A 114,153-nucleotide genomic window follows, 5' to 3' on the forward strand; every position below is an offset into this window, starting at 1 on the left:
AGCAGGGTGCTGCGCAGCAGCCAGTCGCGCAGGCGGCGCAGCCGGTCCTGGGCGTGCAGTTCGATGGGCGAGCCCCACAGCACCACCTCGCGCTCACCGATATCGACCCCCCACCAGCGCGTGGCGCGCCATTTGGCGGCGATATCGTGGCTGATGCGCTTGCGTCCCAGGAAAAACAGCAGCGGCTCGCCACTCGAGCCGCCGGTGGAGAACGGACGCAGGCCATCGGCGCGGTCGGACTTGAAGGCGTCGCGCGCGGCGCTGATATCGGCTTTGCGCAGCAGTGGCAGGCGCGCCAGGTCGCTCAGGCTGTGCACCTGGCGCGGATCGAAGCCGATGCGCTGGAACAGCGCGCCGTAATAAGGGACATGGGCACCCGCATGGCGCAGCAGTCGGCGCAGCCGCGCCAGGCGCCAGCGGTCCAGCTGCTGCGGCGTCCACCATTGCGAGCGCTCCATGCGGCGCAGCAGGCGCACGCTGTCGTGCCGCTTGAGCTTTTCGTGCAGCGGAAACAGCCAGTGCGCCACCAGGCGCGCATAGCCGGACGGACGCGGCGCGGCCAGGATGCGCCGGTACAGCGCCGCCAGCTGCGGCCCCACATGTGCCCAGTCGAACTGCGCCGCGTGCGCCAGGCCGTTGGCCGCCAGCCGGCTGGCCTGTTGCGGCTCGCGCAGCAGGGCAAGCATGGCCTGCGCCATGGCCGGCGCGTCGCCGGGCGACACCAGCAGGCCCGTCACGCCGTGCTGCAGCAAGGCCGGAATGCCGCCCACATTGGTGCTGACCACGGGCACGCCGCAGGCCAGCGCTTCGAGCACGGAAATCGGCATATTGTCGGCCAGGCTGGGATTGAGCACGAGCGTGCTGGCCTGGTACAGCGCCGGCATGGCGGCGTTGGCCACATGGCCGGCAAACGTCACCGCCTCCATCACCTTCAGGTCGATGGCCAGGGTTTCCAGCGCGGCGCGCTCGGGACCGTCGCCGGCCAGCACCAGGCGCGCGCCGGGAAACGCCTCGCGCACGATGGCAAACGCGCGCACGGCGCTGGCGTTGTCGTACAGCGCCTGCAGGTGGCGCGCCACCAGGATCACCGGGCCATCTTTGGTGCCCTGTCCGGCCGCTGGCGTGAACCGGCGCAGGTCGACCACATTGGGCACGATATGGGCCGCATGCCCCCCCTGTTCGAAGATCTGGCGCAGGAAGCGCGACGGCACGGCGATCGCGTCGGCGCGCAACAGGCTGGCATCGACCAGGCGCCGGTGGCGCGCAAAGAAGGCCGCCGCCTCGCCGCCACGGTAATTGAGCAGCACCGGTTTGCCGCACAGGCTGGCGAGCCACAGCGCCGGCGCGCCCTGCAAATGCCAGGACCAGCCCGAGTTGGCCATCACATGGAACAGGTCGACCGTGCGGCTGGCACGCCACAAGCGCCACAGGAAGATGGGCAGGCGCAGGGCCGCGCGCAGGTAGCGCACGCGCGCCAGCCATGGCGGCAGCACGCTGGCATTGACGGCCAGCAGCTCGACCTTGGCCCCTTCGGCGCGCAGCAGCGCCGCCAGTTGCGCCGCCTGGTTGGCCATGCCGCCGGCCGGCGGCGCCTGCGGGCCGACCAGCGCGATGCGCATGCCGGCGAGCATCATCGGGTGCGCTCCGCCGGCGGCCGCGCCATGCCGGCGAGCGTGCGTTGCGCCGTCAGGCGCCGGTAGACCTCGGCATAGCGCGCCACGCTGCCGGCCCAGCTGCGTTCGCGTTCCACATAGGCGCGTGCGCGGCGGCGCAGCAGCGGCCAGCTGGCTGGCTGGTCCAGCAAGGCCAGCACCGATTGCGCCAGCGCCTCGGCGTCGTTGGCGCGAAACAGCACGCCGGTCTGGCCATCCTTGATCAGTTCGCGGTGGCCGCCGACGTCGGAGGCGGCCACCAGCCGGCCCTGCGCCATCGCCTCCAGCGGCTTCAGGGGCGTGACCAGTTCCGTCAGGCGCATCGGCAGGCGCGGATAGACCAGCACGTCGATCAGCTGATAATACTGCGCCACCAGTGCGTGCGGCACGCGCCCGGCGAACACCACCTGGCCGGCGATGCCCAGCTCGACGGCCAGCGCGCGCAACTGCGCGTCCTGCGGGCCGCCGCCGGCCAGCAGCAGGCGCAGTGCAGGCGCCGCGGCCAGCATGCGCGGCATGGCGCGCAGCAGCAGCGCCAGGCCTTCATAGGCGTAGAACGAGCCGATAAAGCCGATCACGGGGTGGCCGGCCAGTCCCATGGCGCGTGCCAGGCCAGGCTGCATGGGCACCGCATCCAAGGCGGCGACATCGACGGCGTTGGGAATCACGGTGATTTTATCGGGTGGCAGGCCGCGTGCGCACAAGTCCTGGCGCAAGCCTTCGCAGATGGTGGTGATGGCGTCGGCGCGGCGCAGCGCGTGGTTTTCCAGCATGCGCGTCAGGCGGTAGCGCAGGCCGCCGGGCCGGCTGCTGCCATGGTCGGCGGCCGCGTCTTCCCAGAAGGCGCGCACTTCGTAGACCACCGGGATACCGAGGGTGCGCCCGACACCGAGCGCGGCGATGGCGTTCAGGGCCGGCGAATGCGCATGGAGAATGTCGGGTTTCAGCTGCAGCGCAAGCTGGCGCAGGCGGCGCGCCAGGCCCCGGATCACGCTCCACTGGCGCAGCACGGGCAGGCGCGCCCACCATTGCCGGCCGGGCGCGGTGCGGTAAAAGTGCCAGCCGTCGGCGACCTGGTCCATGGCGTCGGACGGGCCCTGTTTGGCGCCGGTCAGGTGCAGGGTTTCCCAGCCCAGCGCGCGCTGCTGGGCCAGGATGGCCACGGTACGGAAGGTGTAACCGCTGTGCAGCGGCAGCGAGTGGTCGAGGATGTGCAGGATGCGCATGGCCGGTTCCGTATCAGCAATGGTGGCGGTGGCGGGAGTCAGGCGGTGGCCAGTTCCCGCGCCGTGGCGGCGGGCAGCGGCACTACCTGGCGCAAAAAGGACTCGAACATCAGCAGCGACCACAGCGGTGCGCTATGGTCGCGCCGGCCCGCGCCGTGCTGGTCGATCAGCTGATCGATATAGTCCATGTCGAACAGGCCGCATTGCGCCATCACGGGGCTGGTCAGGCGCTGGCGCAGGCGCTCGCGCAGCGGCCCGCGCAGCCAGGCGGCCAGCGGCACGGAAAAGCCCATCTTCTGGCGATACAGCAATTCGTCGGGCAGCAGCGGCCGCAGCGCCTTTTTCAGCAGGTATTTGCCGGTGCCGCCGCGCAGTTTCAGCTGCGGCGGCAGGCCCGACATCCAGGCCACCAGTTCATGGTCGAGCAAGGGCGAGCGCACTTCCAGCGCGTGGGCCATGCTGGCGCGGTCGACCTTGGTCAGTATGTCGCCCGGCAGATAGGTTTTCAGGTCCAGGTACTGCACTTGCGACAGCGGGTCCTGCGCCGGACTGGCCAGGGCGTGGCGGCGCAGCACGTCGACCGCGCGGTAGCCTTGCAGGCTGCGCCGCAGTTCGGGGCTGAACAGGCGCGCGCGCATGGCGTCGCCGAGGATGCTGACGCTGTGAAAATAGGCATCGGTGGTGTCGCGCGCCAGCCCTTCGAAGGTGGTCTTGGCGCGCAGGAAGCGCGGCGCCCAGTCGGCCTTCGGGTAAAGCCGGCCCAGGGTGCCGAACAGCGAACGGCGCAGCCCCTGCGGCAGCATGGCGCGCATTTTTTCTTCGCGCGCATGCAGGTTGTAGCGCCGGTAGCCGGCCAGGCTTTCGTCGCCGCCGTCGCCCGACAGCGCCACCGTGACGCGCCGGCGCGCCAGCTGGCAAACGCGGTAGGTGGGCATGGCCGAACTGTCGGCGAACGGTTCGTCGTACAGCGTGGCCAGCAGGTCGATCAGTTCGAAATCGTCGGACTCGACCTGCTGCGCGTGGTGCAAGGTGCCATAGCGGCGCGCCACCATGCTGGCGTATTGCGCTTCATTGTAGGCGGGGTCGCCGAACGAGATCGAGCAGGTATTGACGGGCGACGCGCTTGAGCCGGCCATCATCGCCACCACCGCGCTCGAATCGACGCCGCCCGACAAAAACGCGCCCAGCGGCACCTCGGCCACCATGCGGATGCGCACCGCTTCGCGCAGGCGCGCCAGCAGTTCGTCCGCCGCCTGCGCTTCGCTGGTTGGTGCATGCGGCACGAAGGGCACGTCCCAGTACTGGCACGGCGCCGGCAGCGGCTGGCCGGCGCGGATGCACAGGGTGTGGCCCGGCGGCAGCTTGTGCGCATGGCGAAAGATGCTGCGCGGCTCGGGCACATAGCCGTAGGCAAAATAGTCTTCCACCGCCAGCGGATCGAGCTCGCGCGGCATGGCCGGGTGCGCCAGCAGCGCCTTCAGTTCGGAGCCGAAGGCCAGCGTGCCGTCGGTCAGCTCGCCATAATACAGCGGCTTGACGCCGAGCCGGTCGCGCGCCAGGAACAGCAGGTGGCGCCGGCGGTCCCACAGGGCAAAGGCGAACATGCCGCGCAGGCGCTGCACGCATTGCTCGCCCCATTGTTCCCAGGCGTGCACGATCACTTCCGTGTCGCTGCTGGTGCGGAACTGATGGCCGAAATGGCGCAGTTCGGCCATCAGGGCACGGTAATTGTAGATTTCGCCATTGAAGACGATGGCCACGCTGCGGTCAGCATTGAACAGCGGCTGCTGGCCGCTGGCCAGGTCGATCACGGACAGGCGCCGGTGACCCAGGCCCAGGCCCGGCTCGCGGTGCATGCCGTCCTCGTCCGGCCCGCGGTGGCGCAGGCTGTGGGTCAGGCGCGCCAGCAGCTTTGCTTCGATGTCGCGCTGGCCCTGCAGATCAAAGATGCCGACGATGCCGCACATGGAGGTCCTTTCAGGGATAAGTGGAAAGCGGGGAGGGCGCTTCGGCGCCCGTCAATCGGTCATACACGGCCAGGTAGGCGCCGGCCATGGCGGCAAGGCTGTGTTCGGCCAGCACCTGGCGCCGTCCGCGCGCGCCGTGGCGCACACCCAGTTCGGGCGCGCGGTAGTAGTCAAACAGCGCGGCGGCCAGCAGCTCGGGCGAACGCGGCGGCACCAGCGCGCCGCTCCAGCCCGGCTGCACCAGTTCCGCATTGCCGCCCACGTGGGTGGCCACCACGGGCAAGCCGGTCGCCATCGCTTCCAGGATGGTGTTGGAACTGCCCTCGGCCAGCGACGGCAGCACGAACACATCCATGGCGCGCAGCAATGGCGCCACGTCGTCGCGCGTGCCGGGCAGCCAGGCCTGATGCTGCGCGCCGGCCTGCGCCAGCAGATCCAGGCAGGGTTGGCGGCAGGGACCATCGCCGACGATCATCAGACGCAGGCGCGCGCGTTCGTACCGGTCCAGTTTTTCCAGCAGCAAAAGAAAGGCGCGCACCAGCGACAATTGGTCTTTCACGGCCGCCATGCGCCCCACGCTGCCGATCACATACGCGCCATGGCACAGGAAGCCGGGTGGCCCCACCACGGCCGGCGGACCGAGGCGCGGATGAAACTGCACGCTGTCGACGCCGTTGCCGATATGGCTGACCCTGTCGGGCGGCGCGCCGATGGCCTGCACCAGCCACTGGCCCAGGTCGGCGCTGACGGCGATGAAATGCTGGATCAGCGGCCGCATCAGCTTGCGCAGCAGCCGGTATTTGCGCTTGGCGCCTTGCGGGTCATCGATGTCGCGCCCGTGTTCGCCATGCACGCGCAGGCGCACGCCGGCGATGGCCGCCAGCAGCTGCGCCTCGATGCAGCAGAGGTTGCGCGTGTGCACCAGGCTGGGACGCAATTGCCGCAGCAGCCGGTACAGGCGAAGATAATGCCCCGGATCCTTGCCTTCGCGCTTGTCCAGGCTGATGATCTCGACCCCGGGCGCGCTCAGGCGCTGGCGAAACACCGTGGCGTTTTTCATGCAAACGATGGCGTGCCGGTAGCGCCCGGGCGGCATATGATTGATCAGATTGACCAGGCCGTTTTCCAGGCCGCCCACGTCGAGCTGGTGGATGACATGCACGATCAGCGGCGGCGCGCCGGCCGCGCTGCTGCTGTCGGGCGGATCAAGGCGCATGCGGCACCCCCTGCAAGGCCTGTTCGATACCGGGCAGCGCCGCCTGCAGGAATGCCTGCAGCCGGGCGCGCGGTGGCGGCGCCAGTTCATCGTAGGCGCTTGAGACCATGATGTCGGCGCCATCCTGGCGCATGCCCAGCAGCTTGCCCCTGGCCAGCAGCAGCTTGACCAGCGCCGGACTGGCCGTCAGCACGCCGCCCTGCTGGTAGCTGCGCCAGACCAGCACCCGCTCGCCACCATGCGCCAGCACCGTTTCGCGTACCTGCAAGGTGCGTCCCGGCAGGCGCAAGCTGCGCGTCTGCTGTCCCAACGGCAGCCAGCGCGCGCCGAACGGCGTGACTTGGTGCGTCAGCAGTTCGGCATGGCGCGCCTGGTGCGCATACCAGGCCAGTTGCAGGCTCACTTCGGAAGGGCCTTGCCGATAGGTGGCGTGCAGGCGCAGCGGCGCGCCCGCCAGGGTGGCGCTCCAGTCAGGCGCACTGGCATGCACCAGGCGCAAGCCGGGCGGCGCCTGCAGCGCCAGTTGCGTGGTCTGGCGCTCCGGTGGCGGCGCTTCCTCGCTGCGCCAGGCCAGCGCCGGCCAGGCGGCCGCGATCACGATGCAGGCGGCCGCTGCCTTGACGGCTGCCCGCAGGGCGCCGTGCGGCGGCGGCATTGCCTGGTTGGTGGCCAAGGTCAGTGCCGGCATGCGGTCGCGCCAGCGGCTGGCGAGCAGCAACAGCAACAGCATCACCAGGCCGAAAAACAGCCAGCCATACACCAGGTGATCGACACCGACGGCCAGGCGCATGTCGCTGTGGTGGCCCAGCATGACGATCAGCCAGGCGCGCACGCCGTTGGCCAGGATCGGCACCAGCAGCGCGCAGGCCAACACGGCCAGGCGCCGGCGCGTGCTGCGAAAGTGCAGGTGGGCAAACAGCGCACCGAGGGCCAGCGAGGCGATCACATAGCGCAGCCCGCTGCAGGCTTCGACCACCGACCAGTTGCCGCTAGGCAGGGAAAAATAATTGCCGTCCCTGAATACCGGCACGCCCGACAAGTGCAGCGCGCCGACCGTGAAACCGGCCGTAAAGTCGATCAGGGGTGGCAAAAACACTTCGCCGAAGGGCACGGCCAGGAACAGGTAGCTCAGTGGAAACGCCAGCAAGCGCAGGGCGGGCCAGCCCAGGATGGCCAGCACGGAAGCGGGCAGCATGGCGGTGGCCGCATATTGCTCGGCTACCTGCACGTAGGCCAGATCGGCCAGCAGCCACACGACACCCAGCACGAACAGCAGCAGCACGCCCGCCATCGATGGGCGCGGCGGCAGGGCGACCAGGCGCGCGCGCTGACGCCATGCCAGCCACAGGCTGATCGGCACGATCAAAAAACCATGGGCGAAGGTCTGCGAGCGCGACCAGACCTCCAGCATGCCCCAGAAAGTGGCGTGGTATAACAGCACGATGGTGGCCATGGCCAGCAGCAGGAGCGGCACGCCATGGCTGGGCGCGGCGGGCGCCGGCACCGGCGGCATCGGCTGTGGTGACGGCATGCTGGCCGCGACGGTGGGCGAGGCCAGCGTCATGGCGCTTCCGATTCTTGCACCGGCCGCAGGCTGGCGGTAGCGCCGGGTGTGCCTTGCTGCACGGGGTGCGGCTTGAGGTCGAGCATGGCGCCCAAGGCCTGCAAATTGCTTTCCCATTGATAATCTTGCAAGATCATCTGGCGCGCGCAAGCGCCCATATCCACGCTTGCGCCTGGCTGGGCGGCGGCGCGCAGCACGCGCGCCGCATGGTGAATGAACTCGGCCTCGTCACGCGCGAGCAGCAGTTCCAGCCCGGGCTGGGCGGCGATGCCTTCGAGCGCCTGCGGCGACGCCAGGACGATTTTGCCCATCGCCATCGCCTCCAGGACCTTGTTCTGCACCCCGCGCGCAATGCGCAGCGGCGCCACCGCCAGGGTGGCGCCCGCCAGATAGGGGCGGATATCGTCCACCGCGCCGGTGACGGTCACGCCGGCAACCTTGGCCAGGACCTGTACGCGCGGCGCCGGCCGGCTGCCGACAATATAAAAGAGCAGTTGCGGAAACTGGCGCCGCAGGGCCGGCCACACATGGCGCACGAACCACTGCACGGCGTCGATATTCGGCCAGTAATCCATGGCGCCCGTGAATACCAGTACTTGGGTGCCGGGCGGATACGGATCGGCGGCACACGCGCCGGGTGCAAAGTAGACGCTGTCGACGCCGTTATTGAAGTGGCGCGTCTTGCGCCGCGCCATCGGGGCGCACAGGCGGAACAGGGCCGCTTCGGCTTCCGAGACAAAACTGGCGGCGGCAAACTGCTGCGCGATATGGCGCTCATACTGCAGCAGCTGCTGCGACTCGCGCCGGTACAACTGCGACAAGGGCCACGGTTTGCTGTCGCCATACTGGCGCCATTTGTCGGAATCGACATCGACAAAGTCGATCACGCGGTGCAGATGGCGTGCGCCGCTGCCGTCGATGTACTGCGCCATGGGGCCGGAAAACGCCAGCGCATGGCGTACCTTGCCGCTCGCCAGCAGGCCGTCCACCCATGCCAGCAGGCGCTCGTCGCGGTAGTACTGCACGCTCATGGCCTGGCGCGACAGCAGGGCCTGCACGGCGCGCCAGCGGGCCGCCGTCAAACGCAAGTCGACAAAGCGCGTGCTGGCGCACAGGGCGGCCACCTGGCGCGTGTATTGCCAGTCGGCTTCATCGTCGATAAAGCAGCCCAGGTGCACGCGGAAATGCCGGCTCAGGTATTGCAACATATGCCAGGAACGTATCTTGTCGCCCTTGTTGGGCGGATACGGCAGTCGGTGCGTGATAAAGAGCAGTTCGCGCATGGCTAGCCCAACTGCCGCACAAGATGCGGCCCCAGCAGGTTGGCCAGCGGCAGCGGCAGGCGGCGCCAGGCGCGGATGAACAGCGCGTATTTCGGGTTGAGCGGATTCACGTCGGGCAGTGCGGCCGAGCGGATCAGCTTGTAGGCATAGGGCAGCGACTGCGGCGCAAAGCCCCAGTTTTTCTTGAAATCAAAGGCGCCCGTGCCCAGCTTGCTGCGGCCGAAATCGAACTGGCGCACGCCGCGCGCGCCGGCGCGCCGCATCAGTTCCCAGTACATGAAATCGTTGGCGCCGCTGCTGCGCGCCAGCACGCTGCCGGCGCCATAATATGGCAGCACTTCGCCGCGAAAATAAAAAGACAGCACGCTGGCCTGCGCCTGCTGGCCCTGACAGACGGTGAGGATGTCGCAATCGTCGCCGAACACCGTGCGCAGCAGGGCAAAGTGGCGGCGCGCGAATACGGGCGTGCCCAGGCGGTGCACGCTGGCCGCATACAGGGGGAAGAATCGCTCGAGATCGTGGTCGACGGCGCTGTGCAGGCCGGCGGCGATGGCCTTGCGCAAGACGGCGCGCTGCTTGCGCGGGATCGCCAGCAGGTTTTGCTCGTCATCGGCCAGCAGGGTCTTGCGGAAGGTGGCGTACAGCGGCTTGCCTTGCCAGCCGTCGGGAATGTCGCCCTCGCGCTGGCGGTACTCCAGGTGGCCTACCTCCAGTTCGCGCGCCAGGTGCTGGGCCCGGGCATCCAGTGCGCGCCTGGCCTGCGGGTCGACTGCGGCAATGCCGCCGTACACGCAGAAGGGCAGGGAGACGAGCGCCTTGCCGCACAGCAGGCCGCGCAGGTGCACCAGCGGCAGCACGCCCAGGATGCGGCCGTTCTGCTCGGCATACAGGAAATGGCTGGCGTGGCCCAAGCCTTGCTCCATGATGGTTTGCCAGCCGGCGCGGTGAAAAAAGGTGGCGTCGGGGCAGCTGTGCACGAAGGCGTCCCAGCGCCCATGGTCTTGCGGCAGCAGCGTGCGGATCGTGATCGCGCTGCTGCGCTGGGCGGCGGCAATCACGTCCGCCGCGCTGTCGGTAAAGTGGCGCGCCTCATGCATCATGTGCCCTCAAGAAAAATGCGGTCCATGCGGTCCCAGGCAAAATCGCTCGTCAGGCGTGCCAGCCGCGCCTCCATCCGCGCCAGGTTCAGGTAGTGGCGAAAACGGGTCTTCCAGCCCGGCCCAAGCGGCCGCGGTTGCCCCGGATCGAGCTCCCAAGGGTGAAAATAGAATATGCCAGCCTGGCCATCGCGCGAATTGATGCGGCGCAAAAGCCAGCGCGACAATGGATAGGGCAGCAGGCGAAAGTAGCCGCCGCCGCCGGCCGGATAATTGCGGCTGCCCAGGCGCACCGTGCTGACCGGCAATTCCAGCACGCCCTGCGCGCCGCGCGGACGCCAGGCGAAGCGCGGTGCGTCGGGCATGCCGTAATGGTCGTGGCGGATCGGGTAGATGCTGGAACTGTAGCGGTAGCCCGCTTCACACAGCACATCGAAGGCCCACAGATTGGCCGCGCCGATGGAAAAGCTGGGGGCGCGGTAGCCCAGCACCGCCTGGCCCGTCAGTTGTTCGAGGATGCTCTTGCTGAGCACCACATCGTGCAGGAATTCGATGCGCGACTGTTGCGAGGCGCGCAGGTGGGCATGGCCGTGGCTGGCCACTTCATGGCCGGCGGCGGCCACGCGGCGCAGCATGGCGGGATAGCGTTCGGCGATCCAGCCCAGGGTAAAGAAGGTGGCGTGGATGCCCTTGTCGTCCAGCAGCAGCAGGATGCGCTCGACGTTGGCCTCGACCCGGCACTCCAGGCGCGGCCAGTCGGCGCGGGCGATGTGGGGCGCAAAGGCCGAGACCTGAAAATAATCCTCGACGTCGATGGTCAGCGCGTTGCGCACGGTAGTCGGGTTCATGGCGCAAGCCGGGCGGATAGCCATTGCGCGGTGGCGCTGGCGATGCGCTCGGCGGCATGGCCGTCCCAGTATGGCGGAATGCGCCCGCGCTTGCCACCCGTGCGCAGCACCTGGCGCGCCAGCGACAGGATGGCGGCCGGGTCGGTGCCGGCGATGACATTGGTCCCTTCGTCGACGGTGACGGGGCGCTCGGTGTTGTCGCGCAAGGTCAGGCAGGGCACGCCCAGCGCCGTGGTTTCTTCCTGGATGCCGCCCGAATCGGTCAGCACCAGGCGCGCGCCCTGCATCAGGCCCAGCATTTCCAGGTAGCCCAGCGGCGGCAGCAGCACGACGGCATGCTCGCGCAGCAGCCGCTCCAGGCCGGTTTTTTCCAGCATCCCGCGGGTACGCGGATGGACGGGAAACAACAGCGGCAGCTGCGCCGACAGGCTGCACATGGCCTCCATCAGCGCGGCCAGGCGCGCGCCATCGTCGACGTTCGATGGCCGGTGCAAGGTCAACAGGCCATACGCGGGCGGGTAGTCGTGGCCGTGGGCCTGCAGGCTGATGCGCGGCGGCACGGCGTCGGGCAACTGGCGCAGCAGGCTGTCGATCATCACATTGCCGGCAAAATGGATGCGCTCCTCGGCGATGCCTTCGCGCAGCAAATTGGCGCGCGCCCCCGCTTCGCTGGTAAACAGCAGCGCCGACAATTGATCGGTCAGCACGCGGTTGATTTCTTCCGGCATGGCGCGGTCGCCGCTGCGCAAGCCCGCCTCGACATGGATCACCGGCGTGCCCAGCTTGGCCGCCACCAGCGCGCAGGCCAGGGTGGAATTGACGTCGCCCACCACCAGCACGGCGTGCGGAGCCAGGTCGAGATGCACGGTTTCATAACGGCGCATGATCTCGGCCGTCTGATGCGCGTGGCTGCCCGAGCCGACCTCGAGGTTGATGTCGGGCGCGCGCAGGCCCAGGTCGGCAAAGACCTGCGCGTTCATGGCCGTATCGTAATGTTGGCCGGTATGCACCAGGCTGATACGCACCTGTGGCGCCACTGTTGCAAACGCCGCCAGGATAGGCGCCATTTTCATCAGATTGGGCCGCGCGGCAACGATGCACAGCAGATGCGGCCGTGCGGATGGCAGGACAGGGTCAAGCATGGGACCTCCTTAGAATCGCATGGTGAGCGTGGCGCTGACGCCGTTTTCGCGAAAATCTCCGCCGCGGTTGCTGCGGTGCTGGGTGCGGCGCAGGTCGACCGCCGCCGTCATGTTCGACCGCAGCACACGGCTGTAGCCGGCCGTGAACGTGATATTGTCGTCGCGTCGCGGCACGCTGAGCGAGCGCGCGCTGGCGTAGCCGGCCTGCACGTTGACGCTGCCGCGCGAGGAGGAACGCCAGCTCCAGCCGGCGCTGGCGCCCAGCTGGCGCGTGCGGTCCGACGTGCTCAGGTCGATATCGGGCAGCAAACCGCTGTCGACCCCGCTATTCGTCTGCGCCGTGCGGTCGACGGCCGACACGCCCAGTATCAGGGTGCTTTTCGGGGTGGCGCGCACCATGTTCAGTTTCAGCTGTTTTTGCAGGTAGTAGCGGTGGCTGAAGTAGTTCAGGCCGCCCAGCTGCGGATCTTGCGCCTGGGCGTAGCGCAGGAAAGCATCGATGCGCAGCCGTCGGTCCTGGGCGTTGGGAAAGATGCCGCGCCACAGCTGGTCCAGCAGGCTGGCCGCGTCGTTGTCGCCCAGGCGCAGGAATTGCGCCGGCATGGTGGTGATGTCTTCGCTGTATTGCAGCGACCAGTTGTTGTGGCGCTGCAGGAAGCGCGCGTCCAGGCTGTAGGTCTGGCCGAAGAAGCGCCGGCCCGTGCTGAAAGCGACGCTGGTGCGCGAGGACGGCGTCCACACGCCGCCCACCGACCAGAAACGGCCTTGCGGATTGCGCCCGTCGCTGGCCTCGTAGCCTTCCTTTTCCGTGCCGACGCTGGCCGTGCCCGACCAGGTACGGCTGAACGGGTAGCGCAGGCCGACGCTGGCGCGCTCCTTGCGTTGCGGCGGCAGCACGCTGTCCTCGGTGCGGCGCACGTCATAGCTGGCGTTCCAGGTCCAGCCCCGTCCGCGCGGTTCGCCACCGAGCAGCAATTGCAGCTCGTCGCTGTGGGTCGACAGCAGATTGTTTTCGCTCGACACATCGGCGCGCGTATAGCGTGCATCAAAGGTGCCCAGGCCGCGAAAACGGTGGCGCAGATAGGGGCTGACGACGGTGGCGCGCACGGTGCTCTGGTTGCTGCTGTCGGGCAGGGCATCGATCACGGGCGCGCCGAACGGCGACACGTTCTGCCGGCTGATGCTGGCGTGCCCGTCCAGGTAAAACCAGTCACGCACCAGTTCGGAATTGGCGCCGGCCTGCAGTTGCACGGTGTCGGAGTCGGCGCGCTGGTGCGACAAAAACTTGCGCCAGCTGGCGTCGAGGTGGACCTGCAGGCGCGGACCTGTGGCGATCACGGCGATGGCGGGCGCGATTTCGGTGATGAAGTCGGATTTCTCCTGGCCCGGCGGCGCCAGCAGCGCGTTGTCGGTATAGCTTTCACGCAGGCGCAGCGAGGGCGCCACCAGCCAGTCCAGGGCCGCCGCCGGGGGCGCAACCAATAGCAGCAGCCACGGCGCCAGCGCGCTGGCCGGGCTAATCGTAATAGCCATAACCGTAGTATTCGTTGCCGGGAAAACCCTTGGTCTTGTTATAGATCAGGTTGATGTGTTCGCACGATTCGATCTGGCGCAAGGCTTCCTTGACCGCATGCTGGGTGGTGGTTTCCGCTTCGACCACCATCACCACCTGGCCCATCTGTCCCACCAGCGCATGGGCTTCGCTGGTGATCAGCAGCGGCGGCGAGTCGAACACGACGATGCGGTCCGCATAGCGGCTGGCGATTTCACTGAGCATGCGGCTCATGGCGCGGCTGGCCAGCAGTTCCGTGGCGTGCTTGTTGCTGCGCCCGGCCGGCAAGATGCTGAGGGTGGCGACATTGGTTTTCAGGATCACGTCGGCCATTTCCAGGCGCTCGTCGAGCAGCACGTCCATCAGCCCGGGTTCGGGCGGCAGCCCCAGCACTTTCAGCACCGACGGGCGCGCCACGTCGGCGTCGACCAGCAGCACCGTCATGTCCATTTCCATGGCAATGCTCATGGCCAGGTTGACGGCGCAATAGGTCTTGCCTTCGCCCGGCATGGCGCTGGTGACGACGATCAGGTTGCCGTGGCGGATGGCGTCGGCGCCGGTGGCGCGCGCGTTGCGCAGCAGCGGGCGCTTGATGATGCGGAAATCCTCGGCCACCGAGGTGCGCCCGCCGTCGTGGGTGACCATGCCCTGGGCCTGCAGCCTGGCCAGGTTCAGCGCGCGGTAGTTGGGCGAGGCCGGGGTGGTGTCACCTCCGGTGCCGTCCACCTCGTAAGGCGTGGCGGCCTCGGCCACTTCCAGCGGGGCGCCGGCGTCGGCTTGCCGTGCGTCGTCTGCATTGGTATCCATCGTGTCTCCCGTGCCAGCATCTAGAATTTGAGCAAGGCGGCGGCGACCACGCCGCCGTACAGCATGAACAGGCTGCCCAGGCAGGCGCTGAAGGCATAGCGGGCGCGGCGCTGGCGCGCCTGCTGCTGCTCGGTCCAGTTCATCGCCACCGTGCCCAAGACGCTCAAGCCGGTGGCGTCGCGCAATTCGGCCGGGCTGAGGAAGGTCGGCCGGATCTGGCTGATCAACAGGGCGGCGGCCACGCCGGCCACCAGTGCCGCCGCCAGCGCCACGCTGAACAGCAGCGGCCGGTTCGGGCCGACCGGCGACAGCGGCACCGTGGGCGGATCGATGATCTTGAAGGCCATCATGTCGGTGGTGGAGCTCAGTTCTCCCGACAGCTTGGCCGCCTCGCGCCGGCCGATCAGCTTTTCATAGTTTTCCTTGTTGATCACGTAATCGCGGTTCAATTGCGCCAGTTGCGATTCCACTTCGGGCACGGCATTGCTGTGCGCCAGCAGCCGTTCGTTGCGGAGCGTGTATTCCGCCACCCGTGCCTTGATGGCGGCCACCTTGGCGTCCGCTTCGGTCAGCGCCACTTTCAGCTGCTGCAGCATGGGGCTGTAGTTCTTGCCGGGGTCGCTCGTGGCCGAACGCAGCTTGCTTTCCGCTATCTTGCGTTCTTCCAGTTGGGCCACCAGGCGCTTCGAGGCGACGATGTCGGGATGCAATTCCGTGTACTGCATGCGCAGGCTGTCGAGGTTTTTATTGATGGTGGCGATGCGTTCGTCGAGCTCGGGATTGCTGATGCCCGCCGCGCTCGGTTCCAGGTCCAGCACCGGCTCGTCGCCCTCGATCTGGCTCAGGATGGCCTTGCGCGACTGTTCCGCTTCCAGCAGTTCCAGCTTGGCGTTGTTGAGGCTGTCGGACATCTGCAACAGCTGGCCGCCGTAGTCGATACCCTGGCGCGGCAACAGCATGCTGTTGCGAATCTTGAAATCCTTCATCAGGTTTTCCGCCGCGCTCAGCTTGTCTTCATAGTTCTTGATCTGTTCGTCGATGAACTGCACCGCCTTTTGCGAATCGCCTTTCTTGCCCTGGAAACTGCCCTCCACAAAGATGGTCAGCAGGCTTTGCACCACGTCGCGCGTCACTTTCGGTTGCGGGCCGCCATAGCTGATGGTGTAGATATCAAAGGCATTGGTGCCGCTGATCTTGATGTTGCGCATCAGGTCGTCAAGCTGGGCTTCATGTTCGCGCACGGTGCGCGAGTCCAGGTCCAGGTCCACCATGCGCATCACCCGTTCGACATTCGGGCGGCTGAGCAGGGTGCGGCTCATGATGGCCACTTGCTGTTCCGTATTGGGCACGCTGGTCATGCCGGCCATCAGGGGCTTGAGGATGGTTTGCGTATCGACAAACACGCGTGCCGAGGTCTGGTAGTTGTCCGGCAGGCTGATCACCTTGATAAAACCGGCAATTGCCACCAGCCAGGCCACCAGCACCGCATGCCAGCGGTACTTCCAGATGCCTTTCAGGGCCGAGAGCACTTGCTGTATCAAATCCTCCATGTCGCTTCCTTCAGGTTACGGTGCAGGGCGTGGATAGGCGAAAACGGCGTATTTTCTTGTCGAGTGAACAAAGTATAGGGCGCTGCCGCCACAAAATTTCTCAAGATGATTGCTTCTTGATACTCCTCAAGAATCACCAGCCCGCTTTTACTAATCATGGGAGGTTCCCGGCCCAGCCGGGCTTTGCAGCGCCGTCTCTTTTGAAGGAAACAGCATGAACCTGTTACGCCGCGCCCTGATCACCCGCGTCCTGGCCTGCGCCAGCGCCACCGTGTTGCTGGCCGGCTGCCGCACGCAGCACGCGCTGGCGCCGGCCGAAGACAGCGCCCCGCTGCACGACTACCTGATCGGACCGGGCGACTCCGTCAATATCCTGGTCTGGCGCAATCCCGAAGTGTCGCTGACGGTGGCGGTGCGGCCCGATGGCAAGATCACCACGCCGCTGGTGGAGGACCTGATGGCCAGCGGCAAGACCTCGACCCAGCTGGCGCGCGATATCGAGCAGGCGCTGGGCAAGTTCATCCAGCAGCCGGTGGTGACCGTGATCGTCACCAATTTTGCCGGACCGTATGCGGAACAGATCCGCGTGATCGGCGCGGCGGCCAAGCCGCAGGCGCTGCCTTACCGCCAGGGCATGTCGCTGATGGATGTGCTGATCACCGTCGGCGGCATTACTGACTTTGCGGCCGGCAACAAGGCCAGCGTGATACGCATGCGCGAGGGGGCGCAGCAGCAGCTGCGCGTGCGGCTCGATGACTTGTTGCGCGATGGCGATATTTCCGCCAACATCATGATGCGGCCCGGCGATGTGCTGCTGATACCCGAGAGTTTCTTTTAAACTTGCCGCCTATCAAAAGTACATTTTTATTTGCCATCGCATATAAAAAAGCAAATTTATATTTGTATTTAGTCACTGAATATGTAAATTCTTCTGATTTTTCTAGCGATTGCGGGAACTTCTTCAGTTCAGGTCTTGTCACATGGCATTGGCATCAGTTCGTCTCAGGGCGAACCGCCACCACAGCGAGGACAAGATGAGCTTTGAAGATGAACCCATAATTTCCTTTGACAGCCCGGTCGGTTTCAGCGACATGGTGGTGGGCGAAGGCAAGATCGATCCGGCCATGGAGCATGAAATCGACCTGCAGCGCTTTCATATCCGCATGGCCAATTCGCGTGGCCGGCGCGAGGCCGCCAGCCTGCTGATCCGCAAGATGTATGGCTGGCGCGGCTACGCGGTCGATCCCGGCATTGCCCACGCGCTCAATAAAATCACGCTGTTTGCCGAAACAGCCGGCGATACGGTCGGCACCATGACCCTCTGCCTCGACAACGAGGAAACCGGGCTGCCCGCCGACGACAATTTCCGCGACAAGCTCGACGTCCTGCGCGAACAGGGCCGGCGCCTGTGCGAGCCATCGCGCCTGGCGATCGACAAGGGCGTCAGCAAGCGCGTGTTTGCCGCGCTGATCCATATCTCGTATATCTACGCCCACAATATCCACCGCTTTACCGATTACGTGATCGAAGTCAACCCGCGCCACGTGGTGTTCTACAAGCGCATGCTGGGCTTCAAGGACTTCGGCGGCGAGCGGGAATGTACGCGCGTGGGCGCGCCGGCCGTGCTGCTGCGGCTGGACCTGGCCTATATGGGCGAGCAGATCCGCAAGTACGGCGGCCTGATGGAGCAACACGGTGGCGAGCGCTCGTTTTATCCCTTTTTTTTTCCTACATGGGATGAGCCTGGCATTACCGAGCGCCTGCGGCAGGGGCGGAACTGAGCGCATTGTTTTTCAATAGCAGCGCTTGCATGTGGCGGCCCGGGATGGCGTAGGTGATGCCGCTGGGCACGGTCACGGCCGCCTCCTTCAGGCCCTTGACGTAGACCATGTTGACGATGCCGTACACCAGGCCGGTCTGCGGATCGAACAGGGGGCTGCCGCTGCTGCCCGGATAGGCCGTCGCGTCCAGCTGGAACACCGTGTATGGCGCTTTTTGCAGCTGCGCCAGCCGTTTCGGGTCCAGCCGCAGCGCGTTGGCGCTGGGTATTACCACGGGCGTGAGCGCCGACACCGTGGCGCGGTGGGTCACATGGTGCAGACCCAGCAGGGTGCCGAGCGGAAAGCCTGTGAATGCCATGGCCTGGCCTTCGCGCACCTCGGCCGCGTCGCCCAGTTGCAGGGCCGGCAAGGGCGTGCCGGACAGGCGCAGCAGGGCCAGGTCGTGTTCGGCGTCGAGCGCCTGCACGGTGGCGGCGCGAAATTGCGCGACCTCGCCCTGGCCCGTCAGGATGCCGATGGTCTCGCCGGGATTGGCGGCCAGCAGCTTTTCGATCACATGCGCGCAGGTCAGCACGCTCAGGCCGTCACCGGTGGCAAAGCCGGTGCCGATGAACTGGATGGCCGGCGTGCGCGTCTTCTGATGGCTGCCGATGCCGACAATCGCCGGCTTGACGCGCGCGATCACCTGTTCCAGCGATTGCGCCTGGAGCTGGGCGCGGGCGGCAGGCAAGCCACATGGCAATAACAGGCACAACAGCAGCAAGGTTTTCATCGCGGCGGCCTTTCACTATCAGGAACAGGGGAGATGGATGGCCGCAGCAGCGCGCACAGCAGCAGCATGTAGAACAGCAGGGCGATGCGCGGCACGTCGAGCAGGCTGTCGAACACGCCGATCGCCATGAAGCCGGCCAGCCCGGCCAGCATGGCGGCCGCGCCATCGGCGCCGGGTCCCGCCTGCGCCGCGCGCCGTACCAGGTTCGCGCAGGCCAGCACAAACAGGCCCAGCATGGAAAGCAGGCCGAACAGGCCGGATTCGACATGCAGGTGCAGCCACAGGTTCTTGATATGCCAGGGCAGGTGGTGGTGGTCGCTGCTGAAGAACCAGTAATCATTCGCCTTGCTGAAGCTGCCGTTGGCCAGCAGTTCCTCGCCGTCCGGCGCGCGCAGGCTGAGGTTGTCGACGTCGATGACTGCGGGATCGGCCTGGCCGCCGGCGGCCAGTTCCAGCTGCACCGGCGCACGCAGCAGCCAGGAACCGCCGCCCAGGCGGGCGCTGTCGATGGTCATCTGGTAATGTTGCCACTGCGGTTGCCACTGCGGTTGCCACTGCGGTGAAGCCGGCGTGGGCGGCAACAGGCGCAAGGGCGCGTGCACGCAGTATTGCGCATACAGCAGTTGCCGCTGGCACAGCTTCAGTTGCAGCACCGGCATGGGGCCGTGGCGGCGCACGTCGAGCGCCAGCGCGTAGCGGGTGTCGGGCCGCACGCTCACGCGCTGCAACAGGCGCAGCAGTTCGCCATAGCCGGCGCGGTAGCCGGGACTGGCCAGGCGCAGATAACGGTTACCTGCCTCTGCCTCGTCGGCATAGGCCAGGCGGGCCGGCACGTCGCCCACGGTGTTGCGCCAGAAATAACTGGCCGGAAAGGTACCGGTGCCCATGCCGAAGACCGTGCTGGCCCAGTCGGCCGGCATCATCGCCAGGACGCCGCGCCAGTGGCGCAGCCGGCCTTGCCAGTCGCCGGCGGTGGTGGCGAAGCGTTCGTTGGCGTAATAGCTGGCCGAGACGGGAATCGCCAGCATCAGCATCACCGCCGCCGAGGCGGCCACGCCGAGGCTGGCGCGCCCCGTGCGCCACAAGGGCGGGCGCAACCGGCTGTTCAGCAACAGCAGGGCAGCGAGCAGCAGCACCAGCGCGGCCGGCCGCAAGGCGATGGGGCCGGCCCAGTGCCAGCCTATCCAGGCCGTATTGCACGCCATCATGCTCAAAGCCATGATGGCCAGCGGCAGCCACTGCCGCCACAGGCTACACGCCAACAGCAAACTCGACAGCAGGAACAGCGCATACGGCGCCTTCAGCAGGCCGTGGGCCGGGTCGTTTGGCCACAGCGCCGCCAGGCTGGCCTGCAGTGCCAGCGCGCACAGCACGCTGGCCGGCACCAGGCGCCAGGGCAAGGCGTGCGTGGCCAGCACAAAGGCGCCAAGCAGCAGCACGATGGCCGCCAGCAAGCCACGGTAGCCAGCGGCCTGGAACATCAGCACCAGCAATGCCGCCGCGCCCACGCTCAGCAGCAAGCCGGCACTGGCGCGGCGCGCCGACCAGCGCTGCCGAGCATGCCGGCCATGCGCCAGTTGCCAGCAAGCCAGGCCGGTGATGGCGGCCACCGGCAGGGCCGCATACAGGGCGCGCGAAAAAGTGGCCATGGCCGCATGCAGTGCCAGTCCCAGCAGCAGCAAGGCGGCGATGGCTGGCCGGCGGGAGCGGGCGCGGGCCAGCCACAGCGCCGCAAACGGCAAGGACAGGGCCAGATAGCCGTCGAGCGCCGCGCCGCCCGTGTGCATGGCGGAAAACGGCGCCGTGATGCGGTAGTCGCTGGACAGATTGAATACGCCGGGAAACACCGCCCGCTCCCACAGCGCGCACAGCGCGACCAGGCCCAGGCCGCACAGCATGCCGGGCAGCGCCAGGCGGCGCAAGCCGTCATTGGCGGCATCGCGCAGCAGCAGCGGCAGCAACAGCATGGCCCAGCACCAGGCCTTGCCCAGGCGCAGGCTGTTATAGGGACTCAGGTAATTGTTCCAGGCATTCAAGGCGTCAGGCGGCAGTTGCACGGAAAACACGCCGCGCAGCAGGGCCGCCAGCGCCGCCGCGCTGACCAGGGCCAGCCACAGGCGCGCGCCCGGCGCCAGCGCCAGCCGCGTGGCGCCGGTGCGCCAGCGCCAATAGCCGCAAGTCACGGTCAGCAACAGCAGCAAATCGATTTCTTCGAAAAAAAACCAGCCGGTCCATGGCGCCAGGTCCAGCACCGGCAACAGCGCGGGCAGGCAGAACAGCCACACCGCGGGGCGCCAGCACAGCAGCAGGAAGTAGATCGGCAACAAGGCGTACAACAGCCAGACGGGCCAGCCGTGGCCCAGCGGATATGGACCCAGCGCCGCCAGGCAGGCCAGGCCGGCGGCCAGGGCCAGCAGCCGCGCGGCGATCATGGCCATCGGCTAGAGCCTGGCCAGCAAGGCCTGGGCCTCGGCGCGCTGCGCGAAGTCCTTGTTGGCCGCCAGCAGTTGCTCGAGTTGCTTGCGCGCGCCCGCCTTGTCGCCATTTTCCGCCAGCGCCGCGCCCAGGTGGTATTGAATCTCGGCGGCATTCGGCGCCAGGCTGGCCGCGCGGCGCAGCAGTTCGATGGCGCGTTTGCCATCGCCACGCTCGAGCGTGATCCAGCCCAGGGTATCGAGCACGGCCGGGTTGTCGGGCGCCAGCTTGTGGGCCTGTTCGGCGGTGGCCAGCGCGCGTTCGTCCTTGTCTTGCTGGTAAGCCCAGGCCAGGTCATTGAGCGCCACCACATTGCCGGCGTCGCGCGCGACCACCTGCTGGTATTGCGCGATGGCGGCCCGATATTGCTTGGCTTGAAGCTTGGCACCGGCCAGGTACAGCCGTGTCGCCTTGTCGTCGGGCTGCTCCTTGAGCCAGGCGTCGATGCGCGCATCGGCCTGTTTTTCCTGGCCGGCCGCCAGCATGGCGCGGTAGATCTGCACTTGCAGGTGACCGATCCTGCTGATTTGAAAAGCCTGCTCATACAGCTTCAAGGCCTCGCGCGGCTGTTTCTGTTCCATCAGCACATCACCTTCCAGCTTGTAGCCGGCCGCCAGCTTCGGCTGCTGCTGCTGCACCTTGCGCGCCACGGCCAGCGCTTCGCGCGTACGCTTCAAGTCCAGCAGCAGCGCCACTTCGACCACCTGCGCGTCGAGCAAGGCCGGCTCGATCAGTTGTGCGCGCCTGGCCGCCTGCAGTGCGCTGGCCGAATCGCCCAGCGCCAGGTGCAGGCTGGAAATGCGCATCTGCAAGGGTGCCGAGGTGGTGCGCAGCATCGCCAGTTTGGTATAGCTGTCGAGCGCGGCGCGCGCCTCGCCGGCGCTGTACTCGACTTGCGCGCGCAGCGCCAGGGCGTCGGCATCCTCGGGATGGCCGCTTTGCAAGCGGCGCGCCAGCGCCAGGGCCTTGCCGGTGGCGCCGGTTTTCAGATAGAAATTGCTCAGCAGCAGGGCTGGCGCGACGGCGTCGGGATGGTCGGCATGGGCTCTTTCCAGCCAGCGCTGCGCTTCGTCGAGCTTGCCTTGCGAGGCCGCCAGCTTGGCCAGTGCGGCGGCCAGGTCCGGGTTTTTCGGGTCTTTCGCCAAGGCCGCCTCAAAACGCTGTCTGGCGCGCTCCGGCTTTTTCTCGGCCATGTCGATCTGCGCCAGGTTGTTCAGGGCCGGCAGATAGCGCGCGTCGATGGCCAGCGCCTGCTCGAAGCTGTCGCGCGCGGCCCGCAAATCGCTCAAGGCCAGATAGACGCCGCCTTTCAGGTTCAGCACCAGCGGATTGCTGCCATGCTGCTTTTCCATCGCCTGCACGGCGGCCAGGGCCTTCGCATTGTCCTTGTTGCGCAGCAAGGTCATCACGAGCATGGTGCCGGCCTGCGGCGTTTTGCTATCGAGCACGCTGGCGCGTTCCAGCTCGCTGACGGCGCGCGCGCTTTCGCCCTGGCCCACGCGGCTCACGCCCAGCGCCATGTGCAGCTTGGACGTGCCAGGCGCCAGCAGGCTGGCTTTTTCAAAATAGCCGCTGGCCTTGTCATAATGGCCGGCGCGCAGGTGCGCCTCACCCACCAGTGACAGCAGTTCCACGTCGTCGGGAAAGGTGACCAGCAAAGGCTGCAACAGGTCGATCGCCGCATCGGTCTTGCCTCGCCCCATTTCGATCGAGGCCATCATCTTGCTCGCATATAAATGCTTGGGATGGGCGGCAAGAAACGGTTGCAGATAATTTTCCGCTGGTTGCGGCGCACCGAGCGCCAGTTGCACGGCGCCCGCCAGCAGCAGCGCCGGCGGGTGTTCGGGGGCCGCCTTGAGCACCAGTTGCAAGCCTTCCAGCGCCGCCTTGAATTTGCCCTGGCGAAAATCGAGCAGGGCCTGCGCCTGCAGCACGCCCAGGTTGCCGGGCGCACTCTTGCGCGCGGCGGCCAGTTGCGCGGCCGCGTCGGCAAACTTGTTCTCCGTGATATCGAGATTCGCCAGTTCGATGCGCGCCGGCACCTGGTCCGGCTTGAGCTTGAGGATCTGCTGGTAAGCCAGCCGCGCCGGGCCATTGTTGCCCTGCAGGCGTTGCAGGTCGCCTTGCAGGCGCAGCGCCTCCAGGCTGTCCGGACTGCCTTTCAAGGCCTGTTCGATCAGCAGTTGCGCCGCGGCGATTTGTCCGTCGAGCGCGGCCAGGCGCGCCAGTCCCAGCAGCGCTTCGGTCTGGCCCGGCTGGCGTTGCTGCATGCCGGCAAACAAGGCGCGCGCTTCCTCGTGGCGCCCGAGGGCCAGCAAGGCGTCTCCGCGCAGGGCCAGGACGGCGGTCGGCTGGGCCGGATCGCCGGGCAATTCTTTCAACACCCGCTCGAACTGGCCCAGCATCAGCCAGGCCTTGCCCAGCAGCGGCAGTACCTCGGCAGGTGCCGAGCCCAGGGTTTGCGCCTTGCGCAATTCCTTTTCCGCCGACAAGGCGTCACCCGTGTCGAGATAGATGCTGCCCAGCAGCAGGCGCGCGGCGGCGTTGTTCGCTTCCTTTTGCAGAAAATTCTTCAGCTGGATAATGGCGGCGCGCGGCTCGCCTTTCTGCTGGTACAGCTGGGCGTCGGCCAGCAGGCTGGCACTGCTCTGGCCGCCATTGCAGGCCAGCAGCAGGGTGGCGCACAGCGACAGCGAGGCGAGGCTGATCACGGGATGGGTGTGGCGCATGAAATTCTCCGATGGCGGCGTTGGCAGGAAGGGCACAGCACAGGGTAGGAAAGTTGGACATCGTGCCTGTTGATGAGGCTCAACACGCAGGCGATTGCGCGCGGCAGCTTCCGGCACGGCATGGACTTTCTTGTTCCTGCTCAAGAATGGTGCTGGACGCAACCGTAGAATTTCCAGACGGCGGCAAACCGGCCGGCAACCAGATGGAGCGAACAACCATGGACAAGGAAGCAGGCGTGGTGGCGGTGGTAGGACTCGGTTATGTGGGACTGCAGCTGGCGGTGGCGTTTGGCGCGCGCCAGCGCACCATCGGTTTCGATTTGTCGGCGCGCAAGGTGGCCAGCTATCGGGAAGGCGTCGATCCCACCGGCGAAGTGAGCACGGAGCAATTGCGCGCCGCACGCTGGCTCAGCGTGAGCTGCGATCCGGCCGAACTGATGCTGGCCGACTTCATCATCGTTGCCGTGCCCACGCCCGTCGACAGCGCGCACAATCCCGATTTTTCCGCCCTGGCCGGCGCCAGCGCCACGGCCGGGCGCCACATGAAGCGTGGCGCCACCGTCATCTTCGAATCGACCGTCTATCCGGGCGCCACCGAAGAAATCTGCATTCCCTTGCTGGAACGCCATTCGGGCCTGCGCTGGAAAGAAGATTTTCATGTCGGCTTTTCGCCCGAACGCATCAATCCGGGCGACAAGTCGCACACCCTGGCCAGCATCCGCAAGGTGGTGTCCGGCGACGACGCGGCCACCCTGGACCAGGTGGCGCGCCTGTATGAAGGCGTGGTCGAGGCCGGCGTGCACCGGGCTTCCAGCATCCGCGTGGCCGAGGCCGCGAAGGTGATCGAAAACACCCAGCGCGACCTGAACATCGCGCTGATGAACGAGCTGGCCATCATTTTCGACCGGATCGGCATCGATACCCTGGAAGTGCTGCAGGCGGCCGGCACCAAATGGAATTTTTTGCCATTCCGGCCGGGCCTGGTCGGTGGCCACTGCATCGGCGTCGATCCGTATTACCTGACGCACAAGGCGGAAATGCTGGGCTACCACCCCCATGTGATCCTGGCCGGGCGCCGCATCAACGATGGCATGGCCAAATTCGTGGCCGAAAAAACCATCAAGGAAATGGTGCGCGCCGGCTTCAAGCTGAAAGGCTCGCATGTCAACGTGCTGGGCCTGACCTTCAAGGAAAACTGTCCCGACCTGCGCAATTCCAAGGTGGTCGACATGATCCATGAACTGCAAAGCTATGGCGTGCAAGTACACGTGCACGACCCGGTGGCCGACGGCCGCGAAGCGCTGGAAGAATACGGCCTGGAACTGGTCAGCTGGGAGCAGCTGCCGCGCGCCGAGGCCATTATCAGCGCCGTCTCGCACCAGGCGCTGCTGGCGCGCCCGCTGGCCGATTTCCGCGCCAAGGTGGTCGACAACGGCTGTTTTATCGACATCAAGTCGCATTTCGATCCGCTCAAGCTGACCGAGGACGGCTTGCATGTGTGGCGGCTGTGATGGCCGCTATTGGTGACAGCACCACTGATTACAGCCAGGCCTGCGAGCGGTTGCGGCAGGCGCCCCGGCGCTGGCTGGTGACGGGCGCGGCAGGTTTCATCGGCTCGCACCTGCTGGAAACCTTGCTGGAACTGGGCCAGACGGTGCGCGGCCTCGACAATTTCAGCACCGGCCACCGCCACAACCTGGCGCAGGTACGCGAGCGTGTCGGCGAGCGGGCCTGGCGGCGCTTCGCCTTGATCGAAGGCGATATCCGCGATGCGCAAACGTGCGCGCGCGCCTGCGCCGGCGTCGATATCGTGCTGCACCAGGCCGCGCTCGGTTCTGTGCCGCGCTCGCTGCGCGAACCGCAGCTCTACCATGACGTCAACCTGGGCGGCTTCCTGTGCCTGCTGGACGCGGCGCGCGCGGCCGGCATCGGGCGCTTCGTGTATGCCTCGTCCAGCGCCGTTTATGGCGACCATCCGGGCTTGCCGAAAGTGGAACACGCCATCGGCGAGCCGCTGTCGCCGTATGCCCTGAGCAAGCATGCCGACGAGCTGTACGCGCGGCTGTATGGGCGCTGCTATGGCACCGAAACGGTGGGTTTGCGCTATTTCAATGTATTCGGGCCGCGCCAGGACCCGCTGGGCGCCTACGCGGCCGTGATCCCGCGCTGGCTGGCCGCCATGCTGGCCGGCGAGCCCGTGCGTATCAATGGCGACGGCAGCACCAGCCGCGACTTCTGTTATGTCGCCAACGCCGTGCAAGCCAATCTGCTGGCCGCCACCACCGTCCATCCGCAAGCCGTCAACGAGGTCTTCAACGTGGCCGTCAATGGCCGTACCAGCCTGCTTCAATTGCATGCCGTGATGCAAGCCCTGGTGCTGGAGGCGCGGCCCGGCCTGCGCCAGCCAGCCCCGCTGCACGGCGATTTCCGCGCCGGCGACGTGCGCCATTCCCAGGCGGACATCGGCCGCGCGACGCACCTGCTTGGCTATGCCCCCACGCACGATCTGCGCCAGGGCTTGCGGCAGGCGGTAGCCTGGTATGCGGCGCAGGAAGTTGCCGCGCCGGCTGGCGGTGTGCCGCTTTAACGTGGCATGGGTGCCGCGCCGCGGTCGGCATTGCCGTGCAGCACGCGCGGCGTGCCGCGAAAGTCGGCCGTGTGCAGGATCACCGGCCGGCGCCAGACCCTGGCGATATAGTTCAGCACCTGTTCCGCCTGTTCCAGCGCCAGTCCCCGTCCATCGCGCTGGTGATCGTGCCGCAGCACCAGGCTGCCGTCATCGTTGAGCAGGGTGGCGGCGATGCACGGCGCGCCATAATGGTATTTGGGCGACAGGATGGCCTCGCGGATGGCGTGCAGGTCGCGGCTGGCCAGCCGGGTTTCGCCATCGTGGCGGCTTTCATGCACGAACAGGCCCAGGCTGTCGGCCAGTCCGGCATCGAGGTGGTTGCGAATAAAGCTGAAATCGTCGTCGTCGCGGCAGATGCGGCGCGCCTCGTCCAGCCCCTTGCGCGAAACAATATGCTCCCAGATGGCAAAGCCCAGGTGGTAGGGGTTGAGCGCCAGCGCCGCCTGCCGCTCGCCCGCATGCGGGCGCACCACGTCCGAATGCGACTTGAGCGCCGCCAGGTACAGTTCCGGCGGCAAAAAATCGGCCTCGCGCAGCAGCCGCGCATGCCAGTAGGAGGCCCAGCCTTCGTTCATGATCTGGCAGGCAAATACGGGATAGAAATACAAGGACTCTTCGCGCACGGCCAGGAAGATATCGCGTTCCCAATCCTCGAGCTCGGGTGCGTAACGGGCGATAAACCACAACAAATCGTATTCGGGGTAGGGCGGCGTCAGCGGCCGTTCGGACAGGGGTTCCGAAGGTTCGTGTTCGCCGGGCAACTGCCGGTAGCGCGCGGAAAACGGGCCCGCGGCGGCTTTTGTCGGCATGGCGGTGGGTGCATAAGGCTGGCGGTACAGTTCGCCATGGATATCGACATGCTGTTCCAGCGCCAGTGCCGCGTCGAGCACGGCCTCCACCTTGTCCTGGCCCTGGGCTTGCCATGCCGCATCGATGCGGCGTGCCCGCGCCGCGCTCTGTTCCAGGATGCGCTTGCCGGCCATGGCGCTGAAACGGGCAAACAGGGCGTTGCGGCGGGCAAAATCGGCGTGGCCCAGCACATGCGCCGTCACCAGGGTGTTTTCCGCCAGGGTATTGTCTTGCGCCATATACGCGTGGCAAGGGTCGCCCGGGAACATGACTTCGAAAATATGCGAATGGCCCATCTTGCGCTGCACCAGCTGGTGGATGTAGCGCACGCCGAAAGACCAGTGGCGCATGCGCACCGGCAAGCCATAGATGGCGATTTCTGCCATAAAACTGTCGGGGACCAGCTCGAAGTCGACCCGGTCGAACTCCAGGCCCAGCTTGACCGCCAGCGCTTCGAGGCGCGCCGCGTGGCCGGCCAGTAGCGCGGCGTCGCCCGTGTCCGCCGTCACGCCGCCGCTCCCTGGGCCGCATTTTCATGCTGGAAAAAATTGCGCAGGGCGGGCCACACATCGCCGGGCTCGGCCAAGATACTGGTGTGCAATGGCATGCCGCGCCGCGCCTGCTGCGCGCACAGGGCATGCGTTTCCGTTTCCAGCGCGCGCGGCATGCCGGTCGCCGTTTCCACATAGCCCATGTAGTTCAGCTCGCTTGCCAGCTCCGCCAGCGCCACGCTGGCCGCGTTGCGGTCTTCGCTGAAGTTTTCGCCATCGGAGGCATAGAACAGATAGGCGTTGTCGCGCGCGCCGCCATGGCGCTCGGCCAGCAACTGGCGGCACAGGCGAAACGCGCTCGAGGCCATGGTGCCGCCCATGCCATGCACCTGGAAAAAGTCGCTTTCCGAAAACGTCCAGGCGCGCGTGGTGTGGGCGATAAAACGCGTGTCGACGCGCGCATAGCTGCGGCGCAGGCCCTGCAGGGCCAGGAAGAAAAACGTTTTCGCCAGCCGGCGCTGCTCCTGGCCCATGCTGGCCGACACATCGAGCACGAAGAACACCACCGCGTCAACGCTGGGCAGGGGCCGCTGCAGCAACTGACTGAAACGCAGGTCTTCATTGGCAAACGGCACCGGATGCTCCTGCACCGCGCGCCGCTTGATGGCCTCCTTGACGGTACGCCGGCGGTCCAGGCGCGAACGGGCGCCGTGCTTGTCCCAGCCGGCACGCACCAGCTGCGTCTCGGTGATGGCACCTGGCCGACGCGGCTGCAAGTTGGGCAGCTTGAAGTGTTCCCACAGCCAGTCGAGGATATCGTCGACGGAAAATTCCAGCAGCAAACGGATCTCGCCGCCGCCGCCGGCGCCTTCCTGCGCGCCATCGCCACCGGGCTCATCGCCGTCCATGGTACGCGCCGGGCGCAGCAGGTCGCCGGGCTGGCCTTCGCCCTGGCCGGCGCCCATTTCCAGCCGTGGCGTAGACAGCCTGAAGCGCGCGTGTTCCAGCAGGCGCACCGGTACTTGCACGCTGCGCTGCCGGGTGCCGCTGATGAGATCCGGACCGGCGATCAGCTCGGGCAAATGGGCTTGCACCGCTTCGCGCACTTTCTGGTTATGCCGCAGCCAGTCGCGCGCGCCGCGCGAAAACAGGCCGTACCAGGGCTGGGCCAGGCTGCGGGCCGGGGTAGCGGGATAGACGGGCGTGTTCATTCCTGCGCCAGCAAGGTGGTGACATAGTTGAGCGCTTCGCGCGCGCTGTGGGCATCGTAGCCATAGTCGTCGACCAGGCGCTGCTCGACTGCCGATACCTTGGCGCACACCTCATCGTCGGGACGCTTGCTGGAGCCGACCAGGCGCAGCACGTCGCGCCGCTGTTCGAACAGATAATGCTGGACCGCGTCGCGCAGCGGCGCATGGCTGGCCAGGCCGAACGGCTCGCCGCGCTTGAAGGCGCCCATGGCCTTGCGCACCACCTCCTGGCGAAACGATTGCTTGCCCGAGTCGCTGACATGGATTTTTTCTTCCACCGCGCGCAGGAAGCGCTCATCGGGCCGGCGTTCGTCACCGGTGATCGGGTCGCGCACCTGGCGGTTGTCCAGCATGGCTTCGACTTCATCGAGGTATTTGTCCAGCAAGTCCTGCGCCTCCTGCTCGAACGAGACGAACAGGGCCTTGTGCACGTCAGCCTTGACCCAGCGGTTATAAAAATCCTTGCGCGTGAGCACCAGGTAATCGATCCACTTGCGCTTGCGGCGCGGCTCGATGCGGGCGTCGTTCTCGATGCTGTCCTTCAGGGCCAGCAGCACGTCCATGGTGCTCAGGCTGTTGCGTTCGGCCGCGATAATCGCGTGCGACAGCGCATTGATCACGAAACGCGGCGACACGCCCGACAGCGCCTCGTCCTGGCCGGATTTGTCCCGTTCGCGCTCGCGCAAACGTCGCACCTCGGCCTGGTTCAGGTCTTCCACGTCTTCGCCGGCATGGATGCGCAGACGCTGCACCAGTTCGGCCTCTTTTTCGTCACCGTCCTGCAGGCGGCTCAGGATGGCGAACACGGCCGCCGCATGCAGCGCATGCGGGTCCAGGTGCACGGCGCGAAAGGCGGGCGCCGACAGGATCAGCTTGCGGTAGATGCGCGCTTCCTCGCGGTAATCGAGGGTGTACGGCACTTGCACGATGACCATGCGGTCAAGCAGGGCCTCGTTCTCGCTTTCCTGCACGAATTTGCGGAATTCGGCCAGGTTGGTATGGGCGATGATGGTTTCATCGAGGTAGATCAGCGGAAAACGCGAGACCTTGACGTTTTTTTCTTGCGTCAGCGTCAGCAGCAGATACAGGAATTCGCGCTTGACCTTGAGGATTTCGATCATTTCCAGCATGCCGCGGCTGGCCGCATACACGGCGCCCGACCAGGACCAGGCGCGCGGATCGCCCTCGTCGCCATACTGCGCCACCTTGGACAGGTCGACCGAACCGACCAGGTCGGCCAGGTCGGCGGTGGTCGGGTCGTGCGGCGCATAAGTGCCGATGCCGCAGCGGCCCGCCTCGGACAGCACGATGCGCTCGACCGGCATCTGCAAAAAGTCGCCCTGGTACTGCTCGTCCAGGCGCGCGCGGCAGTGCGGACACAGCTCGCCGTGCAGCGCGACGCCATAGCTGTCGCGAAAGTCGCTGCGCATGCCATCTGGCACCAGGTGCAGCGGCGATTCATGCACCGGGCAGCCGGCGATGCCATACAGCGCGCCGTCGTCGCTGTGGCTGTACGCTTCCAGGCCCCGCTTGAGCAGGATCACCAGGGTGGACTTGCCGCCCGAAGGCGGGCCCAGCAACAGCAGCATGCGCCGGCCCACTTCCGAGCCGGCCGCGGCTGCCTTGAAATAGGCGGCCACCCGGCCGATGGCGACATCGATGCCAAACAGCTCATCGTCGAACAGACTGCAGTGAAACTGGCCGCCGGCGTCGTCATGGCCGCTGGCGCGCAGCATGTCCCACACATATTCATGGGCACTGCGGCCCAGCAGGGCGGCGCGTCCGGGCAGCACCTGGGCCAGGAAATCGTCGAAGCGCCCGCTCCAGCCCACGGCGCGGTGGGCCTCGTTGAAGCCGGCCATGCCGCGCAGGAATTGCGCGCGCAGGACTTCGTTGCCGCCGTCCTGGTCCGCCACGCCGGTCGCCAGTGTCATCCGTGAGCTTGTCATGTTCCCCTTCCATGCGCCCTGCATGCGGTCGATGAAAGCAGTATAGGACGCTGGGCCTGCGGGGATGCCTGATGTCGCTCAATTGAAAAAGCGGAACTATCGTGTATATACGATGCCCTGCCGCCGGCGTGGCCGGGGCAGGGAAGTGGCGGCCGGGTTTATTTGCTCAGGCGGGCAATCGCTTCGGCCACGCCGGCGCCATATTGCGGGTCGCACAGGGTGCAGTTGCCGATATGCCGCTCCTTGACTTGCGTTGACGCGCCCGAGATGGCGCGCGCCGTATTGTCGAACAGCGCTTGCTGTTGTTCCGGCGTCATCAAGCGGAACAGTGCCCGTGGCTGCGAATAATAATCTTCGTCGACGCGGTGGTTCCAGTGATCGGCCGCGCCTTCGATCGACAGCGGCGGCTCGCGGAAGTCCGGCTGTTCGGCCCATTCCTGGGCGCTGTTCGGCTCGTAGGCCAAAGTACCGCCGTGGTTGCCGTCAACCCGCATCTGGCCGTCGCGGTGGTAGCTGTTGAACGGGCATTTCGGCGCGTTGACCGGGATCATGCTGTGGTTCACGCCCAGGCGGTAGCGCTGCGCATCGCCATACGAGAACAGACGGCCTTGCAGCATCTTGTCCGGCGAAAAGCTGATGCCCGGCACCACGTTGGCCGGGTTGAAGGCGGCCTGTTCGACTTCGGCGAAGTGATTGTCGGCATTGCGGTTCAGTTCCAGCACGCCCACTTCGATCAAGGGATAGTCGCCATGCGGCCACACCTTCGACAGGTCGAACGGGTTGATATGGTAGCTGCCCGCTTCGTGCTCGGGCATGATCTGCACGAACAGGGTCCAGCGCGGGAAGTCCTTGTTTTCGATGCTCTCGTACAGGTCGCGGTGCGAGCTTTCGCGGTCCTTGCCGACCAGCGCCTCGGCTTCGGCGTCGGTCAGGTTGGCGATGCCTTGCTGGGTCTTGAAGGTGAACTTGACCCAGAAGCGCTCGTTTTGCGCATTCAGGAAGCTGAAGGTATGGCTGCCGAAACCGTGCATGTGGCGGAAGCTGCGCGGCAGGCCGCGGTCGCTCATCACCACGGTGATCTGGTGCAGCGCTTCGGGCAGCGAGCTCCAGAAATCCCAGTTGCTGTTGGCGTTGCGCAAGCCGGTACGCGGATCGCGCTTGATGGCGTGGTTCAGGTCGGGAAACTTGAGCGGGTCGCGCATGAAAAACACGGGCGTGTTATTGCCCACCAGGTCCCAGTTGCCTTCTTCCGTATAGAACTTGAGGGCGAAACCGCGGATATCGCGTTCCGCATCGGCCGCACCCCGTTCGCCGGCCACGGTCGAGAAACGCGCGAACAGCGGCGTTTGCTTGCCGACCTGGCCGAAGATTTTGGCGCGCGTGTAGCGCGTGATGTCGTGCGTGACGGTAAACGTGCCGTAGGCGCCGGAACCCTTGGCGTGCATGCGGCGCTCGGGGATCACTTCGCGGTCGAAATGGGCCAGTTTTTCCAGGAACCAGACATCTTGCAGCAGGGCGGGGCCGCGCGGGCCGGCGGTCTGGATATTCTGGTTGTCGACGACAGGCGCGCCGAAGGCGGTGGTGAGCTTTTTCATTGGACTCTTTCTTTATTATAAGTACCCAGATCATACCGGCAGAGCGCCAGAATCCGCCACTCTCTAAAGATCAGGTGAAGATCAGGCGCTCAGAACCGGTTCCAGTTGTTATGCCGGTGCTCGGTGGCCTCCTTGAGCAGATGGCCGGCGCGCAGCGCGTCGTCGGCCTGCACCGTCATGGCCAGCTCCTGGATGGCAGGCGGATAGTCATGGTGCGCGGCCTCCTCCAGCAGCGCCAGGCCCTTGTCGGCGTCTTGCTCGACGCCACGGCCTTCGCGATACGCGTTGTACAGCAAAAACATGGCGTGAGGATTGCCCAGTTCGCTGGCGACGGCCAGCCAGCGCGCCGCCTCGACCGGGTTCTTGGCCACCCCTTCGCCATTCGCGGCAAGCAGGCCCAGCATCAGCGCCGCCCTGGCGTGCTGCCGCTTGGCCGCCATGCGGTACCAGGACCTGGCCTGGCCAGGCGCGCCCGGGCGCAGCATCTGGCCCATCTCGAAGGCCGCTTCCGTATCGCCGGCGCGCGCCGCCTGTTCGAACAGGCGCAGGGCGTCGGCGCGTCGCTCCGGGCGCGGCTGGTAGACCAGGGCCAGCTCGCGCTCGGCCACCGGCATGCCCTTGCCGGCCCAGGCCCGCACGCGGCGCTCGGCCTGCCGGTCGCCGGCCTGGCGCGCATGCATGGCGGCCGCCTCGATTTCCGCCGTGGTCGGCGGTGGCGGCGCCTGGCAGGCCACCAGGGCGGTTGCCAAGACAGTTGCCAAGGCGACGGCAGGGAAAGCGAGGGCGGTTTTCATCATCTGCTCCTTATTTGCTCAGGTCGATCGCATATTTGGCAAAGCCGCTGGCGTCCAGCGCGCCTTCGGACACGACATTGGCGATGCCGCTGCTTTTTGCCAGCGCCAGGTGGCCGGGCGCCGAGCGCAGGATCACCGGGCCGGCGGTGGCCGTCTTGACGAAACTCCAGCTGCGCGCGCTGCCGTTGTCCGCCAGGGTCACCTTGCCGGCGCCCTTGCCGGCCAGGGCCAGCAGGTAGTTGCTGACCACGGCCTGGTTGGCGTCCGGCGACTTGATGATGGTCTTGCTGCCGTCGATGCCTGGCACGGCGCCGCCGCCGCCAGCGCGGTAGTCATTGGTGGCGACGATAAAGTCATCGCTGTCGGCCACCACCGCGCCCTTGTGGCGCAGGTTGACGATGCGGCTGCCCGCCGGCTTGGTCACGTCGATCTGGTACGTGAGCGCATTGTTTTCCGCATAGAACACGTCATAGTTGTAGATCGTGCCATAGGTCGGCACCAGGTCCTGCTCGGTGCTCAAGGCCGGGTTGATCTGGGCAAACTGTTTGGCCGAGGTTTCCAGCCACGCTTTCAGGTCCGACCCCTTGATCTTCACGGCTTGCAGATTGTTATTGCTATACAAATACAAGTCGCCCGGATTGCGTACTTGCAAGCCGACCGGCGCGGCCGGCGTCGCGCCGGCAGCCACATCCGTGAAATCCGATGGCCCGTTGCGGCCCGCCTTGAAGGGCGCGCTGCAGGAAATCACCGGGATATTCTTGTAGCTGGCCAAAGTCGCATCGGTGCTGGTGGCAATGAAGTTTTTCACGTAATCGAGCTGGGCCTGGTTGACCAGCTGGATCGCGCTGACATCACCCACCAGCGCGAAATACGCCGACATCTCGAAATCGGTGCTGACGCCCAGCGGCTTTTTCGCGTAGGCGATGGTGGCGTCATGCTCGGTGGCCACCAGCGGCGCGATCGCCGGGTCGGCCTTGACGTTCGTGCCGTCGGCCAGCTTGAAGCCGCGCGACTCGACGGTCGTCTTGTCCGGCTGCACCACCCACTTGCCGCCCTGGTAGACCATGGTCAGCTTGATGATGCCCAGGCGGCGGCCCCAGCTTTGCGCCATGACGGTCGGCACGCCGTTGACCAAGCCCTTGTCGCCATCGATCCTGGCGCTGGCCGGGAAGGCGGCAAACGAGGCGTCCAGCGCGGCAGCGCCCGCTTCCTTGCCTTTCGGGAAGATCAGGTGCGAATGGCCGATCATCAGCGCGTCGATGCCGGTGCTGGTCAAATGATAACTGCCGTTTTCCATCTTCGGGCTGTAGGCGCTGGTGTCCAGGCCACCGTGCGACAGGGCCACCACCAGGTCGGCACCCTTGCTGCGCAGCTCGGGCACATATTGTTTCGCCGCTTCCTGCACGCCGGTCACGCTGACCTTGCCGGCCAGTACTTTTTGATCCCATTCGAGGATTTGCGGCGGCACAAAGCTCATCACGCCGATATTGATCTTGACGTTGAGCTTGCTGCCATCGGGCGCCACGGCGGCAAAATCGCGCGGCAGCAACACGTAAGGGTTGAAGATCGGCTTGCCGCTGGCCACGCCGACCACATTGCTCAGCACGGAAGGGAAGGTGGGCGCGCCGCAATTGCCGCTGGGCTTGCTGACGCCGGGAATGCCGAAATCGGTATTCGTGATCTGGCTCAGATAGCCCAGGCCGTAGTTGAATTCATGGTTGCCCATGCCGCCCGCGTCATACTTGAGCGCGTTCATGGCCTTGTGCACGGCCAGGGTCGCCGTGCAGGGCACGGGCGCGGCGACCGCCTGCAGGTCGGCCAGCAGGGTACCCTGGATTACGTCGCCATCGTCGAGCAGCACGTTGTTGGGATTTTCCGCACGCGCCGCCTGGATCAGGGTCGAGGTGCGTTCCAGGCCCAGGCTGGTGTCTTCGGCCAGCGCATAGTAGTTGTAGCTGAGCACGTTCGAATGGATATCGGTGGTCTCCAGCAGCGCCACGGTGACCGTCGTGCCTTCAGGAATATTGGCCGGCTTGTTCAAGCTGCCATTGCAGCCCACCAGGCCCACACCCGCCAGCGCCGCCATCATGATCCAGTTTGTTTTCATTGCCATTCTCGGAAAGATTCAAAGGACGCGACTGTAGCGCTGTCATATGACGGCCGAATGACAGCACGAGTGGAGACAAGAAAAAGCTGTTAATGCAAGGAAGTTGCACTATAATTTGCAAACGCAACTTAACTGCATCAAGGAATCATCATGAGAAAACTCCCCGTTACCGTACTGTCCGGCTTCCTCGGCGCCGGCAAGACCACCTTGCTCAACCACATACTGCGCAACCGCGAGGGCAAGCGCGTGGCCGTAATCGTCAACGACATGAGCGACGTCAATATCGACGCCTCCTTGATCCGCGAGGGCACGCAGGCGGCCGGCGCGGCCCTGTCGCGCACCGAGGAAAAGCTGGTCGAGATGTCGAATGGCTGCATCTGCTGCACCCTACGCGACGATCTGCTGCTGGAAGTGCGGCGCCTGGCCGAGGAAGACCGCTTCGATTACCTGCTGATCGAATCGACCGGCGTGGGCGAACCGATGCCGGTGGCCGCCACCTTTGACTTCGAGGACGAAGACGGCGTCAGCCTGAACCAGGTGGCGCAGATCGACTGCATGGTCACGGTGGTCGACTGCGCCAATATCCTGGCGGACTTCGGCAGTGAAGACACCCTGGAGCAGCGCGGCGAGACGGCGGGCGAGGGCGACGACCGCCAGCTGGCGAACCTGCTGACGGAGCAGATCGAGTTTGCCAATGTGATCGTGCTCAACAAGGTCGATATGGTGGACGCCGCCGAGCGCGTGCGGGTGCTGGCCCTGATCAGGGCGCTCAACCCCGGTGCGCGCGTGATCGAGACCAACCAGTCGGTGGTGCCGCTGGCCGCCATCATGGGGACAGGCCTGTTCGACCTGCAGCAGGCGGCCAATATGCCGGGCTGGGCGCAGGAGCTGGCCGGCGTGCACGTGCCGGAGACGGAAGAATATGGCATCAGCAGTTTTGTCTACCGCGCCAGGGAACCGTTTCATGCGCAGCGCCTGTACGACTATATTTCGCAGCCGATCGCCGGGGTGGTGCGCAGCAAGGGCTATTTCTGGCTGGCCAGCCGCCCGGAATGGGTGGCCAGCCTGTCCGGCGCGGGCAAGCTGATGAATATCGAACCGGTGGGCCTGTGGTGGGCCGCCGTGCCGCAGGAACGGTGGCCGACGGATGCCGAATCGCTGGCGGAACTGAGGGAAGGCTGGAGCGAGCCCCATGGCGACCGCTACCAGGAAATCGTGTTTATCGGCCAGGACATGGATAAATCCGCGATTGAAGCCGGCCTGAAGCGCTGCCAGCTCAACTATACGGAGACGCGCAAGGGCATGGCCGCCTGGCGCAAGCTGCCCGATCCGTTTCCGCAGTGGCAGCGCATGGAAGACATCGAGGAGCCCGCATGATGGACGAGGAGTTCATGCCTGAGCTGATCCCGGTCACCATCATCACGGGTTTTCTCGGCAGCGGCAAGACCACCTTGCTCAAGCGTATTCTGCAGGGCAAGCATGGTCTGCGCATCGCGGTGATCGAAAACGAGTTCGCGCTTGATGGCATCGACAATGCGCTGCTGGTGCAGGACAGCGAGGAGCAGATCGTCGAGATGAACAATGGCTGCATCTGCTGCAGCGTGCGCGGCGACCTGATCCGCATCCTGGGCGAGCTGCGGCAGAAACGCTCGGCCGGCACGCTGGCTTTCGACCATGTGATTATCGAAACGACGGGCCTGGCCGCGCCGGGGCCGGTGGCGCAGACCTTTTTTGCCGAGCCGTCCGTCAGCGCCTTTTACATGCTCGATGCGATCCTGACGGTAATCGACGCGCGCCACGCGCAGCAGCAATTGACGGAACACCGCGAAGCGCAGGAGCAGGTCGGTTTTGCCGACCGCATCCTGCTGTCGAAAACCGACCTGGTCAGCAAGGACGAGCTGGCCAAGCTGCGCCAGCGCCTGCTGGCCATCAATTGCCGCGCCAGCATGCAGAAAGTGAGTTTTGGCAATGTGCCGCTGCGCGATATCCTGAATATCCGCGGCTTCAACCTGAACGCCATCGTCGAGCTGGAACCGGATTTCCTGGGCGAACTGGGACACCGCCATGGCGACGGCGTGCAGTCGTTTGTCTACCACCAGGCCCGGCCGCTGGACTTGATAAAGGTGGAGAATTTTCTGGACGCCATCGTGCAGCTGTTCGGCACCCAGCTGATGCGCTACAAGGGGATTTTATACATTGCCGAGTCGCCGTGCCGCGCCGTGTTCCAGGGCGTGCACATGCTGATGGGCTCGGAACTGGGCGCGCCGTGGCGCGACGGCGAAACGCGGGCCAGCAAGATGGTGTTTATCGGCCGGGGCTTGCCGCAGGACACCCTGATACGGGGCCTGGACCGCTGCGTGGCGGGCGAGCAGGCGCCGGAGATGCAGCCTACTTACAGCGCGGACACAGCCCCTTGATCAGGTAATCGACGTCGCCGCCGCTGAATCCTTCGGGCAGGGACACGGGTGGCGGCAGCTTGACTTCATTGAAGCAGGTGACGGTGGCGCATTTGTTGCACTGGAAATGGGCGTGCTCGTGCGCCTGATGGCCGCCGCCGGCGCTGAAGCGCCACACCTGGTCGCCGCCGGCGATGCGGTGCACCAGCTCGTTTTCGGTCAGCCATTCCAGCACCCGGTACAAGGTGACGGAATCGATATCGCTGTCCTGCGCCAGCGCCTGCTGGATTTCATGGTGGGTCATCGACTGGCTTTGCGCCATCAAAAAGTCCAGCACCTTCACGCGCGTCTTGGTGACGCGGGCATTGGTGTTGCGGATCAGCGATTCAGCTTGTTCGGTAGAAGAAGTCAACATAATGTTTGCCTGCATGCGCATGGTCATCATCGCGGCGCGGTCGCCGTGTCTTTGCCATGCCGTTTTACCGCATCTTAACATGCCTGCCCACCTGCCTGTCAGGGCTTGAACGTCCAGTAGCGCCCCTTGGGCGTGTCGACCGGATCGAGAAAGCGCTGGTCGGCGCGCGCATTGTTATGGATCAGATAAAACATGTCGGACAGGGCCGAGCGCCGCTCGGCAAAATAGCTGTGTTTGAGGAAACCCGTGTCCACGCCGGTGGCGTCGATGGTTTCCACGCCGGCCAGCAGCATGCCGTCGCCGCTGTCGCCGGCGCGCCGATGGCCGTGCACCAGCCTGGACGCGGCCAGCGCCAGGTCTTCCGACGAGGCGTACAGGGTCACCGGATGGTGTGCGGCCGTCAGCCGGGGCGCGATCTCTTGCTGGAATACATCGGCGTCGATATCGGGCGCCGTCAGGATGATTTCGGCGATGCGCCTGGCCAGTGCCGGCTGGCTTTCGATCAGGCCGGCCACGGCGCGCGCCAGGCCACGGTTGCCCATGCTGTGGCCGATCAGGTAGACCTTGGCGGCATCGGTCTTTTGCAGGAAGTCGGCGAGAAATGCCTGCAGGTGGGGCGTGCTCCATTCGATATTGTTTTCATCGACCGTATAGCGCGCCACGTCGCCCTGCGACGGCCAGCTGTAGAACACGGGCGCGCCATCGAAGCCGAGGTCGTATGCCATCTGCCCCGTGCGCCGCGCCGCATCCTCGAAGCTGACGTTATAGCCATGGATAAAGATAAAGGCGCTGCCGGCGGCGGACGCCTTGACCTGCGCGGCGATGCCGGCAAAGAAACGGGCCTGGTCCTCCACCTCGGCGTCGAGCAGCATCACGTGTTTGGCCGGGTCCAGGCGAAATTCCAGCCGCCACAGGGAAGGGGACTCCAGCTCGCCCATGCGGTGGTCGCGCGGGATGCTGATCTCGCAGTGGCCGTAGCTGAGACCGGCGTTGTGACTGCGCTCGTTGCCGAAACGCTGCGCGGCCGGCTTGCCCAGGTCGCGCTGGCGGTCGGTGGCAAAGCCCACCTTGACCACCGCATGGTTTGACACCAGCGCGCTTTTTTCCACGCCAGCCACTGCTGGCACGGCCTCCGGCCGGGGCAATTGCTCCAGCAGCGCCTGCGCCGCAAACAGGACGGCCATGTCGTCGGGCGCCTTGGCCCTGGCCACGGCTTTCGACAGCGCCAGGCGCAGTTCGGGCGTATCGGGCGCCGCTTCCAGGCTGGCGATGGCGGCCAGCACATCGGCCGCGCCGGCCAGCTGGCCGATGGCCGCTTTCAGGCGCCGGTAGGGCTCGGTGATGGAGTCAGGCGACGCATGGTGCGCGCCGTGGGCGATGGCGGCCGCCACCGCGGAAGTGATCAAGTCCATGCGCCACCTGCCTCTCTGTGCAATATGAACGGAACATCAATTCATCTTGCCATAAAAGCACGCTGCGCGCCAGTGGCGCGCACGGACTCAATGCTGCTCGCCGCTGCCGAACTGCTGGGCCAGCGATTGCAGCGGGGTGACGCCGAGGCCGCCGCGGCCCGCATGCTCGGGAATCGCCACGCGCACCGGCTTGCTGCGCATATTGGTCGACGACAACACATTGCTGGTGGTGTCCGGCGCCGCGTTCCACACCGGATCGGCGATACCTTCGAACACATGCTTCAATTGCTCGCCCCAGGTGTCGCGGATCATGCGGAAATACTGGTTTTTTTCATCGATGGTGACAAAGCGCGTGACGGCCAGGCGTTCGGTTTCATACACCAGCAGGTCCAGCGGCAGGCCGACCGAAATATTCGAGCGCAGCGTCGAATCCATGGAAATCAGCGCGCACTTGGCCGCTTCGTCCAGGCCGGTGGCCGGGTTGATCACGCGGTCGATGATGGGCTTGCCATACTTGGCTTCGCCGATCTGGAAATAGGTGTTTTCATCGTGCGATTCGATGAAGTTGCCGGCCGAATAGACCTGGAACAGGCGGCAGCGCTCGGCGCCTATCTGGCCGCCGAGGATGATGCTGACATTGAAGTCGATGCCGCAGGCGGCCAGCGCCTTCGCTTCGCGCTGGTGCACGGTGCGCACGGCGTCGCCGACGATGCGCGCCGCGTCATACATGCTGGTCACGTTCCAGATGCTGCGCCCGTCGCTGTCGACATGTTCGGCAACGATCTGGCGGATCGCCTGCGAGATCGACAGGTTACCGGCGGTCATCATCACCAGCATGCGGTCGCCCGGATGTTCAAACACGCTCATCTTGCGGAAGGTGCCGACCTGGTCCACGCCGGCGTTGGTGCGGGAGTCGGACAGGAAGACCAGGCCCTGATTGAGGCGCATGCCTATGCAATAAGTCATCGTCAACGTTAACAGTCAAAAAAGGTGGTCATTCTACATCAGGCTGGCCCCGGACCAGCAAGCCGGGCCAGGCCCAGCCTCGTTCTGCCGGTTTTTTCAGGCGATCAGGCCGGCACGATCTGCACGTCGACGCTCATGGTTTCCTTGCCGCCGCCCCGGCGCACGCCGCGCACGGGCGCGGCCGAATCGTAATCGCGGCCGATCGCCAGCCGGCAATACGCATCCGTCATCAATCGCGCATGCGTGACGTCGATGCTGACCCAGCCCGCGAAATCGCTGTCGACCACCCAGGCGTCGACCCAGGCATGGCTGGCCGCGTGGCCGGTGGTGCCCGGATCGATATAGCCGGACACATAGCGCGCCGGGATGTCCCAGGCATGGCAGCAGGCCAGGTACAAATGGGCATGGTCCTGGCACACGCCGCGCCCCAGCGCCAGGGCGGCGATGGCGGTGGTGGTCACCTCGGTGGCGCCGCTTTCATAGGCGACCTTGGCGGCGATGTTTTCGGCCAGCCGCAGCAAATGGCGGGTGGCGGCCGGCGTGCCGCGGTCCGGCAGGCTGGCGGCGGCCAGCGCGACGATCGTGGGGTCCGATTCGGTCAGCCGCGTCGGCATGGTAAACAATAGCGGCGAGAGCGTGTCGACCAGGTTCAGCCGGCCCTGGTAGGGGTAAATGGTTTCCACCGCGCCCTGCACCACCAGCGACAGCGCCTGGTGCTTGCCGTTAATGGTCAGCATCTGCGACAGGTTGCCGTAGGCATCCGTATAGGCGTGGCACTGGCCTGGCGTGTTGATCTGCCAGGACAGCGCGCGCTGCTGCGGTTCGATGCGCGGCGTCAGGTGCAGCTGCTGGATGGTGTACGCCAGCGGTGTGCTGTAGTGATACTTGGTTTCGTGGCGTATGGTGAGTATCATCAGGCCGCCAGGGGAACGAGGAAGTCACGGCTGACGCGGTTGCCCAGTTCATAAATATTTTCCAGGAACTCGGTCAGGGTATGGTGCAGGCCCGCTTTCAGGATGTCGTCGATATGGCCGAATTTCAGTTCGGCATGCAGCCGTCCCGCGAAACGCTCGGTATCGGCCGACACATCGTTGCGGATATGGTGCAGATTGTCGACCACGTCATCCATGCAGGCCAGCAGCGAACGGGGCATGTCGCCACGCAGGATCAGCAGCTCGGCCACGCGTTCGGGCGTGATCACGTCGCGGTAGACCTTGCGGTAGATCTCGAAGCCCGATACCGAGCGCAGCAGCGCCGCCCAATAGTAAAAGTCGCGCTGGGCGATGTCTTTCGAGGCATCCTTGGCGCCATGGAACTTCACGTCCAGGATGCGCGCCGTATTGTCGGCCCGTTCCAGGAAAGTGCCCAGGCGAATGAAATGAATCGCTTCATCTTTCAGCATGGTGCCCAGGGTCACGCCGCGCGACAGATGCGAGCGGTATTTGACCCATTCGAAAAAGGCGCTCGGGTCGGTTTCCAGCAGATTGCTTTTCAGGCGTTTCTGCAGGTCGAGCCAGGTGGCGTTCTGGGTTTCCCACACTTCGGTGGTCAACGTACCGCGCACGGCGCGCGCGTTTTCGCGGGCGCCCGTCAGGCAGGCGAGGATGGACGAGGGGTTGTTCGGGTCGCGCACCATGAAGTCGAGCACGTCGCGCGTATGGAAGCGGCCGTACTTGGCATCGTAGGCGCTTTGCAGCTCGGAAATGCCCAGGGTGGCGCGCCAGCCTTGCTCGGCGTCTTCCTGCGATTGCGGCAGCATCGAGGTCTGCATGTTGACGTCGAGCATGCGGGCCGTGTTTTCGGCGCGTTCGGTGTAGCGGGCCATCCAGAACAGGTGATCGGCGGTGCGGCTCAGCATTATTTGTCTCCAGCGAAAGATTTTTCCAATACCCAGGTATCCTTGGTGCCGCCCCCTTGCGAGGAATTGACCACCAGCGAGCCTTCGCCCAGCGCCACGCGGGTCAGCCCGCCCGGCACCATCGAGATGGTCTTGCCCGACAACACGAAGGGGCGCAAATCGATATGGCGCGGCGCGATGCCCGATTCCACATAGGTGGGGCAGGCCGACAGGGCCAGCGTGGGCTGGGCGATATAGCCGCTGGGGTTGGCCAGCAAGCGCTGGCGGAAATCCTCGATCTGCGCGGTGGTGGAAGCCGGCCCCACCAGCATGCCGTAGCCGCCGGCGCCATGCACTTCCTTGACCACCAGCTTGGGCAGGTTGGCCAGCACGTAGCTGAGGTCGGCCGATTTGCGGCACTGGTAGGTCGGCACATTGTTCAGGATCGGTTCTTCCGACAGGTAGAACTTGATCATGTCGGGCACGAACGGGTAGATCGACTTGTCGTCGGCCACGCCGGTACCGATCGCATTGGCCAGGGTAACCCTGCCGGCGCGGTATACCGACAGCAGGCCGGGCACGCCCAGCGAGGAGTCCGAGCGGAATGCCAGCGGATCGAGGAAATCGTCGTCGACGCGGCGGTAGATCACGTCCACCCGTTTCGGCCCGCGCGTGGTGCGCATGTAGACGGAATTGTCGTTGACGAACAGATCCTTGCCTTCGACCAGTTCCACGCCCATCTGCTGGGCCAGGAAGGCATGTTCGAAATAGGCCGAGTTGTACATGCCCGGCGTCATCACCACCACGGTCGGGTCGTCGACGCCCATCGGCGCCACCGAACGCAGGTTGTCGAGCAGCATGTCGGGATAATGGTCGACCGGGGCGATGCGGTTGCGCGCGAACAGTTCCGGGAACAGCCGCATCATCATCTTGCGGTCTTCCAGCATGTAGGACACGCCGGACGGCACGCGCAGATTGTCTTCCAGCACATAGAATTCGCCCTGGCCGGCGCGCACGATATCGACGCCGGCGATATGCGCATAGATATCGGATGCGACCGAGATGCCCTGCATTTCCGGGCGATATTGCGCGTTCTTGTAGATCTGCTCGGCGGGGACGATGCCGGCCTTGATGATGTTCTGTTCATGATAGATATCATGGATGAACATGTTCAGGGCCTTGACCCGCTGCACCAGGCCGGTTTGCATCTGCGCCCATTCGTCGGCGGGAATAATCCGGGGAATCGTGTCGAACGGAATCAGGCGTTCCGTGCCGGCATCGTCGCCATACACGGCGAACGTGATGCCCACGCGGCGAAACGTCAGGTCGGCCTCGGCCCGCTTGCGGGCGATGGTCTCCGGCGATTGCTGCTCCAGCCATTGATGGAATTCACGATAATGTTCACGCACCTTGCTTTCGGTGCCCAAGCCATCCGCCGTCATTTCATTGAAAAAATTCGCCATATTATGATTTCCCCTAGAGCCTGGTTGTAACATTACCTCAGCACGAAGCGTGCCAGAGAGAATATGACAGAAAAGACCATAATTAATGCACCATTGTGTGCGCTGCACCGCATTGGTGCGCCGGGAATGGCAAGACGGGCGGTATTGGGGCTGCCGCAGGCCGGAAATCAGGCGGCTGGGTGGACGTAGGGACGGCAGTCGACGGGCAGGTCGAGGATGAAGGAAGTGCCGCTGGCGGGAGCGCTGTCGACGGCGATGCTGCCGCCATGGCTTTCTGCCACATTCTGGACATAGGGCAGGCCGATGCCCCAGCCCGGTGCGGGCGCATGGTTGTCGCGCCGCAGATAATCGAAGATGCGCGTCATCTGCTCTTCGGCGATGGCCGGTCCGCTGTTGTGCACGGTCACGATCACGCGCCCGTGCGCCTGTTCCAGCCGCAACTCGATGACGCCGTCATCGCCGTACTTGACGGCATTGCCGAGCAGGTTTTCCAGCGCGCGGCGCAGCGAATTTTCACACCACCAGCCCGTGATGCCGGCGCCGGCCACCTGGCATTTGCCCGGCTGCTGCAGATTGACCTGGGCGCAGACCGACTGCGCCAGCGGCAGCAGGTCGAATTGCGACAGCGCTAGCGGCAACTGCTGGCCCCGGTGATAGCTGAGCGTGTCGAGCAATTCCTCGATCATGGTGTCGAGCCGCTTGCCATGGTCGACGATGCGCTGCGTCAGCTCCGCCACCTTGTCCGGCTCCAGCCCGGCCTGGCGTTGCAGCAATTGCGCGCTGATCAGTATCACCGACAGCGGATTGCGCATGTCATGCGACAGGCCGGCGGCGATGCGGCGCTGGAAACTTTCGTGCATGGCCGTGAATTCGCGTATCGCGTCGCGGATGGCGATGTCGATCGAGGCGTGCAGGATGGCCCAGTCGCCGCGCCGCAAGGGCAGGCCGGCCGCCAGCGCCGCCTCGGCAAAGCAGTCGCGGAAGATCTGGTATTCCTGGATCACCTGTTCCGGGCCGTAGCTGGTCATGCGCGCCCGTTCATTGCCATGCACGGCGGGCACATTGCTGTTGCTGGCGGCGGTCTGGCGCGGGTTGCCCGCTGACAGCGCCTCGGCCAGGTGGTCGAAAAAAGCCGGCAAGGTATCGATCAGTATCGGCGGCAGCAATTGCGCCGCGCCGCGCACGCTGGCGCGCACGCGATGTTCCCATTCCTGCAGCACGGTGTCGCGCAGGTCGGCAATGCGCTGCGTGCGCAGGCGCGAACGTGGATGTGGACGCGCGGCAGGGGAAACAGGATCGTGGGCAAGTGACAAGCTGGCTCCGCAAGGCTGCGCGCAGTGGTGCGGTCCGATGCGCGGCCCTCCAGTATCCTACAAAAGCGCCGCCTTATTCGGCCAGTGAAGGACTGCCAGGCTGCTGCATGATATCGATCAATTGTGTGATCGATTCCGACCAGGCGGCTACCGAGAAATTTTGCGGATCGTCGTGGCCGTTCGCATAACCCGTGTCGAGCACGGCATGGAAGGCGGGAATCAGCCAGTGTCCCTTGCGCACGCTGGCAGCGATATACAGCAGGGCCAGCCGTTCGTACTGGGCCGGCGTAAAGCCGGGCTCGGGGGCCAGACCGTCATTGCCGCGCCCGCCGGCAGGATCGGACTTGCGCGGCTGCACCAGCTCCACGTGCAGGAACAGGCCGGTCAGCGAAGGCTTGTCCTTTTCCAGCTTGCTGGCGAAATTGGCGATGTCGAAGCCGTGCACGGTCACCGACTCGCCGAGCCGGTTCACATATACATGGCCTTTCGGCCCCGCGCCCCTGGCCGGGTTGCGCAGCGCAAAATCATTGAAATCCCAGTCGCGCGTATCGATGGCGGCGGGAATCGGGTTTAGCAGGAAGTTCGGATAGCTGGTGTCGTGGAGTACGAAATAGCGTGCCACGGGGGAAACCAGGCGGCCTGAAGCGCGCGACAGCGGTGCATCCAGCGCGCCGCCGAGCTCGCTTTCATTGATTTGCCGTTGCGCCAGGTAGGCGCGCAACTGGTTACGGTCGACGGTCACTTTTTCGCCGACATGGCGATCGAGGAAAGCGGGCAGGGCGACCGTCTGGCCGATACGCGCATACCTGTAGACGGGCCGCAGCAGGCACGCCGCCTGCGCGCGGGGCTGTCCCTGGAAACCGCTTTTCCAGGCCGCCCAAGGGCACGCCGCCGTTTTTTGCGAGGCGGCGGGCAGGCATAAGAACAATGAGAACAGCAATGGGAACAGCAAGGAGGGCAGCAATAATGGGTGCGGTGTCATGCGTCCATTATTGCCGATCAGAACGCGACCGTGGCGGAAACGACGACCGTGCGCGGCGAAGCGAGCACCAGGCTGCCGGCGCCGAACGAGGACACCGCCGACGCCCAGTAGTTGCGGTCCGTAACGTTGTCCACGCGGGCGCGCAGGGTCACGTCGCGGCCGGCCACTTGCGTCAGGTAGCGTGCGCCCAGGTCGACCCGGGTCCACGACGGCAGTTGCTTGGTGTTGGCCAGGTCCGCATATTGGGTCGAGGTGTAGACGGTGCGGGCGTTCAGGCTCAGGCCCGGCGCGCCCGGCACGTCCCACTCGCCGCCCAGGCTGACCTGGGTTTCGGGCGCGCCGATGGCTTGCTTGCCCTGGTTGGCGGCCACGTCGGTCTTGCGCTGGTCGGTATCGAGCCAGGTCAGGCCGCCCAGCAGGCGCACGCCCGTCATCGGCGTGCCGAAGACCGACAGTTCCACGCCCTGGTTGCGCTGCTCGCCATCGAGCGTGGCGCGGGTGCCGACGATGGCGCCCTGCGGCTTGTTGGTGGAAAACAGGGCCGCGCTCATGCCCAGCTTGCCGCCGTCATACTTGACGCCGATTTCCTTTTGCTTGGACTTGTACGGGGAAAACACCTCGCCCAGGTTGGTCACCGGCGCCAGATTGGCGCCATAGGTGCCGCTGGCCACCGGGCCCTTGACCAGGGCTTCGATATAGTTGGCGTACAGCGACACATTCTGGTTGGCCTTGTAGACGATGCCGGCGACCGGCGTGGTGGCGCTCTTGTCATAGGCCGGACCGGACTGCACGGCGGTGCCGTAGTCATAGCCGATATCCTTGATCTGCTGGCGGCGCACGCCCACCGTCAACAGCAGGCGTTCATTCAGGAACGCCATGGTGTCGGCCAGCGCGTAGCTGCCGAGAATGGTCTTTTGCGTGATGCGCGCATCGTTCATGTCGCCGCCGAAAAACGTCGTTGGCGGAATGGCGGCGTTGACCGGGTTATAGATATTGGTCGGAAAACCCGCAAAGTCGCTGATGGCGTAGGCATTCTTCGCTTCATTCCAGTGACCGGACCAGCTGGCCACCAGGGTGTGCCTGACGGCGCCCGTGTTCACCTTGCCGCGGATGCCCAGTTCGCCCGTGCGGATCTGCTGCTTGCGCGCATTGTCGAAGCGGTAGGCGCTGGCGTTGCCATTGGTGGCGCTCAACGCGGGGTTTGCCAGGCTGTTCGATTCGCGCGTCGAGCGGCCACCGAAGGCGGCCCAGGCCACCACGTCCTGGGCGATATCATATTCCGCGCGCGCGGTGCCGAACACGTCGCGTTCCTTGGAGAAACTCCAGGGCTGGGCAAAGTTGCGCGAGGCGTCGGGCGCCGATGGCAGCACCGCCACACCCGAGGTCGCGACCGACGGGCGGGGCGCGTCCAGGTCGAAATTCTGGTAGCCGGCGTCGGCCGACAGGCGGAAGCCGCGGCCGCGATAGTCCAGGCCGACGGCGAACATGCCGACATCGTGGTCTTCATGCTTGATGCCGGTCTCGCCCTGGCGCTTGGCGGCATTCACGCGCACACCCAGTTCCTGCTGCTCGCCGAAGCGGCGCGCCACGTCGATGGCGGCATACGCATGACCGCCCGTTTCCACGCCGACCGTCACTTCCGTCAGCGGCGCATTGCCGGCGCGCTTGGGCATCAGATTGATGGCGCCGCCGACACCGCTGCCGCCAGGCGCCGCGCCGTTCAGGAAAGCACTGGCGCCGCGGAATACTTCCACCCGTTCCAGCAATTCCGGCGAGACATACTGGCGTGGCAGCACGCCGTACAGGCCGTTATACGCCACGTCGTCCGAGTCGAGCGCGAAACCGCGGATCATATACACTTCCTGGAAGTTGCCGAAACCACGCGACATGCGCACGGCCGGGTCGCTTTGCAGCAAGTCGCCCACGCTGCGTGCCTGCTGGTCGGCAATGAATTGCTGGGTGTAGCTGGTGGCGCCGAACGGCGAGTCCATCATGTCGACCGAACCGAGGATGCCCATGCGCCCGCCGCGCGCCACCTGGCCGCCCGCATACGCGCGCGACAGGCCTTCGGCCGAGGCGTCGGCCGACGCGCTGACGACCACGCTGGGCATGGTTTGCGCATCGCCGGCGGTATTCGACGTTTGTGCCTGGACAACGGTACTGGCCAGCAGGAATACGGCCAGGGCGATAGGGGTTGGGGCGAGGCGGAAGGTAGGCATGGCGACGGTTGTCTGAATGTTAATGAGAATGATTATCATTATATGACAGTCCGTGACATTGTGTGACAGATGATCAAAATTGTTCAGCCTTTGATCAAAAAGTACAGATGGATAAGCAACATCGGCGCCACAAGAGGGCAGGATTTGCCGGGAAAAGTAGCGCCAGGCGGTACCTTGTTGAATTCTTAATGCACCAGGGAAAGTATGCCTAGAATGGCGGACCGCGCCCTGGCGCTTCGAGGACCCCGCATGCCGCCGCCATCCACCGTTGTCAACCGTCAGATCAGCCTGAAAGGCGCCGCCGTGGCGCTGATCCTGGCCATGCACGGCCTGGGCCTGTACTTGTTGCTGTTGCCGGCCAGGCAGCTCCAGCACTATACGGAAGTGGCTTTCATGACCCTGATTCCGCCCAGGCCGATGCCGCGCGCGCTGCCGATGATCGTGCCCATGCCGGTCACGGCGCCGCCACGCAGGGCCAGATCATTACCGCCAGCCACCATCACCGTTCCCGCAGCGCCGAGCGAGGCGATCACTGCCTTGCCGGAGGCCATCGCTAGGGAGGCCATCGTTCCCGATAGCGCGCCAGCCGCCCCGGCCGTCGATCTGCGCACCCGCGCCGTGCTCGCCGCCGGCGGCATCGACAAGACCCTGCGCGTCGAACTGAAGAAAGACAAGCCGTGGCTGGCGGCGCCGGAACTGTCCGGCGAAAGCAAGTTCCAGAAAATGGTGGCCAGCGCCTGGCGCGGCGGACCGCCGATCAGGATAGAGGACTATCTGACTGCCGACGGCCGGCCCGCCACGCGCGTGGTGACGGCCACCGGTAGCGCCTGCTACGCCATGCAGGCCAATCCGCTGGGCGGTGCCGACCCCTTCAATACCGCCGGCAAGGTGAAAAAAGTCTCCTGTCCATAGGGCTGGCCCGACCTTGATGACGGCAGGGTTTTAGGGGCGGCCAGCCCCGGGTGGGCGTCAAATATGCTAAGTTGCGTCTGGCTATGACACCGACCCAACCCAGGACACCCATGCTCCCCGACATACTGATACTCGCCACCAGCCCCTCCGCCGCCGTCAATGAACAACTGGAACGCCAGTACACCTGCCACCATGCCTGGCAGGTGGCGCCCGAACAGCGCGCCGCCTGGCTGCGGGAACGCGCCAGCCGCATCCGCGCCGTCGTCACCACCGGCGCGTTGGGCCTGAAGGCGGCCGACATGGCGGCCTTGCCTGCGCTGGAAATCATCGCCGTCAATGGCGTGGGCCTCGATGGCGTCGACCTGGACGCGGCCCGCGCGCGCGGCATTGCCGTCACCACCACGCCGAACGTGCTGACCGACGACGTGGCCGACGTGGCGCTGGGCCTGCTGCTGGCCAGCGTCCGCCATATCGTGCTGCTCGACCGCTTCGTGCGCGACGGCGCCTGGGAACGGCGCGAAACGGTCAAGCCGGCCTTCAGCCTGCGCGGCAAGACGGCCGGCATTTTCGGCTTCGGCCAGATCGGCCAGGCCATCGCGCTGCGCCTGGCCGCGTTTGGCGTGCAGGTGCGCTACTACCAGCCGCGCGCCAAACCTGGCGTGAGCGCGCCGCTGGCCGGCTCGCTGCTGGCCCTGGCCCGTGAAAGCGATTATCTGATCGTTTGCGCGCCCGGCACGCCGGCCACCCGCCACGCCGTCAACGCCGAAGTGCTGGCCGCGCTGGGGCCGCAAGGCACGCTGGTCAATATCGCGCGCGGCGCGCTGATCGATGAGGAAGCGATGATGGACGCGCTGGCCGACGGCCGCCTGGGCGCGGCCGGCCTGGACGTGTTTGCCGACGAGCCGCGCGTGCCGGCCGCCTTGCGCGCCTTGCCGAATGTGGTGCTGACGCCCCATGTGGGCAGCCTGACGGTGGAAACCCGCCACGCGATGGGCCAGCTGGTGGTCGACAACCTGCAGGCGCATTTCGCGGGCCAGCCTTTGCCGACACCTGTGAAATTTTAATAATAGAAAGAAACTGATGGAATTGAAAACATCGCTGCTGCGCACGCGGGGCAGGGCGGATAGCGGCAAGGTCGGCATGATTGAATTGTTTTTCGACCTGGTCTTCGTGTTTGCCGTGACCCAGCTGTCGCATGCGCTGCTGGAACACCTGAGCGCCATGGGCTGGCTGCAAACGGCCTTGCTGCTGATGGCGGTCTGGTGGGTCTGGATCTATACCTCGTGGATCACCAACTGGCTCGACCCCGAGCGCATGCCGGTACGCATCAGCCTGTTCGTGCTGATGCTGGGCGGCCTGCTCATGTCGGCCTCGATCCCCGAAGCGTTCGGCACGCGCGGCCTCGGTTTTGCCGGCGCCTATGTGGCGATGCAGGTGGGCCGGCCGCTGTTCGCGCTGTGGGCCGTGCGCCATGAAGACCTGGCGCGGCGCCGCAATTTCCAGCGCATCGCGCTGTGGGCCGCGTTTGCCGGCGTGTTCTGGCTGATCGGCGGCGCCGCCGACCCCTCCGTGCGCATTTACTGGTGGGCCGCGGCGCTGCTGATCGACCTGGCCGGACCGTGGCTGCTGTTCAATGTGCCGGGCCTGGGCGGCTCCTCGACCGGCGACTGGGATATCGACGGCAACCATATGTCCGAACGCTGCGGCCTGTTCGTCATCATCGCCCTGGGCGAGTCCTTGCTGGTGACGGGCGCCAATTTTGCGGGCCTGGCATGGACCGCCGCCAACTGGGCCGGTTTTATGTCGGCCTTGCTGGGCAGCATCGCCATGTGGTGGTTGTATTTCGACAAGGGCGCCGAGCTGGGCCATACCCATATCGCCGCCTCGAAAGACCCGGGCCGCATCGCGCGCCGCGCCTACACGTATATTCACATGCTGATTATCGGCGGCATCATCGTCAGCGCCGTGGCCGACGAACTGTCGCTGCTGCATGCCGACGAAACCAGCTTTGCCGGCATTTGCGCCATGCTGGGCGGACCGATCCTGTATCTGCTGGGAAATGCTTTGTTCAAATGGGTCAGCAGCGAGCGCAGCAGTCCGCCAATGTCGCATGTGCTGGGCATCCTGATCATCATGGCCCTGATCCCGATGGCGTTCGGCCGTTTGTATACACCGTTGATCCTGGCTTGCATCACCACCGGCGTGCTGGTCCTGGTGGCGATATGGGAACATATGGCGCTGCGCCGACCGCCGCCCGAACTGGATCCATAATGGCCCCCTGAGTGTTCACGGCACTGCCGCCGCGCGCAACTGGGCGATCCAGGCGCGCGCGGCGCTATTTTGCTCGTGGCGACGAAACGCCACCGCGATTTCCGATGCGATCGGCGCTCCCGCCAGTTCCCGGTAGCACACGCCAGGCAGGGTGATGCCGGTCAGCACCGCCTGCGGCACGATGGCGCAGCCGGCCCCCAGCGACACTTGCGCCAGGACCGACAGCAGGCTGCCCGGGCGCGACGCCACCAGCGGCGCAAAGCCGCCGCGCCGCGCCGTTTCCAGCGTGCCCCATTCCTGTTCCGGCACGATCAAGGGCAGTTGCGCCAGCGCCTGCGGCGCCACCACACCGGTGCCACCGGCCAGCTCGCTGTGTTCGGGCACGGCCAGCACGAAACGGTCGCGCAGCAGCACCACGCTGTCCAGGCCCTCCGGGTAGCGTATCGGCGGGCGCACGAATGCAAAATCCAGTTCGCCTTGTTCCAGCATGGCGGGCAGCAGCTCCATCGCCACTTCGCGCGACTGCAGGGTCACGCCCGGGTGCGAGGCGCGAAAGCGGGCAAACGCCCTCTGCAGCACGCCCGAATAGACGGCCGAGCCCACATAACCGATCTCCAGCCGCCCCAGCTCGCCCCGTCCCGCGCGCCGCGCCACCTCCTGCGCCTGCGCCAGCTGCTCCAGGGCGCGCTGCGCCTCGGCCACGAACAGCGCCCCGGCGCTGGTGATCGCCACCGCACGCTTGCTGCGCTGAAACAGCCGCGTGCCCAGCAGGCTTTCCGCTTCCTGTATCTGCTTGCTCAGGGCCGGCGGCGAAATGCCGAGCTCCGCCGCCGCGCGGGCAAAGTGCAGGCTGCGCGCGACCGCCACCACGCAGCGGTAGTGACGCAGCTCCAGTTGTTTTTCAGTATTCACCATCAGGAAATTATAAGCCTTGCGTCTTATAACAATAAATAAGCATGGCCCGTCTACACTGGCGCCATGAAACCTGCCGACCACACCCTGTACACCTGTTCCGCCGTCTGTGCGCTGATCATGCTCGACACCAATGTGGTGGCCGTCTCGCTGCCCGCCATCGCCCGTAGCCTGGGTGCCAGCTTTGCCGACGTCGAATGGGTCGTCAGTGCCTACATGCTGGCGTTTGCCTCCTGTTTGCTGCCGGCCGGCAGCATCGCCGACCGCCTGGGCCGGCGCCGCGTGATGCTGTGGGGTCTGGCCTTGTTCGCGCTGGCCTCCTTGCTGTGCGGCGCCGCCTGGACGCCGTTCGTGCTGAACCTGGCGCGCGCCGCCAAGGGCATCGGCGCCGCCTTGCTGTTGACCTCGGCGCTGGCCGTGATCAGCCACACTTTCCAGGGCGAAGCCGAACGGGCGCGCGCCTGGTCCATCTGGGGCGCGGCCATGGGCGTGGCGATGACGGTGGCGCCGCTGCTGGGCGGCCTGCTGACCAGCGCCCTGGGGTGGCGCTGGATTTTCTACCTGAACCTGCCGGTGGTGGCCATCCTGATGCTGCTGGTGTCAAGACACGTGACGGAGTCGCGCAATCGCGCCAGCGCCAGGTTTGACCCGCTCGGTGCCTTGCTGTTTTCGGCAGGCCTGTTCTGCCTGATCTGGGGCCTGATCGATGCCGGCGTGGCGGGCTGGTCCAGCACCGCCACGATAGCCCGCTTTGCGCTGGGCGCGCTGCTGCTGGCCGCTTTCGTGGTGGCCGAGCAGAAGGTGCGCGCGCCGATGGTCGACCTGTCGCTGTTTGGCCGGCGCGTGTTTGTCGGCGCCGTGCTGGGCATGCTCGGTTACGCCGTGTCGGCCCAGGTGATGATGACGTTTTTGCCGCTGTACCTGCAGAACGCCTTCGGCTATTCGGCCGTGCTGGCCGGCTGCGCCATGCTGCCGTTCGCCGTCGCCATGGTGGTGGCCTCGCGCCTGGCGCCGCTGCTTGGCCGCTGGCTGCATGACCGCGGCATGCTGGTGACGGGGCTGCTGATCGTCGCCGGCGGCAATGCGGCCAGCGCGGTGGCGGCCGCCAGCCTGTCTTATGGCTGGGTAGCGCTGGCCATGGTGGTGACGGGCATGGGTGCCGGCCTGCTCAATGGCACGACGCAGAAAGCCATCCTGGCCGGCATTCCGCGCGAGCGCAGCGGCATGGGTTCGGGCATCAGCACCACCACGCGCTTTACGGGCATCGTGCTGGCCGTCGGCGGCCTGGGCGCCGTGCTGGCCCAGCGCACGGGCGCCGCCTTCGAGCGCCTGGCCTGGCTGCATGGCCTGCGCGCCTCGCCTGACATGGTGGGGCGCATCGTGGCCGGCAATGCGGCTGAGGCTTTCGGCCAGTTGCCACCAGCCGTGCGCGAGGTGGCAGTGGAAGCGGCGCGGCAGGCCTTTATGGAAGGTTTTGCCGGCGTGCTGAGGCTGGCGGCGATATTGGCGGTACTGGCTGCGGCGCTGGTGTTTGCATTGGCCCGGCCGGCGGCAAAAAATGTAACTGTTTGACGAGTAGGGCGTGCGCCGGGCAGGACTGTAATATGATGCCACCAAGAAATACATGGCATTCATCCAACTTTCAAACTGATTCTGCAGGAGGCGCATGCGCAGGAAACGCATCTTGATCACCAGCGTGCTGGCGGCCCTGGTCGGCGTGGCCGTGCCGCTGGCCGTCGCTTATCAGCTGTCGCTGGCGCGCGCCGTGCAGGGTGAGGAAGCGCGTTTGCGCGTGCTGGCCAACTACTCGCTCGAACGGGCCCAGCGCACCCTGGACTCGGCCGGCGCCGCCTTGCGACGCTTCGAACCGCTGGCCGTGACTCCCTGTTCGGCCGCGCATATCGAAGCGCTGCGCCAGACCACGATTACCACCCGCAGCGTCGACGATATCGGCTATGTGGAGCAGGGCATGCTCAAGTGCAGCGCCAGCGGCATGCAGGCCACGCCGGTCAAAATCACGCCGGCCGACTTCGTGCTGGACAATGGCATCGGCGTCGATTTCGACCTGCGGCCGGCCGTGTCGGGCGGCGAGCGCATGGTGGGCCTGGCGCTGGGCCGGCACAAGGCGCTGGTCGCGCCGGTGCGCTTTGCCGACGTGATCGTCGAGCGGAACGTCCAGATGGCCGTGGCGCTGGCGCACGGCGGTGTGCTGGGCGTCTTGCACCAGCCGGACATGGCCGTGGTCGCTACCTTGCTGGCCGGCAGCCAGGCCAGGGACGGCAACCTGCACGCGGTGGTGGCGCGCGGCGGCCTGATTGCCGTCATGACGGCGCCGCGCAGCACGCTGGAAGCGCGGCTGAGCAGCGAGCTGGCGGTGCTGCTGCCGGTGGGCCTGTTGATGGCGGCGTTTATCGTCGGCCTGGTCGCCTGGCTGTCGCGCCGCCGGCTGTCCTTGCTGGGCGAACTGACGATCGCCCTGGAGCGGCGCGAATTTTTCGTCCATTACCAGCCGATTATTGCGCTGGACACGGGCGTTTGCGTGGGCGCCGAAGCGCTGATACGCTGGCAGCGGCCGGACGGCAGCATGATACGGCCCGACCTGTTCATTCCGGTGGCCGAGGAAAGCGGCCTGATACTGCCGATTACCGATGAAGTCATCGCTTGCGTGATCGCCGACCTGCGCGACGCGCTGGTGGCCGACCGTGCGCTGCATGTCGCCATCAATCTGTGCGCCAGCGATATCGAAACGGGCCGGGTGCTGGACGTGCTCGAGCGCGCCCTGGCCGGTACCGGCATCGAAGCGCAGCAGATCTGGCTGGAAGCGACCGAACGGGGCTTCATCAATGCCAACGCGGCGCGCGCCACCCTGGAAAAAGCCCGCGCGCGCGGCCACGCGGTGGCCATCGACGACTTCGGCACCGGCTACTCGAGCCTGGCCAGCCTGCAAAGCCTGCCGCTGGACGCCCTGAAAATCGACAAGGCCTTTGTCGATACCATCGCCACGGACGCCGCCACCAGCAGCGTCACGCCGCATATCATCGCCATGGCGCGCGGCCTCAAGCTGCTGATCGTCGCCGAAGGCATCGAAACCCAGGAGCAAGCCGACTACCTGGCGGCGCGCCAAGTGGAATTCGGCCAGGGCTGGCTGTATGCCAGGGCGCTGCCGGCCCCGGACTTCCTGGCGTTTTACAAAGCGCGCCGCCCAAGACAATTACCATGAGCGATTTCCCCTACTCCCTGCAGCCGCTGCGCGTACCGGGCGGCTGGACGATCACGGTCAACACCCTGTTCGAGGTCGAGCCGGGTCCGCACACCATGCAGTGGTTCAGCAGCGCGCTGCTGCTGTGGGGCCATCACCGCGACAGCGGCGACTGCTTCAATTCGCATTTCGAGCCGGAAGACGACCCTGAAGGCGAGTTCGTGCTGGAGTGCTACAAGGTGGAATACGACCGGCAGGGCAAGGCGGTCAAGGGCAGCGAGGTCTTTCTCGGCGAATTTCGCACGCGCAGCAAGGCCGAATTTGTGCAACGGGTGGAGCAGTTCATGGCCAGGCCCGCGCGCGGGTAGTATCGATGAGCAAAGTCACACTCCACTATCTGTTTGTCTCCCTGTTTATTTTGCTGTTCGGCACCGCCGGTGGCAGCGCCATGACGCGAAAAATGGCCCATGGCAATGACGAACTGGGGTGGAACTTTTTCTGGTGCTGGCTGCCGGTCGGCCTGCTGCTCTTCGTTTGCCAGTGCCTGGTGTTTCCCAAGGCCCGCACCAGGCTGCTGTTTCAGCTGGTGTTCAACGGTTTGATGGGCTTTACCCTGGCGTTCTTCCTGCTGTCCCTGATACTGCCCGTCTTCTGGCTCAGCCCGATGGATGTGTGGTCAAAAATAGTCCTGGCGGCCATCTTCGCCGCCATCCTTCTGTATAACCTGGTGTTCGGCTGGCTCACCGTACACCGGCGCTGGGCGGACATGGCCGCTCCCGCGTTCGAGCAGCAATTCCAACCCAGGGACGGCAGCGTCAACTGGGACAAGGTCGTGCGGAAAATGAAGATCCAGCCAGAAATCATGCTTCCCGGGGTGCCGGCCAGCTGGACCGCCGCCGTCTGGATCGCCTTGATTGCCTGCATGGTCGCCGGCCTGCTCATGAAGTCGGCCTGGCCGGCATTCAGCGCCTTTTCCTGGGGCATACCGGTCATGCTGGTGGGCGCCTGTTTCAACCAGTTCAGCGGCGCGCACTTTGCGCAGGCGTTGAAAGTACGCGCCATCGAAAAAGACAGGCATATCGTCCTGCCGTCCTGCGGCTGATTGCCGAGGGCTTGCCGCTTACTCCTTGCGCTGGCCCGGTATCGCCTGGCCGTTCTGGTGCAGCACCAGGCCGGTAATGGCGCCCTTGGTATCGCGCTGGAACACCAGTTGCGCGTCAACCACTTTATAGAAGAAGGCATCCTTGCCGCTGGCAAACACGGGCGCTTCCTGCTGGCCGGTGGCGCCCACCAGCAAGCCCTGCGGTCCCTGGCGCACCGTCAGCACGAAATTCGGCGCCAGCGCGTAGCTGCCCACATACTCCGCCAGCGCTGCCGGCACGATGGCCACTTCCTGGCGCTGCGTTGGCGCGGCGGCCAGCGGCGGCAGGGTGCCCGGCACCAGGCTGGCCACGCCCAGCGCATCGACGGTGGTCGAGGTATTGCTCAACACCACCACGCCGCGCCGGCCATCCTGCGTAAAACCGGCAAAGCTGGCATAGCCGCCGGTCTGGCCGTTATGCCATACAAATGGCTGGCCCTTGGCCTGGTCGCGTATCCAGGCCAGGCCGATCTGCTTGCCGCCGCTGATATCGCGCTGCGGCTGCACGGCCAGCACGTGGGCCGCGTCCGGCTTGAGCATGAACGATTGCACATAGGCCACCATGTCGCGCGGCGTCGACAGCACCGCGCCGGCGCCGGCGATCGCCTGGAACTGCCAGTGCTGCGCCGGCTTGCCGTCGGCCAGGTGGCCGGGCGCCAGCCGCGCGCGCAGGGCCGGTGACATCACGCTCGAGGTCGAACGCATTCCCAGCGGGCCGGCAATCTGTGTTTGCAGCAGGGTTTCATAAGACTGGCCGGCCTTGGCCGCCAGCGCCGTGCCCAGCAGGCCATAGCCCAGGTTGGAATATTCAAACGCGGCGCCCGATGCGCGCGCCATCACGTGGCCGGCCAGGAAGGCGCGCAATTGCGGGTCGCCATAGTCGGCATACGGATCATTGACGTCGGCCGGCGCCAGGTTGCCGGGCAAGCGCGGCAGGCCCGAGTAATGGGTGGCCAGGTCGCGCAAGGTGATGGCGCGGTCCTTTGTTCCAGGCATGGCATAGCCGGGCAACAGCTCGGCCACCGGCTGGGCCAGCGTGACCTTGCCCGCCACCACCGCCTGCGCCAGCAGCAAGCCGGTCATGGTCTTGGTGACGGAACCGATCTCGTACACGGTATCGACATCGGGCAAGGCATCCTGCTTGCCACGGCCAAAACCGTACACCGCGCTATCCTTGCCCTCGATCACGGCGATCACGATGCCGGCGTGCTGGCCGCCGCGCGTCAGGGCCTCGGCGCGCTCGCGTACGGCGGCATCGAGCGTGGGCGCGGCGCCGGCCAGCGCGCAGGTCAAGGGCAGCATGGCGGCGGCCAGCGCACGCAGGGGCAGGGACAAGGGCAAGGTCATGAACGGCTCCGTAAAAATGGCTATAAAAAGTGACAACAAAGATCATAAAGCAAGAATGATCTTCCTGGTAACTTCAGGCTTCTGTCAATTCTCTCTACTATGCCGGCGTCTGGTGAATTTCGCGTGAAGAAGGCGGGAGTTGATGGCAGAATGGGCATGCCCCCGGCTGCCAGCTTGTTCACTTCGTGTCAGGACCCCGTTCCATGTCGAACCGTGTTTATCTGTGCTGTACGCATTTCTCCACACCGCCGCAGGAAACGGATTGGCCGGCCTTTGGCGACGAGTCCGGCACGGAATACGAGGCGGCCTACTGCATCCCGCTGTTCTGGCTATGCCTGTTTGCGCCGCAGGATGTGCACCTGGCACCGGGCCAGGAGGGCATGCTCGATATTGCGCGCGACTACGCCTTCCTGGCTTGCGCGCGCGACGAGGGCCTGGCCCGGCTGAAAGCGCGCTCGGCCGTACTGCGGCGCGCCCTGGGCGAAGAGCGGCACGGCTTGTACCTGGAATGGCAGGCGCGCATCGCCCGCGAAAGCTACAGCCATGTGCTGGTGCGCACTGAAGAGCTCGACATGATGGACGAGGAAGGGCAGCTGCGGCAGGATATGCTGGCGGCCCTGCTGGAGCTCGATACGGCCTGCGCCAGCGGCACCTTGATGATCGGCCCGGTGCTGGCCAGCCTGGCCGGTCTTCCTTATCCCGCCGCGCCGCAGCGCTACAACGCCCACGTGCTGGTCGGCACGGCGATCAGCGCCGAAGGCTGGCCGCCAGCCTTGCCGGAACCGGGACCGGGACCGCGTGTCGAACCACATGGCACCGAGGTGGTGCTGGCAGCGCGGCCGTGGTGGAAGTTCTGGTAGTGCTTTGTTGACTATTTCTTCGGTGTCTGCCGTTCTTCCTGCAGCGCCAGCCGCGCCGCCATGCCGGCGTGCTCGCGCAGCAGGGTGTCGCGTTCCTGTTCCAACTGCCGCGTGCGCTGCAAGCCCGCTTCGGTCTTGTCGGCCAGCATGGCCAGTTGCCGGTCCTGCGTGGCCAGCGCCACTTTTGATTCATTGAGCGCCAGCATGACCGCTTCCAGCTTGGCCAGCAGGGCGTCGGCCGAAGCCGCCGCCTGCCCGTACTGATATTCGAACTGGTCGCGCTCGGGGCGCACGGTGGCCAGGGCCTCGCGGTCCGCCGCCGCGCTTTGCTCCAGGCGCTGTTGCTCCGCCTGCAGCTGGGCCAGGCGCATGTCCTGCTGCACCAGGGTCGCCTGCTGGCCTTGCAAGCGCTGCTGCAGCTGGGCGTTCTCCTGCTCCAGCCGGCTCAGCTGCTGTTGCTGCGTTTGCCGTTCCTCGCTGCGCTGGGCTGCCGATGCTTCCTGGTAATGGTCGAACTGCGAACGTACCTGCGCCAGCTGCCGGTTCAGTGCGGCGATTTCCTCGCCCCGGTCGGCCAGGCGCTGCGTCAATCCCGCATTGTCGCTGTGCAGGCTGGCCAGGGTGACGGCGCGAAAATGGTGTTCCTCCTTCAACTGGGCCAGGGCCTGCTGGGTGGCGCGCAGCTCCTGCGTCAGGGCGGTGCGCACTTCCGTCAATTTGAGGCGTTCCGCCTCGGTTTTCTTCAGTTTTTCCAGCGCCGCATCGAGCTCGATGCGGCTTTCCTGCATGGCAAGCTCCAGTTGCTGCGCCACGTCGCGCTGCTGCTTGTGATACACGCCGCGCATCGCCTCCATCAGCTCGGCCGGCAGTCCTGCCTCCGTTTTCACGGCGCCGGGCCCCTGGAACTCCTCCTTCCACCGCTTGAGCAGGGGCGCGATGGTGCTCTTGCTGCCCGTGCTGCCCAGCGCCTCGCGCACATTGTCGACCGTGGGATTGCGCCCATCGGCGGCCACGATTTGGGCTGCTTTCATAACATCGGAGTACAAAATGCCGGCGCGAGCCATAAAACCACCTATGAGCGAAATTTAGTAACGTATTACATGATACGTAATACACCATAATATTACGATATAAATTTTCAGAAAAATGCAGAAAAATAAGTCGCGATAAGATCGCTTATCGTGGGTTAGAAGCGCGGTTTGCGTGGTATCCTGCGTTTTGCCCAGTACAAATCCCTGTTTTCCCGCATTCCATGGCCCAGCACCCCCTGAAAAAATCGCCCGCCGCCACCAGGCTGGCCGTGGCGCCAGTACATGGCGCCCTGGTCGATGCCGAACTGGCCGCGCGCCACCAGGCTTTCCTGGCGGCCGCCACCGCCGACAACACGCGCCGCGCCTACCGCTCGGCCATCCGCCACTTTCAAGCCTGGGGCGGGGCGCTGCCGGCCGATGAATCGGCCGTGATCCGTTATCTGCTGGCCCACGCGGATACCTTGAACGCGCGCACCCTGGCCTTGCGCTTGACGGCGCTGTCGCAATGGCATGCCTACCAGGGCTTTTTTGACGCCGCGTCGACGCCCACCGTGCGCAAGACCCTGGCCGGCATCGCGCGCCTGCACGGCAAGCCGAAAAAAAAGGCCAAGGCGCTGCCGTTGGAAGACTTGGAACTCATCGTCGCGCGCCTGCATGAACAGGGCACGGTAAAAGCGCTGCGCGACAGCGCCTTGCTGCAGCTGGGATTTTTCGGCGGTTTCCGCCGCAGCGAGCTGGTGGCCTTGCGCGTGGAGGATGTCAGCTGGGAGCCGCAAGGCATGGTGATCACCCTGCCGCGCTCGAAAACGGATCAGTCGGGCGAGGGCATCGTCAAGGCGGTGCCGTATGGGGAAGGCATCTGCTGCCCGGCCACGGCATTGAAAAACTGGCTGGCGGCGGCCGCCATTGCCTCCGGGCCGCTGCTGCGCACCGTCAATCAGTGGGGCCATATCGCCGACAAACCACTGCATGCGGGCAGCATCAACACGATACTGGAGGGCTGCGCCCGGCTGGCGGGACTCGATTATGTGCCGGAACTGTCCAGCCACAGCCTGCGGCGCGGCATGGCCACCAGCGCGCACCGCGCCGGCGCCGACTTCCAGGCCATCAAGCGCCAGGGCGGCTGGCGCCATGACGGCACGGTCCATGGCTACATAGAAGAGGCGGGCCGCTTCGACAGCAATGCGGCCGGCAGCCTGCTGCGCAAAAAAACGGCCGCCAGGCAGAAATCTGGGGATTGACAGCCATGTGACATATGTCACATACTCCGTGCACATTTCACCATCGCAAGGTGCACAGCGCATGAATGATCACAATCCGGGTACGCGCAACGCGCGCATCGATTTCCTGCGCGGCGTGGCCATTGCCTGCGTGCTGGTCCTGCATTTCACCCTGGCCTTTGGCCTGGCGAACAGTCCATTGGGCGACCTCTTGGGCAGCGACGCCATCAAGGCAATCGCCTTTAACGGCAACTATGGCGTGACGATCTTCTTTGTCATTTCCGGCTACCTGATTACCAGTGGCATCCTCCAGCGCTGGGGCAGCCTGCGCGACATCGACGTGCGCAGCTTTTATGTGATGCGCGCCGCCCGCATCCTGCCCGGCCTGCTGCTTGCGCTCACCATGATCGTGGTGCTGGGCGTGCTCGACATTCCCTACTTTAACAATGGCGACGCCGATCCGCCTTTGCCGGCCAGCTATTTCGGCATCGCCATTTTGTCCATCCTGACCTTCTGGCATAACCTGCTGATGCAGTCCGAGGGCTACTTCAACTATTGCCTCAACGTCTACTGGTCGCTATCGGTCGAGGAAATGTTTTACCTGTGCCTGCCGCCGCTCTGTTTGCTGCTGCGCCGCACCTGGCTGGTGGCGGCTGTCTGCCTGGTTGCGGTCGTGCTTGGCCCCATCTATCGCGGCGCATACGCCGGCAATGAACTGTATTTCATGTATGGCTATTTTGCCTGCTTCGACGCGATCGCCATCGGCTGCTTGAGCGCCTTGCTGGCGCCGCAACTTGCCTTGCGGCCACAGGCGCGGCGGATATTGCGCGTGGCCTGCGGCATCGCGCTGCCCTTGATTTATTTGCGCGGCATCGCCGGCCACGAAATGTTCGGCTTTACGGCGATCGCGCTGGCCGCCTCCGGCATTGTGCTGGGCGCCCACGGCGAAGAGCAGCCGGGCTGGACCACGGGTAGGCTGGGCGCGCCGCTGCGCTGGGCCGGACGCCATAGCTATGAGCTGTATCTGTTTCACGTGATCGTGCTGGCGGCGATGCGCAACATTCTCACCAAGGCGGAACTGAGCCATGCCATGCGCTTGCCATGGCTGGCCCTGTTTGTGGCGGTGTCGGCCGTGGTGGCCATGCTGGTCAGCCGCCATGTGTCCGAACCGGCCAACCGGGCACTGCGCGCCTGGCATCGCCGGCGCGCGGGCGCTGCCGCGGTGCTCAGGACGGGCGGATAATCATGCAGGTGGCCGTGGCATGCGCATAGATCTTGCCGGCCTCGTCGCGGATGGTGCCTTCCGAAATGACCAGGTTGCGCCCCGCATTGATGACCTTGCCTTCCGCATACAAAGCCTGGTCGAACGGCAGCGGGCGGCACATCTTGATATTCAGGTCGGTCGTGCCATAACTTTCACCGGCCGGCAGCACCGTATGCGTGGCGCAACCAGTGACGGTATCGAGCACGGTGGCGGCAAACCCGCCATGCACGCCGCCCATCGGGTTGGTGTGGGTCTGGTTCGCCGTGGCCGTAAACACCACGCGGCCGTGCTCGATGGTGTCGACTTCCATCGGCATCACATTCGAGATCCCCGGGCGTGGAAACAGTCCCTTGGCGAAAGCCTGCATCAGTTCCAGGCCGGTCATTTCATTTGCTTGCATGGTCTTGCTCCTGTGGGGTGGTCGAAAGTGGATGGTCTTGCTGGAAGCGCAGCCCCGCCGCATGGATCAGGAAACGCGCGACAACGGCCAGTTCCTGTTCGCTGAAACCCTGTTTCAGCTGCGCATTGAGGCTGTCGAGCACGGGCAGGGCGGCCGCCAGCACTTCATGGCCCTTGGGCGACAAGTGCAAGACCCCCGCGCGCGCATCGAGCGCCGACTGGCCACGCACGATCAGCCCGTTCTCTTCCATGCGCGACACCAGGCCCGTGACGGCCGAATTCTTCAGTTGCAACAACCGCCCCAGGTCCTTCAGCTGGCAGCCTTCCTCGCTTTTCAGTACAAATAGCGCGACCACCTGCGTGCCTGAATAGCCGAGTTCGCTGGTAAACACGGCATCGGCCGATCGGAACAGATTCTGGCGCGCCTGGCTTAGCAGGTTGAACAGGCGAGGCGAGCGCTTGCCGGCGGGGCAGGCGGGAGGGGTATCGGGAGGCAGGTCAGAGTTATTACGCATGCGGAGTATACTACTACGTATGCGTAATAAATCAAGTCGCGTCAGGGCTAAATTTCACCGCAGCAGGTAGGAAATCGCTACAAGAAATCGAAGTCCATGAGTATGTGTATCATTGGTGCTATCAGTTGCTGGCCGGACAAGAGAAAATCGAGAAAAAATCTGCGGTAAAGCGAACTGGTGAAGTTCCAATATTATTTTTTCAGTCCCATCGATCTCGCTTCACCTCATTAATCAGTACCTTCAGATCTTGATCAAGTCTATCGCATTGATCACCTTCACCGGAAGCAACAAGCTTAATCTGAATAAGCCGATTTTTCCCTTTGTAGCGAATGCAGCCTATATCCTGCACCTCAAAGGCCTTGATCATCTGCCGAACTTCAACGGCACTTGACGGCTGCTTACTCACATAACAATGTCCGTCAGGCGCGTAAGAAAATAATTCGGGCGCTACAGTTGAAGGCATGTCACACGACGTACAGCACCCATCCTCCACATAAAAATCTCCGTGCACGTTATGCGCGAAAGGGACATGTACAGCACCTTCATTCTCGGCAAGCCGAAGCATCCTGCCTATCGTTTCATTTCACCCCCAAGGTGGACTGAGATCTATGTTTGCCACAACTCCGTCGAACCTGACTATCCTGACACGGATCGGTGTTCCGCGTCTCGGTCCGACCACTCGTCGAACGCGACAGCAGTATCTCAGAGAACTGCTCTGGTACTTGGCTTACCTTCTGATTACTAAGAGCCTATCCCAGTAGTGAGCGTCTTCTGCTTGCAGCTCATCAGGAGCGCGGACAAGGCGCGAGGAGGCCGCATGGCGAGCCATGCAACGACGAGCAACGCAGTCCCCGCTTCTGAGGGGCGCCAGCAGGGGGCGTATTCATCTACCGGGATAGGCTCTAAGCACGGTTCCTTCGAAAAGATATCGCTCGGGTCCGGTTCTAACCGCATATCGTAAAGTTTTATTGGCCTGGATCGATATATTTGCAGGCATGTGCGCTTGGTTACGTTACCCAGTTGTAGTCATGCTACTTCAGGAGCCAGTTCCATCGCTCAATCCAGCGTCCTTTCAGCATCGCGCTCGCGGCAACTCAAGGTCGCGTAGCGCCCCGGCGCCAGCTTGCGGCGGATGCCCAGGCTGGCCAGCTCGCCTTGCACGTCTGCGTTGTCGTTCAGGCTGCAGCGATGGGCACGGGCAAATTGCTCCAGAGGCTTGAGGCTGCCGCTGACCTTCACGCTCAGGCCGGCGCCGGGACTGACACAGCAGCCGATATAGCGCGCCATATATTCTTCTTCGATCATCACCAGTTCATGGCCCATGAAGCGGGCCGGTTTGTTGAGCAGGTAGTAATCGGTATAGTCGGCGCGCTGGTTCGGTTTGCTGTCGATCAGGCCGGCGTGCATATAGGCCTGGATCGCCTGGCCGGAAGTGCCCACGCGTTCACTGGTTCCTTTTTTCAGATGCATGGCCTGGGCCAGGCCGGTTTCCAGCTCGGCACCGAGGCCCGGACCGGGACCGGCGGCGGCAGCCAGGGAAGATACAAAAACGAGTAAAGCGGCCGAACACTGTCTGGCGCGATAAGAATAATGCATGTTTTTTCCCTTGTCATCATCGGTAGATTCAGCCACGCGGCCCGTCGCGCAGCAGTTCGGCCAGCCTGGTGGTCAGCCACTGGCAGGTGGCGCTCAGTTTCTTGCCGTGCAAGGCCAGTCGCCGCACGGGCAGGCGCGACAGTGCCAGGGTGGGGCAGGGTACTTCTTGCAGAAAACCTTTGTAGTTGTCGTAGTGGGCGATATTGAGCGGCAAGATTGCCCAGCCCAGTTCGTCGGCCACCATTTCCGCGATGCTGTAGAAACTGTCGGAATACCAGACGGTGGGACTAAAGGCCTGTTCGCGGTTCAGCTCGGAATCCATGATCAGCTGGCGGTGGCGCGTCAGTTCGTTGCGGCTGACTTCTTGCCCATGCGCCATGGCGTGGCCTTTGGCGACAAACACGCCTTGCGCCACGCTGCCGATATGCTGCTGCTCCAGGATCGATGACACGGCTCCACGGTCAAAGTGGAAGGCCACGTCGGCCTGCTGCTGCTCCACGTAGTGGGCCACCTCGGAGGCGGTGGCGTTGAGCATCACCAGTTCCAGCGCCGGGTAGCGCGCCGCCAGTTCCTTGACCAGCGTGCCGATCGCCAGATAGGGCAGGGCTTCGTCGAGCGCCAGGGTCAGCCGTGCTTCCGGCGCCACGCTCAGCAATTGCGCGCGCAGCTGCAGCCGTTCGGCCTGGCGCAGCAGTTCGCACGCTTCCAGGTGCATCACCTTGCCCGCTTCCGTCAGCACGGCATTGCGCCGCGAGCGGTCGAACAGTTCCACGCCCAGCTCCGCTTCCAGCAGGCCGATGGCCGTGCTGACCACCGACTGCGCGCGGCCCAGCTTGCGCGCGGCGCCCGAAAACGAGCCGGCGGCCACCGCCGCTTCCAGGTAGCGCATTTGTTCCAACGTCCATTGCATGATCATCATCCATCTGATTTACAGATGGATTTTAACTTGAATGCCGTTCCAGGGCGACATAAACTCGGTGCAAGTTTATTAACCGGAGTATCCCATGCAAGATGCAACCACCTTCAACTGGTGCCATGACGCCACCCTGGAAGACACGCTGTGCCAGCTTTACCTGGACAATGTCAGCCCCGACTATATTTCCCATTCCGAACTGCAAGGCGAGCGTGCCGAGTCGCCCGGCAACTGGCGCGCCGACTTGCCGGACGTCATACGCGGCGAAATCCGCGCCGCCCTGTCCCACGACTGGGCCCATGGCGACTCCAGCCTGCTGGCGGTCGCCACCGCGAATGACGCCATCGTCGGCATGGCGCTGGTCTCCATCGATACGCGCCAGCGCGCCGCCAGATCGTTTGCCGCGCTGGACGACCTGGTGCTGCACCCGGATGCGCGCGGCCATGGCATCGGCACGCAGCTGGTCGAGTGGGTGGCGCAAGAGCTGCGCAGCCACGGCATCGGCCGCTTGTTCCTCGAATGCGGTGCGCACAACCTGAACGCCCAGCAATTTTTCAAGGGCCGCGGCTTCCAGCAAGTATCGGTCGTGATGCTGCGTGAACTGGACGGCGAGGGCGCGCATCGTGGCTGACGACCGACGCCGACGCGCTTACATCAAACTTTTTATCCACTCGAATAGCTATTCCTGAGTTACAAACATGCACCCAATAAAAAAATGGCTGACGTTGGCCATCGTTTCCAGCGCCCTGTTCCTGATCGTGGTCGACATGACCGTGCTCTATACCGCCTTGCCCGCGCTGACGCGCGAACTGCAGGCCTCCTCCTCGCAAAAGCTGTGGATCATCAACGTCTATTCCCTGGTCGTCTGCGCCTTGCTGCCCGGCCTCGGCACCCTGGGCGACCGCCTGGGCCATAAACCCGTCTTCCTGGCTGGCCTGGCGGTGTTCGGCATCGCCTCGCTGTGCGCCGCGTTTTCGCCCGCGCCGGCCTGGCTGATTGGCGCGCGCATCCTGCTGGCCCTGGGCGCCGCCATGATGATGCCGGCCACCTTGTCGCTGATACGCCTGACGTTTGCCGACGCGCGCGAGCGCTCGTTTGCCATCGGCGTGTGGGCCGCCATCGCCTCGGGCGGGGCCGCTTTCGGCCCCGTGCTGGGCGGCTTTCTGCTGGAACACTACTGGTGGGGTTCCGTGTTCCTGATCAATGTGCCGGTGGTGCTGTTGACCCTGCTCATGGCCGCCACCATCCTGCCCAGGCGCGAGGGCAACCGCGACAAACCGTGGGACTTGCTCGGCTCGCTGCAAATCATGCTGGGCCTGCTGGGTGGCGTGTATGCCATCAAGGAACTGGGCAAGACCGCGCCGTCGTATGGCATCGCGCTGGCCGCCATGCTGGTCGCCGCCGTCCTCATGACCGCCTTTGTGCGCCGCCAACACCGGCAAGCGCAGCCGCTGATCGATTTCAAGCTGTTCCGCGCCTTGCCGTTTTCCAGCGCCGTGGCCGCCGCGATGGTGGCCTCGGCCGCCCTGATCGGCATGGAACTGGCGCTGAGCCAGCACCTGCAGCTGGTGCGCGCGCTGTCGCCGCTGGACGCCGGCCTGTTGCTGCTGCCTTTGCCGCTGGCCTCCGTGATTGCCGGGCCGCTGACGGGCTATCTGTTGCCGCGCGCCGACAAGGCGCAGGTATTGTGGGGTTCGTTACTGGTGTCGGGCATCGGCATGGCCAGCTACCTGCTGCTGCATGACGCTTCGGTCCCCTTGCAAGTGGCCAGCCTGGTGCTGCTGGGACTCGGTCTGGGGGCCGTGATGACGGCCGCGTCCAGCGCCGTGATGCTCAATGTGTCGCCGCAGCAGGCCGGCATGGCCGCGTCGATCGAGGAAGTGTCGTTTGAACTGGGCGGCGTGCTGGGCGTGACGATACTTGGCACCATCATGACGGCCGTCTACAGCGCCACCCTGGTGCTGCCAGGCAGCGCCGACCTGTTGCCGAACGCCCACGACACCCTGGACGCGGCGCTGCAGGCGGCCGAGCAACTGCCGGGCGCGCTGGGCCTGCAAGTGGCGCAACTGGCGCGTGACGCTTTCGACCAGGCATTTGTCGCCGTGCTGGCCACCGCGGCCGCCATCCTGCTGGCGGCGGGCGTGACGATACGCCAGTTGCACCTGCGCCAAAGCAGGGTTGCCATGTTTACTTAAGTAGCGGCACCACTTTATCTCGCAGCAAGGTCAGTTGCGCATCGAGCACGGCCTGGTTCGGGTCGTGTCCGGCGCGCGGGACCAGCACAAAGTCCTTGTGCGGCGCGCTGATGCTGTCATAGTACTGGCGCGCGATCACTGGCGAGGTCAGCAGGTCTTGCGTGCCCATCACGAAATAGACGGGCAGCTTGAACTGCGTACCCATCGCCGGCAAGTTGACCTTGGAAAACATGCCATCGCCATGCATGCCCATGAACTGGATATACGAATAGTCGTCGGCGGCTTCGGCGTCCGCCAGCGCCTCCGGCGTGGCGTACAGCGGCGCCGGCAGCCACCAGTTTTTCGGCGGCGCATCGGTACTCAACGCTTCATACTTGCGGTCGAAGCGGCGCAGGATGCCGAAATTGCGCGGATCGGTCCACGGCGGGCTGCCCAGCGCCGTCAGTTTGTCCACCGTGGCAGAGTCCCTGGCCGCTTGCGCCAGCGCCATCACCTCGCGGTACATGCCGGCCACATTCGCGCGCGCGTCGACCACCTGCGCCGTGCCGACATACGCGTGGAACAGCTCGGGCCTGGCCTTGGCCATATAGACGCCCAGAATCGATCCCCAGGAACTGCCCATCAAGATCATTTTTTCCTGGCCCAGGCGCTGGCGCACATGATTGGCCACGGCGATGCCGTCGTCGCGCATCAGCTCCAGGGTCAAGGTGTCGTTTTCAAGCGGGCGATTCTTGCTGTAGGTCCGGCCGGCCCCGCGCTGGTCCCACTGCACCAGCGTGTATTGCTGTTCCCAGCCCTGGAACATGGCGTCGGCAAACGGCGACAAAGGATTGCCGGGGCCGCCATGGATCACCAGGATCACCGGATTGCCGCAGCGCGCACCGGTGATGGTGATCCATTGCTCGATGCCATTGATGGGGACATAGCCCTGTTCGCGGATACTCTGGGCCGGCGAAGCGCAGACGGGCGCCGGTATGGCAGCGTCAGCCGCCACGGCGCCGCCCATACAAGACAGCAACATTGCAACGGCAGCGATTTTTCGCATATGTTTACCACTCCTTATAAAGGTAACGCGCAGTCCTGGACAGGCTTGTCGGCAATAAAGCGTTGCACCGACTGTTCGAAGCAGGCCGGTGCGGTCCACAAAATGAAATGGGGCGCCCGCACTATGGCCGCCAGCGTGATATTGCCGGCGCCGGCTTGCCGCAAGGCCGCCACCTGCGCCTGCGCGCCCGCATATGGCGTTTTCGGGTCGAGGCTACCCTGCAGTACCAGCACCGGCGGCACGCTGGCCGGCAACTGGCCGAAATAACGATCCTGGAAATAGGTGGGCAGGCCGCCGCCGAGCAGGATGCGCGGCAGGGGACTGGTCATCAGCAGCGTCGCTTCCTCGCGGTCGACATCGGCCGTTGTCAGGCCGGGGCGCAGATTGTTTTCCGAATTGCTGATCATGCCGACCAGCGGTATCGAAATGGACGACTGGGGGTAGCTGCCCAAGCTGCTTGCGGCCTGGTTCAGCAGGCTACGCACGGCGGCCAGTTCGGTGCCGCCGCCATGGTCGAGGTCTTGCAACAAATAAGGGATGCGCTCCCGCGCGGCCGGCACGTCGAGCATGCCGCCGATAAACTGCTTGAGGTTCTTGCCGGGGATGGTGGCCAGCAGGGCAGGCTCCTGGCGCAGCTTGTCCAGCACGCGCCGGTACAGCGTTTGCGCCGGCTCGCCCAGCAATGCCTGGCAGGCAGCGTCCGCATCGCACTGCGCCAGCACCTGCAGGCCGACGTCGTTGACCACCTGCGAGCGCTGGCTCAGGTCCCAGCGCAGGTCGTTCTGTGGAGGCACCAGTGAATCGAGGATCACGCCCCGTACCGGCAAGGCGCCCAGTTGCAGGCTGCGCAACACCAGCTGGGTACCGTAGGAAACGCCATAGACATACACGGGGCTCTTGCCCTGCGTCGTGCCGACCAGGGATCGCAAGTCCCGGGCGGCATTGCTGATGGAATACTGGCGCGCGCGTGCCGGCGCCGTATTCAGTTCCTTGAAACAGCTGGCCCATTCGGCGCCGGCCAGCGCCAGGCCGCCGGGGCTGCCCGCCGCTTCCTCGGCCGGACACAGCCGCGAGGAGTAACCGGTGCCGCGATGGTCGGGTATCAGCAAGTCAAAACCGGGGAAGGTGCGCCGCAAGGTGGGCAGCAGGGCGTAGAACGAGGCGCCCGATTCGCCGGGACCGCCCGCCACCAGCCAGACGCTGCCTTTGGAGGGGCCTTTGGCGGGAATCTTGCGCACGAACAATTGCAGCGTTTCCGCGCCCTGGCCTTGCGCCTCGTGGCTGGCGGGCACGGCATGCATGGCGCACAAGCTGCCTGGCAGAATGTTGTCCGTGCACGCGGCGTAGTCCAGCGGCGCGGCATGCAGTCCGGTGCTGGCCAGCAGCGTACACAACAGGGTCCAGCGGTATGGTAGGGTCATCAGCGACTCTTGCAATTAAAAGTAGCCGCTAATGTAACGTTTTTGTATGGCAACTGTCCAGAATGTTTGACAAGATGGGCAGCCTCAGGCCGGCAGGCGAGGCGCATTGCCGCCATCGACACGCAGAAAATCGATCAGCGCGCGCAGGGCGGCCGACATCTGGCGCTGGCTGGGGTAATACAGGTGAAAGCCGGCAAAGGGTGGACACCATTCGTCCAGCACGCGCATCAGCTGGCCGCTCTCCAGGTGGGCGCTGACCGTGCTTTCCAGCGCCGAGGCCAGGCCGACGCCAGCCAGTGCCGCGTCGACCATCAGGCCTGGCGTGCCCAGCACCATGACCACGTTCGGCTGCACGTCCAGTTCCTGTCCATCGCGTGCAAATTGCCAGCGGCACAGTGCGCCGCCCGTTAGCTGGCGGTAGCCTATGCAGCGGTGCGCCTGCAGTTCATGCGGCGTGCGGGGCACGGCGTGCGCGGCAAAATAGTCGGGAGAACCGACGATGGCCAGGCGCTGGTTGCCATCGACGCGCACGGCGCGCATGTCCAGCTCCACGCTTTCGCCAAGGCGGATGCCCGCGTCATGCCGCTCGCGCACGATATCGACCAGACCATCATTGACGGCCACTTCCAGCACGATGTCGGGATAGGCGGCGTGAAATTGCCCCAGGCGTGGCGCCAGCACCAGCTGCGCCGCCAGCAGCGAGACGTTCAGGCGCACCGTGCCGCGTGGCTGCTGGCGAAACAGATTGACTCCTTCGACGGCGGTGGCGATGGCGACAAAAGCGGGCGCGACCTCCGCCAGCAAGGCCGCGCCCGCATCGGTAAGCGAGACGGCGCGCGTCGTGCGCTGCAGCAGGCGCACGTCCAGCCGCTGCTCGAGCGCGCGCAAGGAGTGGCTGAGAGTCGATGGCGTGAGGTTCAGCCTGGCAGCGGCCCGCCGGAAACTGCGCTCTTCGGCAATCGCGATAAAGGCCGACAATTCGGCAAATTCATGGGGGCGCATGAGGGCATTCTAACGCAGGCGCGCGCATGATTGACGAATCAGGGCCAATGAACCCATGGCTGTTTGATGGCTTATCAATAGCAATGGCTGGACCTACACTGGATTCTTTCCATCTTTCGAAGGATGATACATGACGATCCAGCAATCAATTTCCCCGGCCATCCCGCGTTTGACGGGCAAGGCCGCTCTCGTTACCGGCGGTGGCAGCGGCATCGGCCGTGCCGCCGCGCTCGCGTACGCGCGTCACGGCGCCATGGTGGTGGTGGCAGGTCGCCAGCTTGCGCCATTGCAGGAAACCGTCACCATGATCGGCGCACTCGGTGGCGCGGCCGGCGCCATCGCCACCGACGTGGCGCGCGCCGACCAGGTGCAGGCGATGGTGGCGCATGCGGTCAGCCAATTTGGCAAGCTCGACATGGTGTTCAATAATGCGGGCACCGAAGGCGTGTTTGCGCCCATCGGCGAATTGAGCGAAGCCGACTACGACGCGGTACTGGGGATTAACCTGAAAGGCGCCTGGCTGTGCGCCAAGTACGCGGCGCAAGCCATGCTGGTCCAAGGCCACAGTGGCGCCATCGTCAATACGGCATCATGGCTGACGCAATTGGGCGTGAGTGGCAGTTCGGCGTATGCGGCCAGCAAGGGCGGCCTGCTGGCGATGAGCCAGGCGCTGGCGGTGGAACTGGGGCCGCAGGGCATCCGGGTCAACACCGTGTCGCCTGGCATTATCGCCACGCCCATGTTCGATCGGCTCGGTGGCAGCGATGCCCTGGCCGCCACCTTTGCCGCGGCCACGCCGCTGCGCCGCGTGGGGCAGGCCGGCGATGTGGGCGACGTGGCCGTCTGGCTGTGCAGCGACGAGGCACGCTTTGTGACGGGGCAAAATATTGTCGTCGACGGCGGCTACACGATTGCCGGCCTGTAAACTGGCAGCTGTCAAGCTTGCATCAGGCCGTCGATGGCGTAGGGAATCTTATCGACATCGGTATCGGCCATGGCGGGCAAGCTCGCCACTTGTTGCAGCAGGAATTCGTAGCCACAAGCACGGTTTTCAAGGTCGCTGCTTTGCCGGGCCATGAATTTGACCACCCGCACCGCATGGTTGCCCGCTTCCAGCCGGACGTCGGCATCCAGGCCCAGGCGTTCTTCGGGCGGTGGGAAATGCAGATAGTAATCGAGGTCGAACTCCATGATGCCGAACAGATCCGTCACGATCAGGGTGCCGCTGCTGATTTTCAGGGGTAGAACCACGTCCAGCACGGCATCGATCAGGTGCGCTGGCGTGCTGATGGTGTCCGTATCGTTGAACACCAGCTGGTAATCCCACGCCGGAATGCTATAGATGGGCAGCAAGCAGCCCTGCCGTATGGCGGCGTCGCCCACTTCCGGATAATCGTTGAAGTACTGCAGCAGATCCGTGGCCTTGATCTGTTGCTCATCGATAAAGGCGGCCAGGGTGGCCGGGTCGAACAGCACCATGCCCGGCGTTTCCAGGGTGATCTTTTGATGTTGCAGCATGCTTAAGCCTTGCTGGCGCGCAGCAGGCGCAAGCCATTGGCCACCACCAGCAGGCTGGCGCCCACGTCGGCGAACACGGCCATCCATAAAGTCGCCAGGCCACCCAGCGCCAGGCCGAAGAAAATGACCTTGATGCCGATCGCAAAGCTGATATTTTGTACCAGGATGCGGCGCGTACGGCGGGAGAGGCTGATAAATTCCGGCAGCTTGCCCAGTTCATCGTCCATCAGCGCCACGTCGGCCGTTTCGATCGCCGTATCGCTGCCGGCCGCGCCCATGGCAAAGCCGATATCGGCCTGCGCCAGGGCCGGCGCATCGTTGACGCCGTCGCCCAGCATGGCCACCACGCCGAACTGCCGCTGCAGGGCCACGATTTCATCGAGCTTGTTTTCCGGCAGCAGTTCCGCCTTGACCAGGGTTACGCCGACTTCATCGGCAATACGCTGCGCCGTCAGGGCATTGTCGCCGGTCAGCATGACGGTGGTCACGCCCATGGACGTCAGGCGGGCAATGGCGGCCGCGGCCGTCGGGCGCAGCACATCGGCCACGGCGATCACGCCCAGCGCCTGGCGATCGTCAGCCAGGACCATCGCCGTATAGGCTTGCTGTTCCAGGCGGGCAAGAACCGCCTGCAATGCCGGCGTCAGCACCTTCAATTCCTGCATCAGCCGCGCATTGCCCAGGTAGTAGGTCCGGCCGGCCAGCATGCCTTGCACGCCACGGCCATGCAGCGCGGAAAATTGCGCCACCGCTTGCAACTGGGCAGCCGGCGGCCCCGCCTTGACGATGGCGGCGGCCAGCGGGTGGGCGGACCCGGCCTCCAGGCTGGCGGCCAGCAGCAGGATGTCTTCGCGGCTGTGGCCATCGAAAGCCACCACCTCCGTCACGGCCGGTTTGCCCATGGTCAGCGTGCCGGTCTTGTCGACGGCGATCGCCTTGATCTGATGGCCGGTTTCCAGGAATTGCCCGCCTTTTACCAGAATGCCGCGCCGCGCCGCCGCCGTCAGGCCGCTGACCACGGTAACCGGCGTGGAAATGACCAGGGCGCAAGGGCAGGCGATCACCAGCATCACCAGCGCTTTATAGACCCAGTCCATCAGCGGCTGGCCCAGCAGCAAGGGCGGCAATACCGCCACCAGAATGGCGCAGACCACCACCACCGGCGTGTAATAGCGGGCGAACTGGTCGACAAAGCGCTGGGTGGGCGCCTGCTTGCCCTGGGTCTCCTCGATCACCCTGACGATTTTCGCCAGGGTGCTGTTGCCGCTGTTGGCGGTCACGCTAATATCGAGCAAGCCCAGTTCGTTGATGGTGCCCGCATACACCACGTCGCCGGCAGCCTTGTCCACCGGCATGCTTTCGCCCGTGATCGGCGCTTGGTTGACGGCGGACTGGCCGCTTTGGACGATGCCGTCCAGAGCGATGCGTTCGCCCGGTTTCACCCGCACCAGGCTGCCCACAAGCACCTGCGCCACCGGCACGCTGCGCCAGTCATCGCCAAACTGCACGGTGGCCACGTCCGGCGCCAGCTGCATCAGGCTGTGCACGGCATTGCGCGCGCGGTTCAGCGACAGGCCTTCGATCAGCTCGGCAATCGCAAACAGGAAGATCACCATCGCCGCTTCCGGCCACTGGCCGATGGCGACGGCGCCGATAACCGCCAGGCTCATCAGGAAATTGATATTCAGCGTAAAACTTTTCAGGGCGATCCAGCCCTTTTTCAAGGTCGGCCAGCCGCCGCTGGCGATCGACAGCAGGGCCAGCGCGATCACCAGCGGCGAGTTGTCCTGGTGCGTCGTCCATGCCAGCGCTTCGGCTGCCACGGCGGATATGCCGGAGACAAACAGCAGGCTTTTCTGCACGCCGGACAGCTTGCCTTCATCGGGATCTTTCACGCTGGTCACGCCGGCTTGCACCGGCACGGCCTGCATGCCGATACCGTGCAGCGCCGCTTCCACGCTCGCCAACGAAGGCAAAACGTGATGCACGTCCAGCACCCGGTTCATCAGGTTGAAATCGAGGCCCACCACGCCGTCCATGCCGGACAGCTTGTTGCGGATCAAGCGCTCTTCCACCGGGCAATCCATATTGGCGATGCGGTATTTGGCCGTTTGCGCACCGGCAAGCGGGGCGCTCGGCAGCTCGAACGCCGGCGCCGACGCAGCGACCTCGGCATGGCTGTGGGAACAGCAGCCGCCATGGGAGTGGCCGTGCGATTGTTGTTGGCCATGATCATGCGCGTGTTCGTTCGACGGCGCGGGCGTAGGGGCGTGGTGGTGATCGTGCGGCATCGCATCATCCTTCAGGGATTCGTGTATGCTTGCATTAGAAACCCTGTAGCCGCTACAGGGTCAAGCGAAATTTACACGATACAAGAAAAGGACTGCCATGCGTATCGGAGAACTGGCCAGGCGCACCCATTGCGATGTCGAAACGGTGCGCTACTATGAAAAAGCGGGCTTGCTGCAGGAACCGGGCCGCAGCAGCGCCGGCTACCGCGAATACAAGGCGGAACACCAGGAGCGGCTGCAGTTCATCCGCCATTGCCGTTCATTGCAGATCGGGCTGAGCGATATCCGCGCCTTGCTGGAATTTAAGAACAACCCGGCCGAAGGTTGCCAGAGCGTCAATCAGTTGCTGGACCACCATATCGAGCGGATCGCCGAGCAGATGGCCAACCTGCAAACCTTGCAGCAGCAACTGGTCAGCCTGCGCCACCAGTGCGACCAGCCGACGCCGTCGCAAGACTGCGCCATCCTGCAAAACCTGTCCGAAGCGGCCAGCGGCAACGATTGCGCCTGCCATACGGAGTTGCATTAAGCGTCAGGATCAGGCGCATTGCGGCAGGGTCCAGCCCTCGTAGCCCATGTCGGTCGGGTAAATCGCCCGCTCATTGCCCCAGCGGGCATAGTCCTGCAAGCCATCTTCATGCAGGTCCAGCACCCATTCGGTGCTTTCAAGCATGTCACCCTGTTTGTCATAGACGCGGAAGAATGATTGCGTGCTCAGCGAGCGCACGATATTCGATACCGTGCCGCTGCCATAGGCGGGCGCATAGGTATTGATCACGCATTTGCCGCTGGGGCTCCAGGCTTGGGCGTACAGTTTGGCGTGTTCGGCGGCATTGATCTTGACGGACAGCCAGACGGCAATCAGCATGGCCATCAGCAGGCCGGCCACGATCAGCAGGCTTTTCTTGAGGAGTGGAGACATGAAAGGCATTGAAAACGAGATGGCCGCATTGTAAGCCATGCCGGCACCGGCCGCTCGGATGTTGGCCGGTGCCTTTGACGCATTTACTGTCTTTTTCAATTGCCCAGGCTGGCATGCAGGGCATTCGCCATGTCCAGGTGATGCTGCAAGGCGGGCAAGGTCTTGGCGGCAAAGGCCTTGATTTCCGGATCGGTGGCTTTCTGGCTCGCTTCCGTAAACAGCTTGACGGCATCCTTGTGCGCCGCCACGCCTATCCTGGCCGCGTATTCCTGGTCGAATTTCTTGCCTTCCAGGCCGCTCAGCTTGGCGATATCGGCCTTGTGGCGGGTGCCCGGCTGGTCGCTGACCGTGATCTGCCTGGCTGCCGCCAGCTGTTTCAGTTCATCGGCCACTTTGGCGTGGTCGGCCACCATGGAATCGGCGAATTGCTTGACTTCCGCGTTGCTGCTCTTGCTTTGGGCAACTTTGCTGGCGGCAATTTCCGTGCTGCCGGCATCGGCCGCCTTGGTGAGGAATTGCTTGTCGTAAGCGCCAGGCGCATTGGCGGCGATGCTGTTGATCGCCATGCCGCTCAACAGGGCGACGGCGGCGCCGATGGCGATGCTTTTCATGGAAGGCGTACGGGAACTGGTGGTGGTCAGGCGCATGGGAATTCCTTTCGATATGGTTTTTACAAATTGGCTAAAATATTAAGCCAGAGGCACAGCCACACACATAGGACGCACGCGATCGTTCTGGTAGGACTAGTCCTGTACGTTAGCGCACAATTCCATCTCCAGGCGGCGGAACAGCGGACCGATGTCCGGGTCGTCGCGCCAGCCGGGCAAGCCGATATCGAGGTATTCCGCGGTGGCCGCCAGATGCGAGGGCAGGCTCGCGTATTGCTCGAGGTCCCTGATCACTTCGTTCTTGTCCAGATACAGGCTCGCGATATAGGCGTCGAACGACGGCGCCAGCACCATCAGCCCGGCCGGCGCCCTTGGGCCGGTCCACGCCGGCAGTTCGCGGATATACGCCAGCACCCGGCCCTGGCCCTCGTCGCTGAGGTCCAGGAACAGCATGGAATCGCCGCCATCGCGGGCGAACGGCAGGATTTTTTCCGGCATGTCCATGTGCTTGCGCGCCGCGCGCAGCTCGCCCACCAGGGTTTCATCGCAAAAATCGCCTTCGTCGGCATTGAACAGGCCGGGAAACGACATCTGCTCAAAGCCGCCGCGGCCGTCGGGCACGTCGCAGTAATAATCGATCTCGCCGCCATTGGCCACCTGCAGGAAATCCAGGAAGCTGGCCGGCAGTGAAGCTTGCAGCTCGGTTTCGATGGCGGCGATCTGGGCCGGCGTGGGTGCCGGCCTGGCTTCGTCGATGGCGATATGGCGGTAGCGGGTGTAGTAAGTCATGCGGTTCCTGGCGGGAAGTAAAACCGCCAGTGTAAGCAAACCCGCCGATGGGGCGCGTTCCGTTAAGCGATTGGCAAGTCTTCGACGCCGCGCGGTTCGCGCGCTTCCACGCCCGTGCGCTCGAAGCGGAAGCGCGAGGACATGGCATAGGCCGCCTTGCGCACGCGCATGATGGAGCCCAGCGGACGGTGTTCCAGCACCCCGTGCCATGGCGTAAACGACATGCCGTCATCGATGGCGCGCGACAAGGCCTCGCTCCAGCCCGCCTGTGGCGGTGCCGTGATGCGGGCCACCGGCAGGAAGGGGCTGTCTTCCTGCTTCCATTCGACCGAGGCGTCTTCCAGCGGCATCGTGTCGATATCGCGGCACAGCTGCACGCGCACTTCCCAGATGGCCGTATGGCTGGCAAAAAACGCGGTGACCGCCTCGCGCAGGCCGTTCGGCTTGCCGTCGAGATCCACCGGCGCGTCTTTCAGCGACGCCAGTTCCGGCGAGACGGGCACAAGTTGCACCTTGGCCATATAAGCGCCGTACAGGATGGGCACCTGGCTGAAATACGTTTCGCCCAGCACATTGGTTTCCGGGTGGCCACCCATGCCTTTCAGCAGCGTGCTCTCGCCACCGACCGCTTCCAGCGCTTTTTCAGCGCCTTGCAGCACGGTCGACAACGCTTTTTTCAGGCCAGGCGCCTTGTCGGTGGTGCTGGCCAGCAATTTCAGGCTACCGAGGAATTTCTTCGCCGTCGGCGCCTGGAACACGGGGCCGTTGACCATCACGAAATCCTGTGTGGCGGCCGGCGCGCTGGCCGTACTGTCTTCGCCGTCCAGGGTCGACAACTGCGTGCCTGGCACGCCCACCACCTTGACGGCTATGCCGCGCGGCACGGAGACATTGTCGTCCAGCATATCGCCGGGAATGGTGGAGATACGCATCACGACCGGATAGCTGCCCGGCCGGGCAAACAGGCCCTGCGCCAGTTCGGGCGCCAGGCCGTCGAGCACCTGCAACTGGCCGCGCAGCAAGCCGTGGCTTTTCGCATGCACGCTGCGCGTGGCGTGGCCCGAGTCTTTATAGGTGGTGGCCGAGATGCCATGCAAGGTTTGCAGCAGCTGCGCCTTGGTGTCCTGCTCGCCTTCCTCCTCATATTCATGGCGGGGATCGTAGGGCAGGGGCGGGCGTGGAATGGCGGACATGGCTTTTCCTTGTAATGGGTTGTAGGCAAGCCATCATTACCGCAAGTGGCTATCGCTTCTGTATGCTGTCATACAGAGCGGGAAAATAAGCCTACAGGGCAGCCATGACCTGGCCGCGCAGCCAGCGGTGGCCGGGATCGAGATGCAGGCGCTCATGCCAGACCATCGCCATCTCGTAGTCGGGCAGCGCCAACGGCGCTTCCCAGGTGCGCAGCTGGGTCAGGGCGTTCTTCAGCAGCCGCGACGGCAGCAGCGCCACCATGTCGGACTGCGCCAGCAAGGGCGGCACGAACAGGAAATGCGGCACCGACAGCACCACCTTGCGGGTGAGGCTCTGCAGTGCCAGCGCCGTATCGACGGCCGTGCGGTAGCCGCCGCCATTTGGCGACACCACCACGAATTCCAGCTCACAGAAGCGGTCGAGATCGGGCTTGGCTTGCAGCAGCGGATGATCGCGCCGGCAAGCCAGCACATAGTGTTCGGTAAACAAGATGCGATGGCGCAAACCGGGCGGCGCCTCTTCCTGCGCCAAAAAGCCCAGGTCGACCTGGCCACTTTCCAGCTGGCCGGCCATGCGCGCCGGCACTGCCTCCAGCACGGCCATGCGCGAACGGGGCGCGGCGGCGCGCAAGCTTGGTAGCAGCGGCAGCAGGATGGCGTATTCGGTGGCGTCGGCCGCCGCCAGCTTCCATTCCACCTCGGCCGTCAAGGGATCAAACGCGTTTTCCGGCTGCAGCACCTGTTCCAGCTGGGCCAGTGCCGCTTGCAAAGGAGCAAGCAAGGCCAGCGCGCGCGCCGTCGGCAACATCCCACGCGGGCCGGGCAACAGCAGCGGATCGTCAAATGCGGTGCGAAGCTTGCCCAGTTGCACACTGACGGACGGCTGGCTCAGATGCAAACGCTGGGCCGCGCGCGTCACATTGCGTTCAACCAGCAGGGCGTCCAGAGTCAGCAGCAGATTCAAATCGAGCTTGCGCAAATTGTGCATGACTATACCTGCTATCTTTGTTATTCATTTCTGCAATCATACCGCAAGCCCTAGAGTAGCTGTTGTGCCCTCGCACATCTCATCCACTACAGGAGCAATCTGATGCAACTCCATGAATATACACAATATGATGGCCTGGGCCTGGCAGAACTGGTGCGCCAGGGCGAGGTCAGCGCCGCGCAATTGCAGGCCTGCGCGCTGGAGGCGATCCATGTCGTCAATCCGCGCATCAATGCCGTGATTGAACATTGGCCTGCCGATGCAGTAACGTTGGACGCGGCGGCGCCGTTTGCCGGCGTGCCCTTCCTGGTCAAGGATATCGCCGTGGCGATGGCCGGCAAGAAAATGGAAATGGGCAGCCGTCTGGCGGCCGGGCATATGGCGCCAGCTGATTCCTATCTGATGACGCAGTTCCGTCGCGCCGGCCTGCTCACCATCGGCCGCACGACGACGCCAGAAATGGCGTTTGCCACCACCACTGAGGCGGTACTGTACGGCGTCACCCGCAATCCCTGGGATTTGTCGCTGAGCGCGGGCGGCTCCAGCGGTGGCGCGGCGGCGGCCGTGGCGGCCGGCATCGTGCCGCTGGCCCATGCGACAGACGCGGCCGGCTCCATCCGCGTGCCGGCCGCCTCCACCGGCCTGTTCGGCCTGAAGCCCAGCCGTGGTCGCGTCTCGAACGGCCCGGCCATGGATGAAATCTTCAGCGGCCTGGGCGTACAGCTGGGCGTCAGCCGCAGCGTGCGCGACAGTGCCGCCTTGCTCGATGCCGTGCAGGGCCCGATGCCGGGCGAGCCGTATGTCACGGCCGCGCCTGGCCACACCTGGCTGTCGCAGGTCGACGCGCCACCCGGCCGGCTGCGCATCGGCGTCATGCGCGACGCCAACGACGGCCAGCGGCCCGATGCCGACACGGCCAAGGCCCTTGATGGTTGCGTCAAGCTGCTGGCAAGCCTGGGCCACCATCCGGAAGACGCCGCGCCCAGCCTGGGTGTCTCGTGGGAAGCGTTCGTGCTGGCCAACGCGCGCATCTGGTGCGCCAACCTGGTGGGCTGGATCAAAGGCATGGCGCAGGCGTCGGGCCGCGCCATCTCGCCAGAGACGCTGGAACCGGCCACCCTGGCTTGCTACCGCTACGGGCAGACAGTCTCTGCGGTCGAATTCGTCGCCGCGCTCGATGTGCGCAATACCGTCACCCGCCAGGCCGGCGCCTTCTTTGATCAATATGATGTGTTGCTGTCGCCGACCTTGCCATCGCTGCCGTGGCCGCTGGGGTGCTATGGAGAAGACGAGGAATCGATGGACGGCTTTGCCTGGACGGCGCGCCTGTTCCAGCATTCGCCGTACACGCCGCTGGCCAATGTGGCGGGATTGCCGGCCATGTCGGTGCCGCTGGCCATGTCCGGCGATGGCTTGCCGATCGGCATCCAGTTCATGGCCGGGCTGGGCCGGGAAGGGAGTTTGTTAAGGCTGGCTGGGCAGCTGGAACGGGCCGCACCGTGGGCGCAGCGCCGTCCAGCCGTCTGGGCGGGAACAGCATAGAAACTTACAACGCGGCCAGGCGCAGCGCGTCGCGCCGTTCCAGTCTGGTGCGCAAGCGCGCCCACAGGCGGTCGTGGAAGGGCAACACGATCACATTGCAGATCGGCTCGACCACGGCCAGCAAGCCGCCAAACGCCGCCGAGCCGGTAGCCCAGTACATCACGGCAAAGGCCACGCCCATGTGCATCAGCGTCTGGCTCAGCTTTTCGCCGGCCAGCGCGGCCACGCCCAGGTGCTTGTGCGCCTGGCGCCGGCGGATCGCGTGCCACAGCTTTTCGTGCAAGGGCAGCAAGGCGACATTGATGACCGGTTCGATAATGGCGGCCAGGCCACCGAGAGCGAGCGAGCCCGTCAGCAAGTAGGCGAGGCCAAAGGCGATCGACATATGGGTGATGACCTGGCTGAATGTTTTCATGGCGGTGAGCAAGGGAGGCTCCTTTCTGAGCTGGCTGATCCTTGACTAACATAGTAATGATTCGCATTTACAAATGGAAGTAAATTCTTTCAACCGTGCCAGTAGCGTGCGCCTATGACTGTTTTTCATCAACGGGGAGGGGCAGGGCAGCACGCTTGCGACTGCCCTGCCGTGAGGGGATCCCTAAGGATAGCGGTCCGCTTGCCTGGCCATCTCGATAAACGACTGCACATAATCGATGCCGCGATCGCTTTCCCTGACGCCCACATAGATATGCTTCTGTATGCCTTGCGGCCCCAGGCGCAGGGTGCGCAGGCTCAGCTGCGGCGCGTAATCGGTCACCAGCCACTTCGGCAAGGCGGTCACGCCGCGTCCGCTGGCCACCATCTGCAACATGATGTCGGTGGTCTCGATCGTCTTGTGTTGCTTCGGTGTGATGCGTGCCGGGAGCAGGAACTGATTGTAGATATCGAGGCGGTCGATCGGCACCGGGTACGTGATCAGGGTTTCCTGCGCCAATTGTTCCGGTGTAATCGTTTCCAGCCCCGCCAGCCGGTGCTCGCCATGCACCACCAGCACCTGCTCATAGGCAAATACAGGTTCGAAGTGCAAGGCCGGCCGCGGCAGCGGGTCCGGCGTGACCAGCATGTCGATCTCGTAATTGATCAGCGCGCCGATGCCACCGAACTGGAATTTCTGTTTGACATCCACATCGACATCGGGCCAGGCCGCCAGATAGGGCGAGACGATGCGCAGCAGCCACTGGTAGCACGGGTGGCATTCCATGCCGATGCGCAGCACGCCGCGCTGGCCGTCACGGTATTGCTCCAGGACGCCTTCGGCGTTTTCCAGCTGCGGCAGCACGCGGTTGGCCACGCCCAGCAAGAATTGCCCGGCCTGCGTCAGACGCAGGCTGCGGCCTTCGCGCAGCCACACGGCCGTGCCCATTTGCTGTTCCAGCTTCTTGACGGTATGGCTGAGGGCGGGTTGCGTCAGGAACAGCGCCTGGGCGGCCGCCGTCAGTGAACCGAGGCGGTCGACTTCGCGCACGACGGCCAAATGTATACGTTCAAGCATATGATCGATGAATATAAATAATGGACACATCAAATTTTACCATTATTTTTTATTGATCAGACTAGCTATGATGTTCTTAACTTAACAAGGAGCATCAACATGGCCATCACACACAATCTGGGATACCCGCGCATCGGCGCTAAACGCAAACTGAAATTTGCGCTGGAAGATTACTGGAAGCGCAACAGCACCCTGGCCCGATTGGAAGCACAGGGTGCCGAGCTGCGCCAGCGCCACTGGCGGGAGCAGCACGCGCTGGACCTGGTGCCGGTCGGCGACTTTTCCTTCTACGACCAGGTGCTGGACCTGAGCTTTACTTTGGGCAACCTGCCGCAGCGCGTGCGCAATCTGCAGGGTGAGGCGCTGGACAACTACTTCCGTGTCGCCCGTGGCCGCTCGGCCAGCGACAGCGATTGCAGCTGCGTCCACGCCGGCGAAATGACCAAGTGGTTCGATACCAACTACCATTACATCGTGCCTGAATTCGCGGCCGACACCACCTTCAAGCTGGACAGTTCGCGCCTGTTGACGCAGCTGGCACAAGCCCGTCAATTGAAAGTCAACGCCAAGCCGGTGCTGATCGGCCCCGTGACTTACCTGTGGCTGGGCAAGGCCAGGGACGATTCCGACAAGCTGGCACTGCTGAACAGCTTGCTGCCAGTCTACGCCCAGTTGCTGCAGGAGCTGGCCGCGCAAGGCGTGGAATGGGTGCAGATCGACGAACCGATCCTGGTCACCGAACTGGACGGCGCGTGGCAGCAGGCGCTGGCCACCGCCTACGACGCCCTGAGCCAGGCCGCCGATGTAAAGATTCTGCTGGCCACGTATTTCGGCAAGCTGCAGGGCAACCTGGCGCTGGCCTGCAGCCTGCCGGTGGCCGGCCTGCACCTCGACGCCATCAATGCGCGCGACGAAGTAGGGCGAGTGATCGCACAATTGTCGGACACCAGCATCCTGTCCCTGGGTGTGGTGAATGGCCGCAATATCTGGAAAACCGACCTGAGCGCCACCCTGGACTGGCTGGAACCGGTACAGCAAAGCCTGCGGTCGCGACTGTGGATCGCGCCATCGTGCTCCTTGCTGCATGTGCCGGTCGACCTGGACAGCGAGCAGAAACTGGACCGGGAAACCCTGTCCTGGCTGGCCTTTGCCCGTCAAAAACTCGATGAAATCCAGGTGCTGGCCGGTGCCCTGAACCAGGGCCGTGCCTCGGTGCAAGCCGCGTTGGACGCCAACCACGCCGCCGTCACAGCGCGCCGCCAGTCGCCGCGGGTGCATAATCCCGCAGTCAAAGCAGCCGTGGCCCGCATCGAAGCGCGCCAGGGCCAGCGTGCCAGCGGCTATGAAGTGCGCGCCGCCAAGCAGGCCGCGCTGCTGAAACTGCCGGCGTATCCGACCACGACCATCGGTTCCTTCCCGCAAACGGCCGAAATCCGCCAGGCGCGCAGCCAGTTCCGCAGCGGCGCCCTGGACGAAGCGGCCTACAGGCAGCTGATGCAGGCGGAAATTGCCCGTTGCGTGACGGAACAGGAAACCCTGGAGCTGGACGTGCTGGTGCATGGCGAAGCCGAACGCAACGACATGGTCGAGTATTTCGGCGAACAACTGGACGGCTACGCCTTCAGCCAGTTCGGCTGGGTGCAATCGTACGGTTCGCGCTGCGTGAAACCGCCGATCTTGTTCGGCGACATCAGCCGCCCGCGCGCCATGACGGTGGAATGGAGCACCTACGCCCAGTCACTGACGCAAAAACCGATGAAAGGCATGCTGACCGGCCCGGTCACCATCCTGAACTGGTCCTTCGTGCGCGACGACCAGCCGCGCTCGGTTTCCTGCTACCAACTGGCGCTGGCCATCCGCGCCGAAGTGCTGGACCTGGAACGCGCCGGCATCCGCGTGATCCAGATCGACGAAGCCGCGCTGCGCGAAGGCTTGCCACTGCGCAAATCGCAATGGGCCGAATACCTGCGCTGGGCCGTGGAATCGTTCCGCATCACCGCCAACGGCGTGGCCGACGAAACCCAGATCCACACCCACATGTGCTATTCGGAGTTCAACGACATCATCGCGGACATCGCCGGCATGGACGCCGACGTGATCACCATCGAAACCTCGCGTTCCAGCATGGAGCTGCTCGACGCCTTCGACGACTTCAACTACCCGAACGAGATCGGCCCCGGCGTGTACGACATCCACTCGCCAAACATTCCCAGCCAGGAACAGATGGTCAAGCTGATGCGCAAAGCGGCAGAGCGCATACCGGCCCAGCGCCTGTGGGTCAACCCCGACTGCGGCCTGAAAACCCGCGGCTGGAAAGAAGTGCTGCCGGCGCTGGCCAATATGGTGGCAGCGGCCAGGACCTTGCGGGGGGATGCGGGGGCTTAAGGGTTGAGTAGCTGAAAGCAAGGCTGGCCGTGCGGCAATTGACTTAGCACGGCCAGCCATGGGCTAAGCCAAGATTCAGTCGGAAACCCACGATTCGTGGCTTTCAAGCTGTGCAAACAACTGGTTGATGAGTTCACAAACGATATCAAAGCTCCAGCCGACGTTCGGACGAAGGTTATCTGTCCCATGGGCGGGCATATTTCTCAAATGCGGAAGTACTGTGATAAAACGCCCAATCCAGTCGAATTGAAGCTCTTCCTCAGTTGGCTGCACATGTGTGTAGTCAACAACGCAGTTGTTCAAGCCTTCCTCTGAGGTGTACTGTCAATAGCGGACACTCTTGTTTCAAGCCACCCGCGGCTGTTTGCTGAATTTTTCAGCGAACAACGCGGGCGGAACATTGCCAAGGCGCGAATGGCGTCGCTGGCGGTTGTAAAAGCTTTCGATATATTCCTGTATTGCGGCTTTCGCGTCGGCCCGGGTCGCGTAACGTTGATGGTGCACCAGCTCGTTTTTCAGGCTGCCCCAGAAGCTTTCCATGGGCGCGTTGTCATAGCAGTTTCCTCGGCGCGACATGGACGGCTTCATGCCGAACTGCGTCACCAGTTTCTGATAGTCGTGGGCGCAATACTGACTGCCACGGTCGGAGTGGTGAATCAAGCCCGGCGCGGGGCGTTTGTTGCGCACGGCCTTCCACAGTGCTGTTGCCGTCAGCGTTTGCGTCATGCGCTCGTCCATCGCGTAGCCCACCAGCTCGCAGGTGAACACGTCCTTGATACCGGCCAGGTAAAGCCAGCCCTCGCCGGTCGCCACATAGGTGATGTCGGTCACCCAGGCTTCGTTCGGCCGGGTCGGCGCGAAAGTCTGATTGAGCAGGTTGTCGGCCACCGGCAGGTCATGATTCGAGTTCGTGGTGGCCTTGAACTTGCGCTTTTGCTTGCAGCGCAGGGCGAGCTCGCGACGCAGACGGACGATACGATCACGGCCGGCCGGAAAGCCTTGCGCCGTCAGTTCCGGCTGCATGCGCAACGGGCCATAAGTCTGCCGGCTCTGCGCGTGCACGGCCTCGATGGCGACCTTCAGGCGTGCGTCGTCCTGCGCCCGCTGCGACGGTTTGCCGTTCGACCAAGCGTAGAAACCGCTGCGCGAGACGCCAAAGACGCGGCACATGATGGTGACAGGAAATTCGAGTCGCAAGGTCTTCATGACCGCGTACTTGGCAGCGACTCCCGCGCAAAGTACGCTGCCGCTTTTTTTACGATATCGCGCTCCATGCGTGCCTCGGCAAGCTCTTTGCGCAGCTTGGTTACCTCAGCCTCAAGCTCCGGCACGGAGCGGCTACCAGGGGCTACTTTGGGCGACGTGCCGCGCCTTGCCGCACTGACCCAGTTCGCTAGCGTGCCCTTGGGAATGGTGAGACGCAACGCGGCGTCTTCCAGCGTCAGGCCTTGTGTCAGGACCAGTTTTACCGCTTCTTCCCGAAGCTCCGGTGTGTATGTTGTTGAGCGTGTCATAAGTTCTCCAGTTGGTGAAGTTTACCAAACTAGAGTGTCCGAAAAAGTCAGGGTACCTCACTCGTTCATTCTGCGCATCTCGACACGACGATGGCGATCATGTGCAATTTCCAGCGCACGTTCATCTCGATTGCTCAAACGCTCGTTGGTGCTCAGTCCATTGATGCTAACGGTAGTTTGTTAAATGCGGAGATACAGATTAATGCCCCGGCCGCTCTCCAGCGTCTCCAGCAGTCCGGCAAGTTGGTTCGGCAGGGACATGTCGGAGAATGCGTTCCAGGAGCGCATCAGCCAATATGCCGGCACCAACGTACCGCTCACGATGGTGGGTGACAACGACATCATGCTGCCGGTGGCGGTCAATGGCGGACTGATCAAGCGCGTGTGGTTGCACCACACTGGCAACGTCACCAAGGCCGAACTTCGCACCAATGGCACGCCACGCATCCGTGCTGAGCTTACAGGCCGGCATCCCGTACACGCATAACGTGGCCGGCAAACTGATATTGCTGGACTGGACCGGACCGGCGCCGCCGATGGTGTCGATATCGCCACTATCCGCAACGGCACGCCACAGGCCACCACGCCGGGGCGCAAGGCGGCCGCGTTTCGCCTGGTTGAATCCTACGATGGCGTGACGCTGACGGCAACGGTTGATGCCGTGATTGGCATTTTCCTGTCGTTCGATGATGCCCAGCTGGACGTTGCGGATGGTTCCGCCGTCAAGGTACAGGACGGCCTGGTCATTAATAACGTGCTGGAAAACCCGGTTCCGGTGACGTTCTCGCAGCAGATCGTACCGCTGGGCAGCTTCGATATCACAGGCGATGTAGCAGTGGTGGCGCGCGGCGCTTCCACGGTCACCAACACCCCACCAGTGGCCGTCACGGAGGTAGAGTCGGCACTGCTGGCCGCCGACCCGGCGCGGCGCGGCGTGCGCATCTACAATGCCGGACCAGGCGCGATTGCTATTGGCGGCGTCTGCCTGGTGTATGAGCATGCAGCCATCACGATCCGCCCAGGCGAAACGTGGAACGAAGCGGACGCGCCCGGCGCGGCGTGGCGCGTCATCTACGAGCCCGGCGAAACGGCCTCAATCAAATTACAGGAAATTTTATGAAAAAATACCTTAACCACACTCTGGCCGCGTTGGCGTGCCTGGGCGTCATCGTTTCGGGTGGCGCGAGTGCTGTCACGGACATCGTTGACCGTGCATTCATCAATAAGGGCGACGGCGCCGTGGCGCGATCCTTTGCCGACAAGCTGAAGGAAACGGCCAGCGTCAACGACTACGGCGCCAAGGGCAACGGCATTTCTGACGATACTGTAGCCGTGCAAAAGGCCATCACGGCTGGCAATACCAAGTTTTTGACCGGTTACACCTACAAGGTCAACGGCAACCTGCTCATGCCGGCAAACCGCACCGTGCTGGTAGAGAAGGGCGCGGTGATCAATACGACCGGGCGTTTTACGGCCTACAACGTCGATAACATCGAGTGGAAAATTGACGGTGTAATCAACGTCACGGCGATGAACACGGCGCCGGCCAAGCCCGCCTGGCCGAACACGGCGGCAGGCACGCAGAATGGCGATGAACGCGGCTTTTTGGAGTTTGGCGGCGCGGTGTCGTCGTCGGCGTCGGTCAGCGGCTTTTGGGTACATGGCACGGGCAAGATCGTCGGGCCGTGGACTGGCACGCCGAACTTCAATGACAGCGTGTACCAGGTCAACCGCAAGGGCATTGCGATCTGGTACGCCAAAAACGTGCTGGTCGAGGGCATTGAGATTTCCGGCTTTGACGGCGAACAGGTCTACTACACCGGCAGCACGCCGGACGTGACGAACATCGTTTTCAGCCGGATCAACTCGCACCATGCCCGCTTCAACGCGCTCAATTTCAACGTGGCAAACCTGGCTGAACTCGGCTTTTCTGGCGCCTATCGTGGCCTGAAAATCGTTGACTGCACCACGGATACCTCGTTTTCCGGTATCGAAGCGTCGGCAGGCGTAATCTCGGGCAACTACGTGCGTGCCGCCGTGGAATACGGTATCTGGTTCGGCCTGGGCGCCGGGCGCGGTGCCATCGAGGTGTCCAGCAACATCGTGGAAGACAGCGAGAAAATCGCCTATGCCATGTCGTTTTCGTCCGACTTGGGCACGCCGATTTATGACGTCACCGTACACGATAACAAGGCGATCAACGCCGGCACGGACAGCTTTGTGTTCAATCGCCTGCTCGGCTTCACCGTGAAAAACAATGTTTCGCGGGGCCATGGCCGACTGGCCGCTGGCCGCGCCTTCGCGTTCACCAATTCAGAACAGGGATGGGTAGATGGAAACATCACGTTTGCCCCTGGTCCGTATGCGATCGCCAATGTGACCAGCCTCACCAGCATTATCAACATGGGCAGCAATCCAGTCGTGCTGCCAGGCGGCAAGGCGGCGACGGCGAACGGCACCCATCACGGCGTAGGCGGCAAATATGCAGGCGTGGCGACATACGGCAACCGTGAAAACCAGTTTGCGCTCTGGTCGTCCGACTTCGGCGTGCCTGGCGCCGGCCCTGAATTGGCGTTCAAGAACGGCTCGGGCGGCGCTGCCGTGTTCGCATCGATATCGGGCAAGGGCAACCAATACAACGCAGGCGGATCGACTGGCGGCGTCGTGATCGCCAGCAAAAAATCGACCACCGCGCAGGCCACGCCAGGAGCCACGGCTGAATTTGACGATGCGGGCAACACGATCCTGTCTGGCAACCTGACGACCGGCGACGCAACGCTGATCCGGTCGACTGCGACGCTGACAGACGGCAAGGCAGCTGCCACTGGCACGCTGACAAACGCACCGTTCGCCGGCCCGCCGACCAAGTGGGTGCGGATTCTGGACAACGGCACGCCACGGTTTATCCCTGCCTGGTAATGAGCCTCCTGATCATGGTGGGTGCGGTCGCCGCCGCTGCCCTGCTGCTTTGGATGCAAGCCGGGCAGGGCGGGGCGGATGACGGCGACACGGCGTATGAAGCGCCAGATTTATTCGATCAGGCAGATGTACTTTTTCAGGAATTTACCGATATGAATTCGAACGTTTCACCAGAACAGCAGGGCCACAATCTGGCCGCGTTCATGCGGGCGATCCGCGTAGGTGAGGCGACGCTGGGCCAGGATGGATACCGCACCCTCGTGGGCGGGTCACTGTTTGACGACTATTCCGACCATCCACGTGTGAAGGTCTGGATACCGCGCATCAATGATTATTCCACCGCTGCAGGCGCCTATCAGATCATTCAACGCACATGTCGGCGCTGGTAGCGGGACTGTCGGCGGCGTCATGGTGGGCGGCCAGGTGGGCAGCTACTACGATCCGATGCTGGGCGCGCCATACAATCCTGAAACCGTCGTCGGCCGCATGGGCCTGGCCGACCTGTGGAACGGTATCAGCAACAGTGATTAGCTCGGTGGCCGGCATTCCCCGTACCAACATGACGCAATGTGAAAAAGACCTGGCGGCGGGCAAAACGTGGGATGCCTCGTTTTCGCGTCCGGCGTCAACCTGGCTGGGGAGTCTGTTTTGAACCTGAAAAGCATTATTCCGACAGGGCCGCAAGTTGCCCGTGAGGCGCTCATTGTGCTGGGTGGCGAGCTGATTGCTGCCTTCATCCTGAGTCGTTTCCCAAAGCTGCAAAAGTTCGTTTCTGATAACAGCCTGACCGTCAAAGATGCGGCCGGCAATAGCCTTTACTAGGGGTAGCATGCGTACTGTATTGAACCGTTTGAACGAGCCGTCCACCTGGGCGGGCGTGGCCGGCATGGCCCTGGCCGTATCGCCATTCCTGCCGCCACCATTCCATATCTGCGCCCAAGGCCTGGCGGCCATGGCAGGCGCGCTTGCCGCCGTAATGCGCGACAGCCAGGCAGCGTAATGTTCGGCGTGTTGATCAACACCATAATACTGCAGTGGCTGCTGGCGGCCGCTGGGGTGGCGTTTCTGGTGTATCGACAGCACCAGGCCGATACTGTTCTGGATCGGTGCTATCCGCGTGCTTAAAAGGGCTAATTCGTCAGCTTCACCGGGTCGAAATCGTCGCGCCGCAAGTCTGTGATTTGTGGCTTTTTTTGGCCGGCGTTCGGCCAGCACGATCACGTCGCCGCGCACGATGCCCAGTTTTGCGTGAGTACTGGAAAATCCCATCTGGCGGAATCGCTCGGCACGCTCCATATGGCGCAGGCGCATGTACTGGGGAACCCACCACGGCACGCGCTGTTTCGCGCTCAGCCAGTCGCGCACGGTGCGCTCGTCGCGGCGCAGGATGCGCGCCAGATCGGCAAGGGGGATGCCCACGGCGAAGTGGGCGAACTCGGTAGGTTGCCGTATCGAAGGTTCGGATATCGCATAGATTTTCTGTCAAAAAAGTGATGGGCTTGCCATCATGCCGAATCGCATTTGCGATTGGGAAAATGAAGAAGTGAGAATTTTTCAGGCCCGGTCGTGAAGTTCGCATAATTTATATTATGTAAAATGACGTGCTTGGGGAAGGAAGGGTTTCGCTTTATTGCCGTAGTACCAAGAAGAAGCTGACGCGGCGTGACCGTTTCCTCTCTGAGATAGACAGCGTAACGCCGTGTGGCAAGCTGCATAGTACTTTCGTCGGCATCGACCTGGGCCGCGAATCGGCGCCGGAAGCGACGACCTTGCTGAAGTTCCGCCACCTGCTTGAAGCCAAGGGGCTGACGCGCGAGATCTTCGACACGATTAACGGGCACTTGGCCGAGAAAGGCTTGATGATGCGCGAAGGCACTATCGTCGACGCTACGCTGATCGCCGCGCCACCGTCGACCAAGAACGGCAAGCGCGATCCGAAAATGCACCAGTCAAGAAAATTGAAGTCCTTTTTCTTCCTTCAATTGCTCAATAACTGATATTCGTCGATCATGTTGATTACATAGATTGGTATAAGGCTCTAACTCTAACCTCAAAACTTCCCTTGGAAATTTTCTATAAAGGTCTTTAAATGCGGCGGCTTGTTTATACCAATGTAGGAAAGCTCCATTCTTGTCATCACTAAGCGTGCCCTCACAGTAATTAATGAGTTCATCTAATAGGCCGATACCTTTCAAATTATCATGCATAGAAAGCATCGCCGAAGTTTCGTACCTCCAAGGATATTTTTCTTCTTGCGTTCTCCAGTAGTCTAGATAGCCAGAATTTTTATAAGCAGCAGCAAGCTCAAAATCCATTTTTGGAAAATTTACTGAAGCTTCGATAATATTCTGCAAGTTCAATATTTTGGGATATATTCTTCTTGCCGCCTCTAGTAGATTGTTTGTGACCGCTGTCATTCCTTTAGTGTCGTCTCCTGCACTAAGGATATTTTCAATTTCCTGCTCTGTTACTTGAATCGAAAAATTTTCAACTCGATGCAATAGGCTGGAATTTTTCAGATCATCAGGTGTACAAAAATTGGGATTGTGATGTAAATTAATTCCAACACTAGCATATGCCCGAGCTACTAAGCGAGAGCAAAACATTTTTTCATTCCCATTAAAGTCTTTTATTTCACCTGCAGATAAAACCGCTTCTCTCATAGAGTAAGGTGTTCCGGTTGAAGCTCTAACAAAATCTATTACGTTATCTGTTAAGGATTCTTCGATAGGATTTACTAATCGCAAAACATAAATTGAGCAATCATCCTCATAAAATATCTTTTGAATATTTTTTAAATTAACACCATTGTTGGTGGAATCCATCACACTCCCCCTAGCGACATAAATCATTGCATGTGAAATGTCACTTTTCGTTGCTTTTTTATTGCGCTGCTTAATTTTTCATTCGTAGTAGTTAAAATGATGTCGCCTTTTTTTAGGCTGGAAATATTAATAATTTTCATATTCTATTTTTTTGTTAATGGAGTGTGAAATTTAGCATTTAAAAAAAATAAATGCAAGTTAGATTATTTATCAAATTCACCGCGTTTAGCCCGCTTGCATATTCCGCGACATGGAATTTCATCCTTGAAACAGCGTTCGCAAATACGCAAGCGTAAACAATACCTAGCTTGCTGCACTGCCCATCTTGGAACCCCAAGCATGTACATAAAATCACCGAGCACTCTAGTGCGATTCACTGCTTTCCAATTTGTACGCCTAGAATTTCGAATAATCCAGTACTGATTACGGAACTCATCCTCTATCTGTTCAAGTATCCGCAGCGAGTCGACATCAAACTTTGCCATGTTCACACCCTCCTCCCTGTAAAAGCAGATGGAGAAACGGTCAAAATGGACAATCATCCACCTGTAGATATCCTCCCGGTGCGGTCGCCAAGTAAACAACGCCCAGGTTGTTGTTACGCCACGTCTGCAACCCATCCATGCAATGGCCGGTTACTGCTAAAAAAGCTGTTTGTACAGCACGCAGCATCGAGGTGCAGTGAGGTACCCGCCAAACATCAACTTCCGGCACCACAATGCCTCTCGAGCGGAAGTAGCGTTTCTGTTCAAGCGCCCTGCACTGCATTTCTTTGCCGCAGTACTTCGCGATATAGCTGGCGATCTTGTGCGCGCCGGCCACACCGAAGCCGAAGCGGTGGGGGTCCCTTACATGCACCTGGCCCATTTGCTCACCGTTCGGACTACGGCCCAAGATGCTTTGCCAGATCGAGCGAAGCAGCGCGTACATCTGCCGGCCAGCCACCGCCACATGGAAATGCAAAGCGCCTCTTGCCTGTTCCTCGATCACTGCCACGTAATGAAACTGTTTATGCTTGCCGAGCTTTCTGCAAAATGCTTTCCAGTGCTTTAGTGCCAGTTCACAGTCCACCGTGTTTTCCCTGTAGGTCAGCGTTACCATGCGATCGGCGCCGATCTGCTTGCAGCAAAGCCGAACGTTTTTCTTTGCGTGCCTGGCTGCGTCGTCGTTAGCCGGCATTTTTGATATGATGGTTTCATCACTTTTTTGGGTGCTACCATTGATCGAATTACATGACCTCGGGCAGCAAAAATTTTCAGCGGACAGCATATGAACAAGACCAACTTTACTTGCAGCGGCACGGCGCGAGCAGCGGCAGAAACACCTGCTGACGTGAAGGACATGCAAACTGCGTTGCCGGAAGCGCGCGTACTGGCCGGCTTGCCGGCGCAGGAAAGCGCCGCGAACGCCTCCCGGCCCAGCGCCGCAATAGATGGCGACGTCATCTACGTTGCCAACGCCGGGCTGGTGCTGCTGCACCCTTTCCTGCCGCGGATGTTCCGGCAACTGCAAGTGCTGAGCGACGACACCAACGGCAAGCCGCGCATCGCCGGCACCGACGACGCCTCGCGCGCGGTGCACTTGCTGCAATGGCTGGTAGACGCGCATTGCGATACGCCGGAGCCGTCGCTGGCGCTCAACAAACTGCTGTGCGGCCTGGAACTCGATACGCCGGTGGCACCCGCCATCGTGCCCGGCGAGGACGAGATAGCGCTGTGCTGGCAGTTGCTGGCCGCCGTCACCGGCAACTGGAGCAGCATCGGCAACACCTCGGCCGACGGTCTGCGCGAGACCTTCCTGCAGCGCGACGGCCGCCTGCAGCGGCGCGACGGCAAATGGACGCTGACGGTGTCGCGCAAGACGGTTGACGTGCTGGTGGACCAGATCCCCTGGGGCTTTGCCGTCATACTTCATCCATGGATGTCCAGGGAGCTTGCCGTCATGTGGTAGACAAGACACGCAAGTCAGTGGTTTGCCGCAGCATCAACCATTCATTCGGTCAAACAAGCCCCCGCTCATCTTGCGCGCGCCGCCAGCCCCACCAGCAACTCATCCTGTGATGGTAGCCGATTGCTGTTGTTTCAGCAGCGGCAGCAGTTGCCGATCAGTTGATTGGTTGCCACTTCCTACCATCAACTCAAGCCACCCTCCGCAACCGCCAGCCGTGCCCGCAACTCCCGCTGTTCCGCCTCAAGCTCTGCCAGCCGCGCCCGCAGCGGTTCCACCGCCCTGCTCACCTGCTGCTCGGTAAACCGCGGCGTAATGTGCTGTGGGCAATTCCAGTCGAATGCCTGCAGGCGCAGCCGGTAGATGCGCTCGATTTTCGCGCCGTAAGCTTCATCGGTGACCAGCGCCGTCAGTGCCGGGTCATCCTCCGGCGCCAGGATCTCGACGTGCACATAGATCTTCAGGCGCGCGCGGCGGGTGTAGTCCATCAGGAACAGGCAGGCGCGGTCGTTGGCGGCCAGGTTGCCGGTGCTGATGTACTGGCGGTTGCCGCGGTAGTCGGCAAACGCCAGCGTCTGCGCGTCGATCAGCTTGAGAAAGCCCGCCGGGCCGCCACGGTGCTGCACATACGGCCAGCCCGTTTCCGATACGGTTGCCATATAGAAACTGTCGCGCTCGCCGATAAAGGCGGCTTCGTTGCCGGTGAACTGGTCGAACTCGCGGTGTCCCTTGAAGTCCTGCCAGGTGTGATCCGCGCCCATGCCGGCCTGTGCGGCACGCACGCTGGGGGTGATGGCGATATCGAGAAAACCATAGGACATGATGACACTCCGGCAAATGGGCGCCAGTGTCGGCGCGACACGGTCATTATCATTCTTTCCAGCGAAACTGATAATCCCTTGAAATCGAGATGCATCTTTCCATAAAATGGAATAGTGGATGGGCCAGCGGCGTCACCTGCAGCCGGCAAGCCGGGCCATGCTGCGGCTCTACGCGGCATGCAAGCTGTTACACTGTGGGTAATTATCATATTTTTACTCTCAATCGCACATGAATAACGTGGAAGCGCTGGTCAGGACCGGTATCGCCGGGCTCGATGAAATCCTTTTTGGCGGCATTCCGCGCCATAACAACATCATCGTGGAAGGCGCGCCGGGCGCCGGCAAGACGACCTTGGGGCTCGGTTTTATCCATGCCGGGGCGGCGCACTACGATGAACCGGGCGTGATCGTCTCGTTCGAGCTGGACGAGGCCAAGCTGCTGCGCGACGCGGCCGGCTTCGGCTGGAACCTGCAGGCGCAGATCGACCGGGGACTGATCCGCATCATTCAGACCAGCCCTGCCGTGCTGCTGTCGGAATTCCGCAATACCGACGGCGCGTTTGCCACCGCCCTGCGCCAGATGGGCGCGCGGCGCCTGCTGATCGATGGCCTGACGCCCATGCGCCTGTACGCCGAGGCGCACGACCTGGCGTTTCGCGAAGACATCCACGTGCTGATCGAGGGCCTGAACCGGCTCGGCGTGACCACCATGGTGACGGCCGAGCGCGACGAATCGCTTGCCGCGCCGGCCCATGAGCGCTTCGTGTTCGACACCATCATCGAATTGTCGCGCGCGGAACACCGGCGCCGGGTCGAGCGCCGGCTGACGGTGGCCAAGTCGCGCGGCCAGGATTTCATCGGCGGCAGCCACACCATGCGCATCGAAGCGCAGCAGGGCATCCATGTATACCGCCGCGCGCAGTCGCGCCCCTTGTTGCTGAATGACCAGCCGACCTCGGATCAGCGCATCTCGGTCGGCGCGCCGGCCATCGACGTGCTGATGGATGGCGGCCTGTACGAAGGCTCGGTGACCATGGTCAGCGGCATTTCCGGCACCGGCAAGACGGTGCTGTCGGTGCAGTTCCTGACCGCCGCCGTCCAGGCCGGCCACAAGACCTTGCTGGTCACCCTCGATGAACACCCGCGCCAGCTGGCGCGCAACGCGGCCTCGCTGGGCTTCGACCTGGAAGGCATGCAGGAACGCGGCGAATTGTTCCTGCTGTACGAGTCGCCGCTGGAACTGGAACTGGACGTGCATTTCGACCGCGTGATCAAGCTGGTCGAGCAGGAAGGCATCGCTTGCATCGTGTTCGATTCGATCGCCGTGTACGAGATGGCCAGCCGCCTTGAGGTCGCCGATTATCTGTATGCGCTGGCCAGCCATTTCAAGAACCGCCTGGCGACCGTGTTGTTCAACTACGAAAGTCCCGAACTGCTGGGGCTGTCGCAGATCAGCGAAGAGCTCAAGGGCTCGCACCTGGTCGACAATATCATCCTGCTCAGTTACGTCGAGATTTCCACCGTGCTGCGGCGCGCCATCGCGATCCCGAAGGTGCGCGGTAGCCGCAACCTGCAGGTCACGCGCGAATACGTGATTACGGAAGGCGGCCTGGCGCTGCTGGACGAGGACCGCACCGAACTGGCGCGCGCCAATGCGGTGCCGCAACTGCCGTTCTCGGCCTATTCGAGCCTGCTGTCACGCTCGCCCACGCGCCAGAGCCCGGCGATCGAATCGGCCGTCGTCAATGGCGAAGACTTGCCCGATTCGGTCGTCCTGCCGCAGCAAGAGACGGCGTGATCCGCCTCGCCGACGCCGATTTCTCCCGGGTCGACTGGGACGAATGGCGCACGCCCTTGCTGCAGTTCAGCCAGGCCAGCGGCCTGGTGGTATCGGCCTATGACATCGCGGGCGTGCGCCAGGTCGGGCCGCTGCTCCCCTCGCGCCCGGCGCAATTGCTTGGCAGCTCTACCTTGTGGCATGACGACGGCCCCGGCACCGCCGCCGAACGGCGCATTGTCGCCGACATGGCGACCGGCCAGGATGAGGCCGGGGAACTGTTTCACGGCATGCACATCTGCTCGCTGCCTTTGACGCGGGCCGGTGTCCGCTATGGCGTGCTGGTGTTCGGCTGGTGCGCGCGCGACTTCAGTTCGCCCATGGCCTGCGAGCAGCTGGCCGCCCTGGTCGGCGTGCCGGGCCATGCGCTGTGGAACGCAGTGCGGCTGGAAGCGCCGCTGACGGACGCGCGCCTGGCCACCTACCGCGAACTGCTGCGCACCCTGGCCGGCTCGCTCGACCGCCAGCGCGACACCATCGATGAACTGAACCGCGTCAGCCGCACGCGCGAGCTGTTCCTGGCCACCGTTTCGCACGAAATGCGCACGCCCCTGTCGGCCCTGTCGATGCGGGTTGACCTGCTGCTGCACACCATGCGCGACATGCCGCCGGCGCTGAAAACCGCCCTGCTGGCGATGCGCGTGCACGTGCGCCAGGAGGCGGCGATGGTGGAAGACCTGATCGATGCGGCGCGCACCCTGACCGGCACCATGTCGGTCGAGCGCGTGGCCGTCTCGCTGGGACGCATCGTGCGCGACGCTGTCGCCACCACCGAGGTGAACGCCAGCGAAAAAGGCGTCGCCCTGTCCGTCATGCCGTTCGACTTCGGCGACCAGATCGAGATCGATGCCGACCCGCGCCGGCTGCAGCAGGTGCTGTGGAATTTGATACTCAACGCCATCAAATTCACCCCTGCCGGCGGCACGATCGCCGTGCTGATCGAGCGCGATGCCAGTGGCGTGCGCATCGTCGTGCGCGACAGCGGCCAGGGCATCTCGCCGCAAGACCTGCCGCACGTGTTCGGTGCATTCACCCTGCAAAGCCATGCGAACGCCAGCGGCCTGGGCCTCGGCCTGTATATCGCGCGGCGCCTGGTCGAACTGCACGGCGGCGCGATTGCCGTCAGCAGCGAGGGCAAGGACAAGGGCACCAGTTTTACGGTACACCTGCCGATGCACCCGGCCAGGCGCTCAGACAGCTGAGTTTTATCTAGGGCACAAAGCCCGAATCCTTGCTGGCGGCCAGTGCCTGCAGCATGTCGATGACGGCGCGCACCTTGGGCTGCAGGTAGTGCGACTTGGGCCAGACCACGTGGATCGGCATTTCGCCGCCGGCAAATTGTTCCAGCAGCGGCACCAGCGTGCCCCGGCTGATATCGTCGCCGACCAGCCAGGTCGGCATCTGCATGATGCCGCAGCCAGCGCGCCCGGCGGCAAGCATGGCCTCGCCGTCGCTGAATTCATGGCGGGCACGGATTTCCTGGTAAATCAGGCGCTTGTCCGCGGTACGCAGCAGCCAGGTCTGCTTCTGTTGCCGGCGCGAGCCGATGATGCAATCGCGTTCGCGCAGTTCTTCCGGTACATCGACAGCGCCATGTCGCTCGATATAGGCCGGCGACGCGCAGATGATCAGGCGCTGCGTGCCCAGCCGCCTGGCCACCAGGTTGGCGTCATCGCCCAATTCCCCGATCCGCACCGACAGGTCATGGCCTTCCTGCACCAGGTCCACCGTACGCTCGGTAAATGACACCGTCAGGTCGAGCTTGTCGAAGCGCGCGGCCATGTCGAGCAGCCCGGACAGCACGTGGCGCCGTCCGAACGCGCCCGGCAGCCCGACATGGACGCGTCCCTGCGGCACCCAGTCCTTCGGCACCAGATCGGTTTCGGCGGTGTCGAGCTCGTTGATCGCGCGTGAGCAGGCCGCCAGGTAGGCCTCACCTTCCGGCGTCAGCGTAATCCTGCGCGTGGTCCGGTGCAGCAGCTTCATGCCGACGCGCGCTTCCAGGCGCGTCACGCTCTTGGCCACGCCGGACGGCGTCAGCCCCATCGCCCGGGCTGCTACCGTAAAGCTCGCCGCATGGGCGGCCGCCAGGAATGCCTCTATGCCGTCGAAACGGTCGCCAGTCCCTTGCATTTATTCCCGTCAGTCCTGAATGTTTGGAATTTAAGCCCGATTATAAATCATTGAAATCGAAATAGAATCGTTGCTTCGTTGAGATGGAGAAGGAAACCCATGAAGCTGTTCAATTCGTATGACCTGTCGGGCCTGGACCTGGCCAACCGCGTCGTGATGGCGCCCATGACGCGCTCGCGCGCCGCCAACGGCGTGGCCGATGTGCTGACCGAACGTTATTACAGCCAGCGCGCTTCGGCCGGGCTGATCATCACGGAAGGCATCGCCGTGTCGCGGCAAGGCACCGGCTATCTGTTCACGCCCGGGTTGTACACCGACGATCAGGGCCAGGCATGGCGGCGCGTGACCGATGCGGTGCACGCTGCCGGCGGACGGATTTTCGCCCAGCTGTGGCATGTCGGGCGCAACTCGCATGTGTCGCTGCAGGAGGCAGGCGCCGCGCCGGTTTCGCCGGTGGCGCGCCGTGCGCACGGCGTGCAGACCTATGCCTGGACGGCGCCCGGCGTGCCCGGCCATGTCGCCACCAGCGCACCACGCGCACTGGCGACCGAGGAAGTGGCGGCGATCGCCAGCGACTTTGTCGCCGCGGGCCGGCGCGCCATGCAGGCCGGCTTCGATGGCGTGGAGGTACACGGCGCCAACGGCTATCTGTTCGAGCAATTCATCAATGGCGAACTCAATACCCGTGACGACCGCTATGGCGGCAGCATGGAAAATCGCCTGCGCCTGCTGCTCGACACCATCGACGGCCTCATCGCGGCAATCGGCGCGCGCCATGTCGGCGTGCGCATCTCGCCGTTCGGCCGCCTGTACGACATGCACGGCTACGATGACGAGGCCGGGACCTGGCTGGCGCTGGCGCAGGAACTGGGCAAGCGCAACCTGGCCTATGTCCACCTGAGCGACCAGCGCACCCTGGGCGCCGATTGCGACACGAGCTTCTTTGTCCAGTTCCGCAAGGCCTATGCCGGCACGCTGATCGTGGCAGGCGGCTTTGACCGGGACAGCGCGGAAGCGGCATTGCAGGACGGCAAAGCCGACCTGATCGGTTTCGGCCAGACTTTTGTGGCCAATCCGGACCTGGTCGAGCGCATGGCCCATGGCTGGCCGCTGGCGCAAGCCCGGCGCGAAACGCTGTATGGCCTGCACGGCGCTACGGGCTACACGGACTATCCGCGTCATGCCGCGCAAGAAGGAGCCGCAATATGAATCTGGACATCAAGGCATTGTTTGATCGTGAAGAAATCCGCAATCTGCGCACGCTGTACGCACATCATCTGGACAGCAATAACATCGCCGCACTCGACCAGGTTTTTTCCAGCGACGCCGTGGTCGAGGTGACGGTCGGAAAAATGGAAGGGCTGGCCGCCATCCAGGCAGGCCTGAACGATGCTTTCACGCAGTTCGATCGCGACCGCCGGGGCAGCTATCCCTTCCTGCACGCGATCACCAACCACTGGGTCAGGCTGACCGGGCCCGACACCGCCACGGGCCGTTGCTATCTGATCGATTTTGAAACCGCGTCGAAGGCCGATCCGAATCCACTTCTGCTGCTCGGCCTGTATGCCGACGAGTATCGCCGTATCGATGGCCAGTGGCGCATTACCGCCACCCGCCTGGAAGTTGTCTGGCCGCCAACTACGGCGCCGACGACGTCATGAGCAACCTCATGATGCCGGGCGAAACGGCGCGCTCGAACGCCATCGAGGCCATCAGCGCGGCCATGCACGGCGTGCCATCCGAACCCGCCAACCCGGGGGCGTCAATAAAGCCGTGCATTCCGAACTGAAATTCACGTACTCAACCACCCTGCCTGGCGGCCAGCTCGCCCAAGCAGCGCAGCGCCTGCTCCAGCCTGTCGTCCCACGGCAAGCCGCAGCTGAGCCGCACATGGTCGCGGTAGTCGCCATTGCCTGAAAATACATGGCCGGGCATCACGCCCACGCCTTGCGCCAGCGCCGCGCGCGAAAAGACGGCCGCGTCGCTGCCGGCCGGCAGCTGTATCCACAGCGACAAGCCGCCGCGCGGCTCGCCCATGCGGGTGCCGGCCGGCCAGTGCCGGCCAATGGCATCGCGCATGCGGCTGGCGTTGCCGGCCAGCGCGCGGCGCAGTTTGCGCAAATGGCGCTCGATGTCGTGGCGCGCCAGGTAGTCGCTGATGGCCAGCTGCGGCAGGGCCGCATTGCCCACCGTGGAAAAATACTTGGCGCGCAGCAGTTCACCGGTCCACGCGCCGCCCAGCATCCAGCCCACGCGCAGGCCCGGCGACAGGGTCTTGGAAAAGGAACTGCAGGTGATCACGGCGCCGCCATCGTTCCAGCGCCGCAACGGTGGCGGCCGGCTGTCGTCCCAGGCCAGGTCGCCATAGATATCGTCTTCGACCAGTACCGTGCCGTGGCGCGCGCAGCATGCCAGCAGCGCCTGCTTGGTGCTGTCGTCCAGGCTCAAGCCCAGCGGATTGGAAAAATTCGGCACCATCACGGCCGCGCGCACCGCCTGCGCCGCCAGCAGGGTCTCGAGCAAGGCCAGGTCCAGGCCGCCAGACGGCAGGCGCGGCAACTCCAGCACCTGCAGCCCCAGGGTGGCCACCGTCTGCAGGATGCCCTGGTAGGTCGGCGTTTCGACCAGCACGATGTCGCCGGGGCGGGTCAGCACGCGCAGGGCCAGGGTGATGGCCTCCATGGCGCCGGCCGTGATGATGATTTCATCGGCATCGACCGTCACGCCCATGCTGGCGTAGCGCTGGGCGATCTGCCCGCGCAACGGCGCGTAACCCTGCGGCGGCGCATAGCCCAAGGCCGGCTCGCGCTGGCGGCGCAGGCTGCGCGACAGGGCGGCGGCGATGGTGGCGTCGGGCAATAGCGACGGTGCCGGACGCGCCGCGTGCAGCGGCAACATATGGGCGCCATCGTCGACCAGCAGCAAGTCGAGCAAGGCGGGGTTGCTGATCAGGGCCGGCGCGCGCGGCGGCGGCACGGTCGAGCGCAGGCCCTGGCTGGCGGCGCGCACGAAATAACCGATGCGCGGGCGCGCTTCGGCCAGCCCTTCGCGCTCGAGTTGCAAACAGGCTTGCACGGCCGTGGCCGCACTGACCCGGTGGCTGGCGGCCAGCTGGCGGATCGACGGCAGCCGCTCGCCGGGGCGCAAGCCGCCCTGTTGTATCTGCAGGCGCAGCAGCTGGGCCAGGTTTTTGTAAAGCATGGAGCATTCTCTGTATTTGTCTCTTTTTATCATACCTGCTGCTGTATTGGTTTGCAGAGAAAAACTACACTGGGCTGCCTTGATTACCAGGCGTCAACTCATCATGTCAACAACCTCCTCACCGCGCAGCACCGCCCTGTGGCAGATGCTTGCCGCGCAATTCCTGATCGCCTCGGTCGGCATCTTTGTCCACGAAGGCGGCCAGGACCCCGTCACCACGGTGTTCTACCGCTGCCTGTTCGGCGCCATCTTCCTTGGTCTCTGGGGCCTGACGGGCGGCCATCTGCGCGGCATCTTGCAAGACCGCAAGCTGGTGCTGGGCGCCATCGCCTCGGGCGTGCTGCTGGTGCTCAGCTGGGTCAGCCTGTTTGCCGGCATGGCGCGTTCGTCGATCAGCGTATCGACCATGATGTTTTATTGTTACCCCTTCGTGATGATGGTGCTGGCGACGCTGCTGCTGGGCGAACGCACGCGGCCGGCCGACTGGGGCTGGACCTTGCTGGCCTTTCTGGGCCTGCTGTGTTCGGCCCATCCGCAGCGCATGTTGTCCAGCATGGGAGCGCACTACCAGGCCGGCATCGGACTGTCCCTGCTGGCGGGCGTGCTGTGCGGCGCCTCGCTGCTGCTGTCGCGCCATATCAGCAAACAGCGGGCGATCGCGGTGGTGTTCCTGCAATGCTGCGTGGGCGCCCTGATGCTGGCGGCGTTTTCCAGCAGCACGGTGCTGCGGCCGGGCAATCACTGGTACTGGCTGGTGGGCCTGGGCGTGATCCACAGCGGCCTGGCGTATGTGCTCAGCTACAGCGCCTACCGGCACCTGGCGGTGGCGACGATTGCCGTGCTGTCGTTCGGCTACCCCTTGCTGGCCCTGCTGCTCGATTACCTGGTGTATGGCCAGCGGCTGGCCCTGGTGCAACTGGCGGGGCTGGGCTTGATCGTGCTGGGCAGCCTGGGCGTCAGCCTGAAGTGGGCGCCGGCGCGTTCAGGTGCCGAGCGATCAGTGCCGCAACCGCCGCAGCATGCGTGTATGCCAGGTCGTGATCCGCGCCGTTGAAAACCTGGAGGCTGGCGTGCGGCAGGTGGCGCGCCAGCTGCTCGCCAACAGCGACAGGACTGATGGGATCGGCATCGCCCCACAGCAATAGCACCGGCATGCGCAGGGCTGAAAGCTGCGGTGTCAGGTCTGCGTGATCGTTGAGGAACCAGTCGGGCAAGGCGGGAAAGTCGTTGCGCACCATCTCCCGCCAGTCCTGCGCGCCGAGGCCGGCGATATCCATGCCGCCGGAGGTTGCGGCCAGCACCAGATGCGTCACGTGTTCAGGCCGGGCCAGCGCCGCGCGGATGGCGACCACGCCACCCATCGATTGCGCGATCAGTGCACAAGGGCCATCCATTTCATCGACGACCATGGCGACCAGGTCGTCGATGCCGTTGACGCCAGGGTCCGCCGGGGTCGGGCCGAAACCGGGCCAGCCCATATGCCGTTTTTGCGCCGGATGGCGAAGCAGTTCCGCGGCCGGCAGCCAGAAATCCATGCGTCCCAGCGCGCCGGGAAGAAAAAGCAATTTCGAGGGCATCATTGATTGATCTTTCAAGGTTGGCCAGCTACAGCGTGTCGAGCTTCGCCAGCATCATGCGCGCCTGCTCCGTCAAGCCGGTGATGGCCGCATCGTCCATTTTTTCCAGCTGGCGATAGGCCATGCCGATGCGCGGATTGCGCTCCAGGCTGGCCGCATTGCGCCGGAAGAAATCCCAATACAGCGCGTTGAAGGGACAGGCGGTCTCGCCCAGCCGCGCCTTTTTGTCGTAGTGGCAGCCCTTGCAGTAGTCGCTCATGCGGTCGATATACGCGGCGCTCGACACATAGGGCTTGGTGGCCAGGAAGCCGCCATCGGCGAACTGGCTCATGCCCACCGTATTGGGCAGTTCCACCCATTCGAAGGCGTCGATATAGATGCCCAGGTACCAACGGTGCACCTCGGTTGGATGCAGTCCGGCCAGCAAGGCGAAGTTGCCGATCACCATCAGGCGCTGGATATGGTGGGCGTGCGCCTGCTCCAGCGATTGCGTGATCGCCTGCGACACGCAATTCATTTTCGTCTTGCCGTCCCAGAACCAGCGCGGCAACGGGCGTTCGTGGCCGAAAAAGTTCTTTTCGACATATTCCGGCATATGCGTCCAGTAGACGCCGCGCACATATTCGCGCCAGCCGAGGATCTGGCGGACAAAGCCTTCGACGGCCGCCAGCGGCGCGGCGCCGGCATGATAGGCCGCTTGCGCGCGGTCGACCACCTCGCGCGGCTGCAGCATTTTCACGTTCAGCGCAAACGACAGCAGCGAGTGAAACAAACGCCAGGCCTTGCTGCTCATGGCGTCCTGGAAGTCGCCGAAATGCGGCAAGCCGTTGGCCATGAAAGCGTCGAGCTGCTGCAGCGCTTCGGCGCGGTTCAAGGGCCAGGGCAGCCGGCCGGCTTGTGGATTGCCGAAGCTTTTCACGCCAGCGTCGACAATGGCCTGCCACAAGGCGCCGTGATCGTGAAACGTGCGTGCGTCCTGCGGTTCGGCGGGCACACCGCGCCACGGCTTGCGGTTGTCATGGTCGAAATTCCACTGGCCGCCGACCGGCTGTTTGGCATCCGCCATCAGCACGCCATGCTTTACTCGCAACTGGCGGTAGAAAAACTCCATCAGCCACTGCTTGCGGCCCTTGAAGATATCGGCCGCCTCATGGCGGCCCGTATAGAAATGGTCGGTATCGACCATCAGCCACGGCACCCTGGCGGCGCGGCCGTGCCGGTACAATTGCTGGTCCAGCCGCCACTCGTCGGGCGCCTGGTATTGCACCGACGCTGCGCCATAGTCGGCCACCAGCGCGTCGAGATTGTCCGTGATGGCCCGTGCGCTGTGCGGTTGGTCGATGGCAATATAGTGGACACGGTGGCCAGCCTCGCGCAACTGGCGCGCAAAATCGCGCATGGCGGCGAAGATGGCGAGGATCTTTTGTGCGTGGTGCAGCACGTAGTCCGTTTCCTGGCGCACTTCCATCAGCACGTAAAGAATGGTGTCGTCGACCTCGGTGAACCAGCGGTGCCGCGCATTGAGCTGGTCGCCGAGCACCAGTCGCAAGGTGGTGGTATTGCCGCTCATTGCACGCTCAACAGGTAGTAATTGTCGAATTCCTCCTGCCCGACCAGCTTGAAGCCATGGCGCAGATAGAAACGGTTCGCATCGCTGTCGCGCAGCGCGCCCACCCGCAGCGGCAGGCCTTGCTGCCTGGCTTCATCGATAATGCGCGCCAGCACGATGGCGCCTATCCCCAGGCCCTGGCTGTCGGGGTGGATATACAGATGGTCGAGCAGCAAGGCCTGCGGCCCGGGCTTGACGACGACAAAGCCGACGCGCCGGCCGCTGGCCTCGATATGACGGGTCTGTTCGGCCACGAAGCCGGACAGGAAGCGTTCCCGCGCGCGTTGCGGATCGTAGCGGCCGATGCGCGTCAGGCTGTCGCGCATGGCGGCAATGCGCAGCGCGACCAGTGCTTCCGCATCGTCTTCATGCGCCGCTACCAGCGCGATGGTCGTACTGTCCATGCCGGCTTACTCCGTATGGAATTCGCTGGCCGTGGCAAACAGGTCCCAGGCCGCGATGAACATGGCCGCCACGATGGGGCCGATCACGAAGCCGTGCAGGCCGAACAGGGCCATGCCGCCGACGGTGGACAGCAGCACCACGTAGTCGGGCATCTTGGTGTCCTTGCCAACCAGCACCGGGCGCAGCAGGTTGTCGACCAGGCCGATCACCAGGATGCCGAAGGCGATCAGGGTCACGCCTTGCCAGATGGAACCGGTGGCCAGGAAATAGATGGCGACCGGCGCCCACACCAGCGCCGCGCCGATGGCCGGCAGCAGCGACAGGAACGCCATCAGCACGCCCCACAGCAAGGCGGCGCGCACGTCGAGGAACCAGAAGATCAGTCCGCCCAGCGCGCCCTGCGCGATGGCGATCAGGATATTGCCCTTGACGGTGGCGCGGATCACGGTCGTGAAATTGTTGAACAGGCGCTGCTTGTATTTGCGGCTGAGCGGAATCGCGGCGCGGATGCGTGCCGTCAGCGCGGCGCCATCGCGCAGCAGGAAGAACAGCAAATACATCAGAATGCCCAGGCTGGTCAGGAAGTCAAACGTGTACAGGCCGATATTGATGGCTTTCACGGCGACCACCTGGCTCACTTGCGAGACGCCGGCCGTCAGCTTGTCTTGCAGGCTGGCCAGGTTGGTGAGGTTGAAGCGGTCCAGCAGGTTGATCGCCCAGCCGGGCAGCACGTCCATTACCTTGCCGAAGAAGCCGGCCACGGTAATGTCGCCCGCCTTGACCATTTCCACCACCGACGCCGCCTGGTTGACCAGCGCGCCGGAAATCAGCGATAGCGGCAGGATCACGATCACCAGGATCAGCAGCAACACAAGGATCGACGACAAGGTCGCCCTGCCCTTGGTTTTCAGCAAGACCCAGCGATACACGGGCGCGAACACGATCGCCAGGATCACGCCCCAGAAGATGGCGCCTGCATAGGGCAGCAGGATCCAGCCAAAGGCGATGGTGACGATGGCAAGCAGCAGCAGGAACGTCTTTTGTTGGAGTGTGAGTTGAGACATGGATAGTGGCTGATTATTAATTGATGTTGCACCATGATAAGCCACACCCGCACATTTACCTCACACAAATGTCGCCAGTTGCTCAGTACCCAACAGCCGAGCCCGCCGGACGCCGGCCGTCGTTGGCGCCGTAGATATAGCCGGGCAGCACCTTGCCCGAGACACCCGAATCATTGCCCGCGCTGGCCGCGCCCACGCCGGCCGCGTTTGGCAAGCCCATCATGATCAGTTCGGTCGCGCCCCAGGTGCTCTGCTCCGTCATCTTGTAGCCCATGCCGGTGAGAATATTGAGCGTATCGACCGACAGGCCGCGCCGCTCGTAATACACCTGGTCGGGTAGCCACTGGTGGTGGATGCGCGGCGCGTCCACCGCTTCCTGCGGCTCCATGCCGTAGTCGATGATGTTCAGCGCCGACTGCAGGGTGATGGTGATGATGCGCGAGCCGCCCGGCGAACCGGTGACCAGGAACACCTTGCCGTCTTTCGTCACCAGGGTTGGCGCCATCGACGACAGCGGCCGCTTGCCCGGCGCAATCGCGTTGCTTTCGCCCTGCACCAGGCCGTACATGTTCTTCGCGCCGATCTTGGTCGTGAAGTCATCCATCTCGTCGTTCAGGAAAAAGCCGGTGCCGGGCGCGATCACCACGGCGCCGAAGCGGCCGTTCACCGTGTAGGTGGTCGAGACGGCATTGCCGTGCTTGTCGACCACCGAATAATGCGTGGTTTCCGGCTTTTCGCCCTGCGCGTTGGGCTGCACCTGGGCGGACGGCGTGGCCCTGTCGGGCAGGATACGGCTGCGGATCTGCGCCGCATAGGACTTGCTCAGCAGGTGTTCAACCGGGTTCTGCACGAAATCCGGGTCGCCCAGGTAGGTGTTGCGGTCCTTGTAGGCATGGCGCATGGCTTCGGTCATGTAATGCACGGAAGCGGCCGAGTTGTAACCCAGCTTTTTCATGTCGTAGCCTTCCAGGATATTCAGGATCTGGCACAGGGTCACGCCGCCCGAGCTTGGCGGCGGCGCCGAGATGAACTGGTAGCCGCGATAGCTGCATGCGAGCGGCGCCATTTCGGTGGTGGTGTAGGCCGCGAAATCGGCCGCCGTGATCACGCCACCGCCCTGCTTCGCCGCTTTTTCCACGGCAAGGGGAATCGCGCCCTTGTAGAAGGCGTCAGGTCCCTTTCTGGCGATCGCCTCCAGGGTCTTGGCCAGGTCCTTCTGCACCAGCCGGTCGCCCGGCTGCAGCGGTGTGCCGTCCTTGCGCAGGAAGATGCGGGCCGCTTCCGGGTCTTTCTTGAAGTACGCCACGGTGGTGTCGAGGATGTCGGTGTCGCCACGGTTCAGAATATACCCCTCGCGCGCCAGCTTGATGGCAGGGGCCAGCACCTGGGCGCGCGTCAGCTTGCCGTATTTGCGCTGTGCGTAATCGAATCCGGCCACGGTGCCGGGCACGCCGACGGCCAGGTAGCCGTGCAGGCTGGCGCCCGGTTTCAAGTTGCCGTCGGCATCCTGGTACATATTGGCGCTGGCGGCGGCCGGTGCCTTTTCGCGGAAGTTGATAAAGGTGTCCCTGCCATCGGCCAGGTGGATCGTCATGAAGCCGCCGCCGCCGATATTGCCGCAGCAGGCGTTGACCACGGCCTGCGCATAACCGACCGCCACGGCCGCATCGATGGCGTTGCCGCCCTTCTTCATGATATCGACGCCGACCTGGCTGGCCAGGTGCTGCGACGAGACGACCATGCCACTCTTCGCTTCCACGGCGGGCAAGGAGACGGCCTGGACGGCGGTGGAGACGGCAAGCGCCATGACGGTAAGAGCGGCCGGGGCCAGGTGGCGAAAAATCATTGCGGTGTTCCTTGATGCTTGAAGAAAAGAGAATGGTACAGGCAGGCGGGCGTTTCTGCCCACGCCGTGCCCGCTTGCTTATTGTTCGTTCGCCGCCAGCAAGTGGCGTATCAGCGCGTCGGCCACGATGGCCGCCGTCTGTTCGATGCGGTCCGGCGTGGTGCGCCAGTTGGCGCCGAACTCCAGCTGCACGCTGTCGATGCCTTGCGGCGCTTGGCGCCCGAACACGCGCACGATGGTGCCGCCGCTGAAGTGTTCTTCTTTCGCCTGCGCGCTGGCCGGTTCCACGTTCAGGCCCGCCGCATTCAAACGCGTCACCAGGCCGTCCGGTTCGCCGTAGAACGGCGTGTTATTTGCCGTCAGGCCGCTGCCGGTGCCGCGAAACACCACGTCGCGCTTGAAACTCTGGCCGTGGATATCGAGCAGCAGCGCGCCCGGCTGCGTGCGCACCTGGTCGACGGCGCTGCGCAAGGCACCGTAATAGGCCTCATACACGGGCGCGGCGTCCGGCGACTCATAGGCGTCTTCCGCGCGGCGGTTGAAATCGACATATTTGCGGCTGATCTTCGCGCCCACCAGATACGCCTGCTTGCCGGTCTTGGCGAGCAAGTGGCGCTGGATGGCGGCGGCCAGCTCGTTGACACGGTCATCCTGCACCTTGGTGCCCTTGGCGCGTTCAGGTGCGCCTTCCAGCACGACTTCGCCGCCGTGGGGGACGGACAAGACAATCGGCAAGGAGCCTTTTTCGATGGTCAGATAGGTGTCGATGGGCTGGGCGGCGTGCACGGACAGGCTGGCGGCCAGCAGGATGGGGGCCAGCATTTTTTGCAATGTGAGAAGCAAATGTATTCCTTGATAATGGGTGGCGCAGGTCGGATTAGCGAGGCCTTGGCCTCGCGTAATCCGACGACATTGTTGGCGTTGCCTAGAATTTATAACTGGCCCGTGCATACACAAACCGCCCGCCCCGTCCGAACGGCGCGCGGTTGGCGAACGGCACGGCGCCGGTGGTGTTCAGCGAGGCCGGCACGGCATCGGGGTAGATGTCGAACAGGTTGTCGGCGCCGAACGCCAGCTGGGTCGCGTTGGTCAGCGCATAGCGCCCTTCGAGATTGACGATGGTCTTGGCCGAGACCACGAAGTCGGTCGCCGCCGTGCTGCCTGCCGAGATCGTTTCGCCATAGCGGGTGGCGCTGGCGCTCACGCCGAAGTCCCTGAGTTTCCAGTTGACCGAGGCGGTGATCTTGTTCTTCGGCTGGCCTTTTTCCAGGCCAATTACATTGGAACGGCCAAACAGGGTCGGCGCCGGGTTCAGGGCCGCCAGTTCGGTGGTGACCGGCACGCGCGTCACTTCGGTCTGGTTGTAATTGCCGGCCAGGGTAAAGTCGAAGCGGCCGGCAGCCGGCGACTTCCATGGCCAGTTGATCACCACGTCCAGGCCCTTGGTATTGGTGTCGACGCCGTTGATAAAGAAGCGCGCTCCGCCCACGCCCGTGAAGCCCTGGCTGGTCAGGTAGTTGCGCACGGCGCCAGATGTCAGGTTTTCCGACAGCACGATGCGGTTGTCGATATTGATGCGGTAGGCGTCGGCCGTGATGCTCAGGTCGCCAAAACGCAGCACCGCGCCCAGCGAGAAGTTGACTGATTTCTCGGCATCGAGTGGTTTCGCGCCCAGGGCAACGGCGGCGGCCTCGTTCGGGCGGAAGGTGGCGATATTGTAGGCCACGCCGTCGATAAAGGTCATCGAGGTGGACGTGTAGAACTGCTGCTGCGGCGACGGCGCGCGGAAGCCGTTCTGCACCGAGCCGCGTAGCGCGAACGATGGCGTGAAGTCGTAGCGGGCGGCGGCTTTGCCGGTCACATTGTTGCCGAAGTCCGAATAACGTTCGGCGCGGGCCGCAAACGAGGTCAGCAGTTTTGGCGTCAGCCTGGTTTCCAGGTCTATGAATGCACCGGTCGAATGGCGGCCCTGGTCGATGGCGTTGTCGGGCGTATAGCCGGGAAACACCTGGGCGCCGGCGGCGGCCGGCGTGCCGTTGGCCAGTACCTGGCCGCCGTAACGGTAGGAATCGGGTTCGCCGGCGAACAGTTCATAGTTTTCATGGCGCACTTCCGCGCCGACCGCCACGTTCAGCGGCGCCGGCAGGAAGGAGACGGGCACCGGGCGCACGGCCGTGAAGTTGGCCGCCACCTGCTGGTAGGCGAAGCCGCCGGCGTCAAACGAGGTCTTGCTGGCGGCGCCGATCGAGCGGTTGATCGAGTTTTCGACGTCGAATTGCATCTTGTTGCGGCCATAGGTCAGCGACAGGTCGTAATCCCAGCCCTGCCCGCTCCAGCTGGTGCCGATGGCGCCGCTGTAATCGTTGACGGTGGGGGCGATAATCGGCAGGTAGCCGTCCGGATAGACGGACAGGATATTTTCATCCTGCAGCGGCCTGCGGAAAAAGCCGGCCGATTCCGTCTCGCGGCGCTGGTAGCTGGCCCAGCCGTAAATTTTCTGGCCGGAGGCCAGGGTCTGGCCGGCATTGGCGAACAGGGTCGCCTGTTTCAGTTCCGGGTCGCCCGACCAGGTGTCGTAGCGGTTGACGGTCAGTTCGCGCGGATCGAACGCGCCATTGATCTTCTGGTAGAACTGGCGCGTATCGTAGGCGCTGCGTTCCGAGTGTTTCTGTTTCTTCAGTTCCGCAGCCACCGTCAAAAAGCCGTCGTCGCCCAGGCTGAAACCCTTCCAGCCGCCCACGGTCAGCGCTTCGCCGTCGGTACGGCTGCGCGTGGTCGGTGCGCTCAAGGCCAGGCCGGCCGGCAAAGTGCCGGGATTGAAGCCGTAACTGGTGTTGCGCTGGCCGCCATTGATGAACAGCGAGCCGCCGCTGTGGTTCTCGCGCAGGCGCAAATTGATCACACCGGCAATCGCGTCGGAGCCGTACTGGGCGGCGGCGCCGTCGCGCAGCACTTCCACGCTGTTGATGATGCTGGACGGAATGGTGTTCAGGTCGGCCGAGGCGGAACCGCGCCCCACCGAACCGTTGACATTGACCAGCGCCGACGAATGACGGCGCTTGGAATTGACCAGGACCAGCACCTGGTCCGGGGACAGTCCACGCAGGGTGACGGGACGCACCGAATCGGTGGCGTCCACCAGGCCCGGGCGCGGAAAGTTGAGTGCCGGCAGCGCGCTGGCCAGCGACTGGCTCAGTTCCGTCACGCCCACATTGTTCAACGTTTCGGCCGAGACCACGTCCACCGCCGAAGCGGTATCGAGCACGGAACGGTTCGAGACGCGCGTGCCGGTCACCACCACCTGGGCCGCCGGCGTGGCTTCCGGCGACTCCGGCGCTTGCTGCGCCTGCGCCTGCATGGCGGCGCCGGCAAACACGGCGGCAATGGCGCAGCTCAAGGTGGTGCGTTGCAGTTTGTTGCGACGCGAATGACTACCTTTATTACTCCCTGACATATTGACCTTTCGTTATTATGTCCAGGCAATATAAAGGTCGGCAGGGCAAAACCGAACGAAGCATCCCGCATATGCTTGCGCGCAATTTGCAGATAACTAAGTCTTGCGCTTGCGGCGCCAGGCCAGTAATAGCAGCCACAGCGCGAGCAGCACGCCAGCGATGATCATGCCACCGCGCGCCAGGGTCAGCAGCAGGGGCGTATCGCCGCCAGCGCGCAGGGATGCGACTCTGGGCTCGGCCATCACCGCCTTGCCGTGGCCAAAATCCGGCACCACATAGTTGCTGATCTGGGCGATCTGGCTGTCCGTCAATTCGGCCGCAAAACCGGGCATGCCCTGGCGGTGCTCGGGCCAGACGCCTTCCAGGATGGCCATCGCCACATTGTTGGCGTTGGGTTGGCGCAACACCGGATGGTTGCGCAAGGCCGGCAAGCCGCGCATGCCGTCACCATTGTTCTGGTGGCAGGAGGCGCAGTTGTCGCGGTACAGCTGCTTGCCCGGGCGCAACTTGCCCGTCATTTCGGCGATATCGCTGCCCGAGAGCTGCGCGACGACGGCCGGCGCCGCCTGCCCACCCGTTTGCAGGGAATGCAGATAGGTGGCCATCGCCTGCACGTCAGTTGGGCGCATCTTCGAGAAACTCAGGTCGATCGCTTCGAGCATCGGGCCGCCCGCCGTGGCGCCGTTGCCGGCATGGCCGGTCGCCAGGTAGGCCGCCATGTCGTCGCGGCTCCAGCCACCCGACACCAGGTCGGGCGCATACCAGGTGCCCAGCGAGCTGCCGCGCAGGAACTGGCCGGACTGTTCCGCCATCAGCACATTGCGCGGCGTATGGCAGGTGCTGCAATGGGCCAGGCCCTGCACCAGGTAGGCGCCCCGGTTCCATTCCACCGACTGGCCCTTGACCGGCGCATATGGCTTGTCGTCGAGGAACAGCGCATTCCAGGCCTTCATGGAAAAGCGCAGGTTGAACGGAAACGGCAGCCGCGTTTGCGGCGCCGGCGTGTCGACCGGCTGCACGCCATGCATGAAATAGGCATACAGGGCATTCATGTCCTCGTCGCCGAGCTTGGCATAGGCCGTGTACGGCATGGCGGGATACAGCTGGCTGCCGTCGGCGCGCACGCCATGCCGCACGGCATTGCTGAACTGCGCCGGCGTATAGTTGCCGATGCCCGCCGTTTTCGACGGCGTGATATTGGTGGCGTAGATGGCGCCCAGCGGGCTGTTGATGGCATGGCCGCCCTTGCCCGACTGCGTATGGCAGGCAAAGCAGTCGCCGGCCACGGCCAGGTAGCGGCCCTGTTCAATCAGCGCGGCGCTGGGATTGGCAGCCATGGCCGGCGAAGAAAAGCCCGCCATCAGGCTCAGTGCAAAAAACAGCTTACGCATGCTTCACCTCCGCCAGGATCTGGTCCGCCGTACGCAAGGCCAGCGCGACGGCCGTCAGGGTCACATTGCAGGTGCCGACGGTCGGCATCACGCCGGTGCCGGCCATATACAAATTCGGATGGTCGTGCGCGCGGCCAAAGGCATCCGTCACGCTGCTGGCGGCGTCCTTGCCCATCGATAACGTCCCCGTGATGTGCTGGCGGTTGCTGAAGGCGCCGGCCTTGCTGTGCTTGATATTTGTCGCGCCCAGCTGGGCGGCGATTTCCTCGTAGCGCAGTTTGGTGGCGGCCGTGCCCTTGATGACGTAGTC

At 64.1% G+C, this 114,153-nt stretch carries 101 protein-coding genes and 1 pseudogene (2 of these 102 cut by a window edge); 34 read left to right on the forward strand and 68 right to left on the reverse strand.

The annotated features are described in order from the left end of the window. The 13 genes in view from Q8L25_RS20245 to Q8L25_RS20305 are tightly spaced (at most 38 nt apart) and all read right to left on the reverse strand, a layout consistent with a single transcriptional unit that may run on beyond the window. Window positions 1-1,634, reverse strand: partial view of a glycosyltransferase gene (locus tag Q8L25_RS20245; RefSeq protein WP_308921089.1) — the 5' portion only. Its footprint begins 799 nt before the window's first position; 1,634 of the gene's 2,433 nt are visible here — the first part of the coding sequence; its start codon is at window positions 1,632-1,634; its stop codon lies beyond the left edge, outside the window. Continuing rightward, a complete protein-coding gene (locus Q8L25_RS20250) occupies window positions 1,631-2,878 on the reverse strand; it encodes a TIGR04063 family PEP-CTERM/XrtA system glycosyltransferase (RefSeq protein WP_308921090.1) in 1,248 nt (415 codons plus the stop codon). Before Q8L25_RS20250 ends, Q8L25_RS20245 begins: the two co-directional genes overlap by 4 nt. Before the next feature lie 38 nt (window positions 2,879-2,916). Beyond that, window positions 2,917-4,845, reverse strand: coding sequence for an XrtA/PEP-CTERM system amidotransferase (locus tag Q8L25_RS20255; protein ID WP_308921091.1), 1,929 nt, complete (start codon window positions 4,843-4,845; stop codon window positions 2,917-2,919). Window positions 4,846-4,855: 10 nt separating this feature from the next. After that, entirely contained in the window at window positions 4,856-6,061 is a 1,206-nt protein-coding gene (locus Q8L25_RS20260; protein WP_308921092.1) for a TIGR03088 family PEP-CTERM/XrtA system glycosyltransferase, read from the reverse strand. Further along, window positions 6,051-7,625: an exosortase A gene (xrtA, locus tag Q8L25_RS20265; RefSeq protein ID WP_308921093.1), complete on the reverse strand. Its 1,575-nt coding sequence runs from the start codon at window positions 7,623-7,625 to the stop codon at window positions 6,051-6,053. Before xrtA ends, Q8L25_RS20260 begins: the two co-directional genes overlap by 11 nt. Further along, complete coding sequence (locus tag Q8L25_RS20270) at window positions 7,622-8,908, reverse strand: TIGR03087 family PEP-CTERM/XrtA system glycosyltransferase (RefSeq protein WP_308921094.1); 1,287 nt, start codon at window positions 8,906-8,908, stop codon at window positions 7,622-7,624. The genes xrtA and Q8L25_RS20270 overlap by 4 nt, the downstream gene beginning before the upstream one ends. 2 nt (window positions 8,909-8,910) lie before the next feature. Continuing rightward, a complete protein-coding gene (locus Q8L25_RS20275; protein ID WP_374694321.1) occupies window positions 8,911-10,005 on the reverse strand; it encodes a FemAB family XrtA/PEP-CTERM system-associated protein in 1,095 nt (364 codons plus the stop codon). Further along, a complete protein-coding gene (locus Q8L25_RS20280) occupies window positions 10,005-10,853 on the reverse strand; it encodes an XrtA system polysaccharide deacetylase (RefSeq protein WP_308921096.1) in 849 nt (282 codons plus the stop codon). Before Q8L25_RS20280 ends, Q8L25_RS20275 begins: the two co-directional genes overlap by 1 nt. Then, complete coding sequence (gene wecB / locus Q8L25_RS20285; RefSeq protein ID WP_308921097.1) at window positions 10,850-11,995, reverse strand: non-hydrolyzing UDP-N-acetylglucosamine 2-epimerase; 1,146 nt, start codon at window positions 11,993-11,995, stop codon at window positions 10,850-10,852. The genes Q8L25_RS20280 and wecB overlap by 4 nt, the downstream gene beginning before the upstream one ends. Window positions 11,996-12,004: 9 nt before the next feature. Beyond that, complete coding sequence (locus Q8L25_RS20290) at window positions 12,005-13,528, reverse strand: TIGR03016 family PEP-CTERM system-associated outer membrane protein (RefSeq protein WP_308921098.1); 1,524 nt, start codon at window positions 13,526-13,528, stop codon at window positions 12,005-12,007. Next, window positions 13,512-14,354, reverse strand: coding sequence for an XrtA-associated tyrosine autokinase (locus Q8L25_RS20295; protein ID WP_308921099.1), 843 nt, complete (start codon window positions 14,352-14,354; stop codon window positions 13,512-13,514). Before Q8L25_RS20295 ends, Q8L25_RS20290 begins: the two co-directional genes overlap by 17 nt. 20 nt (window positions 14,355-14,374) lie before the next feature. Then, window positions 14,375-15,904, reverse strand: coding sequence for an XrtA system polysaccharide chain length determinant (locus Q8L25_RS20300; protein WP_308921100.1), 1,530 nt, complete (start codon window positions 15,902-15,904; stop codon window positions 14,375-14,377). Beyond that, window positions 15,892-16,062, reverse strand: a complete 171-nt coding sequence (locus Q8L25_RS20305) for a hypothetical protein (protein ID WP_308921101.1) — start codon at window positions 16,060-16,062, stop codon at window positions 15,892-15,894. Before Q8L25_RS20305 ends, Q8L25_RS20300 begins: the two co-directional genes overlap by 13 nt. Window positions 16,063-16,118: 56 nt before the next feature. Here Q8L25_RS20305 and Q8L25_RS20310 point away from each other — a divergent pair, with 56 nt between their 5' ends. Next, window positions 16,119-16,742, forward strand: coding sequence for an XrtA/PEP-CTERM system exopolysaccharide export protein (locus tag Q8L25_RS20310; protein ID WP_308921102.1), 624 nt, complete (start codon window positions 16,119-16,121; stop codon window positions 16,740-16,742). A 196-nt stretch (window positions 16,743-16,938) separates the two neighbouring features. Continuing rightward, window positions 16,939-17,685 (forward strand): long-chain N-acyl amino acid synthase, encoded by a 747-nt coding sequence (locus Q8L25_RS20315; protein ID WP_308921103.1) that lies wholly within the window; start codon window positions 16,939-16,941, stop codon window positions 17,683-17,685. Here Q8L25_RS20315 and Q8L25_RS20320 read toward each other — a convergent pair. From Q8L25_RS20320 to prsT, 3 genes are read right to left on the reverse strand one after another with little or no spacing between them, the layout of a single operon-like run. Then, window positions 17,654-18,457, reverse strand: a complete 804-nt coding sequence (locus tag Q8L25_RS20320; protein WP_308921104.1) for a serine protease — start codon at window positions 18,455-18,457, stop codon at window positions 17,654-17,656. The two genes, Q8L25_RS20315 and Q8L25_RS20320, sit on opposite strands and share 32 nt — an antisense overlap. Beyond that, window positions 18,454-20,895: a hypothetical protein gene (locus Q8L25_RS20325; protein WP_308921105.1), complete on the reverse strand. Its 2,442-nt coding sequence runs from the start codon at window positions 20,893-20,895 to the stop codon at window positions 18,454-18,456. The genes Q8L25_RS20320 and Q8L25_RS20325 overlap by 4 nt, the downstream gene beginning before the upstream one ends. A gap of 3 nt (window positions 20,896-20,898) precedes the next feature. After that, a complete protein-coding gene (prsT, locus tag Q8L25_RS20330; protein WP_308921106.1) occupies window positions 20,899-23,661 on the reverse strand; it encodes an XrtA/PEP-CTERM system TPR-repeat protein PrsT in 2,763 nt (920 codons plus the stop codon). Window positions 23,662-23,879: 218 nt separating this feature from the next. On the opposite strand from prsT, the gene Q8L25_RS20335 reads away from it, so the two are divergent. Then, entirely contained in the window at window positions 23,880-25,172 is a 1,293-nt protein-coding gene (locus Q8L25_RS20335) for a nucleotide sugar dehydrogenase (RefSeq protein ID WP_308921107.1), read from the forward strand. Next, window positions 25,172-26,248, forward strand: coding sequence for an SDR family oxidoreductase (locus Q8L25_RS20340; RefSeq protein ID WP_308921108.1), 1,077 nt, complete (start codon window positions 25,172-25,174; stop codon window positions 26,246-26,248). The genes Q8L25_RS20335 and Q8L25_RS20340 overlap by 1 nt, the downstream gene beginning before the upstream one ends. Here Q8L25_RS20340 and Q8L25_RS20345 read toward each other — a convergent pair. The 6 genes from Q8L25_RS20345 to Q8L25_RS20370 form a co-directional block, all read right to left on the reverse strand. Next, window positions 26,245-27,648: a SpoVR family protein gene (locus Q8L25_RS20345; RefSeq protein ID WP_308921109.1), complete on the reverse strand. Its 1,404-nt coding sequence runs from the start codon at window positions 27,646-27,648 to the stop codon at window positions 26,245-26,247. The two genes, Q8L25_RS20340 and Q8L25_RS20345, sit on opposite strands and share 4 nt — an antisense overlap. Beyond that, the gene (locus Q8L25_RS20350) at window positions 27,645-28,841 is read right to left on the reverse strand and encodes a DUF444 family protein (RefSeq protein ID WP_308921110.1); all 1,197 of its coding nucleotides are present in this window, start codon (window positions 28,839-28,841) and stop codon (window positions 27,645-27,647) included. Before Q8L25_RS20350 ends, Q8L25_RS20345 begins: the two co-directional genes overlap by 4 nt. Next, window positions 28,838-30,829 carry a serine protein kinase gene (locus Q8L25_RS20355; RefSeq protein ID WP_308921111.1) on the reverse strand — a complete coding sequence of 664 codons (1,992 nt, stop codon included), beginning with the start codon at window positions 30,827-30,829 and terminating at the stop codon, window positions 28,838-28,840. Before Q8L25_RS20355 ends, Q8L25_RS20350 begins: the two co-directional genes overlap by 4 nt. Before the next feature lie 158 nt (window positions 30,830-30,987). Continuing rightward, the gene (locus Q8L25_RS20360) at window positions 30,988-32,424 is read right to left on the reverse strand and encodes a catalase (RefSeq protein ID WP_308921112.1); all 1,437 of its coding nucleotides are present in this window, start codon (window positions 32,422-32,424) and stop codon (window positions 30,988-30,990) included. An 89-nt stretch (window positions 32,425-32,513) separates the two neighbouring features. Next, window positions 32,514-33,221 carry a tetratricopeptide repeat protein gene (locus tag Q8L25_RS20365; RefSeq protein ID WP_308921113.1) on the reverse strand — a complete coding sequence of 236 codons (708 nt, stop codon included), beginning with the start codon at window positions 33,219-33,221 and terminating at the stop codon, window positions 32,514-32,516. Window positions 33,222-33,228: 7 nt separating this feature from the next. Further along, entirely contained in the window at window positions 33,229-35,325 is a 2,097-nt protein-coding gene (locus tag Q8L25_RS20370) for a bifunctional 2',3'-cyclic-nucleotide 2'-phosphodiesterase/3'-nucleotidase (RefSeq protein ID WP_308921114.1), read from the reverse strand. A gap of 150 nt (window positions 35,326-35,475) precedes the next feature. Here Q8L25_RS20370 and zigA point away from each other — a divergent pair, with 150 nt between their 5' ends. Together zigA and Q8L25_RS20380 are read left to right on the forward strand one after the other, a co-directional pair. Next, window positions 35,476-36,702: a zinc metallochaperone GTPase ZigA gene (gene zigA, locus Q8L25_RS20375; protein ID WP_308921115.1), complete on the forward strand. Its 1,227-nt coding sequence runs from the start codon at window positions 35,476-35,478 to the stop codon at window positions 36,700-36,702. Then, window positions 36,699-37,742: a GTP-binding protein gene (locus Q8L25_RS20380; protein ID WP_308921116.1), complete on the forward strand. Its 1,044-nt coding sequence runs from the start codon at window positions 36,699-36,701 to the stop codon at window positions 37,740-37,742. The genes zigA and Q8L25_RS20380 overlap by 4 nt, the downstream gene beginning before the upstream one ends. On the opposite strand, the gene Q8L25_RS20385 is transcribed toward Q8L25_RS20380, so the two are convergent. The 9 genes from Q8L25_RS20385 to Q8L25_RS20425 all read right to left on the reverse strand — a co-directional run bounded on the left by Q8L25_RS20385 (window position 37,714) and on the right by Q8L25_RS20425 (window position 48,328). Continuing rightward, complete coding sequence (locus tag Q8L25_RS20385) at window positions 37,714-38,136, reverse strand: transcriptional repressor (RefSeq protein ID WP_308921117.1); 423 nt, start codon at window positions 38,134-38,136, stop codon at window positions 37,714-37,716. The two genes, Q8L25_RS20380 and Q8L25_RS20385, sit on opposite strands and share 29 nt — an antisense overlap. Before the next feature lie 98 nt (window positions 38,137-38,234). Then, complete coding sequence (locus tag Q8L25_RS20390; protein WP_308921118.1) at window positions 38,235-39,548, reverse strand: alpha/beta fold hydrolase; 1,314 nt, start codon at window positions 39,546-39,548, stop codon at window positions 38,235-38,237. Between the two features lie 87 nt (window positions 39,549-39,635). Continuing rightward, on the reverse strand, window positions 39,636-40,514 hold the full coding sequence (locus Q8L25_RS20395) for a peptidase (RefSeq protein ID WP_308921119.1): 879 nt from the start codon (window positions 40,512-40,514) through the stop codon (window positions 39,636-39,638). A 104-nt stretch (window positions 40,515-40,618) separates the two neighbouring features. Further along, window positions 40,619-41,428, reverse strand: coding sequence for a transglutaminase family protein (locus Q8L25_RS20400; protein ID WP_308921120.1), 810 nt, complete (start codon window positions 41,426-41,428; stop codon window positions 40,619-40,621). Next, window positions 41,428-42,372, reverse strand: coding sequence for an alpha-E domain-containing protein (locus Q8L25_RS20405; RefSeq protein WP_308921121.1), 945 nt, complete (start codon window positions 42,370-42,372; stop codon window positions 41,428-41,430). Before Q8L25_RS20405 ends, Q8L25_RS20400 begins: the two co-directional genes overlap by 1 nt. Further along, window positions 42,372-43,814, reverse strand: coding sequence for a circularly permuted type 2 ATP-grasp protein (locus Q8L25_RS20410; RefSeq protein WP_308921122.1), 1,443 nt, complete (start codon window positions 43,812-43,814; stop codon window positions 42,372-42,374). The genes Q8L25_RS20405 and Q8L25_RS20410 overlap by 1 nt, the downstream gene beginning before the upstream one ends. A gap of 167 nt (window positions 43,815-43,981) precedes the next feature. Continuing rightward, window positions 43,982-45,127, reverse strand: a complete 1,146-nt coding sequence (locus tag Q8L25_RS20415) for a HAMP domain-containing sensor histidine kinase (RefSeq protein ID WP_308921123.1) — start codon at window positions 45,125-45,127, stop codon at window positions 43,982-43,984. A gap of 73 nt (window positions 45,128-45,200) precedes the next feature. Continuing rightward, entirely contained in the window at window positions 45,201-46,109 is a 909-nt protein-coding gene (locus Q8L25_RS20420; RefSeq protein WP_308921124.1) for a hypothetical protein, read from the reverse strand. Between the two features lie 17 nt (window positions 46,110-46,126). Next, window positions 46,127-48,328 (reverse strand): TonB-dependent receptor, encoded by a 2,202-nt coding sequence (locus Q8L25_RS20425; RefSeq protein ID WP_308921125.1) that lies wholly within the window; start codon window positions 48,326-48,328, stop codon window positions 46,127-46,129. 249 nt (window positions 48,329-48,577) lie between these two features. Between Q8L25_RS20425 and Q8L25_RS20430 the strand changes: the two genes are divergently transcribed. From Q8L25_RS20430 to Q8L25_RS20440, 3 genes are all read left to right on the forward strand, one after another. After that, window positions 48,578-49,240, forward strand: coding sequence for a hypothetical protein (locus Q8L25_RS20430; RefSeq protein WP_308921126.1), 663 nt, complete (start codon window positions 48,578-48,580; stop codon window positions 49,238-49,240). A 110-nt stretch (window positions 49,241-49,350) separates the two neighbouring features. Further along, a complete protein-coding gene (locus tag Q8L25_RS20435) occupies window positions 49,351-50,304 on the forward strand; it encodes a 2-hydroxyacid dehydrogenase (RefSeq protein WP_308921127.1) in 954 nt (317 codons plus the stop codon). 16 nt (window positions 50,305-50,320) lie between these two features. Continuing rightward, window positions 50,321-51,511 carry a low temperature requirement protein A gene (locus Q8L25_RS20440; RefSeq protein WP_308921128.1) on the forward strand — a complete coding sequence of 397 codons (1,191 nt, stop codon included), beginning with the start codon at window positions 50,321-50,323 and terminating at the stop codon, window positions 51,509-51,511. 15 nt (window positions 51,512-51,526) lie between these two features. Here the strand turns inward: Q8L25_RS20440 and Q8L25_RS20445 are convergent, their stop codons facing one another. Then, window positions 51,527-52,426: a LysR substrate-binding domain-containing protein gene (locus Q8L25_RS20445; RefSeq protein WP_308921129.1), complete on the reverse strand. Its 900-nt coding sequence runs from the start codon at window positions 52,424-52,426 to the stop codon at window positions 51,527-51,529. Between the two features lie 63 nt (window positions 52,427-52,489). Here Q8L25_RS20445 and Q8L25_RS20450 point away from each other — a divergent pair, with 63 nt between their 5' ends. From Q8L25_RS20450 to Q8L25_RS20465, 4 genes are all read left to right on the forward strand, one after another. Further along, window positions 52,490-53,995 (forward strand): MFS transporter, encoded by a 1,506-nt coding sequence (locus Q8L25_RS20450; protein WP_308921130.1) that lies wholly within the window; start codon window positions 52,490-52,492, stop codon window positions 53,993-53,995. A gap of 94 nt (window positions 53,996-54,089) precedes the next feature. Beyond that, window positions 54,090-55,643 (forward strand): EAL domain-containing protein, encoded by a 1,554-nt coding sequence (locus Q8L25_RS20455; protein WP_308921131.1) that lies wholly within the window; start codon window positions 54,090-54,092, stop codon window positions 55,641-55,643. Then, window positions 55,640-55,990 carry a hypothetical protein gene (locus Q8L25_RS20460; RefSeq protein ID WP_308921132.1) on the forward strand — a complete coding sequence of 117 codons (351 nt, stop codon included), beginning with the start codon at window positions 55,640-55,642 and terminating at the stop codon, window positions 55,988-55,990. The genes Q8L25_RS20455 and Q8L25_RS20460 overlap by 4 nt, the downstream gene beginning before the upstream one ends. Before the next feature lie 5 nt (window positions 55,991-55,995). Beyond that, a complete protein-coding gene (locus Q8L25_RS20465; RefSeq protein ID WP_308921133.1) occupies window positions 55,996-56,724 on the forward strand; it encodes a hypothetical protein in 729 nt (242 codons plus the stop codon). 18 nt (window positions 56,725-56,742) lie between these two features. On the opposite strand, the gene Q8L25_RS20470 is transcribed toward Q8L25_RS20465, so the two are convergent. Further along, window positions 56,743-58,110 (reverse strand): serine hydrolase, encoded by a 1,368-nt coding sequence (locus Q8L25_RS20470; RefSeq protein ID WP_308921134.1) that lies wholly within the window; start codon window positions 58,108-58,110, stop codon window positions 56,743-56,745. 203 nt (window positions 58,111-58,313) lie between these two features. Between Q8L25_RS20470 and Q8L25_RS20475 the strand changes: the two genes are divergently transcribed. After that, complete coding sequence (locus Q8L25_RS20475) at window positions 58,314-58,970, forward strand: hypothetical protein (protein ID WP_308921135.1); 657 nt, start codon at window positions 58,314-58,316, stop codon at window positions 58,968-58,970. Window positions 58,971-58,981: 11 nt separating this feature from the next. Here Q8L25_RS20475 and Q8L25_RS20480 read toward each other — a convergent pair whose 3' ends face one another. After that, entirely contained in the window at window positions 58,982-60,001 is a 1,020-nt protein-coding gene (locus Q8L25_RS20480; RefSeq protein ID WP_308921136.1) for a DNA-binding protein, read from the reverse strand. Between the two features lie 221 nt (window positions 60,002-60,222). On the opposite strand from Q8L25_RS20480, the gene Q8L25_RS20485 reads away from it, so the two are divergent. Next, window positions 60,223-61,242, forward strand: coding sequence for a tyrosine-type recombinase/integrase (locus Q8L25_RS20485; protein ID WP_308921137.1), 1,020 nt, complete (start codon window positions 60,223-60,225; stop codon window positions 61,240-61,242). 61 nt (window positions 61,243-61,303) lie between these two features. Continuing rightward, window positions 61,304-62,464: an acyltransferase gene (locus Q8L25_RS20490; RefSeq protein ID WP_308921138.1), complete on the forward strand. Its 1,161-nt coding sequence runs from the start codon at window positions 61,304-61,306 to the stop codon at window positions 62,462-62,464. Here Q8L25_RS20490 and Q8L25_RS20495 read toward each other — a convergent pair. From Q8L25_RS20495 to Q8L25_RS20510, 5 genes are all read right to left on the reverse strand, one after another. Then, window positions 62,448-62,885 (reverse strand): PaaI family thioesterase, encoded by a 438-nt coding sequence (locus Q8L25_RS20495; protein WP_308921139.1) that lies wholly within the window; start codon window positions 62,883-62,885, stop codon window positions 62,448-62,450. The genes Q8L25_RS20490 and Q8L25_RS20495 overlap by 17 nt on opposite strands. Next, a complete protein-coding gene (locus Q8L25_RS20500; protein WP_308921140.1) occupies window positions 62,872-63,399 on the reverse strand; it encodes a MarR family winged helix-turn-helix transcriptional regulator in 528 nt (175 codons plus the stop codon). Before Q8L25_RS20500 ends, Q8L25_RS20495 begins: the two co-directional genes overlap by 14 nt. Window positions 63,400-63,598: 199 nt before the next feature. After that, window positions 63,599-63,964, reverse strand: a complete 366-nt coding sequence (locus Q8L25_RS31765) for a ferredoxin (RefSeq protein WP_374694187.1) — start codon at window positions 63,962-63,964, stop codon at window positions 63,599-63,601. Window positions 63,965-64,455: 491 nt separating this feature from the next. Beyond that, a complete protein-coding gene (locus Q8L25_RS20505) occupies window positions 64,456-64,995 on the reverse strand; it encodes a hypothetical protein (RefSeq protein WP_308921141.1) in 540 nt (179 codons plus the stop codon). Between the two features lie 28 nt (window positions 64,996-65,023). Then, on the reverse strand, window positions 65,024-65,905 hold the full coding sequence (locus tag Q8L25_RS20510; RefSeq protein ID WP_308921142.1) for a LysR family transcriptional regulator: 882 nt from the start codon (window positions 65,903-65,905) through the stop codon (window positions 65,024-65,026). Between the two features lie 94 nt (window positions 65,906-65,999). Between Q8L25_RS20510 and Q8L25_RS20515 the strand changes: the two genes are divergently transcribed. Continuing rightward, window positions 66,000-66,539, forward strand: a complete 540-nt coding sequence (locus Q8L25_RS20515; protein WP_308921143.1) for a GNAT family N-acetyltransferase — start codon at window positions 66,000-66,002, stop codon at window positions 66,537-66,539. Between the two features lie 67 nt (window positions 66,540-66,606). After that, a complete protein-coding gene (locus Q8L25_RS20520) occupies window positions 66,607-68,103 on the forward strand; it encodes an MFS transporter (protein ID WP_308921144.1) in 1,497 nt (498 codons plus the stop codon). Here the strand turns inward: Q8L25_RS20520 and Q8L25_RS20525 are convergent. The 3 genes from Q8L25_RS20525 to Q8L25_RS20535 all read right to left on the reverse strand — a co-directional run bounded on the left by Q8L25_RS20525 (window position 68,096) and on the right by Q8L25_RS20535 (window position 71,571). Beyond that, window positions 68,096-69,124, reverse strand: coding sequence for an alpha/beta fold hydrolase (locus Q8L25_RS20525; RefSeq protein ID WP_308921145.1), 1,029 nt, complete (start codon window positions 69,122-69,124; stop codon window positions 68,096-68,098). The genes Q8L25_RS20520 and Q8L25_RS20525 overlap by 8 nt on opposite strands. Before the next feature lie 38 nt (window positions 69,125-69,162). Further along, window positions 69,163-70,569 (reverse strand): alpha/beta fold hydrolase, encoded by a 1,407-nt coding sequence (locus Q8L25_RS20530; protein WP_308921146.1) that lies wholly within the window; start codon window positions 70,567-70,569, stop codon window positions 69,163-69,165. An 84-nt stretch (window positions 70,570-70,653) separates the two neighbouring features. After that, window positions 70,654-71,571, reverse strand: coding sequence for a LysR family transcriptional regulator (locus Q8L25_RS20535; protein WP_308921147.1), 918 nt, complete (start codon window positions 71,569-71,571; stop codon window positions 70,654-70,656). 130 nt (window positions 71,572-71,701) lie between these two features. On the opposite strand from Q8L25_RS20535, the gene Q8L25_RS20540 reads away from it, so the two are divergent. Beyond that, on the forward strand, window positions 71,702-72,496 hold the full coding sequence (locus Q8L25_RS20540) for a glucose 1-dehydrogenase (RefSeq protein WP_308921148.1): 795 nt from the start codon (window positions 71,702-71,704) through the stop codon (window positions 72,494-72,496). Between the two features lie 11 nt (window positions 72,497-72,507). On the opposite strand, the gene Q8L25_RS20545 is transcribed toward Q8L25_RS20540, so the two are convergent. Both Q8L25_RS20545 and Q8L25_RS20550 read right to left on the reverse strand, forming a co-directional pair. Next, window positions 72,508-73,089, reverse strand: a complete 582-nt coding sequence (locus Q8L25_RS20545; protein WP_308921149.1) for a hypothetical protein — start codon at window positions 73,087-73,089, stop codon at window positions 72,508-72,510. A gap of 2 nt (window positions 73,090-73,091) precedes the next feature. Next, entirely contained in the window at window positions 73,092-75,380 is a 2,289-nt protein-coding gene (locus Q8L25_RS20550) for a heavy metal translocating P-type ATPase (RefSeq protein ID WP_308921150.1), read from the reverse strand. 97 nt (window positions 75,381-75,477) lie between these two features. Between Q8L25_RS20550 and cadR the strand changes: the two genes are divergently transcribed. Then, window positions 75,478-75,909, forward strand: coding sequence for a Cd(II)/Pb(II)-responsive transcriptional regulator (cadR, locus tag Q8L25_RS20555; protein ID WP_308921151.1), 432 nt, complete (start codon window positions 75,478-75,480; stop codon window positions 75,907-75,909). A gap of 9 nt (window positions 75,910-75,918) precedes the next feature. On the opposite strand, the gene Q8L25_RS20560 is transcribed toward cadR, so the two are convergent. The 5 genes from Q8L25_RS20560 to Q8L25_RS20580 all read right to left on the reverse strand — a co-directional run bounded on the left by Q8L25_RS20560 (window position 75,919) and on the right by Q8L25_RS20580 (window position 79,880). Further along, on the reverse strand, window positions 75,919-76,302 hold the full coding sequence (locus Q8L25_RS20560) for a hypothetical protein (RefSeq protein WP_308921152.1): 384 nt from the start codon (window positions 76,300-76,302) through the stop codon (window positions 75,919-75,921). A gap of 95 nt (window positions 76,303-76,397) precedes the next feature. After that, window positions 76,398-76,949: a DUF4142 domain-containing protein gene (locus tag Q8L25_RS20565; protein ID WP_308921153.1), complete on the reverse strand. Its 552-nt coding sequence runs from the start codon at window positions 76,947-76,949 to the stop codon at window positions 76,398-76,400. Between the two features lie 96 nt (window positions 76,950-77,045). After that, entirely contained in the window at window positions 77,046-77,699 is a 654-nt protein-coding gene (locus tag Q8L25_RS20570; RefSeq protein WP_308921154.1) for an SMI1/KNR4 family protein, read from the reverse strand. A gap of 62 nt (window positions 77,700-77,761) precedes the next feature. Beyond that, entirely contained in the window at window positions 77,762-78,892 is a 1,131-nt protein-coding gene (locus tag Q8L25_RS20575) for a catalase family protein (RefSeq protein WP_308921155.1), read from the reverse strand. Between the two features lie 91 nt (window positions 78,893-78,983). Further along, entirely contained in the window at window positions 78,984-79,880 is an 897-nt protein-coding gene (locus Q8L25_RS20580) for a LysR family transcriptional regulator (RefSeq protein ID WP_308921156.1), read from the reverse strand. Between the two features lie 102 nt (window positions 79,881-79,982). Here Q8L25_RS20580 and Q8L25_RS20585 point away from each other — a divergent pair, with 102 nt between their 5' ends. Next, window positions 79,983-81,422 (forward strand): amidase, encoded by a 1,440-nt coding sequence (locus Q8L25_RS20585; protein WP_308921157.1) that lies wholly within the window; start codon window positions 79,983-79,985, stop codon window positions 81,420-81,422. 4 nt (window positions 81,423-81,426) lie between these two features. Here Q8L25_RS20585 and Q8L25_RS20590 read toward each other — a convergent pair whose 3' ends face one another. Both Q8L25_RS20590 and Q8L25_RS20595 read right to left on the reverse strand, forming a co-directional pair. After that, on the reverse strand, window positions 81,427-81,837 hold the full coding sequence (locus tag Q8L25_RS20590) for a DUF2061 domain-containing protein (protein ID WP_308921158.1): 411 nt from the start codon (window positions 81,835-81,837) through the stop codon (window positions 81,427-81,429). Window positions 81,838-82,020: 183 nt separating this feature from the next. Continuing rightward, on the reverse strand, window positions 82,021-82,914 hold the full coding sequence (locus Q8L25_RS20595) for a LysR family transcriptional regulator (protein WP_308921159.1): 894 nt from the start codon (window positions 82,912-82,914) through the stop codon (window positions 82,021-82,023). Between the two features lie 99 nt (window positions 82,915-83,013). On the opposite strand from Q8L25_RS20595, the gene metE reads away from it, so the two are divergent. Further along, window positions 83,014-85,299, forward strand: coding sequence for a 5-methyltetrahydropteroyltriglutamate--homocysteine S-methyltransferase (gene metE, locus Q8L25_RS20600; RefSeq protein WP_308921160.1), 2,286 nt, complete (start codon window positions 83,014-83,016; stop codon window positions 85,297-85,299). Between the two features lie 75 nt (window positions 85,300-85,374). Here the strand turns inward: metE and Q8L25_RS20605 are convergent, their stop codons facing one another. Continuing rightward, on the reverse strand, window positions 85,375-85,602 hold the full coding sequence (locus tag Q8L25_RS20605) for a hypothetical protein (protein ID WP_308921161.1): 228 nt from the start codon (window positions 85,600-85,602) through the stop codon (window positions 85,375-85,377). Between the two features lie 42 nt (window positions 85,603-85,644). Further along, window positions 85,645-86,813, reverse strand: a protein-coding gene (locus Q8L25_RS20610; RefSeq protein WP_308921162.1) for an IS3 family transposase whose coding sequence is annotated in 2 segments (ribosomal slippage) — window positions 85,645-86,549 and window positions 86,549-86,813 — 1,170 coding nt in all. Because the reading frame shifts where the segments join, the coding sequence is not laid out codon by codon here. A gap of 259 nt (window positions 86,814-87,072) precedes the next feature. Here Q8L25_RS20610 and Q8L25_RS20615 point away from each other — a divergent pair. The 4 genes from Q8L25_RS20615 to Q8L25_RS20630 all read left to right on the forward strand — a co-directional run bounded on the left by Q8L25_RS20615 (window position 87,073) and on the right by Q8L25_RS20630 (window position 90,121). Next, window positions 87,073-87,300, forward strand: a complete 228-nt coding sequence (locus tag Q8L25_RS20615) for a hypothetical protein (protein WP_308921163.1) — start codon at window positions 87,073-87,075, stop codon at window positions 87,298-87,300. Window positions 87,301-87,447: 147 nt separating this feature from the next. Further along, complete coding sequence (locus Q8L25_RS20620) at window positions 87,448-87,933, forward strand: hypothetical protein (RefSeq protein WP_308921164.1); 486 nt, start codon at window positions 87,448-87,450, stop codon at window positions 87,931-87,933. Beyond that, window positions 87,843-89,732: a hypothetical protein gene (locus Q8L25_RS20625; RefSeq protein WP_308921165.1), complete on the forward strand. Its 1,890-nt coding sequence runs from the start codon at window positions 87,843-87,845 to the stop codon at window positions 89,730-89,732. The genes Q8L25_RS20620 and Q8L25_RS20625 overlap by 91 nt, the downstream gene beginning before the upstream one ends. Further along, window positions 89,732-90,121 (forward strand): hypothetical protein, encoded by a 390-nt coding sequence (locus Q8L25_RS20630; RefSeq protein WP_308921166.1) that lies wholly within the window; start codon window positions 89,732-89,734, stop codon window positions 90,119-90,121. Before Q8L25_RS20625 ends, Q8L25_RS20630 begins: the two co-directional genes overlap by 1 nt. Here Q8L25_RS20630 and Q8L25_RS20635 read toward each other — a convergent pair. Next, window positions 90,093-91,151, reverse strand: coding sequence for a hypothetical protein (locus Q8L25_RS20635; RefSeq protein WP_308921167.1), 1,059 nt, complete (start codon window positions 91,149-91,151; stop codon window positions 90,093-90,095). The genes Q8L25_RS20630 and Q8L25_RS20635 overlap by 29 nt on opposite strands. Before the next feature lie 182 nt (window positions 91,152-91,333). Here Q8L25_RS20635 and Q8L25_RS20640 point away from each other — a divergent pair. Beyond that, a pseudogene (locus Q8L25_RS20640) lies at window positions 91,334-91,708 on the forward strand (IS5/IS1182 family transposase); the annotation flags it as partial. Here the strand turns inward: Q8L25_RS20640 and Q8L25_RS20645 are convergent. Together Q8L25_RS20645 and Q8L25_RS20650 are read right to left on the reverse strand one after the other, a co-directional pair. Beyond that, window positions 91,682-92,584, reverse strand: a complete 903-nt coding sequence (locus Q8L25_RS20645) for a YiiX/YebB-like N1pC/P60 family cysteine hydrolase (RefSeq protein WP_374694188.1) — start codon at window positions 92,582-92,584, stop codon at window positions 91,682-91,684. The pseudogene Q8L25_RS20640 and the gene Q8L25_RS20645 sit on opposite strands and share 27 nt — an antisense overlap. A gap of 498 nt (window positions 92,585-93,082) precedes the next feature. Beyond that, window positions 93,083-93,826, reverse strand: a complete 744-nt coding sequence (locus Q8L25_RS20650) for a hypothetical protein (RefSeq protein WP_308921168.1) — start codon at window positions 93,824-93,826, stop codon at window positions 93,083-93,085. On the opposite strand from Q8L25_RS20650, the gene Q8L25_RS20655 reads away from it, so the two are divergent. After that, on the forward strand, window positions 93,827-94,507 hold the full coding sequence (locus tag Q8L25_RS20655) for a contractile injection system tape measure protein (protein WP_308921169.1): 681 nt from the start codon (window positions 93,827-93,829) through the stop codon (window positions 94,505-94,507). It begins immediately after the preceding gene. 182 nt (window positions 94,508-94,689) lie between these two features. On the opposite strand, the gene Q8L25_RS20660 is transcribed toward Q8L25_RS20655, so the two are convergent. Then, complete coding sequence (locus Q8L25_RS20660) at window positions 94,690-95,325, reverse strand: pyridoxamine 5'-phosphate oxidase family protein (protein WP_308921170.1); 636 nt, start codon at window positions 95,323-95,325, stop codon at window positions 94,690-94,692. Window positions 95,326-95,554: 229 nt separating this feature from the next. On the opposite strand from Q8L25_RS20660, the gene Q8L25_RS20665 reads away from it, so the two are divergent. Both Q8L25_RS20665 and Q8L25_RS20670 read left to right on the forward strand, forming a co-directional pair. After that, the gene (locus Q8L25_RS20665; protein WP_308921171.1) at window positions 95,555-97,123 is read left to right on the forward strand and encodes an ATPase domain-containing protein; all 1,569 of its coding nucleotides are present in this window, start codon (window positions 95,555-95,557) and stop codon (window positions 97,121-97,123) included. Beyond that, window positions 97,120-98,364 carry a HAMP domain-containing sensor histidine kinase gene (locus Q8L25_RS20670; protein ID WP_308921172.1) on the forward strand — a complete coding sequence of 415 codons (1,245 nt, stop codon included), beginning with the start codon at window positions 97,120-97,122 and terminating at the stop codon, window positions 98,362-98,364. The genes Q8L25_RS20665 and Q8L25_RS20670 overlap by 4 nt, the downstream gene beginning before the upstream one ends. A 7-nt stretch (window positions 98,365-98,371) precedes the next feature. Here the strand turns inward: Q8L25_RS20670 and Q8L25_RS20675 are convergent, their stop codons facing one another. Continuing rightward, complete coding sequence (locus Q8L25_RS20675) at window positions 98,372-99,295, reverse strand: LysR family transcriptional regulator (protein ID WP_308921173.1); 924 nt, start codon at window positions 99,293-99,295, stop codon at window positions 98,372-98,374. A 99-nt stretch (window positions 99,296-99,394) separates the two neighbouring features. On the opposite strand from Q8L25_RS20675, the gene Q8L25_RS20680 reads away from it, so the two are divergent. The 3 genes from Q8L25_RS20680 to Q8L25_RS20690 are packed head-to-tail and all read left to right on the forward strand — an operon-like array spanning window position 99,395 to window position 101,084. Next, entirely contained in the window at window positions 99,395-100,504 is a 1,110-nt protein-coding gene (locus tag Q8L25_RS20680; protein WP_308921174.1) for an alkene reductase, read from the forward strand. After that, window positions 100,501-100,956, forward strand: coding sequence for a nuclear transport factor 2 family protein (locus Q8L25_RS20685; RefSeq protein WP_308921175.1), 456 nt, complete (start codon window positions 100,501-100,503; stop codon window positions 100,954-100,956). The genes Q8L25_RS20680 and Q8L25_RS20685 overlap by 4 nt, the downstream gene beginning before the upstream one ends. Continuing rightward, complete coding sequence (locus Q8L25_RS20690; protein WP_308921176.1) at window positions 100,953-101,084, forward strand: hypothetical protein; 132 nt, start codon at window positions 100,953-100,955, stop codon at window positions 101,082-101,084. The genes Q8L25_RS20685 and Q8L25_RS20690 overlap by 4 nt, the downstream gene beginning before the upstream one ends. A gap of 11 nt (window positions 101,085-101,095) precedes the next feature. Here Q8L25_RS20690 and Q8L25_RS20695 read toward each other — a convergent pair whose 3' ends face one another. Beyond that, window positions 101,096-102,496, reverse strand: a complete 1,401-nt coding sequence (locus Q8L25_RS20695) for a PLP-dependent aminotransferase family protein (protein WP_308921177.1) — start codon at window positions 102,494-102,496, stop codon at window positions 101,096-101,098. A gap of 103 nt (window positions 102,497-102,599) precedes the next feature. Here Q8L25_RS20695 and Q8L25_RS20700 point away from each other — a divergent pair, with 103 nt between their 5' ends. Beyond that, the gene (locus Q8L25_RS20700) at window positions 102,600-103,550 is read left to right on the forward strand and encodes a DMT family transporter (protein ID WP_308921178.1); all 951 of its coding nucleotides are present in this window, start codon (window positions 102,600-102,602) and stop codon (window positions 103,548-103,550) included. Here Q8L25_RS20700 and Q8L25_RS20705 read toward each other — a convergent pair. The 9 genes from Q8L25_RS20705 to Q8L25_RS20745 form a co-directional block, all read right to left on the reverse strand. Further along, window positions 103,453-104,076 (reverse strand): alpha/beta fold hydrolase, encoded by a 624-nt coding sequence (locus tag Q8L25_RS20705; RefSeq protein WP_308921179.1) that lies wholly within the window; start codon window positions 104,074-104,076, stop codon window positions 103,453-103,455. The two genes, Q8L25_RS20700 and Q8L25_RS20705, sit on opposite strands and share 98 nt — an antisense overlap. A 25-nt stretch (window positions 104,077-104,101) precedes the next feature. Further along, window positions 104,102-105,643: a cryptochrome/photolyase family protein gene (locus tag Q8L25_RS20710; protein WP_308921180.1), complete on the reverse strand. Its 1,542-nt coding sequence runs from the start codon at window positions 105,641-105,643 to the stop codon at window positions 104,102-104,104. Further along, entirely contained in the window at window positions 105,640-106,086 is a 447-nt protein-coding gene (locus Q8L25_RS20715) for a GNAT family N-acetyltransferase (RefSeq protein WP_308921181.1), read from the reverse strand. Before Q8L25_RS20715 ends, Q8L25_RS20710 begins: the two co-directional genes overlap by 4 nt. A gap of 6 nt (window positions 106,087-106,092) precedes the next feature. Next, the gene (locus Q8L25_RS20720) at window positions 106,093-107,151 is read right to left on the reverse strand and encodes an AI-2E family transporter (RefSeq protein WP_308921182.1); all 1,059 of its coding nucleotides are present in this window, start codon (window positions 107,149-107,151) and stop codon (window positions 106,093-106,095) included. Window positions 107,152-107,233: 82 nt separating this feature from the next. Further along, entirely contained in the window at window positions 107,234-108,958 is a 1,725-nt protein-coding gene (gene ggt / locus Q8L25_RS20725) for a gamma-glutamyltransferase (RefSeq protein WP_374694322.1), read from the reverse strand. Between the two features lie 117 nt (window positions 108,959-109,075). Next, window positions 109,076-109,840, reverse strand: a complete 765-nt coding sequence (locus Q8L25_RS20730) for a hypothetical protein (RefSeq protein ID WP_308921184.1) — start codon at window positions 109,838-109,840, stop codon at window positions 109,076-109,078. An 82-nt stretch (window positions 109,841-109,922) separates the two neighbouring features. Next, window positions 109,923-112,451, reverse strand: a complete 2,529-nt coding sequence (locus tag Q8L25_RS20735) for a TonB-dependent receptor (RefSeq protein WP_308921185.1) — start codon at window positions 112,449-112,451, stop codon at window positions 109,923-109,925. A 96-nt stretch (window positions 112,452-112,547) separates the two neighbouring features. Continuing rightward, on the reverse strand, window positions 112,548-113,843 hold the full coding sequence (locus Q8L25_RS20740; protein ID WP_308921186.1) for a cytochrome c: 1,296 nt from the start codon (window positions 113,841-113,843) through the stop codon (window positions 112,548-112,550). Next, window positions 113,836-114,153, reverse strand: partial view of a GMC family oxidoreductase gene (locus Q8L25_RS20745; RefSeq protein WP_308921187.1) — the final stretch only. It continues 1,287 nt past the right edge of the window; only the last 318 of its 1,605 coding nucleotides appear in the window; its start codon lies beyond the right edge, outside the window; it ends in the stop codon at window positions 113,836-113,838. The genes Q8L25_RS20740 and Q8L25_RS20745 overlap by 8 nt, the downstream gene beginning before the upstream one ends.

The organism is Janthinobacterium sp. J1-1 (assembly GCF_030944405.1).
Taxonomy (GTDB): domain Bacteria; phylum Pseudomonadota; class Gammaproteobacteria; order Burkholderiales; family Burkholderiaceae_D; genus Janthinobacterium.

Coding starts and splice junctions, on each gene's coding strand:
- Q8L25_RS20545 (WP_308921149.1), bottom strand. CDS start 73,089: ATGCTGCAACATCAAAAGATCACCCTGGAAACGCCGGGCATGGTGCTG.
- Q8L25_RS20450 (WP_308921130.1), top strand. CDS start 52,490: ATGAAACCTGCCGACCACACCCTGTACACCTGTTCCGCCGTCTGTGCG.
- Q8L25_RS20425 (WP_308921125.1), bottom strand. CDS start 48,328: ATGCCTACCTTCCGCCTCGCCCCAACCCCTATCGCCCTGGCCGTATTC.
- Q8L25_RS20710 (WP_308921180.1), bottom strand. CDS start 105,643: ATGAGCGGCAATACCACCACCTTGCGACTGGTGCTCGGCGACCAGCTC.
- Q8L25_RS20275 (WP_374694321.1), bottom strand. CDS start 10,005: ATGCATGAGGCGCGCCACTTTACCGACAGCGCGGCGGACGTGATTGCC.
- Q8L25_RS20440 (WP_308921128.1), top strand. CDS start 50,321: ATGGAATTGAAAACATCGCTGCTGCGCACGCGGGGCAGGGCGGATAGC.
- Q8L25_RS20305 (WP_308921101.1), bottom strand. CDS start 16,062: ATGATTAGTAAAAGCGGGCTGGTGATTCTTGAGGAGTATCAAGAAGCA.
- Q8L25_RS20715 (WP_308921181.1), bottom strand. CDS start 106,086: ATGGACAGTACGACCATCGCGCTGGTAGCGGCGCATGAAGACGATGCG.
- Q8L25_RS20420 (WP_308921124.1), bottom strand. CDS start 46,109: ATGACACCGCACCCATTATTGCTGCCCTCCTTGCTGTTCCCATTGCTG.
- metE (WP_308921160.1), top strand. CDS start 83,014: ATGGCCATCACACACAATCTGGGATACCCGCGCATCGGCGCTAAACGC.
- Q8L25_RS20485 (WP_308921137.1), top strand. CDS start 60,223: ATGGCCCAGCACCCCCTGAAAAAATCGCCCGCCGCCACCAGGCTGGCC.
- Q8L25_RS20310 (WP_308921102.1), top strand. CDS start 16,119: ATGAACCTGTTACGCCGCGCCCTGATCACCCGCGTCCTGGCCTGCGCC.
- Q8L25_RS20665 (WP_308921171.1), top strand. CDS start 95,555: ATGAATAACGTGGAAGCGCTGGTCAGGACCGGTATCGCCGGGCTCGAT.
- Q8L25_RS20590 (WP_308921158.1), bottom strand. CDS start 81,837: ATGAAAACATTCAGCCAGGTCATCACCCATATGTCGATCGCCTTTGGC.
- Q8L25_RS20260 (WP_308921092.1), bottom strand. CDS start 6,061: ATGCGCCTTGATCCGCCCGACAGCAGCAGCGCGGCCGGCGCGCCGCCG.
- Q8L25_RS20645 (WP_374694188.1), bottom strand. CDS start 92,584: ATGATTTATGTCGCTAGGGGGAGTGTGATGGATTCCACCAACAATGGT.
- Q8L25_RS20515 (WP_308921143.1), top strand. CDS start 66,000: ATGCAAGATGCAACCACCTTCAACTGGTGCCATGACGCCACCCTGGAA.
- Q8L25_RS20325 (WP_308921105.1), bottom strand. CDS start 20,895: ATGGCCATGATCGCCGCGCGGCTGCTGGCCCTGGCCGCCGGCCTGGCC.
- wecB (WP_308921097.1), bottom strand. CDS start 11,995: ATGCTTGACCCTGTCCTGCCATCCGCACGGCCGCATCTGCTGTGCATC.
- Q8L25_RS20295 (WP_308921099.1), bottom strand. CDS start 14,354: ATGGATACCAATGCAGACGACGCACGGCAAGCCGACGCCGGCGCCCCG.
- Q8L25_RS20430 (WP_308921126.1), top strand. CDS start 48,578: ATGCCGCCGCCATCCACCGTTGTCAACCGTCAGATCAGCCTGAAAGGC.
- Q8L25_RS20505 (WP_308921141.1), bottom strand. CDS start 64,995: ATGCATTATTCTTATCGCGCCAGACAGTGTTCGGCCGCTTTACTCGTT.
- Q8L25_RS20465 (WP_308921133.1), top strand. CDS start 55,996: ATGAGCAAAGTCACACTCCACTATCTGTTTGTCTCCCTGTTTATTTTG.
- Q8L25_RS20470 (WP_308921134.1), bottom strand. CDS start 58,110: ATGACCTTGCCCTTGTCCCTGCCCCTGCGTGCGCTGGCCGCCGCCATG.
- Q8L25_RS20490 (WP_308921138.1), top strand. CDS start 61,304: ATGAATGATCACAATCCGGGTACGCGCAACGCGCGCATCGATTTCCTG.
- Q8L25_RS31765 (WP_374694187.1), bottom strand. CDS start 63,964: ATGCTTCGGCTTGCCGAGAATGAAGGTGCTGTACATGTCCCTTTCGCG.
- Q8L25_RS20735 (WP_308921185.1), bottom strand. CDS start 112,451: ATGTCAGGGAGTAATAAAGGTAGTCATTCGCGTCGCAACAAACTGCAA.
- Q8L25_RS20385 (WP_308921117.1), bottom strand. CDS start 38,136: ATGTTGACTTCTTCTACCGAACAAGCTGAATCGCTGATCCGCAACACC.
- Q8L25_RS20475 (WP_308921135.1), top strand. CDS start 58,314: ATGTCGAACCGTGTTTATCTGTGCTGTACGCATTTCTCCACACCGCCG.
- Q8L25_RS20535 (WP_308921147.1), bottom strand. CDS start 71,571: ATGCGCCCCCATGAATTTGCCGAATTGTCGGCCTTTATCGCGATTGCC.
- Q8L25_RS20705 (WP_308921179.1), bottom strand. CDS start 104,076: ATGATGCCCTCGAAATTGCTTTTTCTTCCCGGCGCGCTGGGACGCATG.
- Q8L25_RS20680 (WP_308921174.1), top strand. CDS start 99,395: ATGAAGCTGTTCAATTCGTATGACCTGTCGGGCCTGGACCTGGCCAAC.
- Q8L25_RS20580 (WP_308921156.1), bottom strand. CDS start 79,880: ATGCACAATTTGCGCAAGCTCGATTTGAATCTGCTGCTGACTCTGGAC.
- Q8L25_RS20480 (WP_308921136.1), bottom strand. CDS start 60,001: ATGAAAGCAGCCCAAATCGTGGCCGCCGATGGGCGCAATCCCACGGTC.
- Q8L25_RS20500 (WP_308921140.1), bottom strand. CDS start 63,399: ATGCGTAATAACTCTGACCTGCCTCCCGATACCCCTCCCGCCTGCCCC.
- Q8L25_RS20525 (WP_308921145.1), bottom strand. CDS start 69,124: ATGTTGCTGTCTTGTATGGGCGGCGCCGTGGCGGCTGACGCTGCCATA.
- Q8L25_RS20540 (WP_308921148.1), top strand. CDS start 71,702: ATGACGATCCAGCAATCAATTTCCCCGGCCATCCCGCGTTTGACGGGC.
- Q8L25_RS20370 (WP_308921114.1), bottom strand. CDS start 35,325: ATGAAAACAAACTGGATCATGATGGCGGCGCTGGCGGGTGTGGGCCTG.
- Q8L25_RS20630 (WP_308921166.1), top strand. CDS start 89,732: ATGAGCCTCCTGATCATGGTGGGTGCGGTCGCCGCCGCTGCCCTGCTG.
- Q8L25_RS20615 (WP_308921163.1), top strand. CDS start 87,073: ATGTCGGAGAATGCGTTCCAGGAGCGCATCAGCCAATATGCCGGCACC.
- Q8L25_RS20695 (WP_308921177.1), bottom strand. CDS start 102,496: ATGCTTTACAAAAACCTGGCCCAGCTGCTGCGCCTGCAGATACAACAG.
- Q8L25_RS20595 (WP_308921159.1), bottom strand. CDS start 82,914: ATGCTTGAACGTATACATTTGGCCGTCGTGCGCGAAGTCGACCGCCTC.
- zigA (WP_308921115.1), top strand. CDS start 35,476: ATGAGAAAACTCCCCGTTACCGTACTGTCCGGCTTCCTCGGCGCCGGC.
- Q8L25_RS20250 (WP_308921090.1), bottom strand. CDS start 2,878: ATGCGCATCCTGCACATCCTCGACCACTCGCTGCCGCTGCACAGCGGT.
- Q8L25_RS20315 (WP_308921103.1), top strand. CDS start 16,939: ATGAGCTTTGAAGATGAACCCATAATTTCCTTTGACAGCCCGGTCGGT.
- cadR (WP_308921151.1), top strand. CDS start 75,478: ATGCGTATCGGAGAACTGGCCAGGCGCACCCATTGCGATGTCGAAACG.
- Q8L25_RS20445 (WP_308921129.1), bottom strand. CDS start 52,426: ATGGTGAATACTGAAAAACAACTGGAGCTGCGTCACTACCGCTGCGTG.
- Q8L25_RS20660 (WP_308921170.1), bottom strand. CDS start 95,325: ATGTCCTATGGTTTTCTCGATATCGCCATCACCCCCAGCGTGCGTGCC.
- Q8L25_RS20335 (WP_308921107.1), top strand. CDS start 23,880: ATGGACAAGGAAGCAGGCGTGGTGGCGGTGGTAGGACTCGGTTATGTG.
- Q8L25_RS20520 (WP_308921144.1), top strand. CDS start 66,607: ATGCACCCAATAAAAAAATGGCTGACGTTGGCCATCGTTTCCAGCGCC.
- Q8L25_RS20650 (WP_308921168.1), bottom strand. CDS start 93,826: ATGCTGTCCGCTGAAAATTTTTGCTGCCCGAGGTCATGTAATTCGATC.
- Q8L25_RS20355 (WP_308921111.1), bottom strand. CDS start 30,829: ATGACAAGCTCACGGATGACACTGGCGACCGGCGTGGCGGACCAGGAC.
- Q8L25_RS20340 (WP_308921108.1), top strand. CDS start 25,172: ATGGCCGCTATTGGTGACAGCACCACTGATTACAGCCAGGCCTGCGAG.
- Q8L25_RS20360 (WP_308921112.1), bottom strand. CDS start 32,424: ATGAAAAAGCTCACCACCGCCTTCGGCGCGCCTGTCGTCGACAACCAG.
- Q8L25_RS20280 (WP_308921096.1), bottom strand. CDS start 10,853: ATGAACCCGACTACCGTGCGCAACGCGCTGACCATCGACGTCGAGGAT.
- Q8L25_RS20740 (WP_308921186.1), bottom strand. CDS start 113,843: ATGCGTAAGCTGTTTTTTGCACTGAGCCTGATGGCGGGCTTTTCTTCG.
- Q8L25_RS20510 (WP_308921142.1), bottom strand. CDS start 65,905: ATGCAATGGACGTTGGAACAAATGCGCTACCTGGAAGCGGCGGTGGCC.
- Q8L25_RS20410 (WP_308921122.1), bottom strand. CDS start 43,814: ATGGCGAATTTTTTCAATGAAATGACGGCGGATGGCTTGGGCACCGAA.
- Q8L25_RS20405 (WP_308921121.1), bottom strand. CDS start 42,372: ATGCTGAGCCGCACCGCCGATCACCTGTTCTGGATGGCCCGCTACACC.
- Q8L25_RS20395 (WP_308921119.1), bottom strand. CDS start 40,514: ATGACTTATTGCATAGGCATGCGCCTCAATCAGGGCCTGGTCTTCCTG.
- Q8L25_RS20530 (WP_308921146.1), bottom strand. CDS start 70,569: ATGACCCTACCATACCGCTGGACCCTGTTGTGTACGCTGCTGGCCAGC.
- Q8L25_RS20565 (WP_308921153.1), bottom strand. CDS start 76,949: ATGCGCCTGACCACCACCAGTTCCCGTACGCCTTCCATGAAAAGCATC.
- Q8L25_RS20690 (WP_308921176.1), top strand. CDS start 100,953: ATGAGCAACCTCATGATGCCGGGCGAAACGGCGCGCTCGAACGCCATC.
- ggt (WP_374694322.1), bottom strand. CDS start 108,958: ATGGCGCTTGCCGTCTCCACCGCCGTCCAGGCCGTCTCCTTGCCCGCC.
- Q8L25_RS20270 (WP_308921094.1), bottom strand. CDS start 8,908: ATGCGCGAACTGCTCTTTATCACGCACCGACTGCCGTATCCGCCCAAC.
- Q8L25_RS20685 (WP_308921175.1), top strand. CDS start 100,501: ATGAATCTGGACATCAAGGCATTGTTTGATCGTGAAGAAATCCGCAAT.
- Q8L25_RS20575 (WP_308921155.1), bottom strand. CDS start 78,892: ATGTCCGCCATTCCACGCCCGCCCCTGCCCTACGATCCCCGCCATGAA.
- Q8L25_RS20380 (WP_308921116.1), top strand. CDS start 36,699: ATGATGGACGAGGAGTTCATGCCTGAGCTGATCCCGGTCACCATCATC.
- xrtA (WP_308921093.1), bottom strand. CDS start 7,625: ATGACGCTGGCCTCGCCCACCGTCGCGGCCAGCATGCCGTCACCACAG.
- Q8L25_RS20455 (WP_308921131.1), top strand. CDS start 54,090: ATGCGCAGGAAACGCATCTTGATCACCAGCGTGCTGGCGGCCCTGGTC.
- prsT (WP_308921106.1), bottom strand. CDS start 23,661: ATGCGCCACACCCATCCCGTGATCAGCCTCGCCTCGCTGTCGCTGTGC.
- Q8L25_RS20390 (WP_308921118.1), bottom strand. CDS start 39,548: ATGGACTTGATCACTTCCGCGGTGGCGGCCGCCATCGCCCACGGCGCG.
- Q8L25_RS20700 (WP_308921178.1), top strand. CDS start 102,600: ATGTCAACAACCTCCTCACCGCGCAGCACCGCCCTGTGGCAGATGCTT.
- Q8L25_RS20255 (WP_308921091.1), bottom strand. CDS start 4,845: ATGTGCGGCATCGTCGGCATCTTTGATCTGCAGGGCCAGCGCGACATC.
- Q8L25_RS20460 (WP_308921132.1), top strand. CDS start 55,640: ATGAGCGATTTCCCCTACTCCCTGCAGCCGCTGCGCGTACCGGGCGGC.
- Q8L25_RS20320 (WP_308921104.1), bottom strand. CDS start 18,457: ATGAAAACCTTGCTGCTGTTGTGCCTGTTATTGCCATGTGGCTTGCCT.
- Q8L25_RS20655 (WP_308921169.1), top strand. CDS start 93,827: ATGAACAAGACCAACTTTACTTGCAGCGGCACGGCGCGAGCAGCGGCA.
- Q8L25_RS20560 (WP_308921152.1), bottom strand. CDS start 76,302: ATGTCTCCACTCCTCAAGAAAAGCCTGCTGATCGTGGCCGGCCTGCTG.
- Q8L25_RS20400 (WP_308921120.1), bottom strand. CDS start 41,428: ATGATACTCACCATACGCCACGAAACCAAGTATCACTACAGCACACCG.
- Q8L25_RS20585 (WP_308921157.1), top strand. CDS start 79,983: ATGCAACTCCATGAATATACACAATATGATGGCCTGGGCCTGGCAGAA.
- Q8L25_RS20350 (WP_308921110.1), bottom strand. CDS start 28,841: ATGAACACGCCCGTCTATCCCGCTACCCCGGCCCGCAGCCTGGCCCAG.
- Q8L25_RS20365 (WP_308921113.1), bottom strand. CDS start 33,221: ATGATGAAAACCGCCCTCGCTTTCCCTGCCGTCGCCTTGGCAACTGTC.
- Q8L25_RS20435 (WP_308921127.1), top strand. CDS start 49,351: ATGCTCCCCGACATACTGATACTCGCCACCAGCCCCTCCGCCGCCGTC.
- Q8L25_RS20570 (WP_308921154.1), bottom strand. CDS start 77,699: ATGACTTACTACACCCGCTACCGCCATATCGCCATCGACGAAGCCAGG.
- Q8L25_RS20300 (WP_308921100.1), bottom strand. CDS start 15,904: ATGGAGGATTTGATACAGCAAGTGCTCTCGGCCCTGAAAGGCATCTGG.
- Q8L25_RS20675 (WP_308921173.1), bottom strand. CDS start 99,295: ATGCAAGGGACTGGCGACCGTTTCGACGGCATAGAGGCATTCCTGGCG.
- Q8L25_RS20495 (WP_308921139.1), bottom strand. CDS start 62,885: ATGCAAGCAAATGAAATGACCGGCCTGGAACTGATGCAGGCTTTCGCC.
- Q8L25_RS20720 (WP_308921182.1), bottom strand. CDS start 107,151: ATGTCTCAACTCACACTCCAACAAAAGACGTTCCTGCTGCTGCTTGCC.
- Q8L25_RS20290 (WP_308921098.1), bottom strand. CDS start 13,528: ATGGCTATTACGATTAGCCCGGCCAGCGCGCTGGCGCCGTGGCTGCTG.
- Q8L25_RS20550 (WP_308921150.1), bottom strand. CDS start 75,380: ATGCCGCACGATCACCACCACGCCCCTACGCCCGCGCCGTCGAACGAA.